The organism is Kitasatospora sp. NPDC048407, assembly GCF_043200475.1.
GTDB lineage: Bacteria > Actinomycetota > Actinomycetes > Streptomycetales > Streptomycetaceae > Kitasatospora.
The window spans coordinates 1-87,862 of the sequence record NZ_JBICXW010000026.1 but is presented as its reverse complement, the minus strand read 5'-3'; the positions used below and the strand labels follow the sequence as shown (position 1 = coordinate 87,862).

Below are 87,862 nucleotides of genomic sequence, written 5' to 3'. Positions count from 1 at the left end.
CGCTCCCGGACACCCTGACCGCCGTGTTGGGGTGGGTCTTCTTTTTCTCCCGGGGCCACAACAAAAACCATTACGGTTTCGGGACCGAGCACGCCGGGGGGGGGGCCGGCCCCCCCCGGGGGGGCGCCCCCGGCCCGTCGGCGTTGGGGCGCCCTTCCTGAAATTCCCCCGCGCGGGTTACCCGGAGTGCCGCCGGGGTGACGCCTTCCTACGCTTCGAGGCAGGTTCCAACCTGGGAGGTTCCGTTGAAGGGCTCTCGGATAGTCAGTACCCGGACCACGCTGGTCGCCCTGCTGATGATCACACCGGCCGCGGCCTGTTCCACCAGCGGCTCGTCCGCGAAGCACTCGCCCCACCAGATCGACGTGGCACCGCTGATCCACACGTCGGCCGCCGGGGAGAAGGCCGACCCTGCGAAGGCGTTCAGCATCACCACGGAGGGCGCCGCCAAGCTCGGCGAGATCACCGTCACCGGCCCCGACGGAAAGCCCGTCGCCGGACAGCTCTCCGCCGACCAGCAGCACTGGGAGACCACCGATCCGCTCCGGGCCGGCGCCGGATACACCGTCAAGGTGACCGCCGAGGACGGCAAGGGTGGCCACGGCGAGGCGGACTCCACCTTCACCACCACGCCCGCGGAGCACGTCGTCAGCGCCGAACTCGGCCCCGACAGCTCCGGCAGCGGCGTCTACGGCGTCGGCCAGCCGCTCACCGTGACGCTGTCCGAGAAGGTCACCGACCCGGCGGCCCGGCAGCAGATAGAACGCGGTCTGACCGTCACCTCGCAGCCCGCCGTGACCGGCGCCTGGTACTGGGTAGACGACCAGAACCTGCACTTCCGCCCGGAGGACTACTGGCCGTCCAACACCACCGTCAAGCTCGCCTACGACCTGCCCGGCATCCGGATAGCCGACGGCATCTACGGCGGCGAGGAGAAGAGTCTGGCGCTGCGGACCGGCGACCGGATCGAGGCGGTCATCGACGCGGGCAGCGACGAGCTGACGTACAAGCGCAACGGCGAGGTGGTCAGGACCATCCCGGTCACCACCGGCAAGCCGGGCTTCGACACCCGCAACGGCGTCAAGGTCGTGCTCGGACAGGAGGCCGACGTCCGGATGAGCGGCGAGACCATAGGCATACCGAACGGCAGCAGCGAGTCCTACGACCTGGACGTGAAGTGGGCGACCCGGGTCACCTGGAGCGGTGAGTACGTCCACGCGGCGCCCTGGTCGACCTGGGCGCAGGGCCGGGAGAACGTCAGCCACGGTTGCACCGGCATGAGCACCGACGACGCGAAGTGGTTCTTCGACAACACCCGGGTCGGCGACCTCGTACAGGTGGTCAACAGCATGGGCCACGAGATGGAGCCGTTCGGCAACGGCTTCGGCGACTGGAACGTGGACTGGGACGAGTACGTCAAGCACAGCGCCCTCGGCAAGCCGGTGAACACGGCGGAGCCGGCGGGCGGGACGAACACCGCACCCGTCCCCGACCTCAGCGCCCCGGCCGCGGGGCGGTAGCGGCACCGCGGCGAGGGCCGCCCGGCAGGAGCACAGGCTCCTGCCGGGCGGCCCTCGTTGTGCCCGTCAGCGGTGGACGGCGTCCAGCGCGGTCAGGACGGCGGCCAGCGCCTCGTCGCGGGTGAGGCCGAGGCGGGCGGTGCGGGCGGCGTACTCGGCGGCGGCGTCGGCCGCCAGGCGGTGCGAGGTGTCGCCGGTGGGGGCGATGGTGGTGCCGGCCCGGCCGCGGGTCTCGACCACGCCGTCCGCCTCGAGTTCGCGGTAGGCGCGGGCCACCGTGTTGGCGGCCAGGCCGAGTTGCTCGGCCAGCGCGCGGACGGTGGGGAGCTTCAGACCGGTCGGGAGCTCACCCGTACGGGCCTGGGCCGCGATCTGCGAGCGCACCTGCTCGTAGGGCGGCGTGGAGGAGAGGGGGTCGATCGCCACGTGCACCCGGTCAACATAACAGGGCGCCGGGCCGGTGCCGGAGAAATATGCCAGAACCCCCACCGGCCGAAGCCGATGGGGGTTCTGACGTGGCGTGACAGCTAGGGATCAGTGGTGGCCGTGGCCGCTGGTGATCTCCAGGTACTCCTCGGAGGTGGGCTTGGCGATCTGGTTGCCCTCGCCGTAGTAGCCCTCGGAGAGCTTCGTCCGGGTCTTGGCGACCAGGCCGGCCTTGCGGGCCACACCGTTCTCGTCGACCTCGGCGGGCAGCTCCAGCGGCTGGGGCTGCTCGTGCGAGGTGAGGGTGTGCAGGTCCTTCTGCGACAGCGGCGTGTGGACCTCGACGAACTCACCGTGCGGCAGGCGCTTGATGATGCCCGACTCGCGGCCGTGCAGCACCTTCTCCTTGTCGCGGCGCTGCAGGCCGAGGCACCAGCGCTTGGTGACGAAGAAGGTGATGACCGGCACCACGAAGAAGCCGACCCGGACCATGTAGGTGATCGTGTTGATCGACATGTGCAGGTGCGTGGCGAACAGGTCGTTGCCACCGCCGACCAGCAGGACCAGGTACAGCGAGATCCAGGCCGCGCCGAGCGCGGTACGGACCGGAGCGTTGCGCGGGCGGTCCAGGATGTGGTGCTCGCGCTTGTCGCCGGTGATCCAGGACTCGATGAACGGGTAGACCGCGATCGCGACCAGGACCAGCGGGAAGATCATCAGCGGGATGAACACACCCAGGTTCAGGGTGTGGCCGCCCCAGACGGAGATCTCCCAGCCCGGCATGAAGCGGATCAGGCCTTCGGCGAAGCCCATGTACCAGTCGGGCTGGGCGTCGGTCGACACCTGGTCCGGACGGTACGGGCCGTACGCCCACACCGGGTTGATGGTGGCGACCGCCGACATCACCGCGATGATGCCGAACACCAGGAAGAAGAAGCCACCGGCCTTGGCCATGTAGACCGGCATCAGCGGCATGCCGACGACGTTCTTCTCGGTCTTGCCCGGGCCCGCCCACTGGGTGTGCTTGTGGTAGAAGACCAGGATCAGGTGCGCGACCAGCAGGCCCAGCATGATGCCCGGGATGAGCAGCACGTGGATGGTGAAGAAGCGCGGGATGATGTCGGTGCCCGGGAACTCGCCGCCGAACAGGAACATCTGGATGTAGGTGCCGACGATCGGCACCGCCAGGATCGCGCCTTCCATGAAGCGGATACCGGTACCCGACAGCAGGTCGTCCGGCAGCGAGTAGCCGAAGAAGCCGTCGAAGAAGCCCAGGCACAGCAGCAGGAAGCCGAACAGCCAGTTGATCTCACGGGGCTTGCGGAACGCGCCGGTGAAGAAGACGCGCATCATGTGCACGAACATCGCGGCGACGAAGACCAGCGCGGCCCAGTGGTGGATCTGGCGGATCAGCAGACCGCCGCGGATCTCGAAGCTGATGTCGACCGTGGAGGCGTAGGCCTCCGACATCCGGATGCCGTTCAGCGGCAGGTAGGAACCGTGGTAGACGGTCTCCGCCATGCTCGGCTTGAAGAACAGCGTCAGGTACACACCCGTGAGGATGATGATGATGAAGCTGTAGAGGCAGATCTCACCGAGCATGAAGGACCAGTGGTCCGGGAAGATCTTGCGCAGGTTGGCCTTGGCCAGGGAGTAGATCCCCAGCCGGCCGTCGACCCAGTCCGCAGTCGCCTCGGCCTTGTTGGCGGGCTTGGCGCGCGTGCTGGCCGGCTTGGAGGCACCAGTGGTGGTGCCGCTCGCGGTGCTCATCGCTTGCGCTCCCAGTAACTCGGGCCGACGGGCTCGTCGAAGTCGCCGGTGGCGATCAGGAAGCCCTGCTCATCGGTGGTGATCTTCAGCTGGGGCAGCGGGTGGCCGGCCGGGCCGAAGATGACGCGAGCGCCGTCCGCCAGGTCGAAGGTCGACTGGTGGCAGGGGCAGAGCGCGTGGTGGGTCTGCTGCTCGTACAGCGAGATCGGGCAGCCGACGTGGGTGCAGATCTTCGAGTAGGCGAGGATGCCCTCGAAGCCCAGGCCGGCGGACTTGGCGTCCTTGATGTCCTCCGGAGCGATCCGGACGAGCATCAGGGCGTCCTTGGCGATCTGCTGCTGGAAGGCCTCGTCCGACTCCTCCAGGCCGTGCGGCTTGGCGAAGGTCAGCGAGCCCTGAATGATGTCCTCGGGCTTCATCGGCTGGTCGGTGTTCATGTTGACCAGGCGGATCGGCTTGGCCGGGGTCGCCTCGACCCAGCCGGTGTTGAGGAGCTTCTTCTCCGGCAGCGGGCCGAGGTCGCGCAGCAGCACCACACCGGACAGCGGCACCAGGGCCATCGAACCGATCAGGGTGTTGCGGATCATCTTGCGACGGCCGAAGCCGGACTCCGCGGCACCGGTCTTGAACTGCTCGATGACGTCGTTGCGGACCTCGTCGGAGGCCTCGATCGGGTGACGCTCGGCCGGCAGCTCGTGGTCCGACATCAGGGTGCGGGCCCAGTGGACCGCGCCCGCGCCGATGCAGAACAGCGCCACGCCGAGGGTCATGCCCAGGGCGAAGTTGAGGGCGCTGACGTGACCCAGCGGGAAGATGTAGACGAGCTTGTCGGCGTCGATCGCGGCGTAGGACGCGATGAAGCCGACGGTCGCCAGCATCGACACCACGAACATCAGCGACACCTGGCGCTCGGCCCGCTTGGCGGCCCGCTCGTCGATGTCGGTCCGACGCGGCTCGTGGGCCGGCAGGCCCGGGTCGGCGAACGGGTCGTCGTGGGAGACGACCTCAGCGCCGTGGGAGGCGTCGTGCGCCTCCGGCAGGTTCTCTGACATGTCGTGGCTCATGACTTCTTGGCCTTGGTGGTGTGGGCGGCGACCCAGATCGCGATCGCGATCAGCACGCCGATACCGAAGATCCAGGCGAACAGGCCCTCGGTGAAGGGGCCGAGGCTACCCAGGGCCAGACCACCGGGGTTCGGCGCGTTGTTGGTGTTCTGGACGTACGCGATGATCTCGCGCTTCTGCTCCTCCGGCATGGTGGTGTCGGGGAACGAAGGCATGTTCTGCGGGCCGGTCTGCATGGCCTCGTAGATGTGCTTGGAGTCCACGCCCTCAAGGGACGGGGCGTACTTGCCGTCGGTCAGCGCGCCGCCCTTGCCGGCGAAGTTGTGGCACTGGGCGCAGTTGGTGCGGAACAGCTCGCCACCCTTGGCGACCTGCTCGGCGTTGGTGACCTTGTCCTCGGACGGCTGGTACTGCTCCGTGGTCGGAGTGACCGGGCCCGGGCCCAGCGACGCCACGTAGGCGGCCAGCTGGTCGATCTCGGACTGGGCGTAGACGGTCTTCTTGCGCGGGACCTGCGCGCCCGGCTGCTGGGCCGGCATGCGGCCGGTGCCGACCTGGAAGTCGACAGCAGCAGAGCCGACGCCGACCAGCGACGGACCGTCAGAAGTGCCCTGGCCGTTCAGGCCGTGGCAGGAGGAGCAGCCGACGGCGAAGAGCTTCTTGCCCTCGTCGATGGCGAGCGACTGCGAGGAGCTGTCGGCCTGCGCCTTCTCGGCGGGCGCGAAAGCGGCGTACAGCCCCCCGGTGGCCGCCAGGGCGAGAAGTAGAACGACGACCGCCGCCAGTGGGTGGCGCCGTCGTGCGGAGAGCTTTTTCACGGAATAACCCCGGTGTCAGGATCTGGTCGGCAGCAGCCTGCCCCCGACTCCCATGCGTCGGAACGACGCCGGGTCAGGGGCGGGGCGGCTGTTACTTGATCAGGTAGATGGTCGCGAACAGGCCGATCCACACAACGTCGACGAAGTGCCAGTAGTACGACACCACGATCGCCGCAGTGGCCTGCTCGTGGGTGAAGCGCCGCGCCGCGTAGGTCCGGCCGAGGACCAGCAGGAAGGCGATCAGACCACCCGTCACGTGGAGTCCGTGGAAGCCGGTGGTCAGGTAGAACACCGTGCCGTACGGGTCGGAGGACAGCGAAAGGCCGTCCTTCTTGACCAGGTCGGTGTACTCGAAGATCTGGCCGCCGATGAAGATGGCGCCCATCACGAAGGTGACCACGAACCAGGAACGCAGCTTCTTCACGTCACCGCGCTCGGCGGCGAACACGCCGAGCTGGCAGGTGAGCGAGGAGAGCACCAGGATCGTGGTGTTGACCGAGGAGAAGGGCACGTTGAGGGCATGGGCCTTCTCGTGCCAGAACTCGGCGCCCTTGACCGAGCGGAGGGTGAAGTACATCGCGAACAGGGCCGCGAAGAACATCAGCTCCGAGCTCAGCCAGACAATGGTTCCCACGCTGACCAGGTTCGGCCTGTTGACCGCTCCGTGCGCGTGTCCGGTTTCTGTTGCTGTTGCTGTCGCCACGACGGACATTATGTCGGTCCCTTATTCCGTCTTCACGCCGGGGGGTCTCCCTCGGAGTGTCCGGTGCGTGCGGTATGCCCGCCTCGACCCCGGTCCGTTTTCTGACGGTTGTTCGGACCGGGTGGGCGAACTGGGCTGCCGGGGTGAGCCGGTGGCGCGGCGGCTTGAGCGAGATCGCGTCGGGGTCTCTTCAGGACGGGCCCGCCGGAGTAGCATCCGTCCCAGGACGTGGTCCGGGTCACACTGGGCCGTTCGGCCGGGGGCCGCGCGCAGTCGCGGTCCGCGCGAACACAGTGGACACATATAAGAGGACGAGCACCAGGAAGCAGGGGACATGGCGCAGCACTCCGACGAGACGCTCACCGTTCTCGTCTACAGCGACGACCGCAACACCCGTGAGCAGGTGACCCTCGCTCTCGGCCCCCGCCCCGCCGGGGACGTCCCCGCCCTGGAGTACTTGGAGTGCGCCACCGCCCCCGCGGTGCTCCGGGCCCTGGAGAAGGGCGGCGTCGACCTGTGCGTGCTGGACGGCGAGGCGGTGCCCGCGGGCGGACTCGGCCTCACCCGGCAGCTGAAGGACGAGATCTACGGCTGCCCGCCGGTGCTGGTGCTGATCGGCCGCCCGCAGGACTCCTGGCTGGCCGCCTGGAGCCGGGCCGACGCGGCGATCTCGCACCCCGTCGACCCGGTGGCGCTGGCCGACGCCGCGACCACGCTGCTGCGGGCCCGGGTGGCCCGGCGGGCACCGGCCGCGCGCTGACGCTTTCCGGCAGGTGTCTCAGCCGGCGTCTCAACTGGAGAGAAGGGGACGGCAAGTAAGGGCGGCCGTCCCCGCGCGCTCGATAGGCTGACTCCATTCCTCTGCGACAAGACGAGAGCTGGAGACGGCCATGGTGAACGTGCACTCTGCGAACGGCGGTAGCGACCCCGCGCAGGTGGTTCGCTCCTGGCCCGACCTCCTGATGGCCCTGATGCGCGGCGAGGACCTCGCCCAGGCCGACACCGCCTGGGCGATGGACCGGATCATGAGCGGCGAGGCCAGCCCCGTGCAGGTGGCCGGCTTCCTGATCGCGCTGCGCGGCAAGGGCGAGACGGTCGAGGAGATCTCCGGCCTGGTCGAGGCGATGTACGCGCACGCCGTGCCGCTGGACATTCCCGGGCCGGCCGTCGACATCGTCGGCACCGGCGGCGACCGCGCCAAGACCGTCAACATCTCCACCATGTCGGCGGTGGTCGCCGCGGCGGCCGGCGCGAAGGTGGTCAAGCACGGCAACCGGGCCTCCTCCTCGGCGTCCGGCTCCTCGGACGTGCTCGGGCGGCTCGGCATCAACCTGGACCTGTCGGCCCCGCGGGTCGCGGCAGTGGCCGAGGAGGTCGGGCTGACCTTCTGCTTCGCCGCCAAGTTCCACCCCTCGATGCGGCACACCGCGCAGGCCCGCGCCGAACTCGCCGTCCCCACGGTGTTCAACATCCTCGGCCCGCTCACCAACCCCGCCAAGGTCGGCGCCCACGCGGTCGGCTGCTTCGACACCCGGCTGGCCGGACTGATCGCCGGCGTGCTGGCCCGGCGCGGCGGGCAGGGACTGGTGTTCCGGGGTGACGACGGGCTCGACGAGCTGACGATCACCACCACGTCGCACGTCTGGGTGATCCGGGACGGGCAGGTGACCGAGACCCAGTTCGACCCGCGCGAGGTCGGGATCGAGCTGGTCGGGATCGAGGCGCTGCGAGGCGCGGACGCGGAGTTCAACGCGGCGGTCGCGCGGCGGGTGCTGAACGGGGAGCGCGGGCCGGTGCGGGACGCGGTGCTGCTCAACAGCGCGGCCGCGCTGGTGGCGCTGGAGCTGACGGACGCGCCGCTGGGTGAGCAGCTCGCGGCGGGGATGGTGCGGACGGCTGCGGCGATTGACTCCGGGGCGGCGGGGGAGTTGCTGAAGCGGTGGGCGGAGGCTACGCAGTAGCGGGGCCTTGAACCAACGGTCCGTCCGGGGAGGGGAGTTGCTCCTGCCCGGGCGGATCTTTCCGCTTGTGTGTGGGGGGCTGGTCGCGCAGTTCCCCGCGCCCCTGATGGGGCCAATGTGACCGAGTGTCAGGGGTGGGGCGTCCACGTTCTGGACGGGGGTTGAGGTCGTGGGCTGCTCGTGTATGGTCTTGCGCAGGTCATGAGTGGCAGCGCCAAGCCCCAGCTTGCTGTCCGGCAACCCTCCGTCCGTGGCGGGGTGCCCTGGGTGAGGACCGGGCTGCGTGGCGATCCGTCTGCGCGGCAAGCGCGGACTTCCGGTTGATGCACCCCGGGGTCCTTACCCTGTGGAGGAGTGCATCCATGTCTGTGACCGCCGAGATCTGTGAGCCGTTGGCCGTGCTGGGCCAGGACGTCGAGGTGCCGTTGGCGTCGGGCGAGAAGGTCGGGTACGCGGCGCTGGACTACGCGGCGAGCGCGCCGGCGCTGGCCCGGGTGTGGGAGGACGTGGCGGCGTACGCGCCGTACTACGGGTCGGTGCACCGGGGGGCCGGATACCTGTCGCAGCTGTCGACGGACCTGTTCGAGCAGAGCCGCCGGACCGTCGAGGAGTTCCTGGACCTGCGGGACGGCGACCAGGTGGTGTTCACCCGGGCGACCACCGACTCGTTGAACCTGCTGGCCGGTGCGGTGCCCGTCGGGACCGAGGTGTTCGCGTTCGAGACCGAGCACCACGCTTCGCTGCTGCCGTGGCGGCGTGAGGGATTGACGGTGCGCTACTTGCGGGCGCCGCGTTCGCACGGCGAGGCGGTGGCCGCGCTGGAGGAGGCGCTGCTGGGGGCGGCCGGGGGGCCGAAGCTGTTCTGCGTGACCGGGGCGTCGAACGTCACCGGCGAGCTGTGGCCGGTCAGGGAGCTGACCGAGGTCGCGCACCGGTACGGCGCCCGGGTGGTGCTGGACGCGGCCCAGCTGGCGCCGCACCACCGGGTCTCGGTGCGGGAGTTGGACGTCGACTGGATCGCGTTCTCCGGCCACAAGCTGTACGCGCCGTTCGGTGCCGGCGTGCTGGCCGGGCGGTCGGACTGGCTGGACGCGGCGGAGCCGTACCTGGCCGGTGGCGGGGCGAGCCGGACGGTGGCCCGGGAGCTGGACGGCTCGGTGGCGGTGGAGTGGCACACCGGCCCGGCCCGGCACGAGGCCGGTTCGCCGAACGTGATCGGCGCGTACGCGATCGCCTCGGCCTGCCGGGCGCTCACCGAGGCGGGCTTCGAGGAGCTGGAGGCCCGGGAGCGGGCGCTGGTGGCGAAGCTGACCGAGGGCCTGGCGGCGATCCCCGAGGTGCGGGTGCTCAGCCTGTTCGGTGAGGGCTCCGACCGGGTCGGCGTGGTGTCCTTCGTGGTGCGCGGCTGGAACAGCTCGCACTTCTCGGCCGCGCTGTCCGCCGAGTACGGCATCGGCGTGCGGGACGGGCTGTTCTGCGCGCACCCGCTGGTGCGGACGCTGCTGGGCGGGGAGGACGCCGCGCCCAGCCAGTGCGGGGCGCCCGAGCCGTCGCTGCCAGGGGAGCGCAGCCTGAACGCGATCCGGGTCAGCTTCGGCGCCGGCACCCCCGTCGAGCACCTGGACCGGTTCCTGACGGCCGTTCGGGACCTGGTGACCGACGGCGCGCGGTGGAGCTACCGCAACGAGGGCGGGCGCTGCGTCGCGGACACGCGGCAGCGCTGAGCGGCTACTCGCCCAGGCCGAGCGAGAACGCGGCCTCCAGGTCGTGCTGCGAGTAGGTGCGGAAGGCGATGTGGGTCTCGGTGTTGGAGACGCCCGGGACCTTGTTGAGGCGGCCGGGGATCACGTCGGCCAGATCCTCGTGGCCCCGGACCCGCACCATCGCGACCAGGTCGTAGGTGCCGGTGACGGAGTAGACCTCGCTGACGCCCTCGATGGCCGCGATCGCCTCGGCGATCTCGGGGATCCGGTCGACGCTGGTGTTGATGAGGACGATCGCGGTGATCACTGAGCAACTCCTGTTCGAGAAGGTGCGCCAAGGGTATCGCCCGCCGGACGGGCGGCCCAGGCGAACAGCCAGCCCGTCACGAAGCCGATCACATGCACCAGATAGGCCACCCCGCTGCCGCCCGAACTGACGGACCAGCCCTGCAGCGCGAACCACAGGCCGAGCACCAGCCAGGCCGGGAAACGCAGTGGCAGGAACAGCAGAACCGGCACCAGCACCGTCACGCGGGCTCTCGGCCACAGCCGCAGGTACGCGCCCAGCACCCCCGCGATCGCGCCGGACGCGCCGACCAGGGCGCGCATCCCGTCCGCGGTGTGCGCCTCGGCCACCGCGTAGCCGTAGGTGGCCAGGTAGCCGATCGCCAGGTAGCCGACCAGGAAGCGCACCCGGCCCAGCCGGGCCTCCACGGCCGGGCCGAAGACGAACAGGAACAGCAGGTTGCCCAGCAGGTGCAGCCACCCCGCGTGGACGAACAGTGAAGTGAGGACGGAGAGTTCGGGGATCTTGGAGGGGGTCGGCGGCAGCGCGCAGCCCGGGGTCGCCGGGGCCAGCGAGGACAGCTGGGAGGCCGTCAGGGGGTGGCCGCTCAGCAGCTCGGCGGGCACCGCGCCCCAGCGGTGCTCGTAGCGCTGCTCGGCGCAGATCCGGGCGTCGCCGCTGCCGTACACCGGGTTCAGACCGGCCGGGCCGGCCACCAGGACCAGCGCGGACAGCGCGATCAGCAGGTGGGCGACGACCGGGGTGCGGGCGGTCCCCCCGGCCGTCGGCGAACCGGCCCGGGCGGGGGCGGAGAGCACCATGCCGATGAGCATTCCTCGGGGGCGCACTCGCGACACCGGGCGCTGCTCCGGACGGGTGAGCGTCCGGGCTGTGGACCGGTGATCCGGCCGCCGCGGCACAGGCAATAGGGTGGAGGCCCGTAAACGGGGACCAGCCGAGAGGGACCACTGATGACCATTGCCGCGCCGACCGCCGAGACCCGCTGGCGCTGCACCCTGTGCGGCAACCTCACCCGCTTCGACGTCACCCGGTCCTCCCGCGTGATCGACTTCGTGCACTTCGACCTGTCCGGCGACTCCAAGGTGGAGGAGACCCAGGTGCTCTCCGAGACCATCGAGTCGGTGCGCTGCCGCTGGTGCAACGCCGTGGACCAGGTCGAGCTGGTCGCCCGCCCGGGCGCCGAGGAGCCCGAGGACGGCGGCCCCGCGCAGGGCTGACACGCTTCCACCGCCCCGCGTCCCCGTCCGCGCCCCGGACCGGGGCGCGGGGCGGACTCGTCGGCGGGGTGCTGTCGGTGCGGCACGGTAGACGGGACAATTGCAAGCAGCGGCGGACACCAACGCCCCCGGCACCCGCCGGGGCCCGCCCGGATCAGGATCGGAGCCGAGAACAGTGGCGGAGGCAGCGAACGCGCCCGCGGGCACGGACGGGACCGCGCACGCTCCGGTCCATGAGGAAATCGGCCCGGTCGAGGCCGGGTCGGTCACCGAGGCCGGGTCGGTCACCGAGGCCGGCGGCGACATGGCCGGCCGGGCGCTGCCCGAGGGAGTGCGCCGCCGGGTGGTGGGCATCGCCTCCGACGCGCTCGGCGGCATCGCCGCCGGCGAACTGCCCGCCGCGCTGCGCCCGTACGCCAAGTTCACCGCCGCCCGGCGGGCCAAGTACGCGGCCACCGCGCTGGCCGCCGCGCTGGAGTCCGACCCCGCGTTCCGGGTGCGGATAGCCGAGCGGCTGCGGCTCGGCCAGCCGGACCTGGTGCGTGCCCTGGAGGCGGGCACCGTGCCGGCCGCCGCCGACCCGATGGACGTGGCCGCCGCCGCCTACCTGGTGCGGCCCACCGGCTGGGCCCGGCTGGTCGAGGAGGCCGGGGAACAGGCCGAACGGGTCGACGCCGAGGGCGTCGCCGCCGAGGCCGCCCGGCTGGCCGAGAAGCTCCACGAGGAGCTGGCCGAGGCCCGCACCACCGCCCGCGCCGAACTCGAGCGCCACCGCGCCGAGTCCGAAGGGGTGCGCCGGGAGGCGGACTCGCTGCGCAAGAAGGTCCGCTCGCTGGAGGCCGACACCCGCCGCGCGCAGGCCGAGAGCCGCCGACTGGCCGCCGAACTGGAGGCCGCCCGGGCCGCCGCCGCCGCCGAGCGCGGCGCCGCCGAGATCGAGGCCCGCCGGCTGCGGCACCGGGTCGCCGAACTGGAGGCGGCCGTGGAGACCGGCCGGCGCACCGCCCGGGAGGGCCGCAGCGTCGAGGACATGCGGCTGCGGCTGCTGCTGGACACCGTGCTGCAGTCCGCGCAGGGCCTGCAGCGGGAGCTGGCGCTGCCGGTGACGGCGCTGCGCCCGGCCGACCTGGTGGAGGCGGTGGAGCCCGGTTCGGCCTCGCCGCACGACGTGGCCCGGCGCGGGCTGGCCGAGGACGACCCGGCGCTGCTGGACCAGCTGCTGGCCATCCCGCAGGTCCACCTGGTGGTGGACGGCTACAACGTGACCAAGACCGGCTACCCGCAACTGCCGCTGGAGCAGCAGCGGTTGAGGCTGCTGGGCGGTCTGGCGATGCTGGCCCAGCGGACCCAGGCCGAGGTGACCTGCGTGTTCGACGGCCAGGACCTGGACGTTCCGGTGATCATGGCCCCGCCGCGCGGCGTCCGGGTCCGGTTCAGCCGGACCGGGGAGACCGCGGACGAGCTGATCCGCCGCCTGGTGCGGGCCGAGCCGCAGGGCCGGCCGGTGGTGGTGGTGTCCGCCGACAAGGAGGTCGCGGACGGGGTGCGCAAGGCCGGCGCCCGCCCGGTGGCCTCGGTTCTGCTGCTGAACCGCCTGTCGCGCAGCTGACGGGCGCTCAGCGGTGTTGGGGCGTCCGGAGTGTGTCGGTGTGGTGAAGAGGGGCGGAGAAGTGAATCCGGGAGCCCCCCGGGAGTGGACGCGGAGGCAGGGACTTCACTAGGGTCTGGCGTCAAACCTATATTCCGGACTATCGCTCTAACGGGTGAGTCCAGAGGAAGAAGGAGCACCGCCTTGGCCTCCCACCGCCGTCCCAAGCAGCCGAGTCGCGCCCGGGTGACCGTGCTCACCGCTGCCGCCGCGACCGCGGTCGCCCTGTCGGCCCAGGTGAGTGCGCACGCCGCGCCGGCCCAGCCGAACAAGGACGAGATCAAGGCGCAGGTCGACAAGCTCATGGAGGAGCAGGAGCAGGCGGCCGAGAAGTACAACGGCGCCAAGGAGCAGGCCGACCAGCTCCGCAAGCAGGCCGACCAGCTGCAGGACCAGCTGGCCCGCAGCCAGGACCAGCTGAACGAGCTGTCCTCCGGGCTCGCGGCGGTGGCCGGCGACCAGTACCGGCACGCGGGCGTCGACCCGTCGATGCAGCTGATGCTCTCCGCCGACCCGGACAAGTACCTGGACAAGGCGTCCTCCTTCGACCAGGCGGCCAGCACCCAGGCCGAGACCCTGAAGTCGCTGCAGGACCAGCAGCGCCGGCTGAACCAGCAGAAGCAGGAAGCGGCGGACGTCCTGAAGGAGCTGGACAACTCCACCCAGGCGCTCAACGACGCCAAGAACGAGGTCAGGACCAAGCTGGAGCAGGCGCAGAACCTGCTCAACCAGCTCTCCGCCTCCGACCGGCGGGCGATCACGCAAGGCGACGGCGCCGCCTCGCGCAGTGCCGACCGGGTCGACCCGGCCACCCTGCCGAAGGCCGCCGGCTACGCCGGGGTCGCGGTGCAGCGGGCGCTCGACAAGCGCGGTGCGCCGTACGTGTGGGGTGCGACCGGCCCGAGCACCTTCGACTGCTCCGGCCTGATGGTGTGGGCGTACGCGCAGGCCGGCGTGTCGCTGCCGCGCACCTCGCAGGCGCAGGGCAGCTACGGCGCCAGCGTCGGCACCGACTGGCACAACGCCCAGCCCGGTGACCTGGTGGTCTACTACGGCGACCGGCACCACGTCGGCATGTACATCGGCAACGGCATGGTGGTGCACGCGCCGCACACCGGTGACGTGGTGAAGACCATGAAGGTCGACGCGATGCCGATCTCGACCATCCGTCGGGTCTGACGGTCCGACAAACCGGACATAGGCCCCTCGGGGCGACAATTGACACGCCGTGACACGCCCGGGCGGGTCGAGATCCTGCTGTGATCTCGAACACGTCCGGGCGTCGCGTTTCCCTGGTGAACGGCGGGAAATGCTACGCACTGCGCAACGGATCCCTTACGTTCGGTCAGTTTCGTAATCGAAATTGACTCAGATTCAGATTTTTTTCCGACAAGGATTTGAACGGATCACGGATCGGTTACTAGGGTCATAGTTCGACCACCGCAGAGTCGATCGCCCAAGGGGGGCGACGGCGGAGGTCGCCGCCGAGTCCGTGACGCAGCGGGTGGATCGCCAGAACGAGATCCGCCGACGGGGATACCCCTGAGGGGGTTGCTGTCGAACGGAGCCGGGGAACCACGTTCCCCCGGGGTGAATCGGCGCCAGGTCGGCCGCGAGAGCGGCCGGTGAGGCGCTGTAGGGCGTCTCTTCCGGCCCGAACCCGTCAGCTCACCCGGTAGGCGGTGTGAGGAAGAAGGAGTCCGCCTTCGTGGCGTCCCATCGCCGTCCCAAGCCCGTCGGCCGTGCCCGGGTCTCGATTCTCACTGCCGCTGCCGCCACCGCCGTCGCGCTGTCCGCCCAGACCGGCGCGCACGCCGACCCGGCGCCCACCAAGGACCAGGTCAAGGCGCAGGTCGACCAGCTCAACGAGCAGGCCGAGGTGAAGACCGAGGCGCTCAACGCCTCCGTCGAGAAGCAGCAGAACCTGCAGAAGCAGGTCACCCAACTGCAGGACCAGCTGGCCCGCCAGCAGGAGCAGGTGGCCACCGTCCAGGACAGCCTGGCGACGATCGCCGCCGAGCAGTACCGCAACGGCGGCATGCCGCAGACCATGCAGCTGATGCTCTCCAGCAACCCGGACAGCTTCCTCGGGCAGGCCGGCACGCTGAACACGGTCGGCGCCACCCAGGCCGACCTGCTCAAGAGCTTCAAGGCCGAGCAGGCCAAGCTCGACGGGCAGCGCGAGGAGGCCGCGCAGAAGCTCGCCGAACTGGACACCACCACGAAGGCCCTCAAGGCCGACAAGGAAGACGTCCAGTCCAAGCTGGCCAAGGCGCAGGAGCTGCTCAACACGCTCACCCAGAAGGAGCGCGACGATCTCGCGGCGGCCGAGGCCAAGGCCGCGAACGACTCCCGCACCCAGGCCGAGCGCGCCTCCCGCGACAACACCCGCACCGACCTCGGCGCCCCGCCGGCGCAGGCGCCGGCCGGCTACGCGGGTGCCGCGATGAACGCCGCGCTGTCCAAGCTGGGCAGCTGGTACTCCTACGGCGCGGCCGGCCCGAGCACCTTCGACTGCTCCGGTCTGATGCAGTGGGCGTACGCCCAGGCGGGTGTCTCCATCCCGCGCACCTCGCAGGCCCAGGCGGGTGCCGGCACCAGCCTCGGCACCAACATCGCCAACGCCCGTCCGGGTGACCTGATCATCTACTACGGCGACCAGCACCACGTCGGCATGTACGTCGGAAACGGGCAGATCGTGCACGCCCCGCACACCGGCGCGCAGGTCCGCTACGAGTCGGCGACCGTCATGCCGATCACCAAGATCGTCCGGATCTGACGGCCGCTCGGAGCCTTCGGCCCGGCACCCCGCACAGGGGGTGCCGGGCCGCCCTCGTTCCGGTGTCCGATTCGCGGTCGAATATTCGAAGTTGTCAGGGTTTGGACTGGATCCGTCCGACTCGCTAACCTCTGCCCCGGCCCCCCGTGCGGACGGCCGTCCGATCCGCGGGCGGCGGCGGAGGCCGGAGCTCAGGAACGGAGTCGTCGCACGTGCCAGTGCACCGTCGCCCCCCACTGCCCGGTGTCCAACGCCTCGCCCGAGCCCTGGCGCTCACCGCCGCCGCGACGGGCGTGATCCATCTCGGCGTCGCCCCGGCCGCCGCCACTCCGGCCGACCCGCCGGACCGCGCCGACGTCAAGGCGCAGGTCGACCAGCTGTACGACGAGGCCGAGCAGGCCTCCGAGAAGTACAACGCCGCCCAGGAACAGCAGAAACGGCTGCAGCGCGAGGCCGGCATCCTGCTGACCCAGGTCGCCGCCGGGCAGGACGACCTCAACCGGCTGCGCGCCGACCTCGGGGCGGTGGTCGCCGCCCAGTACCGCGCCCAGGGCCTCGATCCCACGCTGCGGCTGATGCTCGACAACGACCCGGCGTCCTACCTGGCCGGCGCCCGCTCGCTCGGCCAGGCCACCGCCCGGCAGAACGAGACCCTGCGCGACCTGCGCGAACGACAACGCCGGCTGGACCAGCGCCGTCAGGAGACCGCGGCCAAACTCGACGAACTGGAACAGGTCCGGCACCGCCTGGCCGCCGCCAAGGACGAAGTCCGCACCCGCCTCGCCCGGGCCCGGCAGCTGCTCGGCGACCTCACCGCCGCCGAGCGCGACCGGCTCGCCTACGACGACGACGCCCGGGCCGCCCGCGGCGCCGACCGCTTCGACCTCGGCAACGAGCCCCCCGCGTCCGACCGCGCCGCCGCCGCGCTGAACGCGGCCGTCTCGAAGATCGGCTCCTCGTACGTGTACGGATCCACCGGGCCCAGCACGTTCGACTGCTCCGGTCTGATGTACTGGGCGTGGCGGCAGGCCGGAGTGACCCTGCCGCGGACCTCGCAGGGGCAGGCCTCGGCCGGCCGGCGGGTGAGCCTCGCCGAAGCCCGGCCCGGAGACCTGGTGATCTTCTTCAAGGACAGGCACCACGTCGGCATGTACGCCGGCGGCGGTGTCGTCGTGCACGCGCCGCACCCCGGCGCCCGGGTCCGCTACGAGAGCGTCAGCGCGATGCCGGTCAACTCGGTGGTGCGGGTCTGAGCCAGCACGAGCCCCTGGTCACCGACCTGCCGCAGGCGCCGGCGCCGCGGCAGGCCGGTGCTTCGCCGTCCCGGCGGGCCGCGCTGCTGGTCGCCGCCGGGTGCGCGGCCCAGCTCTCGCTGCCCCGGGTGCTCCCCGCCGGGCCCGCCGGACCGGCCGCCGCCCCGCCCGGGCCGGGCGCGCCGTCCGGGGCCCGGGACGCCGTCGCGCAGGTGCTGTCGCGGCGGGCGGGCGCGATCCTGCGGCGCGACCCCGCCGGGCTGCCGACGGCGGCGGGCGCCGAGGAGGCCGACCGGGACCTGCTCACCCGTACCGCCGCGATCCGGTTCACCGAGTACACGCTGCGGCTGACCACCTTCACCGAACCCGCGCCCGGCGCCGAACGGCTGACCGTCGGCGCCGAACTCGGCTACCGGATCTCCGGCGTGGACGACTACCCGGCGCTGCTGGAACGGCAGATCGACCTGCAGCGCGAGCCGGCCGGCTGGCGGGTGCTCCGGGAGGTGCCCACCGGCGCGGTGGCGCCCTGGGACCTGGGCACCGTCCGGACCGCGACCGGGCGGCACAGCCTGGCGCTGGGCCTCGGCGAGGACGGCGAACTCGCCGACCTGGCCGCCCTCGCCGACCGTGCGGTGCCCACCGTCGAAGGCGTCTGGGGTCCCTGGAAGCCCGGCCGACTGCTGCTCGAACTGCCGCTCACCGTCCAGCAGTTCGCCCGCCGGATGGACGTATCCGCAGACGCGTACCAGGGGATAGCCGCAGTCACCCTGGCGGTCGGCGGCGCGCCGACGCACACCCCCGCGGATCGGATCGTGGTCAACCCCGACGCGTACCGGCAGCTCAGCGAGCTCGGCCGCCGGGTGGTGGTGACCCACGAGGCCACTCACGTCGCCACCCGGGCCGACACCAAGGCGTGCACCCCGTTGTGGCTGTCCGAGGGCGTCGCCGACTACACCGGCTACCAGGGCACCGGGCGGACCACCCGGCAGATCGTCCCCGAACTCGCCAAGGACGTCCGGGCCGGGCGGATGCCCACCGGGCTGCCCACCGACGACGCGTTCACCGCCGGCTCGGCCGGCATCTCGCAGGCCTACGAACTGTCCTGGCTGGCCTGCGACTTGATCGCCCACCGGTACGGGCCGGACCGGCTGGTGGCGCTCTACCGGGCCGTCGGGCAGAACGGCGCCGGCGGCCTGGAACGCGCATTCCGGGCCGAACTCGGCCTCGGCGTCGCCGAGTTCACCAAGGACTGGACGGCCGCGGTGGCCACCCTGCGGGACTGACCTCAGCCGGCCAGTGCCCGCTCCAGGCCCGCCGCGTCCAGGAACGCGGTGTGGGTGCCCGCCGTGGTGCAGGCGAACGCGCCGGCCGCCGCACCGGCCCGCATGCACTCCTCGACCGGGCGGCCCGCCAGCCGCCGCTGCAGGAAACCGGAGACGAACGCGTCGCCCGCGCCGTTGCTGTCCACGATCGGCGCGCCCGGGTCCACCGCCGGGAAGTGCCGGGGCGCCTCGTCCTCGCGGGTGAGCAGGAACGCGCCGTGCGCGCCCGCGGTGGCCACCACCAGCTCGGCCCGGCCTTGCGCCAGGATCGAACGCATCGCCGCTTCCGGGCGGTTGCCGAGGCCGGCCGCGGACAGGAACACCACGTCCGAGCGGAGTGCGTAGAACCGGTGGTGCTCGTTCTCGCCGTCCCAGGCGTGCAGGTCGGTGGAGCTGGGGCGGCCCAGCCGTTCGACGTCCGGGTACATGTCGCGGTTGACGCCCGTGATCGACAGGTGGACGTGCTGCGAGCGCTCCAGCAGCGGCAGCCAGAACTCGCGCGGCAGCCGGGCGTCCGCCGGGTGGCGGCCGTCGTAGAAGGAGAACCGCAGGCCGTCCGCGTCCACCAGGTTGACGCTGCGCGGGGTGCCGGCGGGGGCGGGCAGGTGGCTGAAGTCCAGGCCGCGGCGGGCGTATTCGGCCAGCACCAGGGCGCCCTGCGGGTCCTCGCCGAGGAAGTCGGCGAGCTTGGTGCGCAGGCCCAGCGCGTGGCAGGCCAGCGCGACGCCGTTCCCGGTGTGCGCCGGGTAGTCGCGCACCGGGGGGACGTGCACCGAGTCGACGCCGGGCGGGATCTCCAGGCGGTCCACCCGGACGATGGTGTCCACGCCGACGCCGCCGACGATCAGGATGTCGTAGTCGATCATTCGGCGATGGTGGCAGCGAAAAGCCTTGCCCTGCAAGCGCTTTCAGAAACTTGCAGGGCGGGGCGGGGTGTCAGGCGCGGTCCGCCGGAGTGAGGTCGTCCAGCAGATCCTGCTCGTAGGCGATACCCGGCCGCACCGGGTACTGCGGGCCCAGCTGACCGGCCGGCAGCACCAGCGTGGTCAGCACCTCGCGCCGCCGGGTGGAGCGCCAGAGCCGGTACGCCGACAGCACGGTGGCCGCCAGCAGCACCAGGTTGCGGGCCGTCAGCACCAGGACGCCGGACAGCTCGCTGCGGTTCACGGTGCCGAACATCACCGGGAACTCGATCGTGGTCAGCACCGTGGCCACCAGCACCACCACCGCCACCGGACGCTGGCTGCTGCCCCGCACCGTCAGGCACACCGCCGCCAGGCCGACCACCCAGATCATGTACTGCGGGCTGATCACCCGACTGGTCGCGGTGAAGATCAGCAGCGCGCACAGCGCCGCGTCGAAGGTGGTCGCCGAAGTCCAACGGGTCGCCCGCAGACGCCAGATGAGCAGCCAGCCGAAACCGGCCACCGTCATGCCCACCATCACCTTGGAGATCACCGGCACCCACGGGCCGAGGAACTCCACCGAGCCGTAGTTCATCGTCACGGTGCCGTGCCACGACCCCGCCAGCTTCGCGAAGTGCAGCGGCAGCGCACCCAGCGACTCGATCTCGATGCCCCGCTCCGACTGGAACTTCAGGAACTCGAACGCCCCGTTCATGCCCGCCGTCAGCAGGAAACCCAGCGCCCCCGCGAACGTCGCCGCCGAGGTCCAGGCCCGCCGGGTGCGCCGGCCGCGCGGCGTGCCGATCAGCGCCAGCAGCGGCCAGATCTTCAACAGCCCGCCCAGCCCCAGCAGCACCCCGCCCAGCGCCGGGCGGCGCAGCACCACCAGCAGACCCGCCACCGCCAGCGCCGTCACGATGATGTCGTACCGGCAGTACACCGTCGGCCCGAGCAGCGGAACGCCCACCACCCAGTACCAGGCACCCAGATAGCTGCGGCCCTTGCGGACACCCGCGCGCATCAGCAGCGCCATCGCCGCCGCGTCCACCACGACGCAGATCACGAAGAACGACACCAGGTACGACCACGGCAACAGGCCCGGCAGCAGGATCACCAGCGCCGCGCCCGGCGGGTACTGCCAGGTCACGTCGTCCAGCGGGAAGGTGCCGGTGCGCAGCACCTCGTACCAGCTGTGGTAGATCACCGAGACGTCCGCTGTCACGTCCGTGTTGGCGATCCGCAGCACCCCCGCGACCACCAGGACCAGCAGGGTCCGGGAGACCGTCCAGCCGGCCGCCAGGGCCCACAGCGGACGACGACTCGGTGCGGAACCGGACGGGGCAGGCAGCGCCGGGGCCTCCGAGCTGCCGGGCCGTTCGGCCTGGGCTGACTCCACTACGCTCCTTCGGGTCGTCGCGTACGCACCGGAACCGGGCTTGCGCGCCGGGGTACCGGTAAGGACCACCAGCACACAGCATCAGTTGCGGCGGTGTCCTCCAACTTCTCCGAACCGTGTCCGAACCGTCCGGGCCCGCGCGCACCGCCACCACGGGCGGCACGGGCCGCGTTCCCGGCGGACTGGTGCGGTGACCTATCGTACGGACCACTCACGGGTACTCCGAGCACCCCCTGACCGAGCGAGCCGCGGCACATGAACAGAACCCTCATCGTCACCAACGACCTTCCGCCCAGGCCAGGCGGCATCCAGGCGTTCGTCCACAACATGGCGGTGCGCCAGCCGGCCGGGTCGATCGTCGTGTACGCCTCCACCTGGCGGGACGGCCGGGAAGTCGCCAAGTTCGACGTGGAACAGCCCTTTCCGGTGATCCGCGACCGCACCAAAATGATGATCCCCACCACCCGGGTCACCCGGCGGGCCGCGGAGATCATGCGCGCCGAGAGTTGCACCTCCGTCTGGTTCGGTGCCGCCGCGCCGCTCGGCCTGATGGCCCCGCACCTGCGCCGGGCCGGCGCCGAGCGGATGATCGGCATGACCCACGGCCACGAGGCCGCGTGGGCCCAGCTGCCCGGCTCCGCGCAGCTGCTGCGCCGGATCGGCGGCAACACCGATGTGCTGACGTACCTCGGCGAGTACACGCGTTCGCGGATCGCCCGTGCCGTCGGGCCTCGGGTCGCCTCGCGGATGGTCCAACTGCCGCCCGGCGTCGACGAGTCCACCTTCCGGCCGGACTCCGGCGGCGACGCGGTCCGGGCGCGGCTCGGGCTCACCGAACGGCCGGTCGTGGTGTGCGTGTCGCGGCTGGTGCCGCGGAAGGGGCAGGACACGCTGATCCGCTCCTTCCCGCGGGTCCTCGCCGCGCATCCTGATGCCGTGCTGCTGATCGTCGGGGGCGGGCCGTACCGGGCGGACCTGGAGAAGCTCGTGGACCAGGTCGGGGTGCGCTCGTCGGTGGTGTTCACCGGCGCCGTGCCGTGGGAGGAACTCCCCGCCCACTACGGGGCCGGGGACGTCTTCGCGATGCCGTGCCGGACGCGGCGCGGGGGGCTGGACGTGGAGGGGCTCGGGATCGTCTACCTGGAGGCTTCGGCGACCGGGCTGCCCGTCGTCGCCGGGGACTCCGGGGGTGCGCCGGACGCGGTCCGCGAGGGGGAGACCGGGTTCGTGGTGCCCGGGAAGAACGGGGAATCGGTGCTCGCGGAGCGGCTGGTGCGACTCCTTGGGGACGCGGAGCTGCGACGCGAGATGGGTGAGGCCGGCCGCAAGTGGGTCTACGACGCCTGGCGTTGGGACATGCTGGCGGAGCGGCTCACCGGGTTGCTCGAGGCCCGCTGAGCGGGCGCGAAGCCCGGGAGGGCGCGAAACCGGGGGCGCGGGGACCTGCGCGACAAGCGCAGTTCCCCGCGCCCCTGATTTCCCTTAGCGGGCGTACAGCGCCTCGATGTCGGCGGCGAAGTCCTTCAGGACGACGTTGCGCTTGAGCTTGAGGGACGGGGTGAGGTGGCCGCTGGCCTCGGTGAAGGTGGTGGTGAGGAGGCGGAACTTCTTGACGGCCTCGGCGTGGGAGACGGCCAGGTTGCCGTCGTCGACGGCGGCCTGGATCGCGGCGAGGAGGTCGGGGTCCTCGCGGAGGTCGGAGACCGTCGCGTCGGCGGGCTTGTTGTTGAGGGCCTTCCAGCGGGGGAAGAACTCGTCGTCGACCGTGACGAGGCAGGCGATGAAGGGCTTGCGGTCGCCGACGACCATGACCTCGCCGACGATCGCGTGGGCGCGGATGCGGTCCTCGATCACGGCGGGGGCGACGTTCTTGCCGCCGGCGGTGACGATGATTTCCTTCTTGCGGCCGGTGATGGTGAGGTAGCCGTCGTCGTCGAGGGTGCCGATGTCGCCGGTGGCGAACCAGCCGTCCCGGAGGGCCTCGGCGGTGGCGGTGGGGTTGTTCCAGTAGCCGGTGAAGATGTTCGGGCCCTTGAGCAGGACCTCGCCGTCCTCGGCGATGCGGGTCGCGGAGCCGGGGAGCGGCTGGCCGACGGTGCCGATCTTGGCCCGGTCGTTGGGGTTGAAGGTGGTGGCGGCGCAGGACTCGGTGAGGCCGTAGCCCTCCAGGACGGAGAAGCCGATGCCGCGGTAGAAGTGGCCGAGCCGTTCGCCGAGCGGGGCGCCGCCGGAGATGGCGGTCTTGCAGCGGCCGCCGAGCGCGTTGCGGAGCTTGACGTAGACCAGCTTGTCGAAGATCGCGTGCTTGATCCGCAGCATCAGCGAGGGGCCGCCGGCGTCCAGGGCACGGCTGTAGGCGATGGCGGTGTCGGCGGCGCGGTCGAAGATCTTGCCCTTGCCGTCGGCCTGGGCCTTGGCGCGGGCGGTGTTGTAGACCTTCTCGAAGACCCGGGGGACGCCGAGGATCAGCGTCGGCTGGAAGGAGCCGAGTTCCTCGGTGACGTTCCGGATGTCGGAGACGTGGCCGAGCTTGACCGGGACGATGGCGGCGGCGATCTCGGCGATCCGGCCGAGCACGTGGGCCAGCGGCAGGAACAGCAGGACCGAGGACTCGCCGGTGACGAACAGCTCGGGCATCCGGGCGGTGACGTTGCCCAGTTCGGCGAGGAAGTTGCCGTGGGTGAGCTGACAGCCCTTGGGGCGGCCGGTGGTGCCCGAGGTGTAGACGATGGTGGAGATCGAGTCGGGGTTCGCGATGACGCGGCGTTCGGCGATCACCTGGTCGGCGACGTCCTGGCCGGCGCGGGTCAGTTCGGCGATGCCGTCGCGTTCGATCTGCCAGGTGTGCGTGAGCCCGGGCAGGGCCTCGCGGACCTCGGTGATCACGGCGGCGTGCTTGTCGGTCTCGGTGATCACGACGAGTGCGCCGGAGTCGCCGAGGATCCACTGCACCTGCTCGGCGGAGGAGGTCTCGTAGACGGGGACGGTGATCGCGCCGGCGGTCCAGATCGCGAAGTCCAGCAGCGTCCACTCGTAGCGGGTGCGGGACATCACGGCGACCCGGTCGCCCGGGCCGACGCCGGACGCGATCAGGCCCTTGGCTACGGCGTGCACCTCGGCGAGGAACTGGACGGCAGTGAGGTCCTGCCAGTGCCCGTCCACCTTGCGGCTGAGCACAGCGACGCCCGGGTGCCGCTCCGCGTTCTGGTGGACCAGGTCGGCGAGGTTGCCATCGCTCGGTACCTGGTAGCGGGCCGGAAGGCTGAACTCCTCGAGCAAGACTGCTCCTCGTCTGCGACGCTGCGGGACGACTGGACGTTACTGCTGGGTAGGTGAGTTCGACCAGAGGGGTCGGCCTCGGTGTTCCGATCGTCACATCGCAGGTCGGACGTGGGATGGATCGATGCGAACCCTACGGCAGACGCAATGTGACCCGCCGGTAAGGTGCCCGGGCGGAAAGTAGCCGGGCCCGCCCGCGATAGCCTCTGGTGGGCGCACAGCAGCACAGGGAGATCGCGGAGGCCGCAATGGCGGAGCACACCAGGTCGAGCATTGTCATCGACGCCACCCCGGCCGAGGTCATGGCGGTGATCGCCGATTTCGCCGCCTACCCGGAGTGGACCGACGAACTGAAGGAGATCGAGGTCCTGCAGACCGGGCCGGACGGCCGCGCCGCCGAGGTGCGGCTGCTGCTGGACGCCGGCGCGATCCGCGACGAGCACTCCCTCGCCTACACCTGGGACGGCGACCGCGAGGTCAGCTGGACCCTGGTCCGGAGCCAGATGCTGCGCTCCCTGGACGGCTCCTACCGGCTCACCCCCGCCGGCCAGGGCCGCACCGAGGTCACCTACCAGCTGGCCGTGGACGTCAAGATCCCGATGCTCGGCATGATCAAGCGCAAGGCCGAGAAGGTCATCATCGACCGGGCGCTGGCCGGCCTGAAGAAGCGCGTCGAGGGCTGACCGGGTCCGTGGCCACCCGCACCGTACTCGTCAGCGGCCCCGAATCCGCCAGGATCGCCGCCGCCACCGCCCTGCACCACGCCCGGCAGGGCAGCGAAACCCTGCTGCTGGCAGCCGACGACCCGCACCGGGCCGTCGACGACCTGCTCGGCGTCCGGCTCGGGCCCGAAGCCGTCGAGCTGGAGCGCTTCCTGAGCGCCGCCAGGGTCGACGAACAGGCCGCGTTCCGCTCCGCCCTGGACGGCTACCGCGAGCGGCTCGCCCCCGCGCTCGACCTGATCGGCGCCCAGCCGCTCGACCCCGACGAGCTCGCCCCGCTGCCCGGCACCCGCGCCCTCGCCCTGCTGCGCGCGCTGCCCCGGGCCAAGGCCGAGGTACTGGTGGTCGCCGCCCCGCCGCCCGCCGAACTGATCGCCACCCTCGCGCTGCCCGACCAGCTGGAGCGCTACCTGACCCGGCTGCTCCCCGAACAGCGCCAGGCCGCCCGCGCGCTGCGCCCGCTGCTGGCCGGGCTGGCGGGCGTCCCGATGCCCACCGACAAGCTGTTCGAGGCCCGGGCCGCCGCGTCCGCCGCGCTCGCCGAGGCCGCCGCCGTGATCACCGCGCCCGGCACCACCGTCCGCCTGGTGCTGGACGCCGCCCGCCCCGCGCCGCGCGCCCTCGCCCGGATCCGGGCCGGACTCGCCCTGCACGGCCTGCCGCTGGACGCGGTGGTCGCGCACGGCGCGCACCCCGCCGAAGCCGTCGACTCCCCGGACCCGTGGCTGGCCCGCACCGCCGCCCGGCAGCGCGAACAACTCGGCACGCTGGCAGAGGCGTTGGACGTCCCACTGCTGACCGCCCGGCAGCCGGACAGCACCCTGGAAGCGCTCGCCGAGCAGCTGTACCGGGCCGGCGCCCCGCGCATCCCCGCGCCCGCCGAGCCCTGGACCGAGGACCGGCTGGCCGCCGAGAACCTGCTGATCTGGCACCTGCCGCTGCCCGGCGCGGACCGCGAGGACCTCGAACTGCTGCGCCGCGGCGACGAATTGGTCCTCGGCGCCGGAACCTACCGGCGGGTCGTGGCACTCCCGTCCGCGCTGCGCCGTTGCACCGTCAGCGGGGCCGGCCTGGTCGACGGGACGCTGTCGGTGCGGTTCACCCCCGATCCCGCACTGTGGCCGCGCGGGTAGCGGAATCCGACGGACGGGAGCGTGTGATGAGTACGGAACAGCCGGGCGGGACGGGCGAGTTCGCGCCGCTGGTGGAAGAGGTGCGGAAGTTCGCGACCGCGCTCGGCGGCAAGGCCGTGGAGATCGGCGGCAAGCTGCGTGAGTCCAACCCCGAGGTGTACGGCCACCTGGCCGCCGCCGGCGGCGAGTTGCTGGCCGCGTACCGCGCCGCCGTGGCCGGTCACGAGCGGCGCTGGTCGGCGCCCCAACACGCCGAGACCGAGCGGGTGGACCTGGACGGGCCCCAAGAGGCCTCCGACAAGTAGTTAAGCCGGAAGTTCGTCAGCGTCACTTTGCGGTTCCGAGTCATCACCGAACGGGACAGTCGATATGACTCCTGAAGGCAGTTTGCCCGATGGGTCGAGGATTGCCTTCGGATAATGTAGGCCGAACTGTGTACGTGGGCACCCCTCAGCCGGTACCGTTCCGCCTGAGCGGGAACGAGTGAATAGCTGAGGGACACATGGCTCTGACCATCGGCGTGGACGTCGGCGGTACCAAGATCGCAGCAGGTGTGGTCGACGAGTCCGGCGAGATTCTGGCCAAGACCCGGGTGCCCACCCCGGCCGACCCCCAGTGGGCGGTCGACGCCATCGCCCAGGGCGTACGGGAGTTGAAGGAGCAGTACCCCGGCGTCGCCGCCGTCGGCGTCGGCGCGCCCGGCTTCGTCAGCCGGGACCGCTCCACCGTCCTGATGGCGCCCAACATCGCCTGGGAGAACGAGCCCCTCAAGCAGCGCGTCGAGGAACTCACCGGCCTGCCCACCGTGATCGAGAACGACGCCAACTGCGCCGCCTGGGCCGAGTTCCGGTTCGGCGCCGCGGCCGATTACGAGGACATGCTGCTGATCACCGTCGGCACCGGCATCGGCGGCGGCATCGTCCTCGACGGCCGCCTGCACCGCGGACGGTTCGGCGTCGCCGGCGAGATCGGCCACCTCAACATGGTCCCCGACGGCCTGCCCTGCGGCTGCGGCGGCCACGGCTGCTGGGAACAGTACGGCTCCGGGCGCGCGCTGCGACGCTACGGCCGCGAGAAGGCCGCCGCCGACCCGATCGCCGGCAAGCGGATGCTCGAACTCAACGAGGGCCTCGCCGAGACCATTCGCGGCATCCACATCACCCAGGCCGCGGAGGAGGGCGACCCGCTGGCCCTCGCCTGCTACGCGGAGGTCGCCGACTGGCTCGGCCGCGGCATGGCCGACCTCGCCGCGCTCTTCGACCCGGCCGTCTTCGTCCTCGGCGGCGGCGTCTCGGACTCCGGCCGTCTGCTGCTCGACCCTGTCTCGGTCGCCTTCGAGAAGTACCTGACGGGCGGGCCGGCCCGGCCGCGCGCGAACGTCGTGCTGGCGTCGATGGGGTCGGCGGCGGGGATCGCCGGGGCGGCGGACCTGGCGCGCAGCTGAGAGAGCTGGCGGGCGCGGGGAGACTGGCGCGAGCTGGCGGGTGACCGAATCAGGGGCGCCGGAAGTTTCGCACCCACTCGCGCCCCCGGCTGTGCTCTCCCTGTTACTGTCGGTCAGGTGACGGACACTGATGTTGCGTTGGCGTCCTCCGGGGTGGAGCCGGACGGGGCGCGGCGGGTGCGGGTGATGAGTTACAACGTGCGGTCGTTGCGTGATGACCGGGCGGCGGTGGCTCGGGTGATCCGGGCGTGCGATCCGGACGTGGTGTGTGTGCAGGAGTCGCCGCGGTACTGGAAGAGCGAGAAGGCCGCGGCGTGGCTGGCGCACCGGACCGGCATGGTGATTCTGGCCGGCGGCGGCCGCGTTGCGGCGGGGCCGTTGTTGCTCGGCAGGTTGCGGGTGGACGTGCTGGAGCTGCGGGACACGCTGTTGCCGAAGGCGCGGGGGTTGCATGCGCGGGGGTTCGCGAGTGCGCTGCTGCGGATCGGCGGGTCGCGTCCGTTCTCCGTGACGAGTTGCCATCTGAGTCTTCAACCGGAGGAGCGGCTGCGGCAGTTCGAGCTGTTGCGGCGTCAACTGCGGCCGGGGGAGCCGGGCGTGGTGGCCGGGGATTTCAACGAGCCGCCGGAGGGCCCGGGTTGGCGGGCGTTCGCGGAGGAGTTGACGGACGCTCACGCGAAGGCGCCGTGGGGCGGGACGTTCACTTCGGTGCCGGCGCAGCCGTACCAGCGGATCGACGGGGTGTTCGCGACGCCGGACATCGACGTGCTGGGCTGCGGGGTGCCGTACCCGCTGCCAGGTGTCTCGGCGGAGGACCTGCGGGCGGCGACGGATCATCTGCCGGTGCTGGCGGCGTTGCGGGTGCCCGCTCCGTGACGGAACGGTCGCGCCGGGGCTGAGCGGTCTTCGGCCCCGGCGCGGGCGGCGTCAGACGACGGCGCCGCCGTTCGGGTCGTCGGGCTCGTCGTCGTTGCGGTCCTTCATGCGGGCCACCAGGGTGGCGAAGCCGCCGAGGAAGGCGATGCCGCCGACCCAGGCGGGCCAGCCGGAGACCTCGCGCCACACCAGGGCGTCGAACATGATCAGTGCCGGTCCGCCGAGGACGGCCAGCCAGGCGAACTTGGCGGTGGTTTCGGCCGGGGGCAGCGGCGGGGGCTCCGGCGGGACGAAGTGGCCCTCGTCCTCGTCCTCGGCGACGGTGTAGTCGCGGGGGCCGCCCTCGGCGGGGCGGGGGACCGGGCGGGGGGCGAAGTCGCCGAGGCCGGTGGGGCCGGTGGGCGCGCTGGGCCGCCGGGGGCGCTCGGTGACGTTCTCCGCGTCGGGCCAGGCGTGCTCGGTGGCGTCCACGGGTTCGTCGAACCGGCCGACCAGCTCGGCGAAGATCGCGTCCTGTTCGGCCTGGCTGCCGGCGGCGGGGCGCCGCGGGGCGGGCTCGGGCGCGGCTTCTTCGGCGGGTTCGGCCGCCTTCGGGTCGTCGCGGGGCAGGTCGTCGTCGTTCGCTTTGCTGGTCTCGTTCACTATCGGCCTTTCAGCCCGAGTGGTTCCCGGCATCGACCGCCGCTGCCGGGGCCAGCCGCCGGACGAAGTCGAGGCTCGCCCCGAAGATCAGACCGGCGTCGTGGTCCAGCGTGGCCACGTGGAAGCTGCGGTCGAGCAGCAGCTCCGTCACATCGGTCGAGGATATCCGGGCGAGCACCATCGCCGAGTTGTGCGGCGAGACCACGTGGTCCTGCGGACTGTGCAACAGCAGAACGGGCTGGGTCACCCTCGGCATTCCCGCCTGGACGCTCTTCCACAGCCGGGCCAGTGACCAGGCGGCGTGCAGCGGCAACCGGTCGTAGCCGACCTCGGTCGTGCCGGGCTTCGCGATGTCCGAGGCGATGCCGGGCAGCGACGGCAGCAGGTGGCGCAGGACCGGAAGAAGCACCGTCGCGGGGTTGTCGGAGCGCACCGACGGGTTGACGAGCACCAGTCCGGAGATCCGGTCGCCGTGCTTCTCGGCGAGCTTGAGGGCGAGTGCCCCGCCCATCGACAGCGCGCAGACGAAGACCTGCTCGCACCGGTCGGCGAGCTCGAGGAGGGCGGTCTCCGAGGTGGTGTACCAGTCCTCCCAGCGGGTCGGCTGGAGGTCCTGCCAGCGGGTGCCATGGCCGGGCAGCAGCGGGACGCTGACGGTGAGTCCGGCGTCGGCCAGATGTTCGGCCCACGGCCGCATGGACTGCGGGGAACCGGTGAAACCGTGGACGAGCAGCACGCCGACCTGCCCGCCGTCGTGGCGGTACGGCTCGGCTCCCGGCATCAGCGGCATCGGTGGAACTCCTGGAGGTGTGGGGGTTTTCCCCGATCGTCCCACGGGCGGGTTGCCCCGTACAGAGGTGCGCGGCGGTGCTGGAACGGGTCGCCGGTGCACGGGCGGGCAAGCACAAGCATTAGGATCGTCCGGTCCGCACAACAGGAGGCCCCGGTTGTTCTACCGACTGATGAAGATGATCGTCGCGCCGCTGCTGCGGATCTTCTTCCGGCCGTGGATGGAGGGCGAGGAGAACATTCCGGACGAAGGCCCGGCCATCCTCGCCAGCAACCACCTGTCCTTCTCGGACTCGTTCTTCCTACCCGCGCTGCTCAAGCGGCGGGTGACGTTCATCGCGAAGGCCGAGTACTTCACCACGCCCGGCATCAAGGGCCGGCTGACCGCGGCGTTCTTCAAGGGCGTCGGCCAGCTCCCGGTGGACCGCTCGGGCGCCCGCGGCGCCGGCGAGGCGGCGATCCGCAGCGGCATCGCGGTGATCGAGCGCGGCGAGGTGTTCGGCGTCTACCCGGAGGGCACCCGCTCGCCCGACGGCAAGCTGTACCGCGGCAAGGTCGGCGGACTGGCCCGCGTCGCGCTGGCCACCGGTGCGCCGGTGATCCCGGTCGCGATGATCGACACCGAGAAGGTGCAGCCGCCCGGCCAGGTGATCCCCAACTTCGGCGTCCGCCCCGGCATCCGGATCGGCCGTCCGCTGGACTTCTCCCGCTACCAGGGCATGGAGAACGACCGGTTCATCCTGCGCTCGGTCACCGACGAGGTGATGTACGAGATCATGCGGCTGTCCGGCCAGGAGTACGTGGACATCTACGCGACCGCCGCCAAGCGGCAGCTCGCCGAGGAGAAGAAGGCCGCCGACGCGGACCGCAAGGCGCAGCAGAAGGCCGAGAAGGCCGCCGCCGCCGAGCAGGCCGAGCAGGAGAAGGCCGAGCAGGAAAAGGCCGCGGGTCGGGAAAAGGCAGAGCAGGAGAAGGACGCCGGGGCCTGACCGGCCGTCAGGGGGGCTTGCCGTGGGGGAGCACAGACCCGCCGTGCCGCAGCCGGGGCCGTCAGGTCCGGCCGCGGCCGTGGTGGCCGGCGGGATGTCGGTGGAACTGCCGCTGTGGCGTGCCATGGGGTACTTCCGGGTGCTGGCACTCGCGTACGCCGTGCTGCGGTTCTTCACCGCGTACCGGGAGTTCCTGCACCCGGTGTCCGGCTGGATCTACCTGGGCGCGCTGACCCTGTGGACGCTGGCCAGCACCCGGGCGTTCGCCGGGCCGAAGCGGTGCACCTGGGCGGTGCTCGGCACCGACCTGCTGTTCGCGGTGTTCGGCATCGTGCAGAGCGGCTTCATCGACACCCCCGCCCGGATCCACGCCGGCGCGCCGACGCTGCCCACCATCTGGGCGGCCGGCACCGTGCTCGGCTTCGCCGGCAAGGGCGGCTGGCGGCCCGCCGCGTTCGCCGGAGCGGTGATCGGCGCCGCCAACATCCTCGGCCACGGCGGGGTCAGCCCCGACAACCTGCACAACATCGTGCTGCTGCTGGTCGCGGGCTGCGCGATCGGCTACGTCATCGAACTCGCCCGGGCCAGCGAGGCCGTGCTCACCCGGGCACTCCAGGTGGAGGCCGCCACCCGGGAACGCGAACGGCTGTCCCGGGACATCCACGACGGGGTGCTCCAGGTGCTCGCCCTGGTGCACCGTCAGCAGGGCGACGCCGCCGAGCTGGGACGACTGGCGGGGGAGCAGGAACGTGCGCTGCGGGCCCTGATGACAGGCGCCCAGCAGCCGGAACTCGAGGACGGCGAGGCGGACCTGCGCCCGCTGGTCTCCCGGCACGCGGACGAGCGGATCACCGTCGCCGCGCCCGCCACCCCGGTGCTGATGCCCGCGCCGGTGGCCGCCGAACTGGCCGCCGCGGTCGCGGCCGCGCTGGACAACGTACGGACGCACGCGGGTGAGGGCGCCCGCGCCTGGATCCTGCTGGAGGACGAGCCGCAGGCCGTCACGGTCTCGGTCCGCGACGACGGCCCCGGCTTCCCGGCCGGGCGGCTGGCCCAGGCGCAGCGCGACGGCCGGCTGGGCGTGTCGCAGTCGATCCGCGGCCGGATGCTGGACCTCGGCGGCAGCGCCGAGCTGTACTCGGTGCCCGGCGAGGGCGTCGAGGTGGAACTGCGGTGGCCGAGGAGGGGTGGCGATGTCTGATCAGCCGGTGCGGGTGATGGTGGTGGACGACCACCCGATGTGGCGCGACGGGGTGGCCCGGGACCTGGCGGAGGCCGGGTTCGCGGTGGTCGCCACCGCCGGGGACGGCGAGGAGGCGGTGCGCCGGGCCAGGGCCAGCGCCCCGCAGGTGGTGGTACTCGACCTCAACCTGCCCGCGCTGCCCGGCGTCGAGGTGTGCCGCCAGGTGGTGGCCGCCGACCCGGCGGTGCGGGTGCTGGTGCTGTCCGCGAGCGGCGAGCACGCCGACGTGCTGGAGGCGGTGAAGTCCGGAGCGACCGGCTACCTGGTGAAGTCGGCCGGCCGCGAGGAACTGATCGACGCGGTGAGCCGCACCGCCGTCGGCGACCCGGTCTTCACCCCCGGCCTGGCCGGGCTGGTGCTCGGCGAGTTCCGCCGCCTGGCCACCGAGCCCGGCACCCCCGCCCAGCCGGCCGTGCCGCAGCTGACCCCCCGGGAGACGGAGGTGCTGCGGCTGGTCGCCAAGGGCCTGTCGTACCGCCAGATCGCCGACCGGCTGGTGCTCTCGCACCGCACCGTGCAGAACCACGTGCAGAACACCCTCGGCAAGCTGCAACTGCACAACCGGGTCGAGCTGGTGCGGTACGCGATCGAGCAGGGGCTGGACGAGGAGCTGGGCTAGGCCGAGCAGTCCTCGCCGACGGCGTTGGTGACGGGCTGGAAGGTGTCGCGGATCTCCTCGTTGGTGAAGTCGTCGAGCCCGAGGTCCTGCTTCAGGGTGGTCGTCCAGTCGGTGTCCTGGAGGTACTCGGCGATCGCCTTGCGGAGCAGTTCGCAGGCCTTCTGGTGGCCCTTGGGCAGCATCATCATCAGGTACTGCGGCCTGCCGATCCGGGCGTTCCGGGCGACCCGGTAGGTGTGCTCGGTGCCGGAGCCGGAGTTGATCGCGATGCCCTGCAGGACCACGTAGTCGGCGAGCACGGCCTCGGCGGTGCCGTCGTTGAGCCGGTCGATGCACGCGTTGAGGTCGGGGGCGCTGACGGGGGGCCGACCGCCGTTCTGCTCCAGGGTGCTGTAGGCGGTGGTCTTCTCCTGCGCGCAGACGGCGAGCGGCCGGAGGTCCTCGGCTTTGTTGATCTCCCGGGTGTCCGAGGCCTTCAGCAGGACGCCGAGCGGGGTCTGCAGGTAGGGGCCGGCCATGTCGAAGTCGTGCTTCAGATCGTCCCGTTCGGAGATGTCGGCTATCACCAGGTCGACCTTGTTGTGGTTGGTCTTTCCGTCGAGGAGGGCTTCCTTCCAGTTGGCCGTGGTCACCGGCAGCGAGGTGAAGTCGCGGTGCAGCAGACCTTGCACCACCTTCTGCGCCACGTGCGGCTCGAATCCGTCGTAGTTGCCCTTGCCGGTGAGGTCGGACATGCCGGGGCGGCCGCTCTTGAAGCCGATCTTGATCGGATCGCTGTCGAACGGATTCGGCTTGCTGTCGTCGGAGCAGCCGACTGCGGCGGCGGCCAGCAGGAGCAGACAGGCCGCCAGACGGACGGTGCGTGGTGCGTGCACGGGAACCTCCTATCGCTCGAACTCGACGCGCTGGGTCTCTATGTGCCGGTCGCATCCGGTGGGGCCTTCCAGGTACAGGTAGATGGTCAGATCGGTCTGGCCGGACGGCACGGCGACGGACAGTGGGACGCCCGGGTTCTGCCAGCCGGTGGCTCCCGCCGGATCGGTGGAGAGCGCGACGTGCATGTCCGGGCAGGCACCGAGGCCAGGGTTCAGGTCCTTCAACCGGATATTCGCCACCAGGCGGTGGGCCCCCGCAGGGACGGTCACCTTCGCGGCGGACGCGCTACCCGGTTTCACGGACTCCGGCTGCCAGGTCACCGCCTGGTCGGGCAGCGGCGCCGGCCCCTTGTCGAGCACCAGGGCCGCCAGCCCGCCCGCCAGGGCCAGCAGCGCGACGGCGACCGCCACCACCCGCCAGAACCGGGGCGGCGGGGGCGGCACGCGCTGGACGTAGCTGCGCGAGCGGTCCACCGCGACTCGGGCCTGCTGGGCCAACTGCTCCTCGACGCGGTCGATTTCGAGCAGCAGCAGGGCGGGGCTGCCGCCGGCCAGGGACCGTTCGGCCAGGCCGAGCAGCTCCAGGCCGGAGGCGCGCTCCGGCAGCGGCGCCGGGAAGCACAGCACCTGGGCGATCACCACGAAGTCGGCCCGCTGGTCCATCGTCAGCCCCCGGGCGTCCTGCACCCGGCCGAGGAACCCGACCCAGTCGCCGCGCAGTTGGGAACCGAAGGCGTCGGTCAGCCAGTCGTACAGGTGGCTGATCGCGGCGGCGGGCTGGGGGTGGTCCTCGGCCAGGTACTTGGCGATCCGCTGGGCGGCCTGCGGGAGGCCGGCGAAGTTCACCTGGACGACGTAGTCGGTCTGTTCGGCGAGGTGCTGCTCCAACTGGGGCAGCGGTACGGCCAGTTCGAACCAGCCCGACAGGATGCGCTGCAGCATGTGCCGGGTCTCCCTGGTGCAGCGGTCCATCCCTTAGTCCTCCGGGTCGATGTGCAGCAGTCTTCCGAGTCTTTCGAGCGCCTGGTCCGGTCCGGACAAGGCGATGGCGCAGTCCAGCAGGGCATGCAGGGCGCTGGTCGGGTCGCGGTGGTTGAGGCAGGCGGCGGCGATGCCGCTCAGGTGCAGGAATGCATGCCCGTGGTAGGGCACCTTGATCCCCGCGCCCGGGCCGAGTTGCTCGTTCATGAACTGGATCAGCAGCAGTCGCGCCGGTGGGTCCTGCAGCAGCGCGACCTCGGCCAGCAGCCGGGCGCACGCCTGGGCGGTGACCTTTCGTTCCGGCGCGGGCGGGCGTTCGCCGAGCAGCGGCAGCAGGTCGGACAGCGGGGTGATCCAGCCGCCCAGCGTGCCGACGCTGTCCGCGGTGGCCTTCAGCATGCCGATCACCCGGCCGTCGCCGTCGATCGCCATGCTGCCGCTCAATCCGAACGGGATCGCACCCAGTTGCACCCGCAGGCCGAGCCCGGAGGGGCCCGCCACGGTCAACCGGGCGGATTCCGGGCCGACTTCGCGGGTCAGCTTGTTCTCCGCGAAGCCGTGCACCAGCACGGCGGCGCCGTTGGCGACGTCCCGCCCGGCGAGCGGCACCGCGGGTGCGCCCGCCAGGCCCGGAACGTCCAGCACCGCCAGGTCCGGCGGCGGGTGCACGGCCGCGCCCGGCGGGCGTTCGGGCGGGGCCAGCAGCACCACCCGGGCCGGATGCGCGGTGCCGGAGTGGTGGGCCGTGACCGACGGGTGCCCGGCCACCACGTGGGCGCAGCTGACCACCCGGCCCGCTCCCAGGTGGAAGCCGCTGCCGAGGAACTCCCCGTCGGGTCCGGCCAGCCAGAGCGCGGCGGCCAGCGCGCCGTGCGGCGTCACTCGGCGTCGGCGGGGCGGTCGTCGTCGGGTCGGCCGTCGTCGGGTCGGCCGTCGGGGCGCGACCAGCCCAGCCGTACCACCAGGCTCGCCTCGCCGGACGCCTCCGCCAGCACGCTGATCAACTGGCCTGATTTCACACCCAGGTTGAGGCCGAACTCCACCTCGAAGGAGTCCGGGTCGCCGGCCTCCCGCGCGGTGTCCCGGGCCCAGCGGCCCACCGCGCGGACCGTCCGCCGCACCTCGCCCAGGCTGTGCGTCACCGCCCTGGAGACCGCCCCCGCGTCCCCGGCCGTCGGTTCCGAGCCCGCGCGGACGGCCGCGTGCAGGACGGTGCCGTCGTCCAGGACGATCTCCACCGTGTCGTGTTCCGTTGAATGCGCCATGTCCCCCTCCATTCCCGCTCGCGAAGCAGGATATGAATATCAGTCAACTCCACTCCGTACTACGCGTTTTAAGGGTTCGTGGCGGGTGTGGCGGGTGGGTCAGCCGCGTACTGCCGGGACGGCGTTCAACAGTTCGGCGACGATCTCCACGCCGTCCCTGGTGAGCACCGACTCGGGGTGGAACTGGAGGCCCGCGAAGCCCGGTCCGCGCAGCGCGTGCACGTCCCCGCTGCGCGGGTCGCGGGCCACCTCGATGCCGTCGGCGGCCAGGCGCCGAGCCGCGTCGTCGTCGCAGCGGGCGGTGAAGGTGTTGTAGAAGCCCACGGTGCGGCGGACGCCGAACAGGTCGACGCTCTCCTGCGCGCCCTGGTACGGCACGGCCTTGCGGGCCAGCGGCAGGCCGAGCTGCGCGGACAGCAGCTGGTGGCTGAGGCAGACCGCCAGCAGCGGGGCGGTCCGGGAGCCGTCCCGGGCGGCAGCCAGGGCGTCGGCGACGACCGGGCGCAGCAGCGCCATCTTCGGGTCGTCCGGGTCGGCGGGGTCGCCGGGGCCGGGGCCGAGCACCAGCGGGCCGGGGTGGGCGGCGGCCCGCTCGCGCAGCGACGGGGCGTCGTAGCGCAGCACGGTGACGGTGTGGCCGAGCGAGCGCAGCAGGTGGGCGAGCATCGCGGTGAAGGTGTCCTCGCCGTCGACCACCAGCGCGTGGGCGCCCGGGCGGGGCTCGGCGGGCTGCTGCATCCGCAGCCAGAACGGGGCGAGGCCGGCCCGCCGGGAGCCCAGCGCGGACTGCACCCGGTGGTCCTCGGCGAGCCGGGGCCGGGCGGCGGCGGCCTTCGCCGACCGGGCCGGGCGGGCGCCGATCGCGGAGAGCACGCCGGCGGCCTTGGCATGCGTCTCGGCGACCTCCGAGTACGGGTCGGAGTGCCGGACCAGGGTGGCGCCGACCCGGACCACCAGCGAGCCGTCGGCGGGGTCGATGTCGGCGGCCCGGATGCAGATCGGCGAGTCCAGCTGCTGGCCGCCGCCGGCGGAGCGCCCGATCAGCGCCAGCGCGCCCGAGTAGTAGCCGCGCCCGCCGCGTTCGTACCGGTCGATGACCCGGGTGGCGTTCTGCACGGGGCTGCCGGTGACGGTGGCGGCGAACATGGTCTCCCGCAGCACCTCCCGTACGTCCAGCGAGGTGCGGCCGCGCAGCTCGTACTCGGTGTGCGCGAGGTGCGACATCTCCTTCAGCCGCGGCCCGAGCACCTGCCCGCCGAGGTCGCCGACCGCGCACATCATCTTCAGTTCCTCGTCGACCACCATGGTGAGCTCCTCCAACTCCTTCGGGTCGCGCAGGAATTCGAGGAGGGATTCGGCGGTGGGCCCGGTCGACGGATAGCGGTAGGTGCCGGAGATCGGGTTCATCACCACGGTGCCGCCGGACTGCCGGACGTGGACCTCGGGGGACGCGCCGACCAGCACCCGGTCGCCGGTGTGCACCAGGAACGTCCAGTAGGCGCCGCGCTCGTGCTCCAGCAGCCGCCGGAACAGGGTCAGCGCGGTGGCGGTGGAGAAGCCCGCCAGCTCGGCCCGGAAATCGCGCCGGATGACGAAGTTGGCGCCCTCGCCGCGCCCGATCTCGTCCTCGATCACCCGCCGGACGATCCCGGCGTACTCCTCGTCCGCGATGTCGAACTCCCCGCCGCGCAGCTCTACCGGCGCGTCCGGCAGCGCCGCCAGCAGCTCGACCAGCGGCAGCGCGTGCTGCTCCTCGACGGCCAGAGCGCGCAGCGGGGTGCCGTCCTGGCGGGCGGCGAAGCCGCGTTCGCGCAGCTGGGCGTAGGGGATGAGGGCGAGCAGGTCGTGCCGGGGCCCGTCGGCGGGCACGCCGTGCCGAACCGGCAGTTCGGCCAGCGTGTCGTGCTCGGAGACGGTGCCGAGCAGCAGCTCGACGGTGTCGGGGGCGAGCCGGGGCGCGCGGCGGTGCAGCAGGGCGAAGGCGGGGGCGCCGGGCGCGGTGAGCCGGGCGAGCAGGTCGGCTGCGGTGGTGGTCACGACTGCGGTGTTCCCTTCCGGGGGTTGGCTGCGGGCTTCTGCCGCCGCCTCCGGGGAGGGCCGTGACGCTGGACACAGACGCCGACGGCCGCCCCGAAGGGCGGCCGTCGTTCGTCTCTAGGGACGCGCGATCCGTGGGCCGCCCAACGGGCAGGCCCACCACCAGGAGAAGGTGTGCGTCGCGGTCATGGAGCAGACCATAGCCCACCGGCAGGACGCCCGGGGCGATGTCCACGAGCTGTCTCACCCACCGGGCGGCGTCCCCAAGCTGCCGGGGCGAACCCGTAGCCTTGCTTCTGTGACCGTGACTAACCACTCCTGGCAGTCCCTGCCCGCGGCGCAGCAGCCTGAATGGCCGGACCAAGAGGCTCTGCGCAAGACCCTTGCGGAGCTCGCCTCCTATCCGCCGCTCGTCTTCGCCGGCGAGTGCGACCAGCTGCGCGCCCGGCTCGGCGCCGTCGCGCGTGGTGAGGCGTTCCTGCTGCAGGGCGGTGACTGCGCCGAGGCGTTCGACGCCGTGTCGGCCGACCAGATCCGCAACAAGCTGAAGACCCTGCTCCAGATGGCGGCGGTGCTCACCTACGCCGCCTCCGTCCCGGTGGTGAAGGTCGGCCGGATCGCCGGCCAGTACTCCAAGCCGCGTTCGAAGAACACCGAGACCCGTGACGGCGTGACGCTGCCGGTGTACCGCGGTGACTCGGTGAACGGCTTCGAGTTCACCCCCGAGTCCCGGATCCCGGACCCGGAGCGCCTGAAGCGGATGTACAACGCCTCCGCGTCGACGCTGAACCTGGTGCGCGCCTTCACCACCGGTGGTTACGCCGACCTGCGCCAGGTGCACGCCTGGAACCAGGACTTCGTGCGCAACTCCCCGGCCGGTCAGCGCTACGAGCAGCTGGCCCGGGAGATCGATCAGGCGCTGGCCTTCATGAACGCCTGTGGGGTGGCCCCCGAGGAGTTCAAGACGGTCGAGTTCTTCTCCTCGCACGAGGCGCTGATCCTGGACTACGAGACGGCGCTGACCCGCACCGACTCGCGCACCGGCGACCTGTACGACGTCTCCGGCCACATGGTGTGGATCGGTGAGCGCACCCGCCAGCTGGACCACGCGCACATCGAGTTCGCCTCGAAGATCCGCAACCCGATCGGCGTGAAGCTCGGCCCGACCACCACGGTCGACGAGGCGCTCACCCTGATCGACCGGCTGGACCCGGACCGCGAGCCCGGCCGACTTACCTTCATCACCCGGATGGGCGCGGGCAAGATCCGCGACCACCTGCCCACCCTGGTGGAGAAGGTCACCGCGTCCGGCGCCCAGGTCGTGTGGATCAGCGACCCGATGCACGGCAACACCTTCGAGGCGTCCAGCGGCCACAAGACCCGCAACTTCGACGACGTGCTCGACGAGGTCAAGGGCTTCTTCGAGGTGCACCGCGCGCTCGGCACCCACCCGGGCGGCATCCACATGGAGCTGACCGGCGACGACGTCACCGAGTGCGTCGGCGGCGGCGACGAGGTGCTGGTCGACGACCTGCACCAGCGCTACGAGACGGCCTGCGACCCGCGGCTCAACCGCAGCCAGTCGCTGGACCTGGCGTTCCTGGTCGCGGAGATGTACCGCAACCAGTAGCCCCGGCCAGGTGTGACGAAGGCCCCTCCGTTTTCGGGTGATCCGAGGCGGAGGGGCCTTCTTCGTGTCCGAAGCATCAAGTAAGGTAAGGCTCAGTAAACAACGCCGAGCACGGAAGGGGCCGCACATGTACGTGTGCATGTGCCACGCGGTCACCGAGGCCCGGGTCAAGCAGGAGATCGACGAGGGTGCCACCACCCCGCGTCAGATAGCCCGGGGCTGCAAGGCCGGCACCGACTGCGGTTCCTGCGTGCGGCGCATCCAGGCGCTGCTCGGCGAGCACGGCGCCCGCCCGTGTCCGACGGCCCGGTTGGCCGAGCGCCTGGGCCTGGCCGGGCCGGCCGCCCCGCAGGCCGCCTGACCGGCGCCGCGGCTCAGGTCTCCGGCTGTTCGATCAGCTGCGCCAGGTAGAGCGCCTCGCCGAGCTTGTCCAGCAGTTCCAGCTGGGTGTCCAGGTAGTCGATGTGGTGTTCCTCGTCGGCCAGGATGTCCTCGAAGATGTTCGCCGAGGTGACGTCGTTCTTGGCGCGCATCACCACGATCCCGCGCTTGAGGCGGTCGATCGCCTCCACCTCGACCTGTCGGTCGGCCTCGAACATCTCCTTGACGGTCTGCCCGATCCGGACGTGGAACAGCCGCTGGTAGTTCGGCAGGCCCTCCAGGAACAGGATCCGGTCGGTGAGTGTCTCGGCGTGCTTCATCTCGTCGAAGGACTCGTGCCGGGTGTACTTGGCGAGCTTGGTCCAGCCGTTGTTCTCCTGCATCTTGGAGTGCAGGAAGTACTGGTTGATCGCGGTGAGTTCGGCGGTCAGCTGCTCGTTGAGGAACTCGACGACCTCGGGATCTCCCTGCATGGCCTGCCTTCCTGACGTGGTCAATTCCGGCCGGTGCCGGTTTGCCCGCATCGTGGCAGCCGGTCGGGTTCACTTCCAGTAAGTTCACGCTTACCGGGCGGCCGGGAATCGGCGTTTCTGCCGGTGCGGAAATTCGCTGACCTGCGCGAACGTCGCACGGATTGGGCCGTACGGAGGTATCTGGCCCGAACGCCTGAACGGAGGTCCGGGCGGATTTGCCTCATGTTGCCCCCCTCCGTCGGAATGCGTTCCTGAAGGGGCGCGCGGCGGGGGCGCGCACGGTTCGCCGGGCGCCGTCTGTCACCATGGAGCCATGGGCCAGCACCAATCGGAACAGCCGCCGCCGTCTGACCCGAGGCTTCCGCCCGGCCAGCGCCGGCAGCGCGGCTGGCCCGTTCTGCACTACGGTCCGGTGCCCAGATTCAAACCGGACAGCTGGGACTTCCAGGTGTTCGGGGCGACCGCCGACGCGGAGAAGGCCAGGTGGGACTTCGCCGCCTTCCACGCGCTGCCCAAGGTGACCGTCCGCGGCGACTTCCACTGCGTCACCAAGTTCTCCATGCTCGACAACGAGTGGTGCGGCGTCGCCGCCCGGACAGTGCTCGACCTGGTCCCGCCCGACCCGGGCGTCACCCACGTCATGGTGTGGGCCGAGTTCGGCTACAGCGCCAACCTGCGGCTCGCCGACTTCGCGGATCCGGCGACGGTCTTCGCCACCCACCACGACGGGCAGCCGCTCACCCTCGAACACGGCTTCCCGGTCCGCCTGGTGGTGCCGCACCTGTACGCCTGGAAGGGCCCCAAGTGGGTGCGCGCCGTCGAGTACATGCGCGCCGACCGCCGCGGCTTCTGGGAGGAACGCGGCTACCACAACCGGGCCGACCCCTGGCAGGAGCAGCGCTACTCCTACCAGGAGCAGGACGGCGACGGCCCGCTGCGCTGAACCCCGGCGGGGCGAGGTTCAGAAGAGGCTGATGGTGATGGTCACCGTCGACCCCTGCGGGCGCGGCGTCCCCGCCGCGGGGGACTGCTCCGTCACCTTGCCGAACGGCAGCAGACCGGAGACCTGAGCGGTGAAGCCCGCGTCCTGCAGGGCCTTCGCCGCGTCGTCCTTGCTCATCCCGGAGACGTCCGGCACCAGGTGCATGCCCTTGGAGACCGTCAGCGCCACCGGCGAGTTCGGGGACAGCGCCGTTCCGGGCGCCGGGTCGGTGGAGATCACCGCGCCCTTCGGCACCGAGTCGCTGAACTGCTCGGTGGTGGTGCCCGCCGTCAGCCTGGCGCCGGACAGCGCCTTGGACGCCTCGGCCAGCGGACGGTTCGCCACCTCCGGCACCGGCACTCGCTCCGGGCCGCGCGAGACGACCACCTTCACCGCGTCGCTCTTGCGGACCTTGGCGCCCACCCCCGGGTCGGTGGAGATCACCTGGCCGGCCTGCACCGACTCGCTGAACTGCTCGCTGAACGTGCCGTGCAGGCCCTGCTTGTCCAGCACCGTGACGGCCTGCTGCCGGCTCTGCCCCAGCACGCTCGGCACCGTCGCGTACACCGCGCCGGACAGCGTGTACGTCACGCCGCCGACCAGCAGCACCACCACGAGCACCACCGCCGACCAGATCAGCGGGGTGCGGCTGCGCCGGGGCGCGCTGCGGCGGCGGCGCGGCGGCGGGTCCTCGTTCACCGGGCGGATCGGCGGCAGCAGGTCCGGCGGGACGTCCAGCACGCTGGTGCGCTCCAGGCCGGGCGGGGCGCTGATCACCGCGGTCGCCTCGCCCGGGCCGAACTGCGGGGTGGGCCGGTGCGAGGCCGGCGGCTCCGCGTCCAACTGCCCGTCCGGCAGCGCCCGGCGCACCCGTTGCACGGCCGCCAGCAGCTCCACCGCGTCCCACGGCCGGGCCTGCGGGTCGCGGGCGGTGGCGGCGGCGACCAGCGCGTCCAGCTCCGGGCCCACGGCGGGGGCGGTGCGGGACGGCGCCGGGACGTCCTCGTGCAGGTGGCGGTACATCACCTGGGCGGCGTTCTCGCCGGTGTGCGGCTTGGTGCCGGTCAGCATCTCGTACAGCAGGATGCCCGCCGCGTAGACGTCCACCCGCTGGTCGGTGGCCGCGTCCTGGCGGATCTGCTCCGGGGCCAGGTACGAGACGGTGCCGAGCAGTTGGCCCGCCTCGGTGGCGGCGGTGGTGTTCGAGTCGGCGGCGCCCATGATCCGGACCAGGCCGAAGTCCGCGACCTTCACCATGCCGTTGTCGGTGATCAGCACGTTCTCCGGCTTCACGTCCCGGTGCACCAGGCCCGCCCGGTGCGCCGCGCCGAGCGCCGCCAGCACCGGCTCCAGGACGTCCAGCGCGGCCCGCACCGAGAGCGCGCCGCGATCGCGCAGCAGGTCGCGCAGGGTATGGCCGGGGACGTACTCCATCGCCATGAACACCGCGCGCGGATCCGCGCCCTGGTCCAGCACGTTGACCACATTGGGGTGCGCGAGCCGCGCCACCGCCTTCGCCTCACGGATGAACCGCGCCGTGAAGTCGGCGTCGCCCGCCAGCGAAGGATGCATCACCTTCAGCGCGACGGCCCGGTCGAGCCGGGTGTCGGTGCCGCGGTAGACGGTCGACATGCCGCCGACGGCGATCCGCTGCTCGACCCGGTAGCGCCCGTCGAGCAGCACGCCGAGCAGAGGGTCACCTATGGTCATGTCCACCCGAGGAGTCTAGGGGCCGAAGCACGTGCGGTCCGGCAGGGGCCCGGTGTCGAGCCCGTCACCAGGGGATGCGCGGCGGGAAGAGCATCAGCAACGTGATCAGCAGCGCCAGTTGCAGCGCGTGCCCGATCAGTGCCCCCACGCCCGCCCGCAGCCAGCGCCGCGCCGTCGTCGGGTGCCGACGTGCGGTGGCCGCGCCGATCGCGGCGCCGAGCAGCATCGGGCCCAGCAGCAGCACGGTGCCCAGCAGCGACAGACGCGTGCCCCAGATCCTGGTCAACAGGAAACCGTCGATCAGCACGATCGGCGCCCAGGCCATCGCCGCGCCGAGCAGGTCGGTGGCGCGGTCGCCCGAGCGTTCCACAGAATCCCCCTTCCGCATGGAGGTGCCATGGTGGCAGCTGGCCCGGGTGCGGGAGCGGTCGTGGGGCGGACCGTTCCCGAACCGGGACACAGCGGGGAACCCGCCGTCAGAACGCGGGGCGCTCCCGGGTGTCGGCCAGGCCGGTGGTGGGGGAGGAGGCCTCGGCGTAGTAGCGGCGCGGGATCCGGCCGGCCCGGTGGGCGAGGCGGCCGGCCTCGACGGCGCGGCGCATCGCGTCGGCCATCAGGACGGGCTCCTGGGCGCGGGTCACGGCGGAGGCCAGCATGACGGCGGAGCAGCCGAGTTCCATCGCCAGGGCGACGTCGCTGGCGGTGCCGGCGCCCGCGTCGAGGACCACCGGGACGTTCGCGGACTCCACGATCAGCTGGAAGTTGTGCGGGTTGCGGATGCCCAGGCCGGAGCCGATCGGCGAGCCCAGCGGCATGATCGCCGCGCAGCCGACGTCCTCCAGCTTGCGGGCCAGCACCGGGTCGTCGTTGGTGTACGGCAGCACGGTGAAGCCGTCGTCGACCAAGGTCTCGGCGGCGTCCAGGAGTTCGATCGGGTCGGGCAGCAGGGTGCGCTCGTCGGCGATCACCTCGAGCTTCACCCAGTCGGTGCCGAGCGCCTCGCGGGCCAGGCGGGCGGTGAGCACGGCCTCGCCCGCGGTGTAGCAGCCGGCCGTGTTCGGGAGGATCCGGATGCCGTTGCGGGCCAGCACCTCCAGCACCGAGCCCTGGGTGGCGGTGTTGACCCGGCGCATCGCCACCGTGGTCAGTTCGGTGCCGGAGACCCGCAGCGCCTGCTCCAGCACATCCAGGCTGGGGGCGCCGCCGGTGCCCATGATCAGGCGGGAGGTGAAGGTGGTGTCGCCGATGGTCAGCAGGTCGTCGGCCATCTCAGCCTCCCTGCACGGCGGTGAGGATCTCCACCCGGTCGCCGTCGCCGAGCGCCGTGGCGGGCCACGAACTGCGCGGCACCACGGCCTCGTTGACGGCGGCGGCGACGCCGGTGTTGGCGGCGGACACCTCGGCGACCAGCACGTCCAGCGTGGTGGCGGCGGGCAGCGTGCGGGGTTCGCCGTTGACGGTCAGGGCGACGGTGTTCATGCGGGCACCTCGGTGCGGAAGCGGTCGGGGGTGAAGTCCGCGGCCAGCGGGTGGAGTTCGCCGGTGGCCAGGTAGTCGGCGAGCAGGTCGGCGGTGACGGGGGTGAGCAGCACGCCGTTGCGGTAGTGCCCGGTGGCGGCGGCCAGGCCGGGCAGCGCGGTCGGGCCGAGCAGCGGCGCGTTGTCGGGGGAGCCGGGCCGCAGCCCCGCGCCCGTCTCCACCAGCGGCAACTCGGTGATGCCGGGGACGAGTTCGTGCGCATCCCGGAGCAGCTCGTACACGCCGCCCGCGGTGACGGTGGTGTCGTGGCCCATCTCCTCGGTGGTCGCGCCGATCACCAACTCGCCGTCGGCGCGCGGCACCAGGTACAGGTGCTGCCCGCGCACCACGGCGCGCACATTGCGGGACAGGAACGGCGCGTACAGCTTCGGGACGCGCAGCCGCAGCACCTGCCCCTTGACCGGGCGGATGGCCGGCAGCACCCCGTCCGGCAGGCCCGGCAGCAGGTGGCTGCGCGAGCCGGCCGCCAGCACCGTCCGGCCGGCCGTCAGCTGCTCGCCGCTCAACAGGCGGACGCCGAGCGCCCGTTCGCCGTCCGTCACCAGTTCGGCGGCCTGGGTGCGGTGGAAGGCGACGCCGAGCAGCTTGCAGGCCGCGACCAGCGCGGCGGCGAGGCGGCGGCCGTCCACCTGGTGGTCCTCGGCGACGTGCAGGCCGCCGCGTATGCCCGGCGCCAGCATCGGCTCCAGCCGGCGGCACTCCCGGCCGGTCAGCCACGTGGACTCCAGGCCCAGCCGGCCGTGGAAAGCGTGCAGTTCGCGCAGTTCCTCGCGGTCGTCGGAGTCCAGCGCGACGGCCAGCGTGCCGGTGCGGCGGTAGCCGGTGTCCAGGCCGGTCAGCTCGGTCAGCTCGGCGGCGAACGCCCCGTAGCGCTCGTTGGACGCCATGCCCAGGCGCAGCAACGGCTCCTCGCCGTACTGGAGTTCGGTGACCGGCGCGAGCATGCCCGCGGCGACCTGGGCCGCGCCGCCGCCCGGCGACGGGTCCACCACCGCGACGCTCAGCCCGCGCTGCGCGGTACGCCAGGCGACGCCGAGGCCGATGATGCCCCCGCCGATCACCAGCACGTCGAAATGTGCCACAGCGCTTCTTCTCCCTTCGCCGGCATGACCCGGATCAGGTTCGGACGGTCGCGGGCCGCCACAGCCCGCCTCTCAGCCCGGTGCGCCGGGCTCCCGTGATAGTTCAGTCCCTCCACTTTAACGCCGGTGCCCCTGCCGACATCAGGCCGGTTAGGGTGGACGCCGTGGCTGAACTGAGGGCAACGGACCGGGTCGTCGTGGTCGGGGCGGGCATGGCGGGCGCACAGGCCGCCCTGAACCTGCGACAGGGTGGCTGGCAGGGCGCGATCACCCTGGTCGGCGAGGAACTCCACCTCCCGTACGACCGGCCGCCGCTGTCCAAGGACGTGCTGCTCGGCAAGACCGACGCCACCGCCTTCGAGATCGACTGGACCGACCTCGGCGTCGAACTGCGCACCGGCCACCGCGCCACCGGCCTGAACGCCGGCGTGCTGCACACCGACCGCGGCGAACTCCCGTACGGCGCCCTGGTGATCGCCACCGGCGCCGACCCGCGCACGCTGCCCGGTCTGCCCGACGCGCGCACCTTGCGCACCGTCGACGACGCGCACGCGCTGCGCGCCGCGCTCACCCCCGACAAGCGGATCGTGCTGGTCGGCGCGGGCTGGATCGGCGCCGAGACCGCCACCGTCGCCCGCGCCCTGGGCTGCCACGTCACCGTCGTCGAGGCCGCCGCCACCCCGCTGGCCGGGGCGCTGCCCGCCGAACTCGGCACCCTGATGACCGACTGGTACGCCGCAGCCGGCGTCGAACTGCGCTGCGGCGTCGGCGTCGCCGGGGCCGCCGACGGCGGGGTGCTGCTCGCCGACGGCACCCACCTGCCCGCCGACGAGGTGGTGGTCGGCATCGGCGCCCGCCCCGCCACCGGCTGGCTCGCCGACAGCCCGCTCGCCCTCGACCCCGACGGCACCGTCCCGGTGGACGACCGGCTGCGCACCGCGCTGCCCGGCGTCTGGGCGGTCGGCGACTGCGTCTCCTACCCGTCCGCCCGGTTCGGCACCCGGCTCGCCGTCCAGCACTGGGACCACGCCCTGCACTCCGGTGGCGCCGTCGCCGCCTCGGTGCTCGGCACCCTGGACACGCCCTACGACCCCGTCCCGTACTTCTGGTCCGAGCAGTTCGACCGCATGGTGCAGTACGCGGGCCGGCACGCCGGCGCCGACCACCTGCTGTGGCGCGGCTCCCCCTCCGAGCGCGACTGGACGGTGCTCTGGCTGCGCGACGGCAAGCTGGTCGCGCTGCTCGCCGTGGACCGGCCGCGCGACCTCGCGCAGGGCCGCCGCCTGATCGAACGCGGCACGGTGCTCGATCCGGCGCTCGCCGCCGACCCGGCCGTCCAGCTGAAGGCCGCCGCCGGGTAGCGGGTGGGTAGGCTGGGTGCCGTGAGCAAGATTGATCCCAAGATTGACGCCCTGGTCCCCGCGTGGCTGTACCTGCCCGACATCTCGGAGCGGTGGGGCGTGGTGATCACCGAGGTCCGCGACATGGTGAAGAACCGCACCCTGCTGGCCGTCCGCCGCGGCGCGAACAACTCCCTCCAGGTGCCTGCCGACTTCATCGAGGACGACGGCCCGGTCAAGCACCTGGTCGGCACCCTCACGGTGCTCCGCGACTGCGGCTTCTCCGACGAGGAGATCCTCGAGTGGATGTTCACCGAGGACCCGTCCCTCCCCGGCAGCCCGATCCAGGCCCTGCGCGAGAACCGCGGCACCGAGGTCAAGCGCCGCGCCCAGGCCATGGCACTGTGACGCCCCGGCAGCAGCTCGCCGACGCCAGGCTCTACCTCTGCACCGACGCCCGGCGCGAGCAGGGCGACCTGGCCGACTTCCTGGACGCCGTGCTGGCCGGCGGCGTCGACATCGTCCAGCTCCGGGACAAGAACCTGGAGGCCCGCCAGGAACTCGAGTACCTCGAGGTCTTCGCGGACGCGGCCAAGCGCCACGGCAAACTGCTGGCCGTCAACGACCGTGCCGACGTCGCCTTCGACGCCCGCCCCGACGTGCTGCACCTCGGGCAGGACGACCTGCCGGTGGCCGTGGCCCGCGCCATCCTCGGCGAGGACGTGCTGATCGGGCGCTCCTGCCACTCCGAGGCCGAGGTGGACGCGGCGATCACCGAGCCCGGCGTCGACTACTTCTGCACCGGCCCGGTCTGGCCCACCCCCACCAAGCCCGGCCGCCACGCCCCCGGCCTCGACCTGGTCCGCCACGCGGCTGCCGCGAGGCCTGTCCGGCCGTGGTTCGCGATCGGCGGTATCGACCAGGACAACCTCGACCAGGTCCTGGCCGCCGGCGCCACCCGCATCGTGGTCGTCCGCGCCCTCACCGCCGCGGAGGACCCGGGCGCGGCGGCGGCACAACTGGCTGCCAGGCTGCGGTAGGTGGGCAGGGAGGGGGGCGCGAAACCGGGGGCGCGGGGAACTGCGCGACAAGCGCAAGGCCTGTCCGCAAGGTCGCGATCAAGTGCAGGTCATTGCCCTGCGTCGCGATCTTGCGGTTGGGTGCCTTCCGCTTCGCGCAGTTCTCCCCCAGCCCTAGCGGGCCGGGAGGTACCCCCACGCGCCCCCGGTTGTGCTCTCCCTGGTTTCGCACCCGTTCGCGCCTCCCTGGAACCGCGGCACGGCTCGGCGGCCTCCGTGCAGTCGTGAATCCCATATCCCCGGCCCGCCGGGCCGTGCTGCTCGCCCCGGTCGCCGTTCTCGCCACGGCAGTGGCTTTCGTTGCGCAGCGGCCGTTGCATCACCGTGCCGGGTGGCAGCCGTGGCTCGGGACGGTCAATGCGGCGGTGTTCTGGTCGTTGGCCGCGTTGCCGCTGTCGGCTGTGCTGGTGCGGGTGCTCTCCCGGCGCCGAGCCGCCTTCGCCGAGGTCGCCATGGTGCACGGGACAGTGCCGTGGGTCTGGATGATCCTGCTGCCGGGCCCGGGGGCGGGTGTCGCGCCCCGGCGGGTCAGCCTGGTGCCGTTTCGGGACCTGTACGAGGTCCTCACCCAGGGCACGCCGGTGACCGCGACGGTGCAGATCGGCGGCAACCTGCTGGTGTTCGCGGCGCTCGGCTTCTTCGCGCCGATCCGGTTCCGATCGCTCACGGTGCCGCGGGTGCTGGCGCTGGGTGCGGCCTGCTCGGTGCTGGTGGAGACGGCCCAGTACGTGCTGTGGCTGGACCGGGTCTCCTCGGTGGACGACGTCCTGCTGAACGCCGCCGGCGCCGGGCTGGCCGCGCTCGCCTCCCGGCGGTGGCGGGACCGCTGATCAGTACTTGCGCACCGTCGCCGCGTCCGCCAGGGCCTGGAGCACCTCGCGGGTCGGGCCGTCGGCGATCGGCGCGTTGTGCAGGGCGGTCAGTGCCTCGGTGAGCAGCTGGTCGATGCGGGCCTCGACGATCGCCGGGGCGCCGCTGGCGGAGATCAGTTCGCGCAGCTCGGCCACCTCGTCCGGGGTGAGGTCGGGCGCGCCGAGCCGGGTGTCCAGGGTCTTGGCGTCGAGCTCCGAGAGTCCGCGCATCGCGTGCGCGACGAGCAGGGTGCGCTTGCCCTCGCGCAGGTCGTCGCCGGCCGGCTTGCCGGTGACCGCCGGGTCGCCGAACACGCCGAGCAGGTCGTCGCGCAGCTGGAAGGCCTCGCCGAGCGGCAGGCCGAAGTTGCCGAGCGCCTCGACCAGGTCGGGGCCGGCGCCGGCCAGCAGTGCGCCGACCTGCAGCGGGCGCTCGATGGTGTACTTCGCGGACTTGTAGTGCAGTACCGTCCGCGCCCGGTCCAGTGCGTCGGCGTCGGTGGAGTCGCCGGCCACCGGCTCCAGCACGTCCAGGTACTGGCCGAGCATGACCTCGGTGCGCATCAGGTCGAACACGGGCTTGGCGGCGGACACCGCAGGGGCGGGCAGGCCCGAGCGCTGGAACAGCTCGTCGCACCAGATCAGCAGCAGGTCGCCGAGCAGCACCGCAGCGGACGCGCCGTACTGTTCGCGGTCGCCGCGCCAGCCGTTGGCCCGGTGCATGCCCTCGAAGCGGCGGTGCACGGACGGCAGGCCGCGGCGGGTGTCGCTGCGGTCCATCAGGTCGTCGTGCACCAGGGCGCTGGCCTGGAGCAGCTCCAGGGCGGCCGCGGCGCGTTCGATGCCGGGTTCCTCGGCGCAGCCGCCGGCCGCGCGCCAGCCCCAGTAGCAGAACGCCGGGCGCAGCCGCTTGCCGCCGTCGAGCAGGAACTCGCGCAGCGCGCCGGCGACCGGACCGAGCTGGTCGGAGATGCCGGAGAGCAGGGCGGTCCGTTCGGCCATGAACGCGCTGAGCACGGCGTTGACGCGGTCGCGCACGTCCTCCGCATCGACGGGGTTGCGGGGAAGACGGATGGAGGAGGGCACCTGGAACTCCGGATAGATTGGTCTGACAGTCAGACTAACGCCCCCGCCTGGGTGCACTCGTCCGCCGACGCCCGGGCCGGACCGCCGGGACGCGCCCGGGGGAATCTCGATTACTGTCTCAACCCCTGGACTCGGTTTGTCCGGGCCGCGCCGCCGAACGCTAACCTGCCTGCATGGCACTCGGGATTCCCTCCACCAGAAGCGACCGCGCCCAGACCGTGCGCGACCTGCTGGCGGCAGGCGACCGCTCCTTCTCCTTCGAGTTCATGCCGCCCCGCAACGAAGAGGGCGAGCGCAAACTCTGGGACGCGATCCGCCGCGTCGAGGCGCTCGACCCGAACTTCGTCTGCATGACCTACGGCGCCGGCGGATCCTCCCGAGGCCGCACCGTCAACCTGGTCGGCCGGATCGCCACCGAAACCACCCTGACCCCCGTCGCGCACCTCACCGCCGTCGACCATTCGGTGGCCGAACTGCGCAACATCATCGGCCAGTACGCCGACGAGGGCGTGCGCAACGTGCTCGCCGTCCGGGGCGACCCGCCCGGCGACCCGATGGGCGAGTGGGTCCGTCACCCCGACGGCGTCAGCTACGCCTACGAACTGGTCGAACTCATCAAGGGCATCGGCGACTTCTGCGTCGGCGTGGCCGCGTTCCCGCAGATGCACCCGCGCTCCAGCGAGTGGGACGAGGACATCAAGCACTTCGTCGCCAAGTGCCGGGCCGGCGCGGACTACGCGATCACCCAGATGTTCTTCGAGGTCGAGGACTACCTGCGGCTGCGCGACCGGGTCGCCGCGGCCGGCTGCGAGACGCCGATCATCCCGGAGATCATGCCGGTCACCAACATCCGCCAGCTGGTCCGCTTCCCCCAGCTGTCCGGCTCCGACTTCCCGCCCGACTTCCGCCGCCGCCTTGAGGCCGCCGCCGACAACCCGGCCGAAGTCCGCGCCGTCGGCCTCGAACACGCCACCGTCATGGCCGAGAGGCTCCTCGCGGAGGGCGCCCCCGGCCTGCACTTCATCACCCTCAACCACAGCACCTCGACGCTGGAGATCTACCAGAACCTGGGCCTCCACAAGCACTGACCGCCGTCCGGGTGGACGGGATGCTGTGGTGTTTGCCCGGAGGCGGTACAGTCGCCCGCAATCGCGCGGTGATGGTGGCGTCTGGAGGTTGCGGGATGGGCATCGGAAACCTGTTCCTCTATGGCGCGTTGGCGCTGGTCGCGGTCTGGCTGACGGCCGAACTGCTGCTGCAGAACCGGGCCGCGCTGCACTGGCGGGCGCTGGCCCTGGCGGGCTTCCTCGGGGTGGTCGCGGGGATGACGCAGTCCTCCGTTCCGGTGATAGTCGCGGGCGCCGCGGCCTTCGCGGCCGGGCAGGCGATGGTCACCCTCTCGGTCAAGCGCGGCCGCCCGGTGGGCTGGTCGCTGCGCCGCGCGGACGGCACCCTCCCCGGCCCGCTGGCCAAGGTCCCGCTGCTGGCCGCGGCCACCGGCGGGGCGACCGCCGCGGTGGCGGTGGCCGCGGCGGCCCCGAAGGTCGGCGAGGTCGGCCCGGTCGAGGACGAGCCGGTGGACGAACAGCCGTACGCGTACGAGGAGTTCCAGGAGATCGACGCGGGCATCTACACCGACGAACCGGTCGCCTACCAGCAGCAGCCCGACCAGCAGCAGTACTACTACCAGCAGCCGGAGCCGCAGTTCGGCCACCAGCAGCAGGCCTACCAGGACCCGTACGCCCAGCAGCCGCAGCTGATCGGCTACGACGAGTACGGCCAGCCGGTCTACCAGTACCCGCAACAGCAGCAGTACCAGCCGGAGCAGTACCAGCAGCAGCCGTACATCCCGCAGCAGCCGTACATCCCGCAGCAGCCGGGCGAGCAGCAGCACAACTGGGGCTACCAGCAGCAGTACTGAGCGCCCGTCAGGCCGGGCCGATCAACCCGGCCGTGATCGAGGCGGACATCCCGACCCGGGCCAGCCCGCCGCCGGGATGGGCGTACGCGCCGATCAGGTACAGGCCGGGCTCGCCCGCCTCGTTGGCCTGGCCGAGCCGCCCGCCGGCCAGCGCGGGCGCCGGGACGGAGGCGGTCAGCCGGGTCTCCCGCCAGCGCAGCCGCGCACGCAGGTCGACGCCCGCGGCGGCCAGCCGGGCCAGCAACTCGTCGGCGTAGGCGTCCTGCTGAGCATCGGTCAACTCCAGCCCGGCCGGGACGGTGACGGTCAGTACGGCCGCCTCGGAGTCGGGCCCGGGCACCAGCAACGGGTCGTCCGGGCGCAGCAGTTGGACGGTGGGACGCTCGGGCAGGGTGCGGTCGGCGAAGACCGCGCGGGCCTCGGCGGCGACGTCCGCGCCGTGCAGCACGGTGCGGTGCGCGGTGCCGGCCGGGCGGGCACCGTTCAGCGCGAGCAGCACCGTGAAACGGCCGGGTGCGGGCTCGGCGGGCGCGGCGACACCCAGCCCGGGAACGGCCGACAGCACCAGGTCGGCGGCCAGCGTCCCGTCGTCGGTGCGGACACCGGTGACCCGGCCGCCCGAACGCTCCAACTCCCGTACGGGCGTGCCGAAACGGAACTCGACCCCGCGCTTCTCGCAGCGCTCGAACACCGCGTCGGCGAGCGCCCGCAGACCGCCGTCCACGTACCAGACGCCGAACGACTGCTCCATGTACGGCAGGACGGTCGCCGAGGCGGGCGCGGAAAGCGGGTTCAGGCCGTACCGCAACGCGTACTCGGCGAGCAGCGCCGACGGGCCGGGCGCACCCGCCAACTCCTGGGCGGCGACATCGGCCAGCGTGTGGCGCCCGCGCGGCAGCAGCCGGGACAGCCCGCGGCGCGGCGGCACCGGGTACGGATCGGCCGGGTCGACCGCCGGACGGGGCTCCTCCAGCAGCGGACGGCGGGTGGCCTCCCACACCGTCCGGCCCCGGTTGACCATGTCGTTCCACCGCGCACCCGCGCCCGCGCCGAAAGCCCCGTCCAGGGCCTCGCCGACCCCGCCGCGGGACGCGTTCGGCAGCACCAGCTCGGTGCCGTCCGCGAACAGGTGCCGGCTCTCCGGATCCACCGGCCGCAACCCGACCAGCTGCTCCAGCGGCTCCCGGCCGGTCTTCAGCGCGAGGTCCCGGTACACCGCGGGCAGCGCGAGCAGACCCGGCCCGGTGTCGAACCCGAACCCCTCCCGCCGGTACGCCCCCACCTGCCCGCCGTACGTCCCGGCCGCCTCCAGCACCGTCACCCGGTGCCCGAGAGTGGCCAGCCTGGACGCGGCGGCCAGACCGCCCATACCTGCGCCGACGACGAGAATGCGAGCCATGGCAGGAGATCTTATGCGGCCTTCACGTGGCGCTGCCGGGGAGTGCCCGCCTGCGAGGGCGCGTCCACGTTCAGGTCACTGTGCGGGGTCGCGATCTTGCTGCCGGGTGCCTTCCGCCTCGCGCAGTTCCCCGCGCCCCTCGTTGCGCTCTCCCTGGTTTCGCACCCTTGCCTTCGCCTGCCGGCGCTCCTTGCGGCGCAGCCAGAAGCGTCGGATCCGGGACACCGCGAACCACACCAGCAGCACGCCGAGCAGCAGCAGGACCGCCGCCGCCGAGGCGGCGAGCCAGGGGTGGAAGACCGCGAGGGTCACCAGGCCCGCCACGGAGAGGTCTTCGGCGAGGCTGACCAGGATGTTGGTGGCGGGTTCCGGGGAGGTGTTCACGGCCATTCGCAGGCCCGCCTTGACGCCGTGGCTGAGCAGGGCCGTCGTTCCGCCGATCGCGCCGGCGGCGACTTCGCCGAGGGAGCCGGGGTCGTGGGCCGCCATCAGGGCGCCGACGGTGGCGCCGGCGATGGGGCGGACGAAGGTGTGCAGGACGTCCCAGACGCTGTCGACGTAGGGGATCTTGTCCAGCACGGCCTCGCAGAGGAAGAGCGCCGCGGCGGCGATCAGCACGTCGGTGCGTTCCAGCACCGGCGGTACCGTCTCGGCGCCGCCGAAGCGGCCGAACAGGCCCAGCAGCAGCACCACGGCGTAGGCGTTGATCCCGCTCGCCCAGCCACTGGTGAAGATCAGCGGAACGGCTCCCACCACGGCCCCCCTTCGCCCGCCCGGCTCTCGGGCGGAAATCCGGCCCACCGTACCCGCCCCCGCCGACCGCCGGGGGTGTCTGAGTACGCGTACTCAGATCACCGGTTGAGTACTCGGGCGGGTTCCCGCTGTGACGCCGCGACGGCACAGTAGTGGGCAACGGGAAGGCCGCCGCCGGGTGAGCCGCCCGAAGCGCCCGGGGCAGGCCACCGTCAACGGGGGACAGCTGGCCCGCACCACAGGCCCTGGGCGCGACCAAACGGCCGCCCGACGGGGCCGGGCACCGCCGACACGGGGCGGCGGAGCCCGGCTTCGACCGGGGGAGCGGCCGTGGGGACGACCGGCCGGGCACGAACGGTCCGGAGTTGTCAGACCCCCCGTTCACGATGGATGCATGACCGGGCCGACCGGCCCGGGCAAGGTCCGGAGTGAACGGGGGAGACCCATGACCATCAGCCGTCCTGAGCCTGTCGCCCGCCCTGCCGTCGATCAACCCACCGTCGACCAGCCCACCCTGCCCGCCGCGCGCGGAGCCGACGTCCACCCGGTGCTGCGGCGGGTTCCCGCCTCGTCGGCCGCGCTCGAACTGCTCCGGCACGCGCACCGCACCCTGGTGCACGCCCGCGGCCGGCAGGATCCGCTGGAGCGCTACGCCACCGCCCATCTCGCCGCGCTGCGCGCCACCGCCGCCGTGCTCGCGGTCCGCGGCCGTCCGGAGCGCAGCCCGCGCCGCCGGCACGCGATCCGTCCGGCCTGGGAGCTGCTGTCCGAGGTCGCTCCCGAACTCACCGAGTGGGCCGCCTACTTCGCCGCCGGCGCCCGCCGCCGCGCCGCCGCCGAGGCCGGCATCGCCGGTGCCGCCGGGGAGCGCGACGCGGACGACCTGATCCGCAACACCGCCCTCTACCTGCGCATCGTGGAGCGGATCCTGGCCGTGCACCCCTGAGCCCGGCACCGGCGCCGTACCGGAGGCGCCCTGTCCGGCCGGATAGGGTGAGGGCGTTCCCGCCGTGGAAGTCCTGCCTATGAGGGGTGCCGCCTTGTATCCGACTCGTCCCCGCAGTGCGCTGCGTACCGCCGTGGTGTGGGAGGTGCTGCGGTCGGCGCTGGAGCGGCGCTCCGCCGAGCTCGGACGGCCGGTCCTGGAGGTCGTGGACACCGGCGGCGGCACCGGCAACTTCGCCGTGCCGGTGGCCCGGCTGGGCCACCGGGTCACCGTGGTCGACCCCAGCCCCGACGCGCTGTTCGCCCTGGAACGGCGGGCCGCCGAGGCCGGGGTCACCGACCTGGTGCGCGCCGTCCAGGGAGACACCCAGACGCTGCCCGAGCTGGTTCCGGCCGGCTCGGTCGACGCGGTGCTCTGCCACGGCGTGCTGGAGGTCGTCGACGACCCGGCCGAGGCGCTCGGCAACCTGGTCGGCACGCTCGGCAAGGGCGGTCTGGTCAGCCTGCTCGCCGCCAACCGCAACGGTGCCGTGCTGGCCCGCGCGGTGGCCGGCCAGTTCGCCGACGCCCGCGCCGTGCTGGACGCCCCCGACGGCCGCTGGGGTGCCGGAGACCCGATGCCCCGCCGCTTCACCGGCGACCAGCTCGGCACCCTCGCCACCGACGCCGGCCTGAAGGTCACCTCGGTGCACGGTGTCCGGGTCTTCGCCGACCTGGTCCCCGGCGTCCTGGTCGACACCGAGCCCGGCGCGTTCGACGCCCTGCTCAAGCTGGAGTTGGCCGCCGCCGAGCAGCCCGCCTTCCACGCTGTCGCCACTCAGCTCCACCTTCTCGCCGAAGCGGTCTGACCGCCCGGAGACGCGTACCGGGGCACCAAGTTGCGGGTCCGCTCGTTGCAGAGGTGCGGGCCCTGCGTCGCAGTGGCCCGAGCCACGCCTGATTGACCACGCCGAACAGGGCCGGTGGACCGTATGATCTGGGTAAAGCCGGTAAGCATGACGGCCAGACCGGTGGGGCATATGGACCACACAGGCCCGAGCCAGGGGTGGCGGACCGGTCGCCCCGCGACCGACGAGTAGGAGGACTCCGTGCCGCTCTCGGAGCACGAGCAGCGACTGCTCGAGCAGATGGAGCGAGCGCTGTACGCCGAAGATCCCAAGTTCGCGTCAGCGCTTGAGGGAACCGGCCTGCGCACCTACACCCGTCGGCGGGTCTACCTGGCCGCGGCGGGGTTCGTGGCGGGCATCGCGCTGCTCATGGGCGGCCTGGTCGCGCAGGTCATCTGGGTCAGCGTGGTCGGGTTCCTGGTAATGCTGGGCTGTGCGGTCCTCGCGGTCACCGCGTGGCGTCGAGGCCCGGCCGGACACGGTCCACGGCAGGCGGCAGCGCCTCGCCGGAAGACCGGTGTCGTGGACCGAATGGAACAGCGCTGGCAGCGGCGCCGCGATGAGCAGAGCGGGCTGTAGCGCAACCGGAACCAATACAGAGATCCGCCCGAGGAGGGAGTTTCCCTCCTCGGGCGGATCTCTTTTCGCACTGCCGGGGCGGTCAGTCCTTCGGCGCCCGCCGGAACGGCCGGGGCAGCCGGTCGCTGACCGCTGCGCGGACCCTGGCCGTGCGTTCGGCGGTGCGTTCGCGGAGGGCGGCCACGCGGTCCTGGGTGCGCCACCAGAAGCGGACGGTGGAGGCGGGCAGCAGCAGGGCGCGCAGCCGCCGGCGGCGGGTGGCCTGGGTGAGCAGGCCCGTACGGACGGTGTGGACGTCGCTGCCGAGTTGCGGGGACGGGTCGGACTCGCGGGCGTACATGACGCGTTCGGTGGCGAGCGCGACCCGGCCGGCGGCCTCGGCGGCGGCGGGGGCGAGGTGGGCGTCCTCGGCGAGCCGGCGGGCGGCGTTCCGGGGAGTGCGTGCCTCGTCCGGGGGCAGGCCCAGGTCCCAGGCGGAGTCGACGAGTTCGGCCCAGGCGGCGAGCACCTGCTCGTCGCTGAGCCGGGGCCCGTCGGCGCCGGGCGCGTGCCGTCCGACGCCGAGGCGGCGCTTGCGGAGCCGTCGCCGCAGCATCATGGGCGTGGCCGCCAGGACGAGCAGCAGGAGCAGGCCGGCCGCGGCGAGCAGGGCGGGCCAGGTCTGCCACCACGGGGTGCTGGTGGTCCGGTGCTCGGCGAGCACGGCCTCGTCGGCGCAGTCGCCGATCCGGTGCTGCTGCTGCGTGCCGCAGGAGCTGGACGCGGACGGCCCGGCGGAGGGCTGGTCGGCGGACGCGGAGGCGCTGGGCTGGGTGCTGGGCTGGGCCGAGTTGGAGGTCTTCGGGAGCGAGTACAACGGGACGGTGCCCCGGCCGGGGGTGGGCTCGAAGCGCATCCAGCCGAGGCCGGAGAAGTACAGCTCGGGCCACGCGTGGTAGTTGGAGCTGCGCACGATCCGGTTGGAGGCGTCGCCGGTGCCGGGGGTGAAGCCGATGGCGACCCGGGAGGGGATGCCGAGCTCGCGGGACATCGCGGCCATGGTGGCGGCGAAGTGCACGCAGAAGCCCTCCTTGTCCTGGAGGAACTTGGCGATGGCGTCCGGCCCGGTACGCGGTTCGATCTTGGTGTTGTAGGTGAAGTCGCCCTTGGTGAAGTACTGCTGGAGGGCGACGGCCTTGTCGTACGGGTTGTCGGCGCCCTGGGTGATCTTCTTGGCGGTCTCGCCGACCACGGAGGGCAGGTTGTTCGGCAGCCCCAGGTAGCGCCGGGTGATGTCCTCGGGCGGCGGGGCGGCCGCGCGCAGTTGGGTGGCGTCGGCGGCGACGCTGTACGAGCCGACCTTGTACGACAGACCGTTGGTCTTCTGGCCGTTGACGGCGGCCACGGTGCGGGAGGTCTTGTCGAAGCGCCAGTTGCTGGTGGACGGCAGTTCCATCCAGGACACCGGGTACGGCATCGGCAGCCAGGTGGTGCCGAGCCGGTCGGAGATCTTGATGTTGGTGTTGACCGTGGTGTTGGAGATGCCGGGGCCCTGGCCCTCGGGCTGGGGCAGCGTGGTCGGCAGCGGCTCGGCGGACTGCTCGCCGGCCTTCCACTCCGCGCCGTCGAACTCGCTGAGCGCGGCGACCCGCAGGTAGAGCTGGTCGGCGTCGGTGGCGTTGGTGGAGAAGCGCAGCAGTTCGGTGTCGTCGTTGGCGCGCAGGTTGGCGGTGAGGGCGACCACCAGGTTGAGCGAGCGTTCGTCGCCCGCCCCGGTGCCGTTCCCGTTGCCGTTGCCCTGGCCGCCGAAGCCGCTGAACAGTCCGGCGCCGGTCGCGGGCGCGAGGGCCGGCAGCAGGACGGCGGCGGCCAGCGCGATCAGACCGACCCGGCGGCCGCCGTTGGACATCGCCACGGCGGAGCGGCCGGTGCCGTGGAAGACCCGGCCCCAGCGGGTGAGCCGGTCCTGACCCTCGGTGTACAGCAGGACCAGGTAGCCGGCCGCGGCGAACAGGAACCACAGCCACATGCCGCCGGGCGAGTCGGCCAGGCCGCAGCCCACCGAGTACAGGGCCAGCAGCGGCAGGCCCGCGGCGGCGGCCCGGCGGTAGGTGACGGCCAGGGCGTCGACCAGGACGGCGACCAGGGTGACCGAGCCGACCACGACCAGCCGCAGGCCGTCGGTGGTCGGGGCGGGGATCGCGTACTCCTGGATGTCGCTTCCGCCGGAGGCCAGCAGCGTGGAGACGGCGTCCAGCGCGCCCGGGCCGGGCAGCACGCCGAAGCTCATCGCGGACTGCACGGTGGACAGCATCAGCACGTACAGCACCGCGAGCAGCTGGAGCGGCAGCACCAGGGCCCGGGGCAGCGGCAGGGCGCGCAGGCCGGAGCCGACGGCGGCCGCGGCAACGATCATCAGCAGGCCGTGCGGGGCCAGTGCGAAGGAGTCCTTGAACAGCGGGGACAGGGACAGCGCCGCCAGGGCGGTCGCCAAGGCAGCGCAGAGCGTCAACTTGGCCCGGGTGGTCACGCGCCGACCTCGTCTCGGTAGGGAACGGAGTTCTGGGCGCGGTCGGCGGCCCGCCACAGCGCGGGCAGCGAGTCGCCGGCCCGCACCGGGAGGACGGTCCAGCCGGCCGCGCGCAGCCGGCCGACCGCCGAGTCGGTCTGCTCGTCGGACGCGTCCGGGAAGAGGTGCCGCAGGCCCGCCCAGGTGCCGGTGTCCAGCAGCAGGGCGACCGCGCCGCCCACACGGCGGCGCAGCCGGGACAGGCGCTCGATCTGCTCGTCGTCGAGGTCGCCGACGATCGCCACCAGCAGGCCCTCGCCGCCCAGCCGCAGCACCTCCTCGGCGCGGGCCAGGCCGGTGCCGTCGGAGTGCTCGACCACGGCGAGGGCGTCCAGCAGCACGCCGACGCTCTCGGCGGCGGTGGTGGCGGAGGCGCCGTGCTGCGGGTGGGCCCGGCCGGTGTCGGTGAGCAGCCGGGTCTGGTAGCCGCGCTGCACCAGGTCGACGGTGACCGAGGCCGCGCAGGACACCGCCCACTCGAACGAGGAGGCCGGGCCGGAGCCGCGGTGCGCGATCTCCCGGGTGTCCAGCAGCACGGTGGCGCGGGCCCTGAGCGGCTGCTCCTCCCGGCGGACCATCAGCTCGCCGTAGCGGGCGGTGGACTTCCAGTGCACCCGGCGCAGGTCGTCGCCGTGCCGGTACTCGCGCGGGATCACGTCGTCGTCGCCGGCCAGCGCCAGCGTGTGCGTGTTGGACTCGCCCTGCCCGGCGGACTCACCGGGCAGCCGCACCGGCGGCAGGTCCTGGACCTGCGGGACCACGGTGAGCACATCGGCGGCGCTGAACGCGCGGGTCAGCTCGCACATCCCGAACGGGTCGGACAGCCGCAGCTGAAGCGGGCCGAGCGGGTAGCGGCCGCGCAGGTCGGAGCGGACCCGGTAGGACACCTCGCGGAAGCCGCGCGGCTCGACCCGGTCCAGCACGAAGCGCGGACGGGGCCCCAGCACGTACGGGACCTTGTCCTCCAGCAGCAGCAGGCCGGTGGGCACCCGGGAGATGTTGTCCAGCCGCAGGTGCACCCGGGCCTCCTGCCCGGCCGCCGCACGCTGCGGGCTGAGCCGGCGGCCGGAGGCGACCCGGTAACGGGTGCGCACCAGCAGCAGCGCGGAGGCCAGCGGCAGCATCGCGAGCAGCACGCCGACCTGGAACAGCGCGCTCTGCCCGAACAGGTACGCGCAGAGCGCGGCGGTCAGGCCCGCGGCCAGGAAGGAACGTCCGCGGGTGGTGAGCCCGCTCAGGGCGGCGCGCAACCCGGAGGGCCGGGTGGGGCCCGCCACCTCAGCGGCCCTGCGGACGCGGGAGCGGCAGTCGGGACACCAGGTCGAGCACCACGTTCTCCACGGTGCGGCGGCTCAGCTGGGTCTCCGAGGTGGGCAGCAGACGGTGCGCCAGCACCGGCACGGCCAGCGCCTGGATGTCGTCCGGCAGCACGTAGTCGCGGCCGTCCAGGGCGGCGTGCGCGCGGGCCGCGCGGACCAGGTGCAGGGTGGCCCGGGGGGAGGCGCCGAGCCGCAGCTCGGGGGTGTTGCGGGTGGCGGCGACCAGGTCGACGGCGTACCGGCGGACCGGGTCGGAGACGTACACGCCCTTGACCACGCTGATCAGCTTGAGCAGGTCGGAGGCGTGCGCGACCGGCTGCAGCTTGTCCAGCGGGTTGGCGGCCGAGTGCAGGTCGAGCATCGCGTACTCGGCCTCGGGGCTCGGGTAGCCGATCGAGATGCGGGCCATGAAGCGGTCGCGCTGGGCCTCCGGCAGGGCGTAGGTGCCCTCCATCTCGACCGGGTTCTGGGTGGCGATCACCATGAACGGCGAGGGCAGCTCGTAGGAGGTGCCGTCGATGGTGACCTGACGCTCCTCCATCGACTCCAGCAGCGCCGACTGGGTCTTCGGCGAGGCCCGGTTGATCTCGTCGCCGACCACGATCTGCGCGAAGATCGCGCCGGGCCGGAACTCGAAGTCCCGCTGGTGCTGGTCGAAGACGTTGGTGCCGGTGACGTCGGAGGGCAGCAGGTCCGGGGTGAACTGGATCCGGCGGACCGTGCAGTCCACCGAGCGGGCCAGCGCCTTGGCGAGCATGGTCTTGCCGACGCCGGGCACGTCCTCCAGCAGCAGGTGGCCCTCGGCGAGCAGCACGGTCAGCGCGATCCGGACCGCCTCGGGCTTGCCCTCGATCACGCTCTCGACGGACGCCCGGACCCGGTCGACCACCGCCGTCAACTCCGCCAGCCCGGCAGGCTCCCGGCGCTCGTGCCGGTCCGCCGTCGGCTGCTCCGAGCCCTGCCCGTTGATGGTCGTCACCCGTACGCTCCCATGTGCAGCAGTCACCGGGCGGCTGGTTCGACCTCCGCCCACCCCGAATACTTGGCGCATTCTTCCCTGTCCCCCGGCCAGAAGTCACCCGGCCGGGCGACTCGCGAAGGCTGTCCCGGTTTGGGACGAGGGTGCGGGCCGAGCGGTTTCAGCGGATTTCGCGGAGCAGCCCGGTGTGCACGTCGAAGACGAATCCGCGCACGTCGTCGCGGTGCGGCAGGAATGGCGAGGTCCGTACCCGCTGCATGGACTGGCGGACGTCGCCGTCCAGATCGCTGAAGGCCTCCACCGCCCACTGCGGGCGCTGGCCGACCTCGCGCTCGAGTTCGTGCCGGAAGTCCTCGGTCAGGCCGAGCAGTCCGCAGCCGGTGTGGTGGATCAGCACCACCGTGCGGGTGCCCAGGGCGCGCTGGCTGATGGTCAGGGAACGGATGGTGTCGTCGGTGACCACGCCACCCGCGTTGCGGATGATGTGGGCGTCACCGAGTTCCAGGCCGAGTGCGGCGAACAGGTCGAGCCGGGCGTCCATGCACGCCACCACGGCGACCTTGCGCACCGGACGGGCGTCCATGCCGCCGTCCCGGAAGGTCTCGGCGTAGGAGCGGTTGGCTGCCACGAAGCGGTCGGTCTCGGACGGCCGGTCGGTGCCGGGAGCAGGTGCCATGGCGACGACGGTAGTGGGGTCGCGCGGGCGGCGGGGCCCACCTGCGAAAGCCTTTACCAGCCCTCTTCGGACGGCTTCGACCCGGTTCGACCGGCGCACCCGGAGCGTTCCGCGCCCCGTCCGGTCGGGGGCCCTCAGTACTGGTCCGACCTGCGCAAACCGATACGGCCGGGCGGGTGGTGCGCCGTCGCGGAGCGTTGACTGGCGAGGCGTGGGCGATAGTCTGGCGGCGCAGTGGAGCACGGCGGAAGGCACCCGGCAACCGGGCGCCCGGCCGCTCTCCGCACCGGGCCCACCGGCCCGTACGCAGCCCGCGGCCTCCTCCCGCTCCGTGCCCACCTGGCGCACCTTCCCCGGCGCCGGGCGGTCGCTCCTTCCCCCGAGCGAGCGGGCGGGGACCACGGGTGGCGTGCGGAACCGGCGGGCCGGTAGGCGAGAATGGCGGGGCCACACCTGCACCTGAGGAAGGGCCCCGCCCCCGTATGAGTACCGACAGCCCCAACCCCCGGCACATTCCGGTGATGCTGGAGCGCTGCCTGGACGCGCTCGCCCCGGCGATCTCCGCGCCCGGCGCCGTGGTGGTGGACGCCACCCTGGGCCTGGGCGGCCACAGCGAGGCACTGCTGACCCGCTTCCCCGAGGTCCGGCTGGTCGCCGTGGACCGCGACCCGCAGGCACTGAAGCTGTCCGGCGAGCGGCTGGCCCGCTTCGGCGAGCGCGCCACCCTGGTGCACGCGGTCTACGACGAGATCCCGCAGGTGCTGGCCGACCTCGGCATCCCCGCTGTGCAGGGCGTGCTGTTCGACCTCGGCGTGTCCTCGATGCAGCTGGACGAGGCCGACCGCGGCTTCGCCTACGCCCAGGACGCGCCGCTGGACATGCGGATGGACCAGACCCGCGGCATCTCCGCCGCCGAGGTCCTCAACACCTACAGCCACGGCGACCTGGCCCGGATCCTGAAGGTGTACGGCGAGGAGCGGTTCGCCGGGAAGATCGCCTCCGCGGTGCTGCGGGAACGCGAGAAGGAACCGTTCACCACCAGCGCTCGTCTGGTGGAGTTGGTGCGGAATGCCATTCCGGCCGCCACCCGGCGGACCGGCGGCAACCCGGCCAAGCGGACCTTCCAGGCGCTGCGGATCGAGGTCAACGGCGAACTGGAGGTGCTGGACCGGGCCATTCCCGGCGCACTGGACGCCCTCGCGATGGGCGGTCGGATCGTCGTGATGTCCTACCAGTCCTTGGAGGACCGGCTGGTCAAGCAATACCTCCAGGCCGGGGCCACCTCGACCGCCCCGCCGGGCCTGCCGGTGATCCCCGAGGAGCTCCAGCCCTGGCTGAAGTTGCTCACCCGAGGAGCCGAACTGGCGACCGAGGAGGAGATCGAGGAGAACCGGCGCGCCGCACCCGTTCGGCTGCGCGTGGCGGAGAGGATCAGGGAGACCCGGAGGTAGCCAGCCGCCGGGAGCAGCGGAACGAAGGGGAGTGGAGCGGTGCCGGTGGCCGGCGAGCGGACCCGGGGGCGCGTCCCCGGGCAGGGGGGCAGGGCACGGATCACCGTCCGGCCCGGGGCGCGCTCGATGCGGGGGCGCGCCCCGTTCGCGGTGCTGGTGGTGACTCTGCTGTCGGCCGGGCTGCTCGGCCTGCTGATGCTCAACACCGCCCTCAACGAGGGCTCGTTCACGATGTCCCGGTTGAAGAAGCAGACCACCGAGGCCACCGACCAGCAGCAGTCCCTCCAGCAGGAGATCGCCGCCCAGTCCGCGCCCGACGCGCTGGAGCAGCGCGCCCGCGAGCTCGGCATGGTCCCCGGCGGCGCCCCGGTCTTCCTCGGCGCCGACGGCAGCGTCACCGGCAAGCCCAAGGCCGCCGAGGACAACCCGCCGGTGCCGCGCAGCAGTTCCGATCCCTGGCAGCGCCCCGGCGGCGCCTCCGGCTCGCCGTCGCCCTCGGCGGCGCCGAGCTCCGGCGACCCGGGCATCGAGCTGGCCCCCGCGCCGCCCGCCAGTGCCCCGGCCGGGGCCCAGCGGTGAGCCGCCCGCCAGGCGACGCCGACCGCCCGCGCCGCACCCCGCCGGCCGGCAGCCGCCCCGCCGCGCCCCGCCGCCGGGTCGGCGAGCCGCGCCGTTCCGCCGACGGCGCCCCGCCGCGCCCGGCCCGTCCGGCCCGCCCGCGGCCGTCCGACGGGGAGCGCCGGCCCGCCGCCCGGCCCCGGCCGCGCCCCGACGTCCGCCGCCCCGCCCCGGGCCGCCGCCCGGCGTCCGTCCCGCGGGCCATCAAGCTGGCCGATCCGAAGCGCCGGCTGCGGCTGGTGACGGTCAGTCTGGGCCTGGTGTTCGCGATCTTCGCGGGCCGGCTGGTACAGCTCCAGCTGCTGGACTCCGACGCGCTGGCGGCCGGCGCGGGCGCCAACAAGTACGTGCGGGTGAAGCTGCCCGCCGAGCGCGGCTCGATCACCGCCGCCGACGGCACCGTGCTGGCCACCACCGTGGACGCGTACGACATCACCGCCGACCCGACCATGTTCACCCCCGAGGCGACCCACCTGCCGGACGCCCCGGAGCAGGCCGCGGGGCTGCTCGCGCCGATCCTCGGCGTGTCGAAGGAGAAGCTGGCGGGCTCGCTGCACCCGAACGCGAAGAACCCGAAGAGCCAGTACGCCCTGCTGACCTCCCGTCAGACCCCGCAGGCCAAGGCGCAGATCGCCGACCTGAAGTCCTCGCTGGCCAGGCAGACCGACACGGCCAACTGCCGGGGCCAGCGCGAACTGCTCGGCAAGCCCGCCGAGAAGGGCGGCCGGCAGTTCCTCGACAACGCCTGCGTGAACCCGCTGGCCGGGGTGTTCTGGGAGCAGTCGACCAAGCGCAGCTACCCGGCGAACGGCCTGGCCGCCAACCTGGTCGGCTTCGTCAACGCCGAGGGCACCGGCACCGGCGGCCTGGAACTCCAGTACCAGCAGCAGCTGGCCGGCGAGGACGGCTACTCCACCTACGCCTCGGCCGGGGGCCGCCGGGTCGCCACCGCCGGCGGCAGCCGGCAGGACGCGGTGCCCGGCAACGACCTGCGGCTGACGGTGAACCCGGACATCCAGTGGGCGGCGCAGCGCGCCATCACCGACCAGGTGTCCAACTCCGGTGCGGAGAAGGGCTATGTGATAGTCCAGGACGTGAAGACCGGTCAGGTGCTGGCGATGGCGTCATCCCCGGGCTTCAACCCGAACGACCTGTCCTCGGCCCGCGCCGACCAGCTCGGCAACCCGGCCCTGCAGGACGCCTACGAGCCGGGCTCCACCGCGAAGCTGATGACCATGGCCGCGGTGCTGGACACCGGCTCGGCGAACTGGGACACCCACGTCACCGTGCCGAACACGCTGCAGCGCTCCGACCGGGTGTTCCACGACGACATCGACCACGAGACCTGGTACCTGACGCTGGCCGGCGTGCTCGCCAAGTCGTCCAACATCGGCACCATCGAGGCCGCCGAACACCTGGGCGCCACCCAGGCCGAGTCCAACAAGGTGCTCGCCGGGTACCTCGACAAGTTCGGCATCGGCAAGCCCACCGGGCTGGGATTCCCCGGGGAGACCCGCGGCATCCTGGCCAAGCCGGAGGACTGGAACGGCTCGCAGCAGTACACCATCCCGTTCGGCCAGGGCCTCTCGGTGAACGCCCTGCAGGCCACCTCGGTGTTCTCCACCATCGCCAACGGCGGCGTACGGGTCGCGCCCAGTCTGCTGGCCGGCACCACCGGCCCGGACGGGCGGTTCACGCCCGCGCCGGCCGGGGCGCAGAGCCGGGTGGTGACGGAAGCGACCGCGAAGACGCTGACCGAGATGCTGGAGTCCGTCGTCACCGACGAGCAGGGCACCGGCAACAAGGCGCAGATCCCGGGCTACCGGGTGGCCGGAAAGACCGGCACCGCCGACCGGGTGGACCCGAAGACCGGCAAGTACTCCGGGTACACCGCCTCCTTCATCGGCTTCGCGCCCGCCGACCAGCCCCGGGTGACGGTCTCCTGCGTCATCCAGCACCCGGTCAACGGGCACTTCGGCGGGCAGCTGTGCGGGCCCGTGTTCAAGCAGGTGATGGAGTTCACCCTCAAGACCCTCCAGGTTCCGCCGAGCGGCAGCGAGGCGCCGAACCTGCCCGTCGACTGGAAGCCCTGAGATGAGCGACACCCCCGACACTTCGCGGCGCGCCGAGCGCGATGTGAGCAGCGTCACGACCGGGGCCCGGTTTGGCCCAGGGGGGCATGGGGCCGATAGCCTTCCGGCCGTGCCGAAATCCGATCAAATCTCCGCGAGTCCCCCTCGTCCGAGCCGCGCCGCGGCGCTGCCCCTCGCCGAGGCGGCCCGGCTGCTCGGGCTGCCGCCCGTTGACGGGCCCGCCGTCACCGGCATCACCCACGACTCCCGGGCGGTGCGTCCGGGCGACGTGTACGTCGCCTTCCCCGGCGCCAACCACCACGGTGCGGCGTTCGCCGCCGGTGCGGTGGCGTCCGGCGCGGTCGCGGTGCTCACCGACGCCGCCGGCGCGGAGCTGGCCGCCGGCGCGGGCGTGCCGCTGCTGGTGGTGGACAGCCCGCGAGCGGTGATGGGCGAGCTCGCCGCGGCGGTCTACGGGGCCGCCGCCGAGCGGATGCTGATGATCGGCCTGACCGGCACCAACGGCAAGACCACCACCTCGTACCTGGTCGAGGGCGGCCTGCGCGGGGCCGGCCGGCTGCCCGGCGTGATCGGCACCGTCGAGATGCGGGTCGGCACCGAGCGGATCAAGTCCGAGCGCACCACCCCCGAGGCCACCGACCTGCACGCGGTGCTCGCCGTGATGAACGAGTCCGGCGCCGACTCGGTGGTCATGGAGGTCTCCAGCCACGCGCTGGTGTACGGCCGCACCGACGGCGTGGCCTACGACGTCGCGCTGTTCAACAACCTGACGCCGGAACACCTCGACTTCCACCCCGACATGGAGGACTACTACCGGGCCAAGGCCCGGCTGTTCGAGCCCGGCAAGGCCCGGCTCGGCGTCGCCAACCGCGACGACTCCTACGGCCGCCGGCTGGCCGGCGAGGCCCGGATCCCGATGGTGACGTTCTCCGCCGCGGGCGACCCGGCAGCCGACTGGCGCGCCGTCGACGTCCAGCTCGGCCCGGCCGGCTCCACCTTCACCGTGCTCGGCCCGGACGGCGCCCGCGCCGAGGCCTCGGTGCCGCTCCCCGGCCCGTTCAACGTCGCCAACGCGCTCGGCGCGATCACCGCGCTGGTCACCGCCGGCATCGAGCTGGACGCCGCGGTCGCCGGGGTGGCCCAGGTCCCGGGCGTGCCCGGCCGGCTGGAGAAGGTCGACGCCGGGCAGGCGTACGTCGCCGTGGTCGACTACGCGCACAAGCCGGACGCGCTCAGCGCCGTGCTCGCCTCGCTGCGCGAGGTCACCAAGGGCCGGCTGCACGTCGTCGTCGGCTGCGGCGGCGACCGCGACCCGTACAAGCGCGCCCCGATGGGGGCGATCGCCGCCCGGCTCGCCGACACCGCCGTCCTCACCAGCGACAACCCGCGTTCCGAGGACGCGCTGGCGATCCTCGCCACCATGCTGAGCGGCGCCGCCGAGGTGCCCGAGGACGAGCGCGCCGAGGTGCTCGCCGTCCCCGACCGCGCCGAGGCGATCGCGCTGGCCGTCGCCCGGGCGCACGCCGGGGACACCGTCCTCGTGGCGGGCAAGGGCCACGAGCTCGGGCAGTACGTGAAGGGCGAGGTCCGCCCGTTCGACGACCGCGAGGTACTGCGGGTCGCGATGGAGCAGTTGATGGAGGCAGACCGGTGATCGCACTTTCCCTGGCCGAGGCCGCGAAGGCGGTCGACGGCACCCTGGACGCGGCCGACCCGGACGCGCTGATCACCGGTGCGGTGGTCACCGACAACCGGAAGATCGAGCCCGGCGGCCTGTTCGTGTGCGTGCTCGGCGAACGCGTCGACGGCCACGACTTCGCCGCCAAGGCGGTCGCCGACGGCGCGGTCGCGGTGCTCGCGACCCGCCCGGTCGGCGTGCCCGCGATCCTGGTCGACGACGTGGTCGTCGCGCTCGGCCGGCTCGCCCGCGCCGTGGTCGCCCGCGCCACCGAGGTGCGGATCGTGGCGCTCACCGGCTCGGCCGGCAAGACCTCCACCAAGGACCTGATCGGTCAACTGCTGGCCAAGCACGGCGAGACGGTCTTCCCGGCGGGCTCGCACAACAACGAGATCGGCCACCCGCTGACCGCCCTCCAGGTCGCCCCGACCACCCGTCACCTGGTGATGGAGATGGGCGCCCGGCACAAGGGCGACATCGAGTACCTGACCGGCATCACCCCGCCCACCGTCGGCCTGGTGCTGAACATCGGCACCGCGCACGTCGGCGAGTTCGGCTCCAAGGAGGGCATCGCCGAGGCCAAGGGCGAGATGGTGGAGGCGCTGTCGGCCGACGGCGTCGCCGTGCTGAACGCCGACGACCCGCTGGTGCGTGCCATGAGCAGCCGCACCAAGGCCCGCGTCGTGCTGTTCGGCGAATCCTCGGACGCACACATCCGTGCCACCGATGTTCGCCTGGACGCCACCGGGCGGCCACAGTTCACGCTCAGCACCCCGGCCGGTTCCGCACCCGTGCAGCTGCGCCTGTACGGTGAGCACCACGTCTCGAACGCCCTCGCCGCCGCTGCGGTGGCGGTGGAGCTCGGGATGCCCGTCGACCGCGTCGCCGAGGCACTCGGCGAAGCCGGTGCGCTGTCCCGTTGGCGCATGGAGGTGGTCGACCGGGCCGATGGCCTGACCGTCGTCAACGACGCCTACAACGCGAACCCGGAGTCCATGCGGGCCGCGCTGCGGGCACTGGCGACGATGGCGGGCAAGGGCCCGGAGCGCCGCCGCACCTGGGCGGTGCTCGGTGAGATGCGGGAGCTCGGCGAGGACAGCTTCGACGAGCACGACGCCATCGGACGGCTCGCCGTCCGGCTCGACATCACCAAGCTGGTGGCGGTCGGCGGACGCGAGGCGGCCCGGATGGAACTGGGCGCGAGAAACGAAGGTTCGTGGGGTGAGGAGTCGGTGCTGGTGTCCGACGCGGACGCGGCGATCGAGCTGCTGCGCAGTCAGGTGCGGCCGGGGGACGTGGTCCTGGTGAAGGCATCCCGTTCGGTCGGCCTCGAGAAGGTCGCCGAGGCACTGCTCGCGGACGGTGCCGCGAAGTGAAGCAGATCCTCTTTTCCGGCCTGATCGGCCTGGTGCTGACGCTGCTCGGCACCCCCGCCCTGATCAAGCTGCTCGCCCGGCACGGGTACGGCCAGTACATCCGTGACGACGGCCCCAAGGCGCACCACAGCAAGAAGGGCACGCCCACCATGGGCGGCATCGCCTTCATCCTGGCCACCCTGATCGCCTACTTCGCGACCAAGGCGATAACGGGCGAGTCGCCCACTGCCTCCGGCCTGCTGGTGCTGTTCCTGACCACCGGCCTGGGCCTGGTCGGCTTCCTGGACGACTACATCAAGGTGGTCAAGCGCCGTTCGCTGGGCCTGCGGGCCAAGGCGAAGCTGCTCGGCCAGTCCTTCGTGGCGCTCGCCTTCGCCATCCTGGCGCTCCAGTTCAGCGACAGCCGCGGCCTGACCCCGGCGTCCACGCACCTGTCGTTCGCGCAGGACTTCAAGTGGGCCGTCGGCCCGGTGCTGTTCGTCCTCTTCGCCTACTTCATGATCGCCGCGATGTCGAACGGCGTGAACCTGACGGACGGTCTGGACGGCCTCGCCACCGGCGCCTCGGTGATGGTCTTCGGCGCCTACACCTTCATCGGCCTGTGGGAGCACACCCAGAACTGCGCCTACGCGATCAAGGCCACCGCGTCCTGCTTCGAGGTCCGCGACCCGCTGGACCTCGCCGTGGTCGCCGCCGCCCTGATGGGCTCCTGCTTCGGCTTCCTGTGGTGGAACACCTCGCCCGCGAAGATCTTCATGGGTGACACCGGCTCGCTCGCCCTCGGCGGCGCCCTGGCCGGTCTGGCCATCGTCTCCCGCACCGAGCTGCTGCTCGCCGTCCTCGGCGGCCTGTTCGTGATCATCACCCTTTCGGTGATCATCCAGGTCGGCTCGTTCCGGATGACCGGCAAGCGCGTTTTCAAGATGGCGCCACTCCAGCACCACTTCGAACTCAAGGGCTGGAGCGAAGTCCTGATCGTGGTCCGGTTCTGGATCATCCAGGGCCTGTGCGTCGCCGTCGGACTCGGACTCTTCTACGCGGGATGGGTGACCGGATGATCAACCCGGAGTGGGCCGGCCTGCCGGTCGTCGTCGCGGGACTCGGCCTCTCCGGGGTCAGCGCCGCCCGAGTCCTGCACGGGCTCGGCGCGCACGTCACCGTCGTGGACGGCGGCACCGGCCCCGCGCTGGACGCCAAGGCCGCCGCCCTCACCGAACAGGGCATCGCCGTCCGCCTCGGCGACGGCACCACCCTGCCCGAGGGCACCCGGCTGATCGTCACCTCGCCGGGCTGGGCCCCCGACAGCCCGCTGTTCGGCGCCGCCGAGCAGGCCGGCGTCCCGGTCTGGGGCGACGTCGAACTCGCGTGGCGGCTGCGCACCCCGCACCCCGCCACCGGCGAGCCGGCCCCCTGGCTGGCCGTCACCGGCACCAACGGCAAGACCACCACCGTCCAGATGCTGGCGTCCATCCTCACCGCCGCCGGCAAGCGCACCGCCGCCGTCGGCAACGTGGGTGTCTCGGTGCTGGACGCGGTCCTCGCCGAGGAGCCCTACGACGTCCTCGCCGTCGAACTCTCCAGCTACCAGCTGCACTGGGCGCCCTCGCTGCGCGTCCACTCCGGCGCGGTGCTCAACCTGGCCCCCGACCACCTCGACTGGCACGGCTCGATGGAGGCCTACGCCGCCGACAAGGGCCGGATCTACCAGGGCAACCAGGTCGCCTGCGTCTACAACCTCGCCGACCCCGCCACCGAGGCACTGGTCCGCGAGGCCGACGTCGAGGAGGGCTGCCGCGCGATCGGCTTCGGCCTCGACGCCCCCAGCATCTCCAACCTCGGCGTCGTGGACGGCCTGCTGGTCGACCGCGCCTTCGTCCCCGACCGGGACCGTGCCGCCGCGGAGATCGGCGCCGTCGCCGACATCCACCCGCCGGCGCCGCACAACATCGCCAACGCGCTCGCCGCCGCCGCGCTCGCCCGGGCGTACGGCGTGGACGCCAAGGCCGTCCGCGACGGGCTGCGCGCCTTCCGGCCCGACGCCCACCGCATCGCGCACGTCGCCGAGGTCGACGGCGTGACCTACGTGGACGACTCCAAGGCCACCAACACCCACGCGACGGCCGCCTCGCTGGCCGCCTACCGCCCCGTGGTGTGGATCGCCGGCGGCCTCGCCAAGGGCGCGACGTTCGACCAGCTGGTCGCCGACGCGGCCCCCCGGCTGCGGGCCGCCGTGCTGATCGGCCAGGACCGGCAGCTGATCCGCGAGGCGCTGGCGCGACACGCCCCGGAAGTCCCGGTGTTCGAACCCGCGCCCGGGAAGACTGGCGCCGAGGCGATGGCCGAGATCGTCCGCGTGGCGGCCGCCGCCGCGCAGAAGGGCGACACCGTCCTGCTCGCACCCGCCTGCGCGTCGATGGACATGTTCACCAACTACGGTGAGCGCGGGGACATGTTCGCGGCGGCCGTTCGAAGCATGTAGGCAGGCGAGCGCGAAAACAGGGGCGCGGGGAACTGCGCCGAGCGGAAGGCACCCGTCAGCAAGATCGCGATGCAGGACAATGGCTTGCACGTGATCGCGACCTGGCGGACGGGCTTCGCGCTTGTCGCGCAGTTCCCCGCGCCCCTGATTTCGCGCCCGCCCGCCAGCTCCACCCGCCCTGTAGGCGCCCCCGACGACGAGGAGACGGACGTGCCGCCCAGCGAGAAGCAGCCGCGTCTGCGACTGGTCTCGGCGACCACGACCACCTTCAAGTCGGCCGGTCCGGTGGCGCGGGTGCGCGCAGCGCGTGAGCGGTTCGGGTACTTGATGGCCCGTCCGTTGACGCCCTATTACCTGATCCTGGGTTCGGCGGCGCTGCTGGTGGTGCTCGGGCTGGTGATGGTGTTCTCCGCCTCGCAGAGCGTGGTGGTGGACTTCGGGCTGCCGATGACGTTCTTCTTCCGCAAGCAGCTGATCGCCCTGCTGCTGGGCGGGGCGATCGCCGTCGCGCTCACCCGGGCACCGGTGAAGGTGCTGCGCACCGCCGTGTACCCGCTGCTGTTCGGGGTGGTGGCCGCGCTGGTGCTGGTGGCGATCCCGGGCATCGGGGTGCGGATCAACGGCAACCGGAACTGGATCAGCCTGGGCTTCTTCCAGATCCAGCCGTCCGAGTTCGCCAAACTCGCGCTGCTGCTGTGGGCGGCCGACCTGCTGGCCCGCAAGCAGCGCACCCACATGCTCAACCAGTGGAAGCACCTGCTGATCCCGCTGGTGCCCGGCACCGTCGTGCTGATGATGCTGATCATGCTGGGCGGCGACATGGGCACCACGATGGTGCTGGTCGCGATGCTGTTCGGCCTGCTCTGGATGGTCGGCGCGCCGCTGCGGCTGTTCGCGGCCACCCTGGGCATCGCGGTGGTCGCGTGCACCGCGCTGATCATCACGGTGCCGCACCGCCTGGGCCGGCTGGCCTGCGTCGGCGTCACCAAGCCGGACCCCAACCTGGACTGCTTCCAGGCGCTGCACGGACTGTACGCGCTGGCCGCCGGCGGGCCGTTCGGATCCGGACTGGGTGCGGGCGTCGAGAAATGGGGGCAACTCCCGGAGGCGCACACCGACTTCATCTTCGCGGCGACCGGCGAGGAGCTCGGCCTGGTGGGGACGCTGTCCGTGCTCGCGCTCTTCGCGGCACTAGGCTACGCGGGTATCCGTGTGGCTCTCAGCACCACGGACCCGTTCGTCCGGTACGCGGCGGGCGCCGCCACCACGTGGATCATGGCTCAGGCCGTGGTCAACCTGGGGTCGGCGCTGGGACTCCTGCCCATCGCGGGCGTCCCGCTGCCGCTGTTCTCGTACGGTGGTTCCGCGATGCTGTCGGCCATGTGCGCCATCGGGCTGCTGCTGTGCTTCGCGCGCAGCACCCCGGCGGCGAAGGCAGCGCTGGCTGCCCGGCCCCGCCGATGGCGTAAAGGGGCCAACTCCCGGTTCGGGTCCGTCCTGGACCGGGTGGTGCCAGGTAGGAAAACCACAGCGCGGAAGGCCCCCGGGCCAACGCGCAGGGAGCGGTGAATTTCGGTGCATGTCGTACTCGCCGGCGGCGGGACCGCCGGCCACATCGAGCCGGCCATGGCGCTCGCGGACGCGCTGCGCAGGCACGACCCGTCCGTCGGAATCACCGCCCTCGGCACCGAGCGCGGCCTGGAGACCCGGCTGGTCCCGGAGCGCGGCTACGAGCTGGCGCTGATCCCGGCGGTGCCGCTGCCCCGTAAGCCCACCCCCGAGCTGATCACCGTCCCGGGCCGGCTGCGCGGCACCGTGCGGGCCGCCCAGGAGGTCATCGAGCGGGTCAACGCCGACGCGGTGGTCGGCTTCGGCGGCTACGTGGCGATGCCCGCCTACCTGGCCGCCAAGCGCGCCGGGGTGCCGATCGTGGTGCACGAGGCGAACGCCCGTCCGGGCCTGGCCAACAAGATCGGCGCCCGCTACAGCGACTTCGTGGCGGTCTCCACCCCGGACTCCAAGCTGCGCGACTCCCGCTACATCGGCATCCCGCTGCGCCGCACCATCGCCACCCTGGACCGCGGCACGGTGCGCGCGGAGGCCCGGCACTACTTCGGCCTGGACCAGCGACTGCCCACCCTGCTGGTGTCCGGCGGCTCGCAGGGTGCCCGCCGGCTGAACGAGACGGTGCAGGCGATCGCGCCCCGGCTCCAGCAGTACGGCGTGCAGATCCTGCACGCGGTCGGCCCGAAGAACGAGCTGCCGACCATCGACGACATCCCGGGCATGCCGCCGTACCGAGCGGTGCCGTACGTGGACCGGATGGACCTGGCGTACGCGGCGGCCGACATGATGCTCTGCCGGGCCGGCGCGATGACGGTGGCCGAGCTGGCCGCGGTCGGCCTGCCGGCCGCGTTCGTGCCGCTGCCGATCGGCAACGGCGAGCAGCGGCTGAACGCCCAGCCGATGGTGAAGGCCGGCGGCGGCCTGCTGGTGGACGACGCCGACCTGACCACGGACTGGGTCCTGAAGAACGTGCTGCCGGTGCTCACCGACCCGGCGAAGCTGTGGGAGATGTCTCGCTCCGCCGCCGAGTTCGGCCGCCGGGACGCCGACGACCTGCTGGTGCAGATGGTGTACGAGGCGATCGAGGCCGGCCGCGGCGGCCGCCGCCGTGGCTGACGAGGACTACGAGGAGGAGTTCGGGGAGGACGGCGACGAGGCCCGTCCGCCCCGGCTCCGACTGTCCCGCAGGGGCGTGCTGGTGCTGGCGGTGCTCGGCGCCCTGGTGCTCGGCGCGCTCGGCTGGACGGTGTTCTTCTCCTCCGCGCTGGAGGTCCGCCGGGTGGCCGTGCAGGGCCTGGACTCCGGTAAGTTGAGCCAGGACGAGGTGGAGCGGGCGCTCGGCTCCACCGCCCGCGGCCCGCTGGCCCGGGTGGACCTGGGCCGGGCCGAGCAACTGGTGGGCAAGGTGCCCCGGGTGGCCCGGGTCGAGGTGTGGCGCGGCTGGCCGCACACGCTGCGGGTGAAGGTGACGGAGCGTCAACCGGTGGCGGCGATCCGTGCCGAGGACGGCCGGTTCGTCCAGGTCGACGCGCTGGGTGTGGAATTCGCCACCGAGCCGCAGCCGCCGAGCGGCGTACCGCTGGTGGCGCTCGAACTCGGCCAGCCGGCCAACGACGCACTGGCCGTCATCGACCGCCCCACGCTGGTCCGTTCGGCGATCACGGTGGCCGCCGGCCTCCCGTCGGAGGTGGCGAAGCAGGCCGGTTCGCTCACGGTCTATTCGTACGACGACATCCGCCTCCAACTCGCCTCCGGCGCAACGGTTCGCTGGGGCAGCGCGGAGGACACCGCCCGCAAGGCACGGGTGTTGACGGCCCTGCTCGGCCGGAAGGCGTCGAATTACGACGTGAGTGCGCCGGATGCCCCGGCGGTGTCCGGCTGATCCGGTAAGTTCATTGCCCGGGGGAGGTATTGACGGAGCCGAGGCTCCGGTCCGACCCTTGGTGGTCACCCCGGTTTCACCGGGGGGTCGATGATCACATAGGCTCAAAAGAAAAAGGGAAGCTCGGCGTGTTCGTTGGAACACGCGTTGGTTGCGACCTACTGTCCTGTGTCAACGAGCTGTGCTTGACAACGAACTGACACCGGCACAGCGATAACCCTCAACCTCAAGTTTAGGGTTCGGGTTGGAACCACGTGCTTCCCACCCATCGACATCCGTCGGCCTTCGTATCCAGGGGAGCCGACCCGGAAATTCGAGGCGAGAGGCCCCGACGTGGCAGCACCCCAGAATTACCTCGCGGTCATCAAGGTCGTCGGCATCGGTGGCGGAGGCGTCAACGCCATCAACCGGATGATCGAGGTCGGGCTCAAGGGCGTCGAGTTCATCGCGATCAACACCGATGCGCAGGCCCTCCTGATGAGCGACGCCGACGTGAAGCTCGACGTCGGCCGTGAGCTCACCCGCGGCCTCGGCGCCGGCGCCAACCCGGAGGTCGGCCGGAAGGCCGCGGAGGACCACCGCGAGGAGATCGAGGAGGTCCTCAAGGGGGCCGACATGGTCTTCGTGACGGCCGGCGAGGGCGGCGGCACCGGCACCGGCGGCGCGCCCGTGGTGGCCAACATCGCCCGCTCGCTCGGCGCGCTGACCATCGGTGTGGTCACCCGCCCGTTCACCTTCGAGGGCCGCCGTCGCGCCAACCAGGCGGAGGACGGCATCGCCTCCCTGCGCGAGCAGGTCGACACCCTGATCGTGATCCCCAACGACCGGCTGCTGTCGATCTCCGACCGCCAGGTCTCGGTGCTGGACGCGTTCCGCTCCGCCGACCAGGTGCTGCTCTCCGGTGTCCAGGGCATCACCGACCTGATCACCACCCCCGGTCTGATCAACCTGGACTTCGCCGACGTCAAGTCGGTGATGTCGGACGCCGGTTCGGCGCTGATGGGGATCGGCTCGGCGCGCGGCGAGGACCGCGCCAAGGCCGCCGCCGTGATGGCGATCTCCTCGCCGCTGCTGGAGGCCTCGATCGACGGCGCCCGCGGTGTGCTGCTGTCCATCTCCGGCGGCTCCGACCTCGGCCTGTTCGAGATCAACGAGGCGGCCCAGCTGGTCAGCGAGGCCGCCCACCCCGAGGCGAACATCATCTTCGGTGCGGTCATCGACGACGCGCTCGGCGACGAGGTCCGGGTCACCGTGATCGCGGCCGGCTTCGACGGCGGGCAGCCGCCGGCCATCGTCCGCGAGCCGGTGGTCAAGTCGGCCTCCAGCTCGGCGTCGAGCAGCAGCTCCCCGGCCGCCCCGGAGCGTCCGGCCACCCGCCCGTCCTACGGTTCGATCGGTTCGGTCACCCGCTCCGACGAGCCGACCCGTCCGTCCGAGGCCCCGGTGCCGGTGACCACCGCCGCGCCGGTGCCGCCGCAGGTGCAGCCGGTGCGCCAGCCGTACGTCGAGAGCCCCGCCGAGGAGCTCGACGTGCCGGACTTCCTGAAGTGATCCAAACGGCCTTTCGCAACGGTGCTCACTTCGCCTCCACCACCCGGTGGGGCGGGGTGAGCACCGCGCCGTACGGGGAGCTCAACCTCGGCGGTGCGGTGGGCGACTCGCCCGAAGCCGTAGTGCAGAACCGTTTCTTCGCAGCCCGCGACCTGGGACTGGATCCGGCCGATGTGGTCTGGATGAACCAGGTGCACGGCGCCGACGTCGCGGTGGTGACGGACCGCCAGCCCGCCGGGTACGCCCCGACGGTGGACGCGGTGGTCACCGACCGTCCGCTGGCCCTCGCGGTGCTCACCGCCGACTGCGTGCCGGTGCTGCTGGCCGACCCCGAGGCCGGCGTGACCGGCGCGGCGCACGCGGGGCGACCGGGCCTGGCGGCCGGGGTCGTGCCCGCGGTGGTCGCCGCGATGCGTGAACTCGGGGCCCGCCCCGAGCGGATCCTCGCCGCCACCGGCCCCGCCGTGTGCGGCCGTTGCTACGAAGTGCCGGAGGCGATGCGCGCCGAGGTGGCCGCGCTCGTCCCGGCCGCCCGGTCGGAAACCTCCTGGGGCACTCCCGCCCTGGACGTGCCGGCCGGCGTCGCCGCCCAACTCGCCGAGGCGGGCGTGCGCGATGTGGTGCGATCTTCTGTCTGCACCATGGAATCCCCGGACCACTACTCCTACCGTCGGGAGCAGCGGACCGGCCGACTCGCAAGCTACGTCTGGCTGGGGCCTGCACTCTCATGACGAACGACATCTTCGGTCCGTTCCCCGGTGGCGCCGACTTCGCGGCCGCCCTGACGGACGCTCAGCGCGACCGCTTCGACCAACTCGGTGCCAACCTCGACGTGGTCGAGCGGCGGATCGCCGACGCCTGCGCCGCGGCCGGGCGCCCGCGCGAGGAGGTCACCCTGATCGTGGTGACCAAGACCTACCCCGCCGAGGACACCGCGCTGCTCGCCGGACTCGGCGTCACCGACGTTGCGGAGAACCGCGACCAGGACGCCGCCCCGAAGGCCGAACGCTGCGTCAACCTCCCGTTGACCTGGCACTTCGTCGGCCAGCTGCAGACCAACAAGGCCCGTTCGGTGGTCCGTTACGCCGATCTGGTGCATTCGGTGGACCGCGACCGTCTGGTCGACTCGCTCGCCGCGGCCGTCCGCAACGCCGAACGGCCGCCGCTGGGCTGCCTGGTGCAGGTCGCTCTTGACAAGGAGTCGGGCGAGGGCGAGCACCGTGCGGGCGTGGCGCCCGCCGACGTGCTCGCGCTGGCCGGGAAGATCGCCGACACGCCCGGGCTGCGAATGGACGGTGTGATGACGGTCGCACCGCTCGCGGGCCCCTTGGCGGGCGACCCCGCGCGCTCCTTCGCGCGCCTTGCGGAAATCGCAAGCGCCGTACGCGCCGAGCATCCGACTGCCACGATGGTTTCGGCAGGGATGAGCGGAGATTTGGAGCAGGCGATCGCCGCCGGAGCGACACATGTACGCGTCGGTACGGCGGTACTCGGAGTGCGGTCACCGCTCGGGTAACGTCACCGAGTAAGTAGATCAGACTGCAGGACAAAATAGGACAGAACCTAGCAGATGATCAGTCTGCTGGGCAACCGTGGATCGCATCCGAGCGCACACCTCCGCGGTCTGACGGACCGTCGGCCTGACCGGCCGTGACCATCACGGCGTCCGCAGGTGAACGGTGGGCGCATGAGCGGAGGAGACAGCAGCATGGCCGGCGCGATGCGCAAAATGGCGGTCTATCTCGGCCTGGTCGAGGACGAGACCTACGACAGCCAGGGGTACGACCCCGACGACGACTACGACACGGACCCGGAGCCGATCCGCACCGGTCGCACCGAGGACCTGCGGGCCGCGGCCCCCGCCGCGGCGGCCGCCGCGCAGCCGGCGCCCGTGGCCCAGATCGCGCCCCAGCCGGTGCCCGCCGCGGTGCCGATCCGTCAGGAGCAGCCGCGCATGGCTCCCGTGTCGTCCATCACATCCGAGCGCCACCGCAACCTGGAGAAGAGCACCCCGGTGATCATGCCCAAGGTCGTCAACGAACGAGAGCCCTACCGCATCACCACGCTGCACCCCCGGACCTACAACGAGGCCCGTACGATCGGGGAGCAGTTCCGTGGCGGCACGCCCGTGATCATGAATTTGACCGAGATGGACGACACGGATGCCAAGCGGCTCGTAGACTTCGCGGCTGGACTGGTCTTCGGTCTGCACGGCAGTATCGAGCGCGTGACACAGAAGGTGTTCCTCCTGTCGCCTGCTAACGTCGATGTCACGGCGGAGGACAAGGCTCGGATCGCCGAGGGTGGGTTCTTCAACCAGAGCTGACCCGGCCACGACTTTCTGTGTGGATCAGTTTGACAGTGCGTCACTGACGGACTGCCGGTCAGGGAGAGGGAGAAGTGATGGGAATCTTCGGTTCGGTGCTCTATTGGGTGCTGACCGTGTTCCTACTGATCCTGCTCTTCAGGCTGGTGATGGACTGGGTGTTCCAGTTCGCTCGATCGTGGCGTCCTGGGAAGGCCATGGTCGTGGTGCTGGAGGCCACGTACACTGTCACGGATCCGCCACTCAAGCTTCTTCGGCGATTCATCCCGCCGTTGCGTCTCGGGGGCGTGGCGCTCGACCTGTCCTTCTTCGTACTGATGATCATTGTGTATGTCCTGATCTCGCTCGTGCAGCGCCTGTCGTTCTGAACGATGCGACAGGATGCCGGTCCGACGATCACGTTGAGGTGAAGAGATGCCATTGACCCCCGAGGACGTTCGGAACAAGCAGTTCACGACCGTCCGGCTGCGCGAAGGCTATGACGAGGACGAGGTCGATGCCTTCCTCGACGAGGTCGAAGCCGAGCTGACCCGCCTGCTGCGCGAGAACGAGGACCTGCGCGCCAAGCTGGCGGCCGCCACCCGTGCTGCCGCGCAGAACCAGGCGAACATGCGCAAGGAGCAGCAGGCTCCGCAGGACGGCGGACGCCCCGGCGCTCCCGTGCCCGCCGCCATATCCGGCCCCCCGGTGCCCGGCCAGCAGCAGGGCCCCGGTCCGCAGCAGCTCGGTGGCCCGCAGCAGCTCGCCGGCCCCCAGCAGGGGATGGGCAACCAGCCGCTCGGCCTGCCGTCCGGCGCGCCGCAGCTGCCTGCCGGTCAGGGCGGCCCGATGGGCGGTCCGATGGGCAACCCGATGCAGCAGCAGCAGATGGGCCAGACCATGGGCGGCCAGCAGCAGCTGGTCCAGCCGATGGGCGGTCAGATGCTGCAGCCGATGGGCAACCCGATGCAGCAGCAGATGGGTCAGACCATGGGCGGCCAGCAGCTCGGTGGGCAGCAGCTCGGTGGGCAGCAGCTCCAGCCGATGGGTGGCCAGCAGCTGCAGCCGATGGGTGGCCCGATGGGCAACCCGATGCAGCAGCAGCAGGGTCCCGGTGGCGACAGCGCCGCCCGGGTGCTCGCGCTCGCCCAGCAGACCGCCGACCAGGCCATCTCCGAGGCCCGTTCCGAGGCCAACAAGATTGTCGGCGAGGCCCGCAGCCGCGCCGAGGGTCTGGAGCGCGACGCCCGTGCCAAGGCCGACGCGCTGGAGCGGGACGCGCAGGAGAAGCACCGCGTCGCGATGGGCTCGCTGGAGTCCGCCCGCGCCACGCTGGAGCGCAAGGTCGAGGACCTGCGTGCCTTCGAGCGCGAGTACCGCACGCGACTGAAGTCCTACCTGGAGACCCAGCTGCGTCAGCTGGAGTCGCAGGCGGACGACTCGCTCGCCCCGCCGCGGATCCCCGCCACCGCGTCGCTGCCGCCGGCTGCGTCGTCGATGGCGCCCGCCGGTGCCGGCGCGATGTCCTCCTCGGCACCGTCGTTCGGGTCCACCCCGTCCTTCGGCGGCAACCAGTCCTTCGGTGGCAGCTCCTTCGGCAGCTCGGCCGGCACCCCGTCGTTCGGTGGCGCCTCCGCGAGCTCCAACGGGGCGATGGCGCCGGCGGGCATGACCCAGCCGATGGCGGCCGTGCGGCCGCAGCCTCCGCAGCCGATGCAGCAGGCTCCCGCTCCGATGCGAGGGTTCCTGATCGACGAGGACGGCGACAACTAGCGGTCCCGCAACGCGTAATCGAAAGGGCGCCCTTGGCCACGACGGCCGGGGGCGCCCTTCGCGTTTGCGTGTGGAGTCGGTGGGGCGGGCGCACAGAGATCCGCCCGGGGACGGGAGTTCGGTCCTCGGGCGGATATTGCGGTTCGTGCGAGGTCGCTCGCGCGAGCGGGTGGGTGCGAGAAGGGGCGCTGGGGGTACCCCCAGCGCCCCTGACTGCTAGGCCCGTCGCAGCGTGAACTCCAGCGAGAGATTCTCGTCGGAGAAGCGGGGGGCGTCGGGGTCGGTGATGGTGAGGCCGAGGGACTCGGCCAGGACCTCGGCGGCGACCAGGGACTGGTGCTCGGTCAGCGCGGCGAGGGTGTCCTCGTCGGTGGTGGCGAGCTGGAGGTGGATGCGGTCGGCGACGTCGAGGCCGGAGTTCTTGCGGGCCTCCTGGATCTGGCGGATCGCGTCGCGGACCACGCCGAGGCGCTTGAGCTCGGGGGTGATCGCCAGGTCGAGGGCGACGGTCGCGCCGGACTCGTTGGCGACGGCCCAACCCTCGCGCGGGGTCTCGGTGATGACGACCTCGTCGGGGGAGAGGGCCACCGTCTCGCCGTTCAGTTCGACCGAGGTCTCGCCGGTGGCGCGCAGCTCCGCGGCGAGGCGGGCGGCGTCGGCCGCGGCGACGGCCTTGGCGACGTCCTGGACGCCCTTGCCGAAACGCTTGCCGAGGGCACGGAAGTTGGCCTTGGCGGAGGTGTCGACGAGGGAGCCGCCGACCGCGGCGAGGGACTCCAGGACGGAGACGTTGAGCTCTTCGGCGATCTGGGCGCGCAGGTCGGCGGGGAGTTCCTCCCAGCCCTGGGCGGCGATCAGCGCGCGGGACAGCGGCTGACGGGTCTTGACGCCGCTCTCGGCGCGGGTGGCGCGGCCGAGTTCGACCAGGCGGCGGACCAGTGCCATGTGCTTGGAGAGCTCGGTGTCGATGAGCGTCTCGTCGGCGACCGGCCAGCTGCTGAGGTGGACGGAGAGCGGGGCGTCCGGGGTGACCGGGACGACCAGGTCCTGCCAGACCCGCTCGGTGATGAACGGGGTCAGCGGGGCCATCAGGCGGGTGACGGTCTCCAGCGCCTCGTGCAGGGTGGCGAGCGCGGCGGCGTCGCCCTGCCAGAAGCGGCGGCGGCCGCGGCGGACGTACCAGTTGGAGAGGTCGTCGACGAAGCCGGACAGCAGCTTGCCGGCCCGCTGGGTGTCGTACGCCTCGTAGGAGGCGTCCACCTCGCGCACCAGGGTGTGCAGTTCGGAGAGCACCCAGCGGTCGAGCTGCGGGCGCTCGGCGGCGGACGGGTCGTTGGCCGACGGGGCCCAGCCGGCGGTGCGGGCGTACAGGGCCTGGAAGGCGACGGTGTTCCAGTAGGTGAGGAGGGTCTTGCGGACCACCTCCTGGATCGTTCCGTGGCCGACCCGGCGGGCCGACCAGGGGGAGCCGCCGGCGGCCATGAACCAGCGGATCGCGTCGGCGCCGTGCTGGTCCATCAGCGGGATCGGCTGGAGGATGTTGCCCAGGTGCTTGGACATCTTGCGGCCGTCCTCGGCCAGGATGTGGCCCAGGCAGACGACGTTCTCGTAGCTGTTCTTGTCGAACACCAGGGTGCCGACGGCCATCAGCGTGTAGAACCAGCCGCGGGTCTGGTCGATCGCCTCGGAGATGAACTGCGCCGGGTAGCGCTGCTCGAACAGCTCCTTGTTGCGGTACGGGTAGCCGTACTGCGCGAACGGCATGGAGCCCGAGTCGTACCAGGCGTCGATCACCTCGGGCACCCGGACCGCGGTGGTGGAGCACTGCGGGCAGGGGAAGGTGACCTCGTCGATGAACGGGCGGTGCGGGTCGAGGGCCGACTGGTCGGTGCCGGTCAGCTCGGAGAGCTGGGCGAGCGAGCCGACGCAGGTCAGGTGGTCGTCCGCGCAGCGCCAGATCGGCAGCGGGGTGCCCCAGTAGCGGTTGCGGGACAGCGCCCAGTCGATGTTGTTGTTCAGCCAGTCGCCGAAGCGGCCGTGCTTGACCGTCTCCGGGTACCAGTTGGTGGCCTCGTTCTCACGGATCATCGCGTCCTTGACGGCGGTGGTCCGGATGTACCAGGACGGCTGCGCGTAGTACAGCAGCGCGGTGTGGCAGCGCCAGCAGTGCGGGTAGCTGTGCTCGTACGGGAGGTGACGGAACAGCAGGTCGCGGGCCTTCAGGTCGGCGACCAGGGTTTCGTCGGCCTTCTTGAAGAACACGCCGCCGACCAGCGGGACGTCCGCGGCGAAGGTGCCGTCGGTCTCCACCGGGTTGACCACGGGAAGGCCGTAGCGGCGGCAGGTCGCGAGGTCGTCGGCGCCGAAGGCGGGCGACTGGTGGACGATGCCGGTGCCGTCCTCGGTGGTGACGTAGTCGGCCGTCAGCACGTAGTGGGCGTCCGGGATCTCGACCAGCTCGAACGGGCGCTGGTAGGCCCAGCGCTCCATCTCGGCACCGGTGAAGGACTCGCCGGTGGTCTCCCAGCCTTCGCCGAGGGCCTTGGCGACCAGCGGTTCGGCGACCACCAGGCGCTCGTTGCCGTCGGTGGCGACCACGTAGGTCACCTCCGGGTGGACGGCTGCGGCGGTGTTGGAGACCAGGGTCCACGGGGTGGTGGTCCACACCAGCAGGGCGGCGTTGCCGGCCAGCGGGCCGGAGGTGAGCGGGAAGCGCACGAACACCGACGGGTCGACCACGGTCTCGTAGCCCTGGGCCAGCTCGTGGTCCGAGAGGCCGGTGCCGCAGCGCGGGCACCACGGGGCGACGCGGTGGTCCTGGACCAGCAGGCCCTTGTCGAAGATCTGCTGGAGCGACCACCAGACCGACTCGATGTAGGACGGGTCCATGGTGCGGTAGGCCTGGTCCATGTCGACCCAGTAGCCCATCCGCTCGGTGAGCTCTGCGAACGCGTCGGTGTACTGGGTGACCGACTCGCGGCACTTGGCGTTGAACTCGGCGATGCCGTACTTCTCGATGTCCGGCTTGCCGGAGAAGCCCAGCTCCTTCTCCACCGCGAGCTCCACCGGCAGGCCGTGGCAGTCCCAGCCGGCCTTGCGGGCCACGTGGTAGCCCTTCATGGTGCGGTAGCGCGGGAAGACGTCCTTGAAGACGCGGGCCTCGATGTGGTGGGCGCCCGGCATGCCGTTGGCGGTGGGCGGGCCCTCGTAGAACACCCACTCGGGGCGGCCCTCGGACTGCTCCAGGCTGCGCTGGAAGACCTTCTGGTCACGCCAGAAGGAAAGGATCTGGTGTTCGAGCACGGGCAGGTCGACCTGCGCGGGCACGGTGTTGTAGGTGGGCGACATGGGGTGCGTCTACCTCCGGCGGATGCGTGGACTGGCTCCGACGGAGGGACGAGACGGCGAGCCGCCCCGCGGTACCACCCTCCTTGACCGCGCGCGCTGCGGCCCTCTCTTTGGGTTTGCTGCCGGGTCTAGTAGGCCCGGTGAACCGGGCCGTTCTTCCGGCGGCTCCGGGGTGATCTTCCCGCCGTGCACACCCCCGGGCTCGCACCGTCCCCGGGTCGCTCATGGCTGCGTACGTCGGTACTCGTCCCATCTGCGCCTTGCACGGCCCAGTGTATCGGCCTCCGCAAGCCGTTTCGCGCACCCGTGAGCCGGGTCCCGGGTGGTTAGCCGGAGGCGTTCTGGGCACAACTTTGTGCAGCGCCGGGACAGGCGGAGGCTGGGCGGGTGGGATCGAAGAAACGCTTCGGTATGTCCCGTTGTGGGGCGATTCGATGAGGTTTATCGTTCCGGGACCGGCAAGATCGTCGGGAACCGACGCATCTGATCATTCGTGAATGAGGTCGAAAGCCATGGCTGAGAAGGCGACAGGAACCGTGACCGCGAGGTCGCGCAAGGCCGTGGCGAGCGACCCAGGGGAGGGGACCGTGAGTACTGCGCGGCGAAAGACCGGTACCACCGGACACACCGCAGCCAGCAGCCGCACCCACGCGCCGGCCGGCTCCGGCGCGCGCGGCGCCGAGGCGGTGGACCCGGCCGAGCTGCCGGTCCGGCCCGGCGAAGAGCCGTGGACGGCCGCCGAAGTCGCCGAACTGCACGACGAACTGGCGGCCGACCTGCTGCGGCTGCGCTCCGAGATCGAGGCCTCCGAGGCCGCCATCGCCGGCCTGATGCGGGACTCCAACGACGGGGCGGGCGACGACCAGGTCGACGCCGGCACCAAGAACATCAACCGGGAGAGCGAGCTCTCGCTCGCCAACAACGCGCGCGACAGCCTCGCCCAGACCGAACGCGCGCTGGGCCGCCTCGAAGGCACCGGCTTCGGCCTGTGCGAGTCCTGCGGCCAGCCGGTCGGCAAGGCCCGACTGCAGGCCTTCCCGCGCGCCACCCTCTGCGTCAGCTGCAAGGCGAAGCAGGAGCGCCGCTGACCGTCGTCGCGACCCCAGGCCGTCCTGCACGCTGCACATTGTCGTACAGGGCGGCCAACGGGCCTACGGGTGTCGTACCCTCGTCCCCGTAACGACGACCGGCTTTTCCCACGGCAGCGGAGCGGATCATCAGTACGCCAGATTCCCACCAGACCCAGGACGACGCCGTCCCCACCTCTGCCACCGGGGCGGGTGACCGGGTGAGCTCCGCCGCGCCCGAGGAACGCCGGGGCGAGGGTGGCGCGACTGCCGCCGACGGGGCACGTGCGGTGGTTCGCCGGCGTCGGATCAGCGTGCTGTTGGTCGTCGCGCTGCTCGTTTATCTGATCGACCTCGGCTCCAAGCTGCTGGTCGTCGCCAACCTGGAGGACCGCACCGCGCCGATCCGGGTGATCGGCGACTGGATGACCCTCCAGGTGATCCGCAACGGCGGCGCCGCGTTCGGCATGGGCGAGGCGCTGACCGTGCTGTTCACCGCCATCGCCACCGGCGTCATCGTGGTGATCTGGCGGATCGCCCGCCGCCTGTACAGCCTGCCCTGGGCGATCGCCCTCGGCCTGCTGCTCGGCGGGGCGTTCGGCAACCTCACCGACCGGCTGTTCCGCTCGCCGTCCGTGTTCCGCGGCCACGTGGTCGACTTCATCTCGGTCCAGCACTTCGCGGTCTTCAACCTCGCGGACTCGGCGATCGTGTGCGGCGGGATCCTGGTGGTGCTGCTGTCGTTCCGCGGCTCCAACCCGGACGGGACCACGCACGGGGCGCCGACCTCGGAGAAGTCCGACGGCGAGGGCGAGGACGGGGAGTCCAAGGCCTGACTTCGGGCTTGCGGGGCGTTGAGGGCCCCACTGGCGGGAGAGGGGCCCGTGCGGGTCGGGCATACTCGGGTGGGTGAGTATCGCAGCGCAGACCCGTAGCCTCCCCGTACCCGACGGCCTGGAGGGCGAGCGGCTGGACGCCGCCCTGGCCCGGATGTTCGGGTTCTCCCGCACCAAGGCCGCCGAGCTCGCCGCCGAGGGCAAGGTCACCCTGGATGGCGCGGTCGCCGGGAAGTCGGACCGGGTCACCGCCGGATCCTGGCTGGAGGTCGAGATCCCCGCTCCCGCCGCGCCGGTGCAGATCGTCGCCGAAGCCGTCGAAGGCATGCGGATCATTCATGATGATGATCATGTCGTCGTCATCGACAAGCCCGTCGGCGTCGCCGCGCACCCCAGCCCCGGCTGGACCGGCCCGACCGTGATCGGCGGACTGGCCGCCGCCGGCTACCGGATCTCCACCTCCGGCGCCGCCGAGCGCCAGGGCGTCGTGCACCGCCTCGACGTCGGCACCTCCGGGATCATGGTGGTCGCCAAGTCCGAGCGCGCCTACACCGACCTGAAGCGGCAGTTCCACGACCGGGTCACCGAGAAGAAGTACAACGCGCTCGTCCAGGGCCACCCCGACCCGATGTCCGGCACGGTGGACGCGCCGATCGGCCGGCACCCCAGCAGTGACTGGAAGTGGGCGGTCACCCGCGACGGCAAGCCGTCGGTCACGCACTACGACCTGATCGAGGCGTACCGGGCCGCCTCCCTGCTCGACATCAAGCTGGAAACCGGCCGCACCCACCAGATCCGGGTCCACATGTCCGCGCTGCGCCACCCCTGCGTCGGCGACCTCACCTACGGTGCGGACCCGACGCTCGCCAAGCGGCTCGGCCTGACCCGGCAGTGGCTGCACGCCGTCTCGCTCGGCTTCGAACACCCCGAGGACGGGCGCTGGGTCGAGTTCACCTCCGCCTACCCCGACGACCTGCAGCACGCGCTGGACGTCATCGCGGCGGAGAGCTGAGATGGCCGTCGTCATCCGGGTCGCGGTCGGGGAGGACGACCTCGCGGCGGTTTGGGCGGTGCGGCGGGCGGTGTTCGTCGAGGAGCAGGAGATTCCTGCCGAGCTGGAGTACGACGAATACGACGCGACGTCGGTGCATGTGCTGGCGGTCGGGGAGGACGGCGCTGCGCTGGGCACTGCGCGGCTGATCTGTGGCGCGGAGGCGCTGGGCCTCACCGGCGGGATCCAGGACAGGGTGCTGCTCGGGCGGCTTGCTGTGGTGCAGGCTGCTCGGGGTACCGGCTTGGGGGCTGGGCTGGTGCGGGCCGTTGAGGAGTTGGGTCGGGAGCGCGGCGCGAAGGAGCTCGAGCTTCACGCGCAGGTGCAGGCGCTGGGCTTCTACGAGCGGCTCGGGTATGCGGCTGAGGGGGCCGAGTACGACGATGCCGGGATTCCGCATCGGACGATGACGCGGGTGCTGTAGGTCGGTGGGTTGGTGGGTCGGTGAGCGGTAGGTGATGAGGGGCTGCGGTCGAGGGTGGACCGCGGTCCCTCGTTGTTTTTGGCGCCTTTGGGGCGGCGGGGTGGGGTGTGCCGGGGTGCGAGGGGCGCGGTGCGGGTGGGGGGTGGTTGGGGTTCTTTGCCCCGCCCGCCCACCCGTGACTCGTCTGCGGAGGGGGGAGGGCGGGGAGAGGGGCGGGCGGGGTGTGAGGGGCGCGGTGCGGGTGGGGGGTGGTTGGGGTTGTGCGCCCGCCCGCCCACCCGTGACCCGGCTGCGTAGGGGGTGGGAGAGGGGCGTGGGTGGGGGCGTGGTGCGGGTGGGGGGTGGTTGGGGTTGTTCGCCCGCCCGCCCACCCGTGACTCGTCTGCGGAGGGGAGGGCGGGGAGAGTGGCGGGCGGGGTGTGAGGGGTGCTGTGCGGGTGGGGGGTTGGGGTTCTTTTGGGCGCCCCCCCCCCCCCCCCACCCCCCACCCCACCCCCCCCGGGGTGGGGGTGGGGTGGG

General features: G+C 72.1%; 82 protein-coding genes and 3 riboswitches. Of the genes, 51 read left to right on the top strand and 31 right to left on the bottom strand.

The genetic code is table 11. The features are described 5' to 3' along the window. Window positions 1-245: 245 nt before the first annotated feature. Window positions 246-1,520: an Ig-like domain-containing protein gene (locus ACGFWJ_RS32150; RefSeq protein WP_392955729.1), complete on the top strand. Its 1,275-nt coding sequence runs from the start codon at window positions 246-248 to the stop codon at window positions 1,518-1,520. A 66-nt stretch (window positions 1,521-1,586) separates the two neighbouring features. On the opposite strand, the gene ACGFWJ_RS32145 is transcribed toward ACGFWJ_RS32150, so the two are convergent. From ACGFWJ_RS32145 to ACGFWJ_RS32125, 5 genes are all read right to left on the bottom strand, one after another. Continuing rightward, entirely contained in the window at window positions 1,587-1,952 is a 366-nt protein-coding gene (locus ACGFWJ_RS32145; RefSeq protein WP_387643641.1) for a GntR family transcriptional regulator, read from the bottom strand. Between the two features lie 102 nt (window positions 1,953-2,054). After that, window positions 2,055-3,716 (bottom strand): cytochrome bc complex cytochrome b subunit, encoded by a 1,662-nt coding sequence (locus tag ACGFWJ_RS32140; protein WP_392955726.1) that lies wholly within the window; start codon window positions 3,714-3,716, stop codon window positions 2,055-2,057. Further along, window positions 3,713-4,768 (bottom strand): Rieske 2Fe-2S domain-containing protein, encoded by a 1,056-nt coding sequence (locus tag ACGFWJ_RS32135; RefSeq protein WP_392955724.1) that lies wholly within the window; start codon window positions 4,766-4,768, stop codon window positions 3,713-3,715. Before ACGFWJ_RS32135 ends, ACGFWJ_RS32140 begins: the two co-directional genes overlap by 4 nt. 8 nt (window positions 4,769-4,776) lie before the next feature. Then, a complete protein-coding gene (locus ACGFWJ_RS32130; RefSeq protein WP_392955723.1) occupies window positions 4,777-5,598 on the bottom strand; it encodes a c-type cytochrome in 822 nt (273 codons plus the stop codon). A 91-nt stretch (window positions 5,599-5,689) separates the two neighbouring features. Further along, entirely contained in the window at window positions 5,690-6,310 is a 621-nt protein-coding gene (locus ACGFWJ_RS32125; RefSeq protein WP_043913532.1) for a heme-copper oxidase subunit III, read from the bottom strand. 325 nt (window positions 6,311-6,635) lie between these two features. Here ACGFWJ_RS32125 and ACGFWJ_RS32120 point away from each other — a divergent pair, with 325 nt between their 5' ends. The 3 genes from ACGFWJ_RS32120 to ACGFWJ_RS32110 all read left to right on the top strand — a co-directional run bounded on the left by ACGFWJ_RS32120 (window position 6,636) and on the right by ACGFWJ_RS32110 (window position 9,986). Next, window positions 6,636-7,061 (top strand): hypothetical protein, encoded by a 426-nt coding sequence (locus ACGFWJ_RS32120; protein WP_392955720.1) that lies wholly within the window; start codon window positions 6,636-6,638, stop codon window positions 7,059-7,061. A gap of 130 nt (window positions 7,062-7,191) precedes the next feature. Beyond that, window positions 7,192-8,262, top strand: coding sequence for an anthranilate phosphoribosyltransferase (trpD, locus tag ACGFWJ_RS32115; protein WP_392955718.1), 1,071 nt, complete (start codon window positions 7,192-7,194; stop codon window positions 8,260-8,262). 197 nt (window positions 8,263-8,459) lie between these two features. Beyond that, window positions 8,460-8,577, top strand: a riboswitch (SAM riboswitch). Window positions 8,578-8,624: 47 nt separating this feature from the next. Continuing rightward, entirely contained in the window at window positions 8,625-9,986 is a 1,362-nt protein-coding gene (locus tag ACGFWJ_RS32110) for an aminotransferase class V-fold PLP-dependent enzyme (protein WP_392955716.1), read from the top strand. Window positions 9,987-9,990: 4 nt separating this feature from the next. Here ACGFWJ_RS32110 and ACGFWJ_RS32105 read toward each other — a convergent pair whose 3' ends face one another. Then, window positions 9,991-10,272 (bottom strand): Lrp/AsnC ligand binding domain-containing protein, encoded by a 282-nt coding sequence (locus tag ACGFWJ_RS32105; RefSeq protein ID WP_387643658.1) that lies wholly within the window; start codon window positions 10,270-10,272, stop codon window positions 9,991-9,993. Next, entirely contained in the window at window positions 10,269-11,072 is an 804-nt protein-coding gene (locus ACGFWJ_RS32100; RefSeq protein ID WP_392955714.1) for a rhomboid family intramembrane serine protease, read from the bottom strand. Before ACGFWJ_RS32100 ends, ACGFWJ_RS32105 begins: the two co-directional genes overlap by 4 nt. A gap of 150 nt (window positions 11,073-11,222) precedes the next feature. On the opposite strand from ACGFWJ_RS32100, the gene ACGFWJ_RS32095 reads away from it, so the two are divergent. From ACGFWJ_RS32095 to ACGFWJ_RS32070, 6 genes are all read left to right on the top strand, one after another. Beyond that, window positions 11,223-11,489, top strand: coding sequence for a hypothetical protein (locus ACGFWJ_RS32095; protein ID WP_387643664.1), 267 nt, complete (start codon window positions 11,223-11,225; stop codon window positions 11,487-11,489). Between the two features lie 304 nt (window positions 11,490-11,793). Further along, complete coding sequence (locus ACGFWJ_RS32090; RefSeq protein WP_387643863.1) at window positions 11,794-13,098, top strand: NYN domain-containing protein; 1,305 nt, start codon at window positions 11,794-11,796, stop codon at window positions 13,096-13,098. 183 nt (window positions 13,099-13,281) lie between these two features. After that, the gene (locus ACGFWJ_RS32085; RefSeq protein WP_392955712.1) at window positions 13,282-14,316 is read left to right on the top strand and encodes an NlpC/P60 family protein; all 1,035 of its coding nucleotides are present in this window, start codon (window positions 13,282-13,284) and stop codon (window positions 14,314-14,316) included. Between the two features lie 366 nt (window positions 14,317-14,682). Then, window positions 14,683-14,835: riboswitch (cyclic di-AMP (ydaO/yuaA leader) on the top strand. A gap of 10 nt (window positions 14,836-14,845) precedes the next feature. Next, complete coding sequence (locus tag ACGFWJ_RS32080; RefSeq protein WP_392955710.1) at window positions 14,846-15,916, top strand: NlpC/P60 family protein; 1,071 nt, start codon at window positions 14,846-14,848, stop codon at window positions 15,914-15,916. Between the two features lie 212 nt (window positions 15,917-16,128). Further along, window positions 16,129-17,169 (top strand): NlpC/P60 family protein, encoded by a 1,041-nt coding sequence (locus ACGFWJ_RS32075; RefSeq protein WP_392955708.1) that lies wholly within the window; start codon window positions 16,129-16,131, stop codon window positions 17,167-17,169. A 128-nt stretch (window positions 17,170-17,297) separates the two neighbouring features. Beyond that, window positions 17,298-18,452: a hypothetical protein gene (locus tag ACGFWJ_RS32070; RefSeq protein ID WP_387643673.1), complete on the top strand. Its 1,155-nt coding sequence runs from the start codon at window positions 17,298-17,300 to the stop codon at window positions 18,450-18,452. Window positions 18,453-18,454: 2 nt separating this feature from the next. Here ACGFWJ_RS32070 and ACGFWJ_RS32065 read toward each other — a convergent pair whose 3' ends face one another. Further along, window positions 18,455-19,357: a carbohydrate kinase family protein gene (locus tag ACGFWJ_RS32065; RefSeq protein ID WP_392955705.1), complete on the bottom strand. Its 903-nt coding sequence runs from the start codon at window positions 19,355-19,357 to the stop codon at window positions 18,455-18,457. 70 nt (window positions 19,358-19,427) lie between these two features. Then, on the bottom strand, window positions 19,428-20,792 hold the full coding sequence (locus tag ACGFWJ_RS32060; RefSeq protein WP_387643678.1) for a glycosyltransferase 87 family protein: 1,365 nt from the start codon (window positions 20,790-20,792) through the stop codon (window positions 19,428-19,430). A gap of 255 nt (window positions 20,793-21,047) precedes the next feature. On the opposite strand from ACGFWJ_RS32060, the gene ACGFWJ_RS32055 reads away from it, so the two are divergent. Continuing rightward, the gene (locus tag ACGFWJ_RS32055; RefSeq protein ID WP_392955703.1) at window positions 21,048-22,190 is read left to right on the top strand and encodes a glycosyltransferase family 4 protein; all 1,143 of its coding nucleotides are present in this window, start codon (window positions 21,048-21,050) and stop codon (window positions 22,188-22,190) included. 84 nt (window positions 22,191-22,274) lie between these two features. Here ACGFWJ_RS32055 and ACGFWJ_RS32050 read toward each other — a convergent pair whose 3' ends face one another. Continuing rightward, the gene (locus tag ACGFWJ_RS32050) at window positions 22,275-24,071 is read right to left on the bottom strand and encodes an AMP-dependent synthetase/ligase (RefSeq protein WP_392955701.1); all 1,797 of its coding nucleotides are present in this window, start codon (window positions 24,069-24,071) and stop codon (window positions 22,275-22,277) included. A gap of 248 nt (window positions 24,072-24,319) precedes the next feature. Between ACGFWJ_RS32050 and ACGFWJ_RS32045 the strand changes: the two genes are divergently transcribed. The 5 genes from ACGFWJ_RS32045 to ACGFWJ_RS32025 all read left to right on the top strand — a co-directional run bounded on the left by ACGFWJ_RS32045 (window position 24,320) and on the right by ACGFWJ_RS32025 (window position 28,246). Further along, window positions 24,320-24,754, top strand: a complete 435-nt coding sequence (locus ACGFWJ_RS32045; protein ID WP_387643684.1) for an SRPBCC family protein — start codon at window positions 24,320-24,322, stop codon at window positions 24,752-24,754. A gap of 8 nt (window positions 24,755-24,762) precedes the next feature. Continuing rightward, entirely contained in the window at window positions 24,763-25,926 is a 1,164-nt protein-coding gene (locus tag ACGFWJ_RS32040; RefSeq protein WP_392955699.1) for an ArsA family ATPase, read from the top strand. A 26-nt stretch (window positions 25,927-25,952) separates the two neighbouring features. Beyond that, window positions 25,953-26,231: a DUF5304 family protein gene (locus ACGFWJ_RS32035; protein WP_387643689.1), complete on the top strand. Its 279-nt coding sequence runs from the start codon at window positions 25,953-25,955 to the stop codon at window positions 26,229-26,231. A gap of 197 nt (window positions 26,232-26,428) precedes the next feature. Continuing rightward, complete coding sequence (locus tag ACGFWJ_RS32030) at window positions 26,429-27,370, top strand: ROK family glucokinase (RefSeq protein ID WP_387643691.1); 942 nt, start codon at window positions 26,429-26,431, stop codon at window positions 27,368-27,370. Between the two features lie 117 nt (window positions 27,371-27,487). Further along, window positions 27,488-28,246 carry an endonuclease/exonuclease/phosphatase family protein gene (locus tag ACGFWJ_RS32025; RefSeq protein WP_387643694.1) on the top strand — a complete coding sequence of 253 codons (759 nt, stop codon included), beginning with the start codon at window positions 27,488-27,490 and terminating at the stop codon, window positions 28,244-28,246. A gap of 51 nt (window positions 28,247-28,297) precedes the next feature. Here ACGFWJ_RS32025 and ACGFWJ_RS32020 read toward each other — a convergent pair whose 3' ends face one another. Next, window positions 28,298-28,888: a hypothetical protein gene (locus ACGFWJ_RS32020; RefSeq protein WP_392955696.1), complete on the bottom strand. Its 591-nt coding sequence runs from the start codon at window positions 28,886-28,888 to the stop codon at window positions 28,298-28,300. Between the two features lie 10 nt (window positions 28,889-28,898). After that, window positions 28,899-29,678 carry an alpha/beta hydrolase gene (locus ACGFWJ_RS32015; RefSeq protein ID WP_392955694.1) on the bottom strand — a complete coding sequence of 260 codons (780 nt, stop codon included), beginning with the start codon at window positions 29,676-29,678 and terminating at the stop codon, window positions 28,899-28,901. 172 nt (window positions 29,679-29,850) lie between these two features. Here ACGFWJ_RS32015 and ACGFWJ_RS32010 point away from each other — a divergent pair, with 172 nt between their 5' ends. The 3 genes from ACGFWJ_RS32010 to ACGFWJ_RS32000 all read left to right on the top strand — a co-directional run bounded on the left by ACGFWJ_RS32010 (window position 29,851) and on the right by ACGFWJ_RS32000 (window position 32,528). After that, complete coding sequence (locus ACGFWJ_RS32010) at window positions 29,851-30,666, top strand: lysophospholipid acyltransferase family protein (RefSeq protein WP_392955741.1); 816 nt, start codon at window positions 29,851-29,853, stop codon at window positions 30,664-30,666. A gap of 94 nt (window positions 30,667-30,760) precedes the next feature. Then, the gene (gene macS / locus ACGFWJ_RS32005; protein WP_392955739.1) at window positions 30,761-31,867 is read left to right on the top strand and encodes a MacS family sensor histidine kinase; all 1,107 of its coding nucleotides are present in this window, start codon (window positions 30,761-30,763) and stop codon (window positions 31,865-31,867) included. Then, a complete protein-coding gene (locus ACGFWJ_RS32000) occupies window positions 31,860-32,528 on the top strand; it encodes a response regulator (RefSeq protein WP_387643702.1) in 669 nt (222 codons plus the stop codon). The genes macS and ACGFWJ_RS32000 overlap by 8 nt, the downstream gene beginning before the upstream one ends. Here ACGFWJ_RS32000 and ACGFWJ_RS31995 read toward each other — a convergent pair. The 5 genes from ACGFWJ_RS31995 to ACGFWJ_RS31975 all read right to left on the bottom strand — a co-directional run bounded on the left by ACGFWJ_RS31995 (window position 32,525) and on the right by ACGFWJ_RS31975 (window position 37,686). Beyond that, on the bottom strand, window positions 32,525-33,403 hold the full coding sequence (locus tag ACGFWJ_RS31995; protein ID WP_392955692.1) for a substrate-binding periplasmic protein: 879 nt from the start codon (window positions 33,401-33,403) through the stop codon (window positions 32,525-32,527). The two genes, ACGFWJ_RS32000 and ACGFWJ_RS31995, sit on opposite strands and share 4 nt — an antisense overlap. A 9-nt stretch (window positions 33,404-33,412) precedes the next feature. Further along, entirely contained in the window at window positions 33,413-34,345 is a 933-nt protein-coding gene (locus ACGFWJ_RS31990) for a hypothetical protein (protein ID WP_392955690.1), read from the bottom strand. A 33-nt stretch (window positions 34,346-34,378) separates the two neighbouring features. Then, a complete protein-coding gene (locus ACGFWJ_RS31985) occupies window positions 34,379-35,266 on the bottom strand; it encodes a trypsin-like peptidase domain-containing protein (protein ID WP_392955688.1) in 888 nt (295 codons plus the stop codon). Continuing rightward, window positions 35,263-35,649, bottom strand: coding sequence for a CU044_2847 family protein (locus tag ACGFWJ_RS31980; RefSeq protein ID WP_392955686.1), 387 nt, complete (start codon window positions 35,647-35,649; stop codon window positions 35,263-35,265). The genes ACGFWJ_RS31985 and ACGFWJ_RS31980 overlap by 4 nt, the downstream gene beginning before the upstream one ends. Before the next feature lie 99 nt (window positions 35,650-35,748). Continuing rightward, window positions 35,749-37,686 carry an anthranilate synthase family protein gene (locus ACGFWJ_RS31975; protein ID WP_392955684.1) on the bottom strand — a complete coding sequence of 646 codons (1,938 nt, stop codon included), beginning with the start codon at window positions 37,684-37,686 and terminating at the stop codon, window positions 35,749-35,751. Between the two features lie 298 nt (window positions 37,687-37,984). On the opposite strand from ACGFWJ_RS31975, the gene ACGFWJ_RS31970 reads away from it, so the two are divergent. Continuing rightward, window positions 37,985-39,316, top strand: a complete 1,332-nt coding sequence (locus ACGFWJ_RS31970; RefSeq protein WP_387643716.1) for a class II 3-deoxy-7-phosphoheptulonate synthase — start codon at window positions 37,985-37,987, stop codon at window positions 39,314-39,316. Between the two features lie 127 nt (window positions 39,317-39,443). Continuing rightward, the gene (locus ACGFWJ_RS31965; protein WP_380481029.1) at window positions 39,444-39,677 is read left to right on the top strand and encodes a bacterioferritin-associated ferredoxin; all 234 of its coding nucleotides are present in this window, start codon (window positions 39,444-39,446) and stop codon (window positions 39,675-39,677) included. A 13-nt stretch (window positions 39,678-39,690) separates the two neighbouring features. Here ACGFWJ_RS31965 and bfr read toward each other — a convergent pair whose 3' ends face one another. Beyond that, complete coding sequence (bfr, locus tag ACGFWJ_RS31960; protein WP_392955681.1) at window positions 39,691-40,170, bottom strand: bacterioferritin; 480 nt, start codon at window positions 40,168-40,170, stop codon at window positions 39,691-39,693. Between the two features lie 313 nt (window positions 40,171-40,483). On the opposite strand from bfr, the gene ACGFWJ_RS31955 reads away from it, so the two are divergent. Beyond that, window positions 40,484-41,113 carry a sulfite oxidase-like oxidoreductase gene (locus tag ACGFWJ_RS31955; protein ID WP_392955679.1) on the top strand — a complete coding sequence of 210 codons (630 nt, stop codon included), beginning with the start codon at window positions 40,484-40,486 and terminating at the stop codon, window positions 41,111-41,113. Between the two features lie 18 nt (window positions 41,114-41,131). On the opposite strand, the gene pknB is transcribed toward ACGFWJ_RS31955, so the two are convergent. The 5 genes from pknB to thiO form a co-directional block, all read right to left on the bottom strand. After that, a complete protein-coding gene (gene pknB / locus ACGFWJ_RS31950) occupies window positions 41,132-42,862 on the bottom strand; it encodes a Stk1 family PASTA domain-containing Ser/Thr kinase (protein ID WP_392955737.1) in 1,731 nt (576 codons plus the stop codon). 64 nt (window positions 42,863-42,926) lie between these two features. After that, window positions 42,927-43,232 carry a hypothetical protein gene (locus tag ACGFWJ_RS31945; RefSeq protein WP_392955677.1) on the bottom strand — a complete coding sequence of 102 codons (306 nt, stop codon included), beginning with the start codon at window positions 43,230-43,232 and terminating at the stop codon, window positions 42,927-42,929. 106 nt (window positions 43,233-43,338) lie between these two features. Beyond that, window positions 43,339-44,130 carry a thiazole synthase gene (locus tag ACGFWJ_RS31940; protein WP_387643724.1) on the bottom strand — a complete coding sequence of 264 codons (792 nt, stop codon included), beginning with the start codon at window positions 44,128-44,130 and terminating at the stop codon, window positions 43,339-43,341. Window position 44,131: 1 nt separating this feature from the next. Continuing rightward, on the bottom strand, window positions 44,132-44,341 hold the full coding sequence (gene thiS / locus ACGFWJ_RS31935) for a sulfur carrier protein ThiS (protein WP_387643727.1): 210 nt from the start codon (window positions 44,339-44,341) through the stop codon (window positions 44,132-44,134). Then, the gene (thiO, locus tag ACGFWJ_RS31930; RefSeq protein ID WP_392955675.1) at window positions 44,338-45,483 is read right to left on the bottom strand and encodes a glycine oxidase ThiO; all 1,146 of its coding nucleotides are present in this window, start codon (window positions 45,481-45,483) and stop codon (window positions 44,338-44,340) included. Before thiO ends, thiS begins: the two co-directional genes overlap by 4 nt. Beyond that, window positions 45,478-45,590, bottom strand: a riboswitch (TPP riboswitch). It overlaps the preceding gene by 6 nt. 48 nt (window positions 45,591-45,638) lie before the next feature. Here thiO and ACGFWJ_RS31925 point away from each other — a divergent pair. The 4 genes from ACGFWJ_RS31925 to ACGFWJ_RS31910 all read left to right on the top strand — a co-directional run bounded on the left by ACGFWJ_RS31925 (window position 45,639) and on the right by ACGFWJ_RS31910 (window position 48,732). Further along, window positions 45,639-46,844, top strand: coding sequence for an NAD(P)/FAD-dependent oxidoreductase (locus ACGFWJ_RS31925; protein ID WP_392955673.1), 1,206 nt, complete (start codon window positions 45,639-45,641; stop codon window positions 46,842-46,844). A 21-nt stretch (window positions 46,845-46,865) separates the two neighbouring features. Then, on the top strand, window positions 46,866-47,231 hold the full coding sequence (locus ACGFWJ_RS31920) for an Rv2175c family DNA-binding protein (protein ID WP_387643735.1): 366 nt from the start codon (window positions 46,866-46,868) through the stop codon (window positions 47,229-47,231). Then, window positions 47,228-47,863, top strand: coding sequence for a thiamine phosphate synthase (gene thiE / locus ACGFWJ_RS31915; protein WP_392955670.1), 636 nt, complete (start codon window positions 47,228-47,230; stop codon window positions 47,861-47,863). The genes ACGFWJ_RS31920 and thiE overlap by 4 nt, the downstream gene beginning before the upstream one ends. Window positions 47,864-48,126: 263 nt before the next feature. Further along, on the top strand, window positions 48,127-48,732 hold the full coding sequence (locus ACGFWJ_RS31910) for a VanZ family protein (RefSeq protein ID WP_392955668.1): 606 nt from the start codon (window positions 48,127-48,129) through the stop codon (window positions 48,730-48,732). Here ACGFWJ_RS31910 and ACGFWJ_RS31905 read toward each other — a convergent pair whose 3' ends face one another. Beyond that, a complete protein-coding gene (locus ACGFWJ_RS31905) occupies window positions 48,733-49,839 on the bottom strand; it encodes a polyprenyl synthetase family protein (protein WP_392955666.1) in 1,107 nt (368 codons plus the stop codon). A gap of 173 nt (window positions 49,840-50,012) precedes the next feature. Between ACGFWJ_RS31905 and metF the strand changes: the two genes are divergently transcribed. Next, entirely contained in the window at window positions 50,013-50,927 is a 915-nt protein-coding gene (gene metF, locus ACGFWJ_RS31900; protein WP_387643745.1) for a methylenetetrahydrofolate reductase [NAD(P)H], read from the top strand. A gap of 95 nt (window positions 50,928-51,022) precedes the next feature. Continuing rightward, window positions 51,023-51,760, top strand: a complete 738-nt coding sequence (locus ACGFWJ_RS31895) for a hypothetical protein (protein ID WP_392955664.1) — start codon at window positions 51,023-51,025, stop codon at window positions 51,758-51,760. Window positions 51,761-51,767: 7 nt separating this feature from the next. Here the strand turns inward: ACGFWJ_RS31895 and ACGFWJ_RS31890 are convergent, their stop codons facing one another. Further along, window positions 51,768-53,159: a phytoene desaturase family protein gene (locus ACGFWJ_RS31890; protein WP_392955662.1), complete on the bottom strand. Its 1,392-nt coding sequence runs from the start codon at window positions 53,157-53,159 to the stop codon at window positions 51,768-51,770. A gap of 75 nt (window positions 53,160-53,234) precedes the next feature. Further along, window positions 53,235-53,912, bottom strand: coding sequence for a DUF4126 domain-containing protein (locus ACGFWJ_RS31885; protein WP_392955660.1), 678 nt, complete (start codon window positions 53,910-53,912; stop codon window positions 53,235-53,237). A gap of 445 nt (window positions 53,913-54,357) precedes the next feature. Between ACGFWJ_RS31885 and ACGFWJ_RS31880 the strand changes: the two genes are divergently transcribed. The 3 genes from ACGFWJ_RS31880 to ACGFWJ_RS31870 all read left to right on the top strand — a co-directional run bounded on the left by ACGFWJ_RS31880 (window position 54,358) and on the right by ACGFWJ_RS31870 (window position 56,323). After that, complete coding sequence (locus ACGFWJ_RS31880) at window positions 54,358-54,858, top strand: SAV_6107 family HEPN domain-containing protein (protein ID WP_392955658.1); 501 nt, start codon at window positions 54,358-54,360, stop codon at window positions 54,856-54,858. Window positions 54,859-54,952: 94 nt separating this feature from the next. Next, window positions 54,953-55,705, top strand: a complete 753-nt coding sequence (locus ACGFWJ_RS31875; RefSeq protein WP_387643758.1) for a methyltransferase domain-containing protein — start codon at window positions 54,953-54,955, stop codon at window positions 55,703-55,705. Between the two features lie 240 nt (window positions 55,706-55,945). After that, window positions 55,946-56,323: a DUF3040 domain-containing protein gene (locus ACGFWJ_RS31870; RefSeq protein ID WP_387643760.1), complete on the top strand. Its 378-nt coding sequence runs from the start codon at window positions 55,946-55,948 to the stop codon at window positions 56,321-56,323. Window positions 56,324-56,405: 82 nt separating this feature from the next. Here ACGFWJ_RS31870 and ACGFWJ_RS31865 read toward each other — a convergent pair whose 3' ends face one another. The 4 genes from ACGFWJ_RS31865 to ACGFWJ_RS31850 all read right to left on the bottom strand — a co-directional run bounded on the left by ACGFWJ_RS31865 (window position 56,406) and on the right by ACGFWJ_RS31850 (window position 61,845). Continuing rightward, the gene (locus ACGFWJ_RS31865) at window positions 56,406-58,832 is read right to left on the bottom strand and encodes a transglutaminaseTgpA domain-containing protein (RefSeq protein WP_392955655.1); all 2,427 of its coding nucleotides are present in this window, start codon (window positions 58,830-58,832) and stop codon (window positions 56,406-56,408) included. Next, the gene (locus ACGFWJ_RS31860) at window positions 58,829-60,148 is read right to left on the bottom strand and encodes a DUF58 domain-containing protein (protein WP_392955653.1); all 1,320 of its coding nucleotides are present in this window, start codon (window positions 60,146-60,148) and stop codon (window positions 58,829-58,831) included. The genes ACGFWJ_RS31865 and ACGFWJ_RS31860 overlap by 4 nt, the downstream gene beginning before the upstream one ends. 1 nt (window position 60,149) lies before the next feature. Continuing rightward, a complete protein-coding gene (locus ACGFWJ_RS31855; protein WP_392955735.1) occupies window positions 60,150-61,160 on the bottom strand; it encodes an AAA family ATPase in 1,011 nt (336 codons plus the stop codon). A 169-nt stretch (window positions 61,161-61,329) separates the two neighbouring features. Then, window positions 61,330-61,845, bottom strand: coding sequence for a beta-class carbonic anhydrase (locus tag ACGFWJ_RS31850; protein ID WP_387643772.1), 516 nt, complete (start codon window positions 61,843-61,845; stop codon window positions 61,330-61,332). Between the two features lie 482 nt (window positions 61,846-62,327). On the opposite strand from ACGFWJ_RS31850, the gene rsmH reads away from it, so the two are divergent. From rsmH to ACGFWJ_RS31770, 16 genes are all read left to right on the top strand, one after another. Continuing rightward, window positions 62,328-63,296, top strand: a complete 969-nt coding sequence (gene rsmH / locus ACGFWJ_RS31845; protein ID WP_387643775.1) for a 16S rRNA (cytosine(1402)-N(4))-methyltransferase RsmH — start codon at window positions 62,328-62,330, stop codon at window positions 63,294-63,296. A gap of 126 nt (window positions 63,297-63,422) precedes the next feature. After that, entirely contained in the window at window positions 63,423-63,875 is a 453-nt protein-coding gene (locus tag ACGFWJ_RS31840; protein ID WP_387643777.1) for a septum formation initiator family protein, read from the top strand. Continuing rightward, window positions 63,872-66,007: a peptidoglycan D,D-transpeptidase FtsI family protein gene (locus ACGFWJ_RS31835; protein ID WP_392955650.1), complete on the top strand. Its 2,136-nt coding sequence runs from the start codon at window positions 63,872-63,874 to the stop codon at window positions 66,005-66,007. Before ACGFWJ_RS31840 ends, ACGFWJ_RS31835 begins: the two co-directional genes overlap by 4 nt. Before the next feature lies 1 nt (window position 66,008). Beyond that, on the top strand, window positions 66,009-67,661 hold the full coding sequence (locus ACGFWJ_RS31830) for a UDP-N-acetylmuramoyl-L-alanyl-D-glutamate--2,6-diaminopimelate ligase (protein ID WP_392955648.1): 1,653 nt from the start codon (window positions 66,009-66,011) through the stop codon (window positions 67,659-67,661). Next, window positions 67,658-69,061: a UDP-N-acetylmuramoyl-tripeptide--D-alanyl-D-alanine ligase gene (gene murF, locus ACGFWJ_RS31825; protein ID WP_392955646.1), complete on the top strand. Its 1,404-nt coding sequence runs from the start codon at window positions 67,658-67,660 to the stop codon at window positions 69,059-69,061. The genes ACGFWJ_RS31830 and murF overlap by 4 nt, the downstream gene beginning before the upstream one ends. Continuing rightward, window positions 69,058-70,119: a phospho-N-acetylmuramoyl-pentapeptide-transferase gene (gene mraY / locus ACGFWJ_RS31820; RefSeq protein WP_392955644.1), complete on the top strand. Its 1,062-nt coding sequence runs from the start codon at window positions 69,058-69,060 to the stop codon at window positions 70,117-70,119. The genes murF and mraY overlap by 4 nt, the downstream gene beginning before the upstream one ends. Further along, a complete protein-coding gene (gene murD, locus ACGFWJ_RS31815) occupies window positions 70,104-71,540 on the top strand; it encodes a UDP-N-acetylmuramoyl-L-alanine--D-glutamate ligase (RefSeq protein WP_392955642.1) in 1,437 nt (478 codons plus the stop codon). The genes mraY and murD overlap by 16 nt, the downstream gene beginning before the upstream one ends. Before the next feature lie 327 nt (window positions 71,541-71,867). Continuing rightward, a complete protein-coding gene (gene ftsW, locus ACGFWJ_RS31810) occupies window positions 71,868-73,109 on the top strand; it encodes a putative lipid II flippase FtsW (RefSeq protein WP_392955733.1) in 1,242 nt (413 codons plus the stop codon). Window positions 73,110-73,115: 6 nt separating this feature from the next. Next, a complete protein-coding gene (murG, locus tag ACGFWJ_RS31805; RefSeq protein WP_387643796.1) occupies window positions 73,116-74,222 on the top strand; it encodes an undecaprenyldiphospho-muramoylpentapeptide beta-N-acetylglucosaminyltransferase in 1,107 nt (368 codons plus the stop codon). Next, a complete protein-coding gene (locus ACGFWJ_RS31800) occupies window positions 74,215-74,988 on the top strand; it encodes a cell division protein FtsQ/DivIB (RefSeq protein WP_387861134.1) in 774 nt (257 codons plus the stop codon). Before murG ends, ACGFWJ_RS31800 begins: the two co-directional genes overlap by 8 nt. A gap of 333 nt (window positions 74,989-75,321) precedes the next feature. Next, entirely contained in the window at window positions 75,322-76,539 is a 1,218-nt protein-coding gene (gene ftsZ, locus ACGFWJ_RS31795; protein WP_387643802.1) for a cell division protein FtsZ, read from the top strand. Further along, the gene (gene pgeF / locus ACGFWJ_RS31790) at window positions 76,536-77,270 is read left to right on the top strand and encodes a peptidoglycan editing factor PgeF (RefSeq protein ID WP_392955639.1); all 735 of its coding nucleotides are present in this window, start codon (window positions 76,536-76,538) and stop codon (window positions 77,268-77,270) included. Before ftsZ ends, pgeF begins: the two co-directional genes overlap by 4 nt. Beyond that, on the top strand, window positions 77,267-78,055 hold the full coding sequence (locus tag ACGFWJ_RS31785) for a YggS family pyridoxal phosphate-dependent enzyme (protein ID WP_392955637.1): 789 nt from the start codon (window positions 77,267-77,269) through the stop codon (window positions 78,053-78,055). Before pgeF ends, ACGFWJ_RS31785 begins: the two co-directional genes overlap by 4 nt. Window positions 78,056-78,247: 192 nt before the next feature. Next, window positions 78,248-78,865 (top strand): cell division protein SepF, encoded by a 618-nt coding sequence (locus ACGFWJ_RS31780; protein ID WP_387643811.1) that lies wholly within the window; start codon window positions 78,248-78,250, stop codon window positions 78,863-78,865. 77 nt (window positions 78,866-78,942) lie between these two features. Beyond that, window positions 78,943-79,233, top strand: a complete 291-nt coding sequence (locus tag ACGFWJ_RS31775; RefSeq protein ID WP_033216891.1) for a YggT family protein — start codon at window positions 78,943-78,945, stop codon at window positions 79,231-79,233. 46 nt (window positions 79,234-79,279) lie between these two features. After that, a complete protein-coding gene (locus ACGFWJ_RS31770; RefSeq protein ID WP_387643813.1) occupies window positions 79,280-80,617 on the top strand; it encodes a DivIVA domain-containing protein in 1,338 nt (445 codons plus the stop codon). Between the two features lie 216 nt (window positions 80,618-80,833). On the opposite strand, the gene ileS is transcribed toward ACGFWJ_RS31770, so the two are convergent. Further along, a complete protein-coding gene (gene ileS / locus ACGFWJ_RS31765; RefSeq protein WP_392955634.1) occupies window positions 80,834-83,965 on the bottom strand; it encodes an isoleucine--tRNA ligase in 3,132 nt (1,043 codons plus the stop codon). Window positions 83,966-84,552: 587 nt separating this feature from the next. Between ileS and ACGFWJ_RS31760 the strand changes: the two genes are divergently transcribed. The 4 genes from ACGFWJ_RS31760 (at window position 84,553) to ACGFWJ_RS31745 (ending at window position 87,343) form a co-directional block, all read left to right on the top strand. After that, window positions 84,553-85,053: a TraR/DksA family transcriptional regulator gene (locus ACGFWJ_RS31760; RefSeq protein WP_387643818.1), complete on the top strand. Its 501-nt coding sequence runs from the start codon at window positions 84,553-84,555 to the stop codon at window positions 85,051-85,053. Between the two features lie 125 nt (window positions 85,054-85,178). Then, entirely contained in the window at window positions 85,179-85,868 is a 690-nt protein-coding gene (lspA, locus tag ACGFWJ_RS31755) for a signal peptidase II (RefSeq protein WP_392955731.1), read from the top strand. Between the two features lie 73 nt (window positions 85,869-85,941). Then, window positions 85,942-86,880 carry an RluA family pseudouridine synthase gene (locus tag ACGFWJ_RS31750; RefSeq protein WP_387643821.1) on the top strand — a complete coding sequence of 313 codons (939 nt, stop codon included), beginning with the start codon at window positions 85,942-85,944 and terminating at the stop codon, window positions 86,878-86,880. Window position 86,881: 1 nt separating this feature from the next. After that, window positions 86,882-87,343, top strand: a complete 462-nt coding sequence (locus tag ACGFWJ_RS31745) for a GNAT family N-acetyltransferase (protein WP_392955631.1) — start codon at window positions 86,882-86,884, stop codon at window positions 87,341-87,343. Window positions 87,344-87,862 lie beyond the last annotated feature (519 nt).

Coding starts and splice junctions, on each gene's coding strand:
- ACGFWJ_RS31955 (WP_392955679.1), top strand. CDS start 40,484: ATGGGCCAGCACCAATCGGAACAGCCGCCGCCGTCTGACCCGAGGCTT.
- ACGFWJ_RS31770 (WP_387643813.1), top strand. CDS start 79,280: ATGCCATTGACCCCCGAGGACGTTCGGAACAAGCAGTTCACGACCGTC.
- ACGFWJ_RS32120 (WP_392955720.1), top strand. CDS start 6,636: ATGGCGCAGCACTCCGACGAGACGCTCACCGTTCTCGTCTACAGCGAC.
- ACGFWJ_RS31890 (WP_392955662.1), bottom strand. CDS start 53,159: ATGGCTCGCATTCTCGTCGTCGGCGCAGGTATGGGCGGTCTGGCCGCC.
- thiS (WP_387643727.1), bottom strand. CDS start 44,341: ATGAACACCGTCGCCCTGACCGTCAACGGCGAACCCCGCACGCTGCCC.
- ACGFWJ_RS32110 (WP_392955716.1), top strand. CDS start 8,625: ATGTCTGTGACCGCCGAGATCTGTGAGCCGTTGGCCGTGCTGGGCCAG.
- ileS (WP_392955634.1), bottom strand. CDS start 83,965: ATGTCGCCCACCTACAACACCGTGCCCGCGCAGGTCGACCTGCCCGTG.
- ACGFWJ_RS31880 (WP_392955658.1), top strand. CDS start 54,358: ATGACCATCAGCCGTCCTGAGCCTGTCGCCCGCCCTGCCGTCGATCAA.
- ACGFWJ_RS32045 (WP_387643684.1), top strand. CDS start 24,320: ATGGCGGAGCACACCAGGTCGAGCATTGTCATCGACGCCACCCCGGCC.
- ACGFWJ_RS31940 (WP_387643724.1), bottom strand. CDS start 44,130: ATGGCCGACGACCTGCTGACCATCGGCGACACCACCTTCACCTCCCGC.
- ACGFWJ_RS32000 (WP_387643702.1), top strand. CDS start 31,860: ATGTCTGATCAGCCGGTGCGGGTGATGGTGGTGGACGACCACCCGATG.
- ftsW (WP_392955733.1), top strand. CDS start 71,868: ATGGCCCGTCCGTTGACGCCCTATTACCTGATCCTGGGTTCGGCGGCG.
- macS (WP_392955739.1), top strand. CDS start 30,761: ATGTCGGTGGAACTGCCGCTGTGGCGTGCCATGGGGTACTTCCGGGTG.
- ACGFWJ_RS31895 (WP_392955664.1), top strand. CDS start 51,023: ATGGGCATCGGAAACCTGTTCCTCTATGGCGCGTTGGCGCTGGTCGCG.
- ACGFWJ_RS32010 (WP_392955741.1), top strand. CDS start 29,851: ATGAAGATGATCGTCGCGCCGCTGCTGCGGATCTTCTTCCGGCCGTGG.
- rsmH (WP_387643775.1), top strand. CDS start 62,328: ATGAGTACCGACAGCCCCAACCCCCGGCACATTCCGGTGATGCTGGAG.
- ACGFWJ_RS31775 (WP_033216891.1), top strand. CDS start 78,943: ATGGGAATCTTCGGTTCGGTGCTCTATTGGGTGCTGACCGTGTTCCTA.
- ACGFWJ_RS32140 (WP_392955726.1), bottom strand. CDS start 3,716: ATGAGCACCGCGAGCGGCACCACCACTGGTGCCTCCAAGCCGGCCAGC.
- ACGFWJ_RS31840 (WP_387643777.1), top strand. CDS start 63,423: ATGCGGGGGCGCGCCCCGTTCGCGGTGCTGGTGGTGACTCTGCTGTCG.
- ACGFWJ_RS32035 (WP_387643689.1), top strand. CDS start 25,953: ATGAGTACGGAACAGCCGGGCGGGACGGGCGAGTTCGCGCCGCTGGTG.
- ACGFWJ_RS31965 (WP_380481029.1), top strand. CDS start 39,444: ATGTACGTGTGCATGTGCCACGCGGTCACCGAGGCCCGGGTCAAGCAG.
- pknB (WP_392955737.1), bottom strand. CDS start 42,862: ATGACCATAGGTGACCCTCTGCTCGGCGTGCTGCTCGACGGGCGCTAC.
- ACGFWJ_RS31785 (WP_392955637.1), top strand. CDS start 77,267: ATGACGAACGACATCTTCGGTCCGTTCCCCGGTGGCGCCGACTTCGCG.
- ACGFWJ_RS32090 (WP_387643863.1), top strand. CDS start 11,794: ATGGCCGGCCGGGCGCTGCCCGAGGGAGTGCGCCGCCGGGTGGTGGGC.
- ACGFWJ_RS32015 (WP_392955694.1), bottom strand. CDS start 29,678: ATGCCGCTGATGCCGGGAGCCGAGCCGTACCGCCACGACGGCGGGCAG.
- murD (WP_392955642.1), top strand. CDS start 70,104: ATGGGTGACCGGATGATCAACCCGGAGTGGGCCGGCCTGCCGGTCGTC.
- ACGFWJ_RS31830 (WP_392955648.1), top strand. CDS start 66,009: ATGAGCGACACCCCCGACACTTCGCGGCGCGCCGAGCGCGATGTGAGC.
- ACGFWJ_RS31745 (WP_392955631.1), top strand. CDS start 86,882: ATGGCCGTCGTCATCCGGGTCGCGGTCGGGGAGGACGACCTCGCGGCG.
- ACGFWJ_RS32125 (WP_043913532.1), bottom strand. CDS start 6,310: ATGTCCGTCGTGGCGACAGCAACAGCAACAGAAACCGGACACGCGCAC.
- ACGFWJ_RS31980 (WP_392955686.1), bottom strand. CDS start 35,649: ATGGCGCATTCAACGGAACACGACACGGTGGAGATCGTCCTGGACGAC.
- ACGFWJ_RS32055 (WP_392955703.1), top strand. CDS start 21,048: ATGAACAGAACCCTCATCGTCACCAACGACCTTCCGCCCAGGCCAGGC.
- ACGFWJ_RS32100 (WP_392955714.1), bottom strand. CDS start 11,072: ATGGTGCTCTCCGCCCCCGCCCGGGCCGGTTCGCCGACGGCCGGGGGG.
- ACGFWJ_RS31990 (WP_392955690.1), bottom strand. CDS start 34,345: ATGCTGCAGCGCATCCTGTCGGGCTGGTTCGAACTGGCCGTACCGCTG.
- ACGFWJ_RS32095 (WP_387643664.1), top strand. CDS start 11,223: ATGACCATTGCCGCGCCGACCGCCGAGACCCGCTGGCGCTGCACCCTG.
- ACGFWJ_RS32065 (WP_392955705.1), bottom strand. CDS start 19,357: ATGATCGACTACGACATCCTGATCGTCGGCGGCGTCGGCGTGGACACC.
- ACGFWJ_RS31850 (WP_387643772.1), bottom strand. CDS start 61,845: ATGGCACCTGCTCCCGGCACCGACCGGCCGTCCGAGACCGACCGCTTC.
- bfr (WP_392955681.1), bottom strand. CDS start 40,170: ATGCAGGGAGATCCCGAGGTCGTCGAGTTCCTCAACGAGCAGCTGACC.
- trpD (WP_392955718.1), top strand. CDS start 7,192: ATGGTGAACGTGCACTCTGCGAACGGCGGTAGCGACCCCGCGCAGGTG.
- ACGFWJ_RS32030 (WP_387643691.1), top strand. CDS start 26,429: ATGGCTCTGACCATCGGCGTGGACGTCGGCGGTACCAAGATCGCAGCA.
- metF (WP_387643745.1), top strand. CDS start 50,013: ATGGCACTCGGGATTCCCTCCACCAGAAGCGACCGCGCCCAGACCGTG.
- ACGFWJ_RS32135 (WP_392955724.1), bottom strand. CDS start 4,768: ATGTCAGAGAACCTGCCGGAGGCGCACGACGCCTCCCACGGCGCTGAG.
- ACGFWJ_RS31780 (WP_387643811.1), top strand. CDS start 78,248: ATGGCCGGCGCGATGCGCAAAATGGCGGTCTATCTCGGCCTGGTCGAG.